The following is a 115,343-nucleotide window of genomic DNA, read 5'->3' as shown; positions in this document are numbered from 1 at the left end:
GCTTTCCCGGACGCGACGTGGGGCCACCAGCCATGGGGTTACGGAATCCCGGGCTACGGCAGGCTGCTGATTGGCGACAACGGCATCGAGACCAAGCTCAACCAGCTGCTGCTCTCGGTCGACAAGCCGTATTCGGAGAATTCGCCCTGGGGCGTGACCGTCGCCTATACCTACAGCGATGCGAAGGAGAACCGCCTCAACGCCGCCAACAGCGATGAGCACTTCACCTTCGATTACCCCAACCTCGACGGACTGCCGTTCATCACCTCCGTCGGCATCCCGAAGCACCGCCTCGTCGCCACCGCGTTCGGCGACTTCTGGGGCATGACGCTCTCGAGCAAGCTCACGCTGGCAAGCCCGAACCCGAAGGATTCGACGAACTGCTACAACACGACCAGCACGGATAATTGCTACTTCGACTCTTTCAGGGCCGATGAAACGATCGGCTTCAAGCAGCTGGACATCGCGTTGCAGAAGACCTGGAACACCGGGACGGACCTGAGCTTCTACGTGCGTGGCGACGTTTTCAACGTGTTCAACTGGCAGAACTACACTGACTACGACACTTGGCGCGGAACCCCCGGCTCGGCCAACCCGAACTTCGGCAATCGCAACGGCGTGGGAACGGTCTGGCCGCCGCGGATGTTCAAGCTCTCGTTCGGCCTGGACTGGTAATCGATCGACGGCAGGCCGCCCGCCCGGGCGGCCTGCTTTTTCCGCACACGAACGAACATGGGGTGCCCTGACGCAATGCGACGCCGCAGTTTTTCCTTCGCCATGGTCTGGCTTGCCTGCCTCATCCTGCCGCTCGCGGCATGCAAGAAGATCGACGAACCGGAAGCGCGGTCATCCGTGCCTCAGCAGCAGCCCGCCGAACCGGCGGCTCAGCCGCAGCCGCCGCCCCCCGAGCCCGAGCAGGCATCGACCGGCGCGCGGCCCGTGCTGCCGCCGCTGTTCAAGGACATCGAAAAGCGCACGTTCCAGTTCTTCTGGGACACCACCAACGAAACCAACGGGATGACGCCGGACCGCTTCCCGTCGCGGCCGTTCGCGTCGATCGCCTCGATCGGCTTCGCGCTGACCGCCTATCCCATCGGCATCGAGAACGGCTGGGTGAGCCGGCGCCAGGCGGTGGATCGCACGTTGACCACGCTGGAATTCCTGCGCGATGCAAAGATGGGGCCGCAGAAGGAGGGCACGTCGGGGTACCACGGCTTCTACTACCACTTCCTCGACATGCAGAAAGGCCAGCGCTACGAGCCCTGGGTGGAGCTCTCGAGCGTCGATACCGGGCTGTTGATGATGGGCGTGCTGTTCTCGCGCGGATACTACGATCGCGACGACCCCCGCGAGGAGCAGATCCGCAAGGTCGCGGACGAGCTTTACAGGCGGGTCGAATGGAACTGGCTCCAGGTGCGGCCACCGCTGATCTCGATGGGCTGGTACCCGGAAACGGGCTTCATCGAGCATGACTGGACGGGTTCGAGCGAAGGCATGCTCGTGTACCTGCTGGCGCTCGGCTCGCCGACGCACCCGATCGAGCCGGATGTCTGGCAGGCATGGACCGCGGGATACGAGGAAAGCTGGGGGCACTTCGAGGGCCAGGAGTACCTGAGCTACGGCCCGATGTTCTGGCACCAGTACAACCAGGTCTGGGTGGACTTCCGCGGCATCCAGGACGAATACATGCGGGCGCACGGCATCGACTACTTCGAAAACAGCCGGCGTGCCACGCTCGCACAGCGCACCTACGCCATCGAGAACCCGATGAAGTGGCAGGGGTATGGCGAGAACGTCTGGGGCCTGACCGCCAGCGACGGCCCGCAGCGCACCGTGCAGCTGTACAACGGCGAGGAACGCGAGTTCCGCCACTACAGCGCCCGCGGCGCGGGACTGCGCGACGCCTACGACGACGGCACCATCGCGCCGACCGCGGCGATCGGCTCGCTGGTGTTCGCGCCCGAGGTGGTGATCCCGGCAACCGTGGAAATGCACGAACGCTACGGCGATTTCCTGTACTCCAGCTATGGATTCCTGGACTCCTTCAATCCCAGCTTCAACTACGACATTCCGCTCAAGACCGGCCGCCTGGTGCCGGACAAGGGCTGGGTGGCGAGCGATTACATCGGCATCGACCAGGGCCCGATCCTGACCATGATCGCCAACTACCGGAACGAGTTCGTGTGGAACGTCATGCGGCGCGATCCGTACATTCGCGCCGGCCTGGAGCGCGCGGGATTCACCGGTGGCTGGCTGGATGCGGAACAGGACAAGCCGCAAGTCGATGCGGACGCCAGCGCGCCCGGCCAGCCCGCCGATCGCGCCGGCAATGGCGAGCCGGCCCCGGTGCGACCGCCGCTGAAGGCGCCGCGCGCGGCGGAATCGAACCTGCAATCGCAGCGGATACACTGCCAACATGCGCCCATCGAAGCCATTGCCGCGACATCGTGGCCTTCCTGCATCGGGAAAGCGCGTCTGTCGCGCCATCGGCTGCCTGTTGCTGGTCCTGCTGTTGGCCTGCGCACGGCAGTCCGAACCGGCGCGAGAGACGATCACGTTCTGGGTCATGGGGTTCGAGGGCGAACAGGTCGCGCGCCTGCTGCCGGAATTCGAGCGGCGTAATCCCGGCATCCATGTCGAGTTGCAGCAGATGCCCGTGCTTTCGGCGCACGAAAAGCTGCTGACCGCTTTCGCTGGCGACTCGCTGCCGGACGTCACGCCGCTGGGCAACACCTGGATCCCCGAATTCGCGCTGCTCGGCGCGCTCGCGCCGCTGGACGAACGTATCGCGGGCACCGCTGGCTTCGACGCGTCCGACTACTACCCCGGGGCGTGGGACAGCGGCGTCATCGACGGGGTCACCTATGCGGTGCCCTGGTACGTCGAGACGCGACTGCCGTTCTACCGCGTGGACCTGCTGCGCGATGCCGGCATCGACACTCCGCCGACCGACTGGAACGAATGGCGCAAGGCGATGGCCGCGGTCAAGCGCGAGGTGGGGCCGGACCGCTACGCGATCCTGCTGCCGCTCAACGAGTTCGAGCCGCTGCTCAACCTCGCCATCCATGATCCCCTGCTGCGCGACGGCGGCCGCTACGGAAACTTCCGCAGCGCGGGCTTCCGGCGCACGCTGGCGTTCTACAAGGAGATCTTCGACAGGAACTGGGCGCCGCGGGTCGGCAGCACCGCGATCTCGAACGTCTGGGACGAATTCGGCAAGGGCTACTACACGTTCTATATCAACGGCCCCTGGAACATCGCCGAGTTCAGGAAGCGGCTGCCGCCCGCGCTCGCCGATGCCTGGATGACGATGCCGTTGCCGGGGCCCGATGGGCCGGGGGCGTCGGTGGCTGGCGGCACCAGCTTCGTGGTGTTCCGCAACTCCGAGCACAAGGATGCCGCCTGGAAGCTGGTGGCCTACCTGTCCGATCCGGCAGTGCAGGTGCGGTTCCATGGCATGACCGGGAACCTGCCGCCGCGCCGCTCGCCGTGGGAGAACCCGGAGCTGGCGAACGATCCCTATGCACGCGCGTTCCGAGACCAGCTCGAGCGGGCGGTGCCGACGCCGAAAGTGCCGGAGTGGGAACGCATCGCCACCGAGCTGAAGCTGGTAGGCGAGCTGGTCGCCAACGGGCGCATGACGGTGGACGAGGCTGCGGTCGAACTGGATCGGCGCACCGATGCGATCCTCGAGAAGCGGCGGTGGATGCTGGACCAGGCGAACGGCGGCCCGGCTGTGGCGACAGGCCCATCCCTGCGCTCGTCATTGCCGCTCCGCGGAAAGGGCATGCAAGGACACAAGCTGCAGGCCACGGCTGGGGTCGGCTGCCCGTCCTCGACGGCGCACGGCGGCGCTGCCTGCGGCGCGCCTGCGGGAGCCGCGCCGTGACCCGCGCGCTCGCCGGCTGGACCTTTGCCGCGCCCGCGTTGCTCGTGATCGTGGTGTTCTTCTTCCTGCCGGTAGTCGCGGCGCTGGCGCTGAGCGTCACCGACTTCGACATCTATGCGCTGGCCGACATCGGCAACCTGCGCTTCGTCGCCTTCGACAACTACGTGGGGCTGCTGCACAACCCGCTGTTCTGGAAGACGCTGGGCAACACGCTGTATTTCGTGATCGTCGGCGTGCCGCCGTCGATCGCCGTCTCGCTCGGCGCGGCGGTGCTGCTGCATTCGAAGCTCGGGCGCTTCAAGGGCTTCTATCGCACCGCGTTCTTCGCTCCGGTGGTAACGACCGTGGTGGCCGTGGCCGTGATCTGGCGCTACCTGTTCCATACCCGCTACGGGCTGGTGAACTGGGGACTGTCGTCGATCGGCATCGAACCGATCGACTGGCTCGGCGATCCGCACTGGGCAATGCCGACCATCATCCTGTTCGCGGTGTGGAAGAACTTCGGCTACAACATGATCATCTTCCTCGCGGGCCTGCAGTCGATTCCCGAAGACCTCTACGAAGCCGCGCGCATCGACGGCGCCGGCGCCTGGCGCCAGTTCCGCCACGTGACCCTGCCGATGCTGGGGCCGGTGCTGCTGCTGGTGGGGATCCTGACCATGTCGGGCTATTTCCAGCTGTTCGCCGAGCCGTACGTGATGACCCAGGGCGGGCCGCTGGAAAGCACCAAGAGCGTGCTGTACCTGATGTACGACGAGGGCTTCAAGTGGTGGAACCTCGGCAACGCGTCGGCGGTGGCGTTTCTGCTGTTCGTGCTGATGGTCGCGGTGACCAGTGGCCTGCTGTGGTTCGCGCGGCGCAAGGGGGTCGAATGAGCCTGCAGCGCACCGGATGGCCGCGTCAGTGCTGTGTCTTCGGACTCGGTGAAGGATATTTCCCGTCGAAGACATTCGCCGGATCGGGGCTGCGCGCATGAGGCGCCCACTCGCCACCGCCATCGTCAACGGCCTGCTGCTGGCGCTGGCCGTGGTCAGCCTGGCGCCGCTGCTGTGGATGCTGTCGGTCTCGTTCATGCACACCGGCGAGGCGGCGCATTTTCCGCCGCCGCTGCTGCCGTCGGCGCCCACGCTGGCGAACTACCACGAGCTGTTCGCCAAGGCCGGCATGGGCCGCTACCTGTTCAACAGCTTCCTGGTGTCCACCTGCGTGACGCTGCTGGCATTGCTGTTCAACACCATGGCGGGTTATGCGTTTGCGAAGCTGAAGTTCGCCGGACGCGAGCGGGTTTTCCAGCTGCTGCTGGCCGCACTCGTGATCCCGGCGCAGGTGGCGATGATGCCGCTGTTCCTGCTGCTCAAGCAGATGGGGCTGGTGAACACGTACATGGGCGCGATCGTGCCCGGCATGGCGACGATCTTCGGCATCTTCCTGGTCCGGCAGTACGCGCGGTCGATCCCCGACGAGCTGCTTGAGGCCGCGCGCATCGACGGCGCCGGCGAAATGCGGATCTTCTTCCAGATCGTGCTGCCGGCGCTGAAACCCATCATCGTGACGCTGGCGATCTTCAGTTTCATGGCCGCATGGAACGATTTCATGTGGCCGCTGATCGTGCTCAGCGACCAGGACCTGCAGACCCTGCCGGTCGCGCTGGCGTCGCTGTCGCGCGAGCACGTGCAGGACAACGAACTGATGATGGCAGGCTCGGTGGTGACCATCGTGCCGGTGCTGCTGCTGTTCCTGGCGCTGCAGCGCCACTACATCCAGGGGCTGCTGCTCGGGAGCGTGAAGGGATGAGGAAGTTGGATACCGCCGGTCGGGGAAGCGCTTTTGCCTCGCTGTTGCTGTCATTGGCGCTCCTGGCTCCAGCAACCGCATTCGCCCAGCAGCTCATCGGCGAGCCACGGCTCCTCGACGGCTTCGAGGATGCGACGCCCTGGCGCGTGGTCGCCTCCAACCAGGTCAGCGGCACGCTGCGCGTGGCGGATGGTGCGCAGGGCAGGGCGCTGTGCCTGGACTACGACTTCAACGGCGTGTCCGGCTACGCCGGCATCCAGCGCGACTTGCCGATCGACTATCCGGAGAACTACGCCTTCGCGTTCCGGATGCGGGGGGATTCACCGGCCAACGACCTCGAGATGAAGTTCGTCGACGCCAGCGGCGACAACGTATGGTGGGTGAAGAAGACCGGCTACGAGTTCCCGGCGCAGTGGACGCCGGTGCGCTACAAGAAGCGCCACATCAGCAAGGCCTGGGGGCCGAGTCCCGATCGCGTGCTGCGCCACAGCGCGAAGCTCGAATTCACGATCTACAACCGTGTCGGCGGCAACGGCACGGTCTGCTTCGACGCGCTGCGGCTGGAGCGGCTGGCGCCGGCCGACCACAGCCCGCTGACCGCGACGGCGAGCGCGCCGTCGGGCGATGCCGACGCGGCGGTCGACGGCGACGCGGACACCGCTTGGGACGCTCGCGATGGCGAACGCCTGCTGCTCGACCTGGGCAGCGTGCGCGAGTTCGGCGGCATGGTGCTGCAGTGGGAAAAGGGTGCGCACGCGTCGCGCTACGCCGTGCAGCTGTCCATGGACGGCAAGTCGTTCCGCGACGTGCGCCAGGTTGAGGAGGGCAACGGCGGCACCGACTGGCTCGCGATGCCGGAGTCAGAGGCGCGCTACGTCGGCATCCTGCTGCAGGGCGGGCCGGGGCAGGCGCGCCGGCTGCGGGAGGCCAGCGTGGAGCCGCTGTCATTCGCCGCGACGCCCAACGACTTCATCCGTTCCGTGGCCACGCAGTCGCGGCGCGGGCTGTTCCCGCGCGGTTTCAGCGGTGAGCAGCCGTACTGGACGATCGTCGGCGTCGACGCGGGCAGCGACCAGGGGCTGGTCGGCGAGGATGGCGCGATCGAGGTGTCCCGGGGCGGTTTCCGGATCGAGCCGTTCGTCGTACAGGACGATGGCCTGGCCAGCTGGGCCGACGTGGAAATCTCGCAGACGCTGCAGGACGGCTACCTGCCGATCCCGGGCGTGGCGTGGAAGCATCCTGACTTCGGCCTGCAGGTGACCGCGTTCGCGCACGGCAGCGCGGAGCAGGCACAGCTGGTGGCGCGCTATCGGGTGGAGAACACCAGCGATACGGCGCGCACATACACGCTCGCGCTGGCCATCCGTCCGCTGCAGGTCAATCCGCCGACCCAGTTCCTGAGCACGGTCGGCGGCGTCAGCCGGATCGACAGCATGTCGCTGGGGTCGATCGTGACCGAGGTCAACGGCGAACCACGCCTGTTCGCGCGGCAAGCGCCGGATTCGCGCTTTGCCAGCACGTTCGACCACGGCATGGCGACCAGCCTGCTGGCCGATGGCGAACTGCCCGACGCGACGTGGGTCGAGGACCCGACCGGCCTGGCATCGGGCGCGCTGCTCTACCGGATGGAGCTCGCGCCCGGTGAATCCCGCGAAGTGGACCTGCTCGCGCCGCTGATCGGCGACATGCCGTTCAAGGCCAACGACTGGAGCGCGTCCGACATGCAGGCGCAGACGGCGCAGGCATGGCGCGAGCGGCTCGACGACGTGGAGATCAGCGTCCCGCCCGCGGGCCAGGCGCTGGCCGACACACTGCGCACCGCCACCGCGCACATGCTCATCTCGCGCGTGGGGCCCAGCCTGCGGCCGGGCACGCGTTCGTACGCGCGCAGCTGGATCCGCGACGGGGCGATGATCTCCGAGGGCCTGCTGCGCATGGGCCGGACGGACGCGGTGCGCGAATACGTCGAGTGGTACGCGCCGTACCAGTTCGACGACGGCATGGTGCCGTGCTGCGTCGACGACCGCGGCAGCGACCCGGTGCCAGAGAACGACAGCCATGGCGAACTGATCTTCAACATCGCCGAGCTTTACCGCTACGACGGCGACAAGGCATTCCTGGCCAGGATGTGGCCGCGCGTGCTCGGCGCGTTCGAGTACATGGAGAAGCTGCGCCTGAGCGAGCGCACCGAGGCCAACCGGGCGAAGAACCCGGCGTTCTACGGGCTGATGCCGGCTTCGATCAGCCACGAGGGCTATTCGGCCAAGCCGATGCATTCGTACTGGGACGATTTCTGGGCGCTGCGCGGCTACAAGGATGCGGTGGAAGTCGCGAAGGTGCTCGGCAAGGACGACGAAGCGCAGCGCATGGCCGCGTCGCGCGACCAGTTCCGCGAGGACCTCTACGCGTCGATCCGTGCGGCGACGCAGGCACACGCCATCGACTTCATCCCCGGTGCCGCCGAGCTGGGCGACTTCGACCCGACCTCGACCACGATCGCGCTGGCGCCCGGCGGCGAGCAGGGTAGGCTGCCCGAGGATCTGCTTGACAACACCTTCGAGCGCTACTGGAGCGAGTTCCGCCAGCGCGAAACCGGTCAGCGCGAGTGGAAGGACTACACGCCCTACGAATGGCGCAACGTGTCGGCGTTCGTGCGCCTGGGCTGGCGTGAGCGGGCGTGGCACGCGGCACGGTTCTTCTTCGACGACCGGGCGCCACCGGCATGGAATCAGTGGGCGGAAGTGGTCTCGCGCACGCCGCGCAAGCCGTTCTTCGTCGGCGACCTGCCGCATGCCTGGGTGGCATCGGACTACGTGCGCTCGGCGCTGGACATGTTCGCCTACGCGCGCGACGTCGACGACAGCATCGTGCTCGCTGCCGGCGTGCCGGTGGACTGGTTCGAAGGCGATGGCGTGGCGATCCACGGATTGCGCACGCCGCGGGGCGAGCTGGGCTATTCGCTGCGGCGCAATGGCGACGCGCTGGTGCTGGACGTCGCCGACGGCGTCGAGGTGCCCGCAGGCGGCCTGGTACTGCCGTGGCCGTATGCCGGCGAGCCGGGCAGTGCGACGATCGACGGCAAGCCGGCGCAGTGGCAGGACGGCGAGCTGCGCATCCGCGCAGCGCCGGCGAGCGTGAAGATCGCGATGCCGCCGTCACGTCGGTAGAAGTGGCGAAGCTGTGGGCTTCGATCGCCGGTTGGCGATCGAAGTGGAATTCGCACGTGGGAGCGGCTTCAGCCGCGAGCTTTGATTGCAGGCATGTCGTGCGAAGAGCTCGCGGCTGAAGCCGCTCCCACAGGAACTTCTTCCCCGCCGAGCTAGGAGAGGGTCGGCGAGCAGGGCCCAGCTATCAGCGCACACGGCGCGATCTCCCCTCTTGGCCTCCCTTTGCCTTCGCAGCGCACAGGCTACCGCTTGCGGCTGGAGCCGCTCGCTGCGAGTGGCGATCGGGGGGCACATGTGGGAGCGGCTCCAGCCGCGAGCTTTTTGATTGTTGGCGAACCGGGCGGAAGGCTCGCGGCTGAAGCCACTCCCACGGGAACTTGCTTGCCTCACACTGCCCCCGTCGGCACTACGGCGGAAGGCCTACAGCTTGCGGCTGGCGTTGCTCCCACAGGAGCGGGCGGGCGTGTCAGGAGGCGCGGGCGTCGGCGACGATTGCGGCGGCGCGGCGCGAGGCGGCGCGGACCTTGTCCCATTCGCCGGCCGCCAGCCATGGCCTGGGCACCATCCACGAGCCACCGACGCAGGCGACGTTCGGCTGGGCGAGAAAATCGGCCGCGTTGTTCTCGCTGATGCCGCCGGTCGGACACAGCACCAGGTCGGCGAGCGGACCGTCGAGGCCCCTGATCATCGCCAGTCCGCCGACGGCGGTGGCGGGAAACAGCTTGCATGCGTGGAAGCCGCGCGTCATCAGGGCGAGGAATTCGGTCGGCGTCGCGGCCCCGGGTACGACCGGGACCTGGGCCTGTTCGAGCGCGTCGGCCAGCGAAGGCGGGGTCCCGGGCGTGACCAGGAAGTCGGCGCCGGCGTCGATCGCCTGCCGCATCTGTTCGCTCGTCAGCACGGTGCCGGCGCCCACGATGATGTCCGGCATATCGCGCTTGAGCGCGGCCAGCGCCTCGAGCGCGACCGGCGTGCGCAGGGTCAATTCGATGCTGCGCAGGCCGCCCTCGAGCAGCGCATCGGCCAGGCGCCTGGCCTGCTCGACGCCGTCCACGGTGACGACGGGCAGGATGCCGGCGTCGCGAAGCAGTTGTTCGGCTTTCGCCTGGTGTTGTCCGATGCTCATGGGATTGCGGTACTCGATGGCCGTGCCCAGGGTCCGCGGGCGCGCGGCTGCGGGTGGAAGAGGCGTCACATGGCGAGAGCGAAAGCCGGAAGCGGGATCATCACCCATCGCGAATCGACGGAGCGGCTGGCCAGGCAGCGCGGAGGGATCACGCGTCCTTGGCCTCATGCGGCGCCGTCGCCGCGACCGGCGAACCGCCCAGGTCGTACTCGGCGTCGTACTCCCAGACGTCGCCATCCAGAGACGGCGGCCCGCAGGAAATCGACAGCGCGCCGCGGTCGGCGGCGGTGACCATTGCGCGGTTGAGGGCGAACAGGTTGCGGCCGATGTCGTGCGCGGACGGGGCGCGGTTGGGTGCGGCGTCACGCGAAGCCCATTCGTCGGCGTCGACCAGCGCCTCGAGTATGCCGGCCTCGCCGTCGAGCCGGATCATGTCGCCCTCGCGCAGCTTTGCCAGCGCGCCGTCGCGCGCCGCCTCGGGGGTGACGTGGATCGCCGCGGGGACCTTGCCCGAGGCACCGGACAGGCGGCCGTCGGTGACCAGCGCCACGCGCCTGCCTTGGTTCTGCAGCATGCCCAGCAGCGGCGCGAGCGAGTGCAGCTCGGGCATGCCGTTGGCGCGCGGGCCCTGGTAGCGCACGACGGCGACGAAGTCGCGCGGCAGGGCGCCTGCGGCGTGCAGCCGGTTGAGCAGCTGCGGGGCGTCGACGACAACCGCCGGCGCGGTGATGCTGCGGAATTCCGGCTTCACCGCGGAGAGCTTGATCAGTGCGCTGCCCAGGTTGCCGCGCAGCAGGCGCAGGCCGCCCTGGGCCTCGAACGGCGCCGAGGCTGGACGCACCACGGTGTCGTCCGGGCTCTGCGCGACGCTTGGCGCATGGTCGAGCGTGCCGTCCGCGGCCAGGCGCGGTTCGTCGCAGTAGGCGCGCATGCCGCCGGGTACGACGGTTTCGATGTCGGCGTGCATCAGGCCGGCGTCGAGCAGCTCGCGGAACACGAACTGGGTGCCGCCGCACGCGGCGAAGCGGTTCACGTCGGCCTCGCCGTTGGGATACACGCGCGTGAGCAGGGGCACCGCCTGCGAGATCGCGTCGATGTCGTCCCAGGTCAGCGCGATGCCGGCCGCGCGCGCGACCGCAACCCAGTGGATGGTGTGGTTGGTCGAGCCGCCGGTGGCCATCAGCGCGGCGATCGCGTTGACGATGGCGTGCTCGTCGATCAGCCTGCCCAGCGGGCGGTAGTCGGCGCCGAGCGCGGTGATGCGCAGCGCGCGCTCGGTGGCGGCGCGGGTCAGCGCGTCGCGCAGCGGCGTGCCCGGATTGACGAACGACGCACCCGGCAGCTGCACGCCCATCGCCTCGAGCAGGACCTGGTTGGAGTTGGCGGTGCCGTAGAAGGTGCAGGTGCCGGGTGCGTGGTAGGACGAGGACTCCGCTTCCAGCAGTTCCTCGCGCGTCGCCTCGCCGGCGGCATAGCGTTCGCGCACCTCGGCCTTTTGCTTGTTGGGAATGCCCGGGGTCATCGGCCCGGCCGGGATGAACACCGCCGGCAGGTGGCCGAACGCAAGCGCGCCCATCAGGAGGCCGGGCACGATCTTGTCGCACACGCCCAGGTACACCACGCCGTCGAACATGTCGTGCGACAGGGCGATTGCCGTGGCCTGGGCGATCACGTCGCGCGAGAACAGCGACAGTTCCATGCCCGCGCGGCCCTGGGTGACGCCGTCGCACATCGCCGGTACGCCGCCGGCGACCTGCGCGGTCGCGCCCAGCGCGCGCGCCGCCCCGCGGATCAGCGCGGGATAGGTTTCGAACGGCTGGTGCGCCGAGAGCATGTCGTTGTAGGCGTTGACGATGCCGAGGTTGGGCGTGGCGTCGGCGCGCAGCCGACCCTTGTCGGTCGGACCGCAGGCGGCGAAGGCGTGGGCGAGGTTGCCGCAGCTCAGGCGGCTGCGATTCGGGCCTTGCTCGTGCGCGGCTTCGATGCCGGCCAGATAGGCCGCTCGCGAGCGCCGGCTGCGCGCGCGGATGCGCTCGGTGACGGCGGCGATGCGAGGGTCGAGGGTCATGGCAGCCAGTTTTGCATAGGGTCGTGGTCGATCGTTTCGCCGGTCACGGGCACCAGTGCACGCGCAGCCGCGCCCCCGGGGTGGTGAAGGCCAAGCGGATCGGAAGTTCCAGCGGATCGATGCCGTCCATCGCGCGTTCGAACAGGCGGCGCTTGTGCTCGCCGCGGATCAGCAGCAGCCGCATCCGGGATGGCGCCAAGCCGGCCGGCGTGAGGCTGATGCGGCGCGGCCACGGGCCGGCGCCGGGACAGCCGGCGGCATCGACGGAAACGTAGGGATTGGGGCTGGCAAGCAGCTGATCGAGCCCGCGCAGGCCGGGGAACAGCGATGCGGTATGGCCGTCGTCGCCCATGCCGAGCACCACGGCGTCGGGCGCCTGGCTGGCGTGCAGGTTGGCCGTGGCCACGGCTTCCTCGATGCTGCGTCCGGTTCGCGTCAGGGTTTCGAAACGCGCTTTCGCGGCCTTGTCGTGCAGCAGCGTGGCGCGCACGAGATGGGAATTGCTGTCGGGGTCGTCCGGTTGCAGCCAGCGCTCGTCGACCAGCGCGACATCGATCCGGTGCCAGTCCAGCGGCGCGCGGGACAGTGCCTCGTACACCGGTCCGGGGGTCGAGCCCCCCGAAAGCAGCAGCCGCGCGCGTGGTCGTTGTTCAAGCGCGCGGCGCAGTTCGGCGGCCAGCGTCACGGCGCCGGCCCACGCCCACTGTTCCGCGCTCTGGTACGACAGGAAATGCACTCGCGGGCCCGCGATCTCCATGTCCGGCTTGCCGTCGTCGCGTTCGGTCATGTCCTCGCCATCGCAGTTGCCGTCGATTGCCGCGCGATGACCGCGCAGCCCAGGAGTCCGGCGTGTGGATGCAGGACCGCCATCGATGGTACCCGGGCCATGTTCGGCGAGAAGCGGCCCTTGTGCTCGAAACGCTGGCGAAAGCCCGAGTGCTGCAGCGCATGCAGCATCCGCGGGACCAGGCCGCCGGTGAGGAACACGCCGTCCCAGGCGCCGGTGGTCAGCACCAGGTCGCCTGCGATCGCCCCGAACGCGGCGCAGAACACGTCGACCGCGCGCATGCAGCGCGGGTCTCCCGCGCGCGCGCCGGCGGTGATGTCGGCCGGCTGCATCGGGCCGGGGTCGATGCCGGCGATCTCGCTCAGTGCGCGATGGAGGTTGACCAGGCCCGGCCCGCTGACCAGGCGCTCATTGGAGACGCGGCCGAACTGCGCCGACAGGCGCTCGAGGATGGCGATCTCCTCCGGCGTGCCGGGCGGGAAGCTGACGTGGCCGCCTTCGGTTTCCAGAGCCCAGTGCTGGCCGTCGCGAACCACCAGGATGCCGACACCCAGGCCGGTGCCCGGTCCGATCACGGCGTAGATGCGATCGGCAGGCGCCGAGTCGGGAATCCAGGTCGCGCCGCCCAGCGCGACGACGTCGCTTTCGCGCAGCGCCGGGATCGCCATCGATTGCGCGGCGAAGTCGTTGACCAGGCGCAGGGAGGAAAAGTCGATCATCTCGCGGATGCGCGACGCGGAAATGACCCAGGGATGGTTGGTGATGCGCGCGTGCCCCTCCTCGACCCGCCCGGCCACCGCGAACACGCCGCTGCGCACGGGTTCGCCGCCGGCCCACGCGGCGCCATCGTCGAGGTAGCGGCGCGCCGCATCGCCCAGCGAGGGAAAATCGGCGACCGCGTATTCCATCACGGTGTCCTCCCGCAGCGGCATCCGGTCGCTCGTGTCGGCCAGCGCGAAGCGCGCATTGGTACCGCCGATGTCGGCGAGCAGCACGGGCTGGCCGGGGTCGCTCACTTCGACTGCTTCCCGGCCGGCTTGGCCCCGTGCCTGCGATGTCCGTTGGTGGAGAGGGTCACGGGCAGGAAATCCGATGCCGCGGCGGGGCCCCAGGAGCCGGCGGGGTAGTCGTGCACCGGCGTCGCCGCGGCCTGCCACGCGCTGCTCACGCTGTCGATCCAGCGCCACGCCGCCTCGACCTCGTCGTCGCGCACGAACAGCGTCTGGTCGCCCTTGAGCGCGTCCACCAACAGGCGTTCGTAGGCGATGCGCCGGGCCGGCGTCGACGACATCGACAGGTCCAGCGACATCGGCTGCAGCTCGGTGGCGCCCCATTCGGGCGCGGCCAGGCTGCCCATCAGGCCAAGTTCGATCGTTTCCTCGGGCTGCAGCCGCATGCGCAGCCGGTTGGGGCGGGCATGGGCCCGGTCCGGGCGTTCGAACACCCAGTGCGAGACCGGCTTGAACGACACCACGACCTCGGTGGTGCGCGAAGGCATGCGCTTGCCGGTGACCAGGCGGAACGGCACGCCCGCCCAGCGCCAGTTGTCGATGTACGCGCGCAGGGCGACAAAGGTCTCGACGTCGCTGTCGTGGGTGAAGCCGTTCACCGCCTCGCCGTCGACCACGCCGTTGCCATAGCGCCCGCGCACGCTGTCGGTGGCGACGTCGGCTGCGGTCATCGGACGCAGCGCACGCAGCACCTTGGTCTTTTCGTCGCGGATGCAGTCGGCGCACAGTTCCGACGGCGCCTCCATGGCGATCAGCGCCAGCAGCTGCAACATGTGGTTCTGCACCATATCGCGCAGCGCGCCGTAGTTGGCGTAGTAGCCTTCGCGGCCGTCGACGCCCGCGGTCTCGGCGACGATGATGTCGACCGACGCGATCCAGCGATGCTGCCAGACCGCTTCCATCAGGGTGTTGCCGAAGCGCAGCGCAAGCAGGTTCTGCACCGGCGCCTTGCCCAGGTAATGGTCGATGCGGAAGATCCGCGACTCGTCCAGCGCCGACCGCAGCGTGGCATTGATCGCGCGGGCGCTGGCGAGGTCGCGGCCGATGGGCTTTTCCAGCACCAGCCGCGACGGCGCTTCCAGCAGGCCGGCAGCCTTCAGCCCGCGGCAGGCCGGTTCGAACAGGTCCGGCGGCGTGGACAGGTAGCTGACGCTGGGCCGATCGGCATATTGCGACAGCGCCGCGGCCATGCCGTCGACGTCGTTGAGGTCCAGCGACAGGTATCGGGTGCGTGCGAGCAGGTCGTCGAGCGCGGCCGAGTCGCGGGCCTCCACGTCGCCCAGCCGGTCGCGCAGCCAGTCCTTGAAACCCGCGTCGTCGTGCTCGCTGCGGCCGATCGCCACGATCCGGAACGCGCCCGGCAGCAGCCGGTCGCGCAGCAGGTGCAGCAGCGAGGGAAACAGGTAGCGCTGCGCCAGGTCACCGGTTGCGCCGAACAACAGCAAGGTGTCGTGCATGGGCTCGCTACGCTCCGGGGAAGATTGGGAATGGGAGAACGTGGATCGGGTGCCGGGAGGGGAGATACCCTGCACCCGGCTGGCCCGAACCCGTGATTTTCAGGGCAACGGTTCCGCCAGCGCGCCGCCCTGGCTGGCGATCACGCGAGAATACCAGCGGCCGGAGTCCTTGATCGTGCGTTCCTGCGTGCCGTAGTTGACGTGCACGATGCCGAAGCGCTTGCCGTAGCCCAGCGACCATTCCAGGTTGTCCATCAGCGACCACGCCATGTAGCCGCGCACGTCGACGCCGGCCGCGATCGCGTCGTGGATCGCCGACAGGTGCTGGCGCAGGTAGTCGGTGCGCAGCGGATCGCGTACGCGGCGGTCGCCTGCGGCATCGGTATCGGCCACCGGCGGATCGAAGAACGCGGCGCCGTTCTCGGTGATGTACACCGGGATGTCGCCATAGGTCTGCTTGAACCAGAGCAGCAGGTCGGTCAGGCCCTGCGGAAACACTTCCCAACCGGTTTCGGTGTAGGTGCCCAGCGGCTGCTTCACCGGGCCCGCATCCAGCGGGTAGCTCCTCCGGGCTTCGGTCACGCTGCGGGTGTAGTAGTTGATGCCGATGAAGTCCAGCGGCTGCACGATCAGCTCGAAGTCCTCGGGCGGGAATTGCGGCCATGCGTCGCCGAAAATCTCGCCGAGTTCAGGCGGGTAGCGGCCGAGCAGGGCGGGGTGCAGGTACTGTTCATTCATGTAGGCGTGCGCGCGTTTCACCGCGGCCGCATCGTCGACAGAGCCGCTGGCCGCGTACTTGGGCTCGATGTTCACCACCAGCCCGATCTCGTGCTGGCCGATCGCCCGGTAGGCCTGCACCGCGGCGCCGTGCGCGCGCATCAGGTTGTGGCTGGCGATCGGCGCTTCATAGCGATTGCGATGGCCGGGGGCGAGCGCGCCGTGCAGGTAGCCGCCGTCGGTGACGACCCAGGGCTCGTTGAGCGTGACCCACTTCTTCACCCGGCCGTCGAGCGCGCGGTACAGCACGCTGCCGTACTCGGCGAACCAGTCCGCGCAGTCGCGGTTGAGCCAGCCGCCACGATCGTCGAGCGCCGCGGGTAGATCCCAGTGGTACAGGGTGAGCAGCGGCTCGATGTCGTTGGCCAGCAGTTCGTCGACCAGGCGCGAGTAGAAGTCGATGCCGGCCTGGTTCACCCGGCCGGTGCCCTCGGGCAGGATGCGCGACCACGACACGCTGAACCGGTAGGCCTGCAGGCCCAGTTCGCGCATCAGGCGCACGTCGTCCTTCCAGCGACGGTAGTGATCGCAGGCCACGTCGCCGGTGTCGCCGTTGGCGGTCATGCCCGGCGTATGCGCGAAGCGAGTCCAGATGCTGGGGCCCGCGCCGTCGGCCAGCGGCGAGCCCTCGATCTGGTGGGCCGCCGTGGCGGCGCCCCACAGGAATCCTTTCGGGAATGAAAAATCCTTCTGTTGCGCCTGCGCCATCGGTGATGATTCCTCGCGTGCTTGTTGCGGCATGAAAACGATTACATGCCAGAATACCGTAACGAAACGCGCGAGTGTAATGTCCGGAGGGCCGGAAGCCGGCGGTCCACAGCGTGATCACGCCAGCCGTCGCCCGGAACCGCGACGGTCGACAACAAAGGGTCCGCGGACCCGCGAACCGGAGAAGGCATGGCCAGCGTCGAACTCGACAAGTTGCGCAAGGTTTACCCGAACGGCTACGTCGGCGTGGCCGACGCCAGTTTCGAGGTCGCCGATGGCGAGTTGCTGGTCCTGGTCGGCCCGTCGGGCTGCGGCAAGTCGACCCTGCTGCGGATGATCGCCGGGCTGGAAACCATCACGTCCGGCCGGCTGTCGATCGGCGGGCGCCTGGTCAACGACGTCTCGCCCAAGGACCGCGACATCGCGATGGTGTTCCAGAGCTACGCCCTGTACCCGCACATGACGGTGGCCGAGAACCTCGCGTTCGGCCTGAAGCTGCGCGGCCACGACAAGGCCTCGATCGCCGGACGCGTGGCCGAAGCGGCGAAGACGCTCGAGCTCGACCAGCTGCTCGACCGCAAGCCCGGCGCGCTGTCGGGCGGCCAGCGCCAGCGCGTCGCGCTTGGCCGGGCGCTGGTGCGCAAGCCGCAGGTCTTCCTGCTCGACGAGCCGCTGTCCAACCTCGACGCCAAGCTGCGCATGTCGATGCGGGTCGAGATCGCGCGCCTGCATCGCCAGCTCGGCGCGACCATGGTGTACGTCACCCACGACCAGATCGAGGCCATGACCCTCGGCCAGCGCATCGTGGTGCTCAAGGACGGGCAGATCCAGCAGATCGACACGCCCATGGCGCTGTACGAACGGCCGGCGAACGTGTTCGTCGCCACGTTCCTCGGCAGCCCGAAGATGAACCTGCTGCAGGGCGAACTGGTCGAAGGCGCAAGCGAAGACGATCGCGGGCTGTGGCTGCGCATCGCCGACAATATCGAGCTGCCGTTGTCTCCCGATGCTGCAATGGGCGACGCGTTGCGGGCACGGCTTGGGCAGCGCGTCGAGATGGGCCTGCGACCGGAAGACATGCGCATCGCCGGCGACAGCGATGGCGCGCGCTTGGCGGCAAGGGTGGAAGCGGTGGAACCGGTCGGCAACGAAGCCTTCGTCAACCTGCGCTTCGGCGACAGCGAGATCATCCTGCGCCGGCCTCCCAACGACCTGCCTGCGCCGGGCGACCTGGTGCATCTCGCGCACGCGCCGGGACGTGCGCACTTCTTCGACACCGGGACCGGCGCGCGGATCGGCTGACGGTTCGCGCGATTGCATCCCTGGCGGTTGGCGACACGTAGCGGCTTGTTCCAGCAGCATTTCGAGCTGCAAGAAACTCGCCGAACCTGACGCGCCAGCGCACGCGCGCGCTCGACGATTCACGCTGAATTTACGGCTCCGCGTTCCATCATGGAACGAATGCACAACCACGATCAGAAACAAGACGCTGTTTCCAGTCCCATTGCGGCGCCGCAGGATGCGCCGCCTCCGCCCGCGGACGATTGGGCGCTGTTCCTTGATGTCGACGGCTGTCTGCTCGATCTGGCCAGCACCCCCGATGCGGTCGTCGTTCCCGACGGGCTGCGCGCGCAGTTGGAGGCATTGCAACTGCGCCTGGACGGGGCGCTGGCGCTGGTGAGCGGGCGCACCATTGCGACGCTCGACGCGCTGTTCGTGCCGTCGCGCTTCAACGCAGTGGGGCTGCATGGCGTCGAACAGCGCCGCGGCGGCGCCGAGCCTCGGACGGAGCACGCACCGGAACTGGACGATGTGCGCAAGGCCGCCACGCGCCTGGCCGCGGTCTATGACGGCACCGTGGTCGAGGACAAGGGGCGGGCCCTGGCGCTGCACTGGCGCCGCGCGCCTGATGCGGAGCCGGCGCTGCTGGCGTTTGCCGCGCACTCGCTCGAGCAATTGCCGGGCTACCGGCTGCAGCACGGCAAGCAGGTCGTCGAGTTGTACCCGGGCGGCAGCGGCGAGCACCCGATCGACAAGGGTGGGGCCATTGCCGGCCTGCTCGACAGCCCGCCGTTCCGGGGACGGCTGCCGGTGTTCGCCGGCGACGACCTCACCGACGAGAGCGGCTTCGAAGTGGTCAACGCGCGCGATGGGCTAAGCGTGCTGGTGGGCGATCGCGCGCCCAGCGCCGCGCGCCGTCGGCTGCGCGATCCGGCGGCGGTGCGCGCCTGGCTCGGCGTAGCGCACGGGGCAGGGTGATCCGATGTCCGATTCGCTGCAATCCGGACCGCCACAGGACCTGGCACTCGGCCTGGTCGGCAACGGAAGTTTCGGCGCGCTGTTCGACGCCCACGCGCGACTGGTCTGGTGCTGCCTGCCCGCATTCGACGGGGACCCGGCGTTCTGTTCGCTGCTGCAGCCGCGTTTGGATGGCGGCTCCTGGGACCTCGAACTGGAAGGCCTGGCGTCGTCCGAGCAGTCCTACGACAAGAACACCGCCATCCTGCGCACGGTCCTGCGCGACGGCACCGATGGCGTGATCGAGATCATCGACTTCGCGCCGCGATGGCGCCAGCACCAGCGCTTCTATCGCCCGGTGATGCTGGCGCGCCGCGTGCGCGTGCTGTCCGGGCGCCCACGGATCCGCGTGCGCCTGCGCCCGCTCGCGGACTGGGGCGCGCGCGTCCCCGAACACACCTGGGGCAGCAACCACATGCGTTTCCTGCTGCCCGGCATGGTGCTGCGGGTGACCACCGACCTGCCGCTGCGCGCGCTGCGCGACGAGCTGTCGATCGTGCTCGATCGCGACCTGCACTTCGTGCTCGGCCCTGACGAAACCCTGACCCGATCGGTCGGCGAGTTCGTGCGCGAGGCCGAGCTGCGCACCCGCGATTACTGGCACGAATGGGTGCGCTACCTGTCGATCCCGGCCGAGTGGCAGGAGGCGGTGATCCGCAGTGCGATCACGCTCAAGCTCTGCCAGTACGAGGACAGCGGCGGCATCATCGCCGCGCTGACCACATCCATTCCCGAGGCGCCCGGCACCCAGCGCAACTGGGACTACCGCTACTGCTGGCTGCGCGACGCGGGGTTCGTGGTCCGCGTGCTCAACCGGCTCGGCGCGACCCGGTCGATGGAGGAGTACATCCACTACATCTTCAACCTCGCCACCGGCGAGGACGGCGACATGCAGCCCGTGTACGGCATCGCCTACGAAGGCGAGCTGGCCGAGGAGGAGATGCCGGCCCTGCGCGGCTACCGCGGCATGGGGCCGGTGCGCCGCGGCAACCTGGCCTGGCTGCAGAAGCAGCACGACACCTACGGCAGCGTGATGCTGGCTTCGGCGCAGATGTTCTTCGACCGGCGGCTGGAGCACGCCGGCGACGAGGCCGCGTTCCGTCGCCTGGAACCGCTCGGCGAACGGGCCTGGGCGCTGCACGACAAGCCCGACGCCGGGCTGTGGGAGTTCCGAGGCCGCGCAGACGTGCACACCTATTCCAGCGTGATGTGCTGGGCCGCCTGCGACCGCCTGGCGATGATCGCCGACGCGCTGCGGCTCGAGGACCGGCACCGGGCCTGGCGCGAGCGCGCACACACCATCCGCGAACTGGTGCTAAAACGCGGCTGGAACGACTCGCTAGGCCACTTCGTCGACGTGTTCGATGGCGAGCGGCTGGACGCCTCGCTACTGCTGCTCGCGGACTTGGGGTTCGTGACCGCCGACGATCCGCGCTTCATTGCCACCGTCGAGGCGATCGGCCGCACGCTCAAGCGCGGCGACGGCCTGTACCGCTACCTGGCCGAGGACGACTTCGGCGCGCCAGAGACCAGCTTCACCATCTGCACCTTCTGGTACATCGATGCGCTGGCCGCGATCGGCCGCAGCGAGGAGGCGCGCGCGCTGTTCGAACGCGTGCTGGAGCGGCGCAATCACCTGGGCCTGCTGTCGGAGGACCTGGCGTTCGATACCGGCGAGGCCTGGGGCAATTTCCCGCAGACCTATTCGCACGTCGGCCTGGTGATGGCGGCGACCCGGCTGTCGCGGCCGTGGCAGGACTTCTCGTGAGTCGCCTGGTCGTCGTTTCCAACCGCGTGGCGCTGCCGGGGGAGAACCGCGCCGGCGGCCTGGCGGTCGCGCTGGAAGCGGCGCTGCAGGAAAGCGGCGGGCTCTGGTTCGGCTGGAGCGGCAAGACCGTGCGCGAAGCCAGCGGCGCGCTGCACGAGGCGCAGGAAGGCGACATCCGCTACCTCACCATGGACCTGTCGCGCGCCGACCTGGACGCTTACTACAACGGCTTTTCCAACCGCACGCTGTGGCCGCTGCTGCACTTCCGCCTCGACCTGGTGGACTACGACCGCGAGACCCGCGGCGGCTATGGCGCGGTGAACGTGCTGTTCGCCGACAGGCTCGCGCCGCTGCTGCGCGAAGACGACACCGTATGGATCCACGACTACCATCTGATCCCGCTGGCCAGCCTGCTGCGCGAGCGGGGCATCGGCTGCCGGATCGGCTTCTTCCTGCACGTGCCGATGCCGTCGGCGGACATGGCCGCCGCGCTGCCTGACCACGCGCGCCTGTTCTCCACGCTGTACGCGTACGACTTGGTCGGCTTCCAGACCCTGCGCGACGTGGAGCGCTTCCAGGACTACGTGCGCTTGTTCGGCGGCGGCCGGGTGCTGGAGGAAGGCGTGCTGGAAGCGCCCGATGGGCACCGCTTCCGCGCCGCCGCGTTTCCGATCAGCATCGACACCCGCCGCATCGCCGACCAGGCTCGGCAGGCGGTGACCAAGCCCACCGTGCGCCTGCTGCGCGAAAGCGTGAAGCCGCGGCAGCTGGTCATCGGCGTCGACCGCCTCGACTATTCCAAGGGCCTGCCCGAACGTTTCCGCGGCTTCGAACGCTACCTGGCGCGGCACGCCGACCAGAAGGGCGGGCTGACCTACCTGCAGATCGCGCCGATCTCGCGCGGCGAGGTCTCCGAATACCAGTTGCTGCGCAGCGAACTGGAGCGGATCGCAGGCCACGTCAACGGCCAGCACGCGGCGCCGGACTGGACGCCGCTGCGCTACGTCAACCGCAATTTCGCCCACACCACGCTGACCGGCTTCTACCGGACCGCGCGGATCGGGCTGGTGACCCCGCTGCGCGACGGCATGAACCTGGTGGCCAAGGAGTTCGTGGCGGCCCAGGATCCCGAAGACCCAGGCGTGCTGGTGCTGTCGCAGCTGGCCGGCGCGGCTTACGAGATGCGCGAGGCCCTGCTGGTCAATCCTTACGATCTGGACGGTGTCGCCGATGCCATTGCCACGGCGGCGCACATGCCGCGTCAACAGCGCATCGAACGCTGGCGGGCGATGATGGACTACCTGCGCGAGAACGACATCGACGCCTGGCGCCGGCGCTATCTTGCCGCCCTGCGGGCCACCTGAAGCCGCCCGCCGCCGCTTTCCCGCGATTTGGCGAGGATGGCAGCCCGCCATCGACCCCCCATCCGGTCCGCTTGCTCACCTTCGGCGATCGCGCGGAATAGCGGGTCGTGGGCTTGCGTTGCGGCCGTTATACTGACCTGTGGTCGCGGCTCCCGGGTCGCCTTGTTGCCAATCCAATCAAGGGTTTGGCGACACAAATACATCCCATTTCTCCCTATGAATGCGGCATCGGGCCTGCCCGGCGCCGCCGAGGCAAGCAAACGCCGCATGCGCCTGTCCACGATCAAGCTGTCCGGCTTCAAATCCTTCGTCGATCCCACCACGCTGCACCTGCCGACCAACATGACCGGCGTGGTGGGTCCGAACGGTTGCGGCAAGTCCAACATCATCGATGCCGTGCGCTGGGTGATGGGCGAGAGCTCGGCCAGCCGCCTGCGAGGCGACTCGCTGACCGACGTGATCTTCTCCGGCTCGACCGCGCGCAAGCCGGTGTCGCAGGCGACGGTGGAGCTCATCTTCGACAACTCCGATCACGCCATCAGCGGCGAGTACGGCGCGTTCAACGAGATCTCGGTCAAGCGCTCGGTCTCGCGCGACGGCCAGAGCAACTACTACCTCAACGGCGCCAAGTGTCGCCGCCGCGACATCACCGACCTGTTCCTGGGCACTGGCCTGGGCCCGCGCAGTTACTCGATCATCGAGCAGGGGATGATCAGCCAGATCATCGAGGCGCGGCCGGAAGACCTGCGCGTGTACCTGGAGGAGGCCGCCGGCATCTCCAAGTACAAGGAGCGCCGCAAGGAAACCGAGACCCGCATCCGCCATACCCGCGAGAACCTCGAGCGCCTGACCGACCTGCGCGACGAAGTCGGCAAGCAGCTGCAGCATCTGGCCCGGCAGGCGAAGCAGGCCGAGCAGTACACCGCGATCCAGGCCGAACGCAGGATTCGCGACGCGGAGTGGAAGGCCCTGGAATACCGGCGCCTCGACGCGCAGCTCGCCGCGTTGCGCGAGGGCCTGTCGCAGGAGGAAACCCGCCTGCAGCAGCTGATCGCCGAGCAGCGCGAAGCCGAGCGCGAGATCGAGACCGGCCGCGTGCGTCGCGAAGAGGCGATGGATGCGCTGAACAAGGCGCAGGCCGAAGGCTACGAGGTGGGTGGCAACCTGGCCCGGATCGAGCAGCAGATCGCGCACCAGCGCGAAATGGCCCAGCGCCTGCAGCGCGCCCGCGACGAAGCGCAGGCCGCGCTGGCCGAGATCGGCCAGCACATCCAGGGCGACGAAGCGCGCCTGGAGCTGCTGCAGGAAGCGATCGCGGACGCCGAGCCGCAGCTCGAGCAGCTGCGCGAGGAAGACGGCATCCGCCAGGACGCGCTGCGCGACGCCGAAGCTGCGCTCGCCGACTGGCAGCAGCGACAGGACGCGCACGCCCGCGAACAGGCCGAAGCGGCGCGTGCCGGCGACGTCGAGCGCACCCGCGTCGATTACCTCGACCGCCAGGCATTCGAAGCCGATCGCCGCCGCGAACAGCTGGCCGGCGAGCGGGCCGCGCTCGACCTGGCCGCGCTGGCCGAAGCCTTCGCCGGGATCGAAGCGCAGCACGAAGAACAGAAGGCCTCGCTCGACACCCTCGGCAGCGAGCTGGAGCAGCGCAAGCAGGCGGTCACCGCGCTGCAGGACCAGCAGCGCAGCGCACAGACCGAACTGGCCGAGGTGCGCAAGCAGGCCCAGGAAAAGCGCGGCCGGCTGTCGTCGCTGGAAACCCTGCAGCACGCCGCGCTCGGCCAGGAGCAGGGCGCCGCCGTGGAGTGGCTGCGCCAGCACGGACTGGATTCGGCGGCGCGGGTGGGCGAGCGCCTGCAGGTGGAAGCAGGCTGGGAAAACGCGGTCGAGGGCGCGCTCGGGCAGCTGATCGAAGGCGTGCTGGTCGACAGCCCGGAAGCGCTGGTTGAGGCGCTGGGCGACCTCGGCGAAGGCCGGCTTGCGCTGGTGTCGTCCGCGTCCGGCAATGCCGACTTCGCGCCGACCTCGCTGGCCGCGAAGGTCCAGGGCCCGTTGGCGATCCGCCAGCTGCTGGGCCGGTTGCATGTGGCCGAAACGCTGGATGAGGCGCGCGCGCTGCAGGCGCGGCTGACCGAAGCCGGGCACACCGATCATTCGGTCATCACCCGCCACGGCGAGCGCCTCGGTGCCGGCTGGGTGCGGGTGCTGCGCTCGGGCGCTGCCAAGCAGGGCGCGCTGCTGCGCGAGCGCGAGATCCAGTCGCTGCGGGTCGAGATCGAAACGCTGCAGGATCGCGAGCACGCGCTCGAGCGCGACATCGCCGCCTGGCGCGACCGCCTGCTCGCCGCCGAGCAGCAGCGCGAGGACGCGCAGCGCGGGCTGTACATGGCCCATCGCAGCGTCTCCGAACTCGCTGGCCAGTTGCAGAGCCAGCAGGGACGGCTGGAGTCCGCCCGCAACCGCATCGGCAGGATCGATGCCGACGTCGAACAGCTGGTCGAAACCCTCGACACCAGCCGCGAACAGTCGCGCGAGGCGCGCACCCGGCTCGAAGATGCCGTGACGCGCATGGCCGAGCTGGAAGGCGCGCGGCAGGCGCTGGAAGCCGAGCGCCGCAGCCTGGTCGAAGCCCGCGACGCCGCCCGCACGGCCGCCCGCGAGTCGCGCGAGACCGCGCACGCGCTGGCGCTGACCCTCGAGTCGCAGCGCACCCAGGTCAATGCGCTGGCGCAGTCGCTCCAGCGCATGGGCAGCCAGCGCGGCCAGCTCGACAACCGCCTCGGCGAACTCGCCACGCAGCTGTCCTCCGGCGAAGAAGATCCCGCCGAAGCGCTGGAACGCCAGCGCCAGGTCGTGCTCGAACAGCGGGTGTCCGCCGAACGTGCGCTGGCGGCCGCGCGCACCGCGCTCGAAGGCATCGACAACGAGCTGCGCACGTTCGAGCAGACCCGCCACCAGCGCGACGAGCAGTCTCTGGCGCAGCGCGAGGCGATCTCGCAGCGCAAGCTCGACCAGCAGGCGCTGGTGATCCACGCCGAACAGCTGTCGGCTGCGGTGGCCGAGGCGGGCTTCGTCCTCGACGAGGTCGTCGCCGGACTCGCCGAAGAGGCCGAGGTGTCCGCGTGGGAAAAGATGGTGACCGACTTCGATGCGAAGCTGCGCCGGCTGGAGCCGGTCAACCTCGCGGCGATCGCCGAGCACGCCGAGGCTGCGCAGCGCAAGGACTACCTGGACGCCCAGGACGCGGACCTCACCACTGCGCTGGAAACCCTGGAAGACGCGATCCGCAAGATCGATCGCGAGACCCGGGGCCGCTTCAAGGACACCTTCGACCGGGTCAATTCCGGCGTGCAGGAGTTGTATCCGCGCCTGTTCGGCGGCGGCCACGCCTATCTCGAGCTCACCGGCGAGGACATGCTCGACACCGGCGTGGCGATCATGGCGCGTCCGCCCGGCAAGCGCGTGTCCAACATCACCCTGCTGTCGGGCGGCGAGAAGGCGATGACGGCGGTGGCGCTGGTGTTCGCGATCTTCCGGCTCAACCCGGCGCCGTTCTGCCTGCTCGACGAAGTCGACGCACCGCTCGACGAGGCCAACGTCGGCCGCTTCACGGCGATGGTGTCGGAGATGAGCGAGCAGGTGCAGTTCCTGTTCGTCACCCACAACAAGGCGACGATGGAAGCCGCGCAGCAGCTGTCGGGCGTTACCATGCGCGAGCCGGGCGTCAGCCGCCTGGTCTCCGTCGACCTCGCCGAAGCCGCGCGCCTGGCCGGCGCCGCATGAAAACCGCGAACGGGAAATCGGCAATGGGGAACCCGAAGAGCAATCGCGCCCGTCATTGCCGTTACGATTCCCGATTCCCGATTCGCCATTCCCGCCCATAAAGGAGCGAACAATGTCCGACGCCTGGCTGCTGCGCCTGGGGATCCTCGTCGCCGGCGTGGTCCTGATCGCCGCGATCTACTTCTTTGGACGGCCACGCCGCAAGGGGCAGGGGCGCCGCCTCAAGCCAGAGGAGCGCGGCGGCCGCACCGAGCCCACGCTGGGCGCGCAGATCGAGAATGAGCTGGCCCAGGCGCCGGACGGCGGCAGCGAAACCGTGGTGCAGGCGGAGATGGAACTGCTCGACCGCGCCGTCGGCAGCACCGCCGCGATGGCCGCCAGCGAACTGGGCAAGCGCGAGAACGACGACTTCGACAAGATCGTGACCCTGTACATCGCTGCCAAGGCCGGCGCGGTGCTGCATGGGCCGGACATCGTGGTCGCGGCCGAAAAGGCGGGCCTGACCTACGGCCACATGAACGTCTTCCACCGCCTGGTCGAGGCGCATCCGGAGCGCGGCCCGGTCTTCAGCGTCGCCAACATCATGAAGCCCGGCAGCTTCGACATGGCGCAGATCCAGGCGCTGGAAACGCCGGCCATCGCGTTCTTCCTGACCCTGCCGGCGCCGATCAACGCGCTCGACGCGTGGGAGGCGATGGAGCCGACGGCCCGGCGGATGGCCGAACTGCTCGACGGCGTGGTACTCGACGAATCGCGCAATGCCCTGGGCCGCCAGCGCATCGCCCACCTGCGCGAGGAACTGCGCACCTACGATCGCCAGCACGCGGCGCCGCCGGTCACTCGCTCGCCGCGCTGGTAGTCGCGCAGGCGCGCGACGGCCCGCCGCGATGCGTTGTGGGAGCGGCTTCAGCCGCGAGCTCTTGGCGTATACGCGGTCATCCTGGGAGCTCGCGGCTCAAGCCGCTCCCACGGGACCTCCCTGATCTCCCGGCCGATGCGGTGACCATGGATTTGGGGCTGAGCGACCCGGGCCAACGTCTGCATCCGCAACACACGTAGTGCCATAGGATTCCCCGATGCCCGCCGAAGCCGCCACCCGCATCGCCGAACTGCGTCGCCTGATCGACGACGCCAACCACCGCTACTACGTCCTCGACGATCCAGGCATCCCCGACGCCGAGTACGACCGCCTGATGCGCGAACTCGAGGCGCTGGAAGCCGGGCATCCGGAGCTGGCCACCCCCGACTCGCCCACCCAGCGGGTCGGTGCGGCGCCTTCGCGCGGGTTCGCCGAGCTCCGCCATGAGGTCCGCATGCTGTCGCTGGCCAACGCCTTCAACGATGCCGAAGTGGAGGATTTCGAGCGCAGGATCGAAGAGCGGCTGGACGTGGCCGATCCGGTGTTCTCGGTGGAACCCAAGTTCGATGGCCTGGCGATCAGCCTGCGCTATGAGGACGGCATGTTCGTGCAGGGCGCGACGCGCGGCGACGGCGAGAGCGGCGAGGACGTCACCGCCAACCTGCGAACCATCCGCGCCATTCCGCTGCGCCTGCGCGGAACGGGCTGGCCCCGCGTGCTCGAAGTGCGCGGCGAGGTCTACATGCCGCGCGCCGGCTTCGAGGCCTACAACGATCAGGCGCGCGCCTCCGACGGCCGCATCAAGCCGCTGGTCAACCCGCGCAACGCCGCGGCCGGCAGCCTGCGCCAGCTCGACCCGCGCGTCACCGCGCGACGCCCGCTGGCCTTCTACGCCTATGCGCTGGGCGCAGTCGAGGGCAGGGAGATGCCGGGCCGGCATTCGGAAGTGCTGGCGACGCTGCGCGGCTGGGGTTTCCCGGTGAGCCCGCTGGTCGCGACCGCGCGCGGCGCCGCGGGCTGCCTGGCCTACTACGCGGACATCGGCGCGCGGCGCGACGCATTGCCGTTCGATATCGACGGCGTGGTCTACAAGGTCGACGACCTGGCGTCGCAGCGCGAACTGGGCTTCGTCGGCCGCACCCCGCGCTGGGCGATCGCGCACAAGTTCCCGGCGCAGGAGGAGACGACGGTGGTCGAGGACATCATCGTCAACATCGGCCGCACCGGCGCCGCGACGCCCGCCGCAAAACTTGCGCCGGTGTTCGTCGGCGGCGTCACCGTCACCAACGCGACGCTGCACAACGCCGACCAGGTCGCCCGGCTCGACGTGCGCGTGGGCGATACCGTGATCGTCCGCCGCGCCGGCGACGTGATCCCGGAAGTGGTGCGGGTGCTGCCCGAGGCGCGCCCCAAGGGGACGAAGCCGTGGGCGATGCCGGCACATTGCCCGATCTGCGGTTCCGACATCGTGCGCGAAGAAGGCGAGTCCGTGTCGCGCTGTACCGGCGAACTGGCGTGCGCCGCGCAGCGCACGCAGTCGGTGTTCCATTTCGCCAGTCGCCGCGCGATGGATGTCGACGGCCTCGGCGAACGCTACATCGAGGCGCTCGGCGAGTCCGGCCATCTCGAATCGGTGGCGGACCTCTACCGGCTGGAACTCGGCGACCTGCTCGAGATGAAGCGGCGTGCCGACGAGCGCGACGGCAATACGCCCGAGGCCGCCAGGCCGGGAAAGGTGGCCACCAAGTGGGCCGAGAACCTCATCGCCGCGATCGATGCGAGCCGTCGCACCACGCTGGAGCGCTTCCTGTACGCGCTCGGCATCCAGCACGTCGGCGAAAGCACGGCCAAGGCGCTTGCCGCGTGGTTCGGCGATCTTGAACTGATCCGACACGCGCCCTGGCCGCTGCTGAAGCTGGTGCCCGACATCGGCGACGAAGTCGCGCGCGCGATCGATGCGTTCTTCGAACAACCCGGCAACCAGAAGGTGATCGACGACCTGCTGGCGCGTGGCGTGCGGATCGCCGACGGGCATCCGCCGAGTGCCAAGCTGCGCGCGGCGCTCGCGACCGGCCGCGTGCTGGCGCAGATGAACATCCCCAGGCTGACCGCGAAGCGCGCGGAGCAGCTCGAAACCGCGTTCGATTCGATCGTGGCGGTGGCCGCCGCCGACGTCGATGCGTTAGAGGAGACCGGATTGCCGCGTGAAACCGCCGAATCCGTGCACGGCTTCCTCGCCGGGCGCGAAGGCCATGCGCTGGTCGGGCGTACGAACCGCGCCCTCGAACGTCTGCGGGAGGCGAGCGCCGACGTGCGCGAGGCGCAGGCCGGTCCGCTCGAAGGCAGCACGGTCGTGCTCACGGGCACGCTCGCTTCGCTGACGCGCGACAGCGCGAAGGATCGGCTCGAGGCGCTTGGGGCGAAGGTTTCCGGCAGCGTGTCGAAGAAGACCTCGTTCGTCGTGGCGGGCGAGGCGGCCGGCTCCAAGCTCGCCAAGGCCGAGGAACTGGGCGTCGAGGTCTGGGACGAGGCACGGCTGCTGGCGTTCCTCTCCGATCACGCCGCATGAACATCGGGGGCGGCCACGGCCGCGATTCCGCGCGTCGGTTCCTTCGCGACCATGGGCGGTTCCATTGGCCGCAAACCCCTTCCCGGCGCACGCTATGAGCAGCTGGAAACCCTCCGCCTCGTTCGACACCCTGCGCCTGCGTGCCCGGCTCAATGCCGCGATCCGCGAATTCATGGCCCGGCGCGACGTGCTCGAAGTCGAGACGCCGATTCTGTCGCTGGCCGGCAACACCGAGCCGAACATCGCTTCGTTCCCGCTCGAGTTTTCCGGCCGCACCGACGGCGCGCCGCGCACGCGCTGGCTGCGCACGTCACCCGAACATCCGCTCAAGCGGCTGCTCTGCGCCGGCCTTGGCGACTGCTACGAACTCGGCCGCGTGTTTCGCGACGGCGAGGCGGGCGGTCGCCACAATCCCGAGTTCACCATGCTCGAGTGGTACCGCCTCGGCATGGACCACCTGGAACTCGCCGGCGAGACCGCGGCGCTCGTGCGCATGGCGCTGGCGCTGGTGGGGCGGGACGCCAGCGTCGAAGCGATTTGCTATCGCGAGCTGTACCAGCGCGAACTCGGGATCGATCCGATGACGGCGCCGGACGAATTGCTGCGTGCTGCCTTCGGAACCACCCTCGATCCCGACGGGCTGGTGCGCGACGACTGGCTCGACCTGCTGATGACCCATCGCATCCAGCCCGGGCTCGACGCGGACGCGATCCTCATTGTCCATGACTACCCCGCCTCGCAGTGCGCGCTGGCTCGCATTCGCCAGCCCGGGTCCACGCACGCAGGCGATCCCCCGGTGGCGGAGCGCTTCGAGCTCTATCTGGGCCCATTGGAATTGGCCAATGGCTACCACGAGCTCGCCGATGCGCAGGAGCAGCGGGCACGGTTCGAACGTGACGTGATGGTGCGTCGTGGTCGCGGCGCGCCGGCGCCGGCGGTCGATGCGCACCTGCTCGACGCGCTCGCGCACGGCCTGCCCGGATGCGCGGGCGTCGCGCTGGGCGTGGATCGGCTCCTGATGGCCATGTTGCGCACGCCCGCGATCGCGGATGTGCTCGCGTTCGACTTTGCGCGTGCCTGAACGGCGGAACAGGCCTGTCAACGGAATGCGGCAGCTTCGCGTTCCCGTTCACATGCGCATTGTAGATTTCGTCCATCCGCCACGAGGACTCGCCATGAACATGGTCATCCGCTTCGCCATCGCACTGGCCGCCGGCAGTCTCGTCGGCTGCGTGGGGTACGGATATCCGGGAGAAAGTTATGGCGGAGGCTATGCGGGCGATTACCGGCCTCCCGGCAACGCCTATCCCGGCGACGGCGCTTATCCGGGCGACGGTTACGGCTACAGCATCCGCTGCGAATCCGAGGACGGCCGCTCGCGCCAGTGCAGCGTCGATACCCGCGGCGGCGTTCGTATCGGCCGCCAGCTCTCGAAGGCGCCCTGCATCCAGGGGAGCAGCTGGGGTTATGACCGCCGCGGCGTCTGGGTGTCCCAGGGCTGTCGCGCCGAGTTCGTGGTCGGCGCGGGCGGCGATTACCGGCGGGGCAATCGCCTTGGGAACCCTGGCGACAGTGGCCGCATCGTGCGCTGCGAATCCGACGACCAGCGCCAGCGTCGCTGCGATGCAAGCGTCCGCCGCGGCGTGGACATCGTGCGCCAGCTATCGCGCACCCGCTGCGTGCAGGGCCAGAACTGGGGCTGGGACCGCGGCGGGATCTGGGTCACCGGCGGTTGCCGCGCGGAGTTCCGCATCCGCTGATCCGCGCGGGAGTGCGCCGCCGGACACGCGACGCCGAGCGGTGCCCGGTAGACTCGCACCCCATGCACGACACCGCGACCCCCACCATCGATTACGCGCGCTACGACCGCATCCGCCCGATCCGCTGGACCGGCGAGGTGCTTGAACTGCTCGACCAGCGCCGGCTGCCGTTTGAAGTGGACTACCTCGCCTGCACCACCAGCGACGAGGTGGCTACGGCCATCCATGCGCTCGCGGTGCGCGGCGCCCCGGCGATCGGCATCGCCGCGGCTTGGGGCACGGTGCTTGCCGCGCGTGGAGTCGACGCGGCGGATGGCGCAACGGCGCTTGCCACGATCGAACCCGCGCTGCATCGCCTCAACGCCGCCCGCCCGACCGCGGTCAACCTGGCCTGGGCGCTGGCGCGGATGCGCCGTGCGCTTGAAGCTGCCGGCAGCGACTGGCGCGAGGTGCTGGAGCGCGAGGCGCATGCGATCGAAACCGAGGACCTGGCCGCCAATCGCCGCATGGGTGAACTCGGCGCCAGCCTGATCGCGCCGGGCAGCGGCGTGCTCACCCATTGCAACACCGGCTCGCTGGCCACGGCCGGCTTCGGCACCGCGCTTGGCGTGATCCGCGCCGGCGTCGCACAGGGACGCATCGGCAAGGTGTTCGCCGACGAGACGCGGCCGTGGATGCAGGGCTCGCGGCTGACCGTCTGGGAACTGCAGCAGGACGGCATCGATGCCACGCTGATCGCCGACGCCGCCGCCTCGCACCTGATCAAGGACGGGCAGGTGGATTGGGTGGTGGTGGGCGCCGACCGCATCTGCGCCAATGGTGACGTGGCCAACAAGATCGGCACCTACCAGCTGGCGATCTCGGCGCGCCACCACGGCAAGAAGTTCATGGTGGTTGCGCCGTCGTCCACGGTTGACATGGACACCGCATCCGGCGACCTGATCGAGATCGAGGAGCGCGACCCATCCGAGTTGCTTGGGGTTTCCGGCAGCCGCACCGTCGCCGACGGCATCCACGCCTGGAATCCGGTGTTCGACGTGACCCCGGCCGCGTTGATCGATGCCATCGTCACCGAGAAGGGAATCGTCGAGCAGCCCGACGAGGACTCGATGCGGGCGATGTTCGGGTAGGTCCCGGTTCTTCGGAGCGGCATCGGCCGCAGTGCTTGTGGTTCCGATGGGCTTGCCTTGGCCAAAACCGCGACTTTTTCCGAATCCGCGCAGCTCCTGCGGGGATCCGGACGCAATCGCCCCAAGGTCGCTCCCGCAGGTTGGTCGATGCATGTAACAGCCCATCGGGATCGAGCGCCGCTGGCGGTACCGTCCCTCAAGGTTCCGACATGCCTCACGAGGTGGCCGGCACAGACCGAAAAACCCTTGCAAGCCCTTGTTTCCGCGCGGAAATCAGCCTGCATCGAGGGGCGGTTTTGTGATAGAATTCCGCCCTTGTGCAGGCGATGGCGCGGACCGGTTCCGCGTAGCGCGCGGCACGCCTCCGATTCGCACCGAAAAGAGTCCAGATGGCCGATCTCGCCAAGGAAATCATCCCCGTCAATCTCGAAGACGAGATGCGCCGCAGTTACCTCGATTACGCCATGAGCGTGATCGTCGGGCGCGCACTCCCGGATGTCCGCGACGGCCTCAAGCCCGTGCACCGGCGCGTGCTGTTTGCGATGACCGAGCTCGGCGCGCACAGCAACAAGCCTTATTTCAAATCCGCGCGCATCGTCGGTGACGTGATCGGTAAATACCATCCGCACGGCGACCAGTCGGTGTACGACACGCTGGTGCGCATGGCGCAGCCGTTCTCGCTGCGCTACCTGCTGGTGGACGGGCAGGGCAACTTCGGTTCGGTCGACGGCGACTCGGCCGCGGCGATGCGCTACACCGAGGCGCGCATGTCGCGCCTGGCCCATGAGCTGATGGCCGACATCGACAAGGAAACGGTCGATTTCCAGCCCAACTACGACGAGAAGGAGCAGGAACCGACGGTCATGCCGACCCGGTTCCCCAACCTGCTGGTCAACGGATCGGCCGGCATCGCGGTGGGCATGGCGACGAACATCCCGCCGCACAACCTGTCGGAAGTGGTCGACGCGCTGATCGCGCTGATCGACGATCCTTTGATGGACATCGAAGGCCTGATGGAACACATTCCGGGCCCCGATTTCCCCACCGGCGGCATCATCAACGGCGTCGGCGGCATCCACCTGGCCTACCGCACCGGCCGCGGCCGCGTGCGCATGCGCGCGCGCGCCGAGATCGAGGTGGCCGACAACGGCCGCGAGGCGATCGCGGTCACCGAGATCCCCTACCAGGTCAACAAGGCGCGGCTGATCGAGAAGATCGCCGAGCTGGTCAAGGAGAAGAAGCTCGAGGGCATCAGCGAATTGCGCGACGAGTCCGACAAGGACGGCATGCGCATCTACATCGAGGTCAAGCGCGGCGAGTCGGCCGACGTGGTGCTCAACAACCTCTACCAGCAGACCCAGATGGAGTCGGTGTTCGGCATCAACATGGTGGCGCTGGTCGACGGCCGCCCGCAGTTGCTGAACCTCAAGCAGATCCTCGAGGCGTTCGTCCGCCATCGCCGCGCGGTAGTGACGCGCAGGACGATCTTCGAGCTGCGCAAGGCGCGCGCACGCGCCCACGTGCTGGAAGGCCTGACGGTCGCGCTCGCCAACATCGACGAGATGATCGAGCTGATCAAGACTTCGGCCAATCCCAACGAGGCGCGCGAACGCATGCTGGCGCGCACCTGGGAGCCGGGCCTGGTGGGCGCACTGCTGGCCGCCTCCGGCAGCGATGCGTCACGCCCCGAAGACCTGCCCGCTGGCGTTGGCCTGCGGGCGGACGGTTACCAGCTGACCGAGACCCAGGCGCAGCAGATCCTGGAGATGCGCCTGCACCGCCTGACCGGGCTGGAGCAGGAAAAGCTCACCGAGGAGTACCGGCTACTGCTGGAGACCATCCGCGGACTGATCGAGATCCTCGAAGATCCCGACGTATTGCTGGAAGTGATCCGCACCGAGCTGCGCAACGTCAAGGAAGAGTTCGGCGACGCGCGCCGCAGCGAGATCCGCGCCAGCGAGGAGGATCTCGACATCCTCGACCTGATCGCGCCCGAGGACGTCGTGGTCACGCTGTCGCACGCCGGCTATGCCAAGCGCCAGCCGGTCAGCGCCTATCGCGCGCAGAAACGCGGCGGTCGCGGGCGCAACGCCGCGGCAACCAAGGAAGAGGATTTCATCGACCAGCTGTGGCTGGTCAACACCCACGACACCCTGCTGACGTTCACCAGTGCCGGACGCGTGTTCTGGCTGCCGGTGCACCAGCTGCCGGAAGCCGGCCCGCATGCGCGCGGGCGCCCGATCATCAACTGGATCCCGCTGGAATCCAACGAACAGGTGCAGGCGGTGCTGCCGGTGCGCGAGTATCGCGACGACTGCTTCGTGTTCTTCGCCACCCGCCACGGCACGGTCAAGAAGACTCCGCTGACCGAGTACGCCTATCGCCTGCAGCGCGGAAAGATCGCGATCAACCTCGCCGATGGCGATTCGCTGGTGGGCGTGGCGCTGTCCGACGGAAACCGCGACATCATGCTGTTCGCCAGCAACGGCAAGGCCGTGCGGTTCGCCGGCAGCACCGTGCGTCCGATGGGTCGCACCGCTACCGGCGTGCGCGGCATGCGCCTGGCCGACGGCGAGGAAGTCCGCAGCCTGATCGTGGTCGACGGAGAAGGCGACATCCTGACCGCCAGCGAGCGCGGGTACGGCAAGCGCACGCCCGAGGCGGACTATCCGCGCAAGGGTCGCGGAACCCAGGGCGTGATCGCGCTCCAGACCACCGCGCGCAACGGCAAGCTGGTCGGCGCGATCCAGCTGTCGGACAGCCATGAGGTCCTGCTGATCTCCGACGGCGGCACGCTGGTGCGCACGCGCGCATCGGAAATCTCGCAGGTCGGCCGCAACACCCAGGGCGTGACCCTGATCCGGCTGGGTGCCGGCGAAAGCCTCCAGGCCATCGAGCGCGTGGATGCGTCGCTGGATGCGGGCGATGACGACGAGCCCGGCGTTGCGGCCGCGGCCGTCCCGGAACAGCTGGCACCGCCGCCCGCAGGCTGAGCGCGACACTGAAGCATGGAAGGCCCGGCTCGCCGGGCCTTCCGTTTGTCCGGACCCCCGAATTCTGACGGGGCGGATCGAGCCGCGTGTTTTCGCGCCTCGTTTCGGAACTCGCTCAGTGCTTCCGTAAGGCTCGGCAGGGGCCGCCCGTCGATGGATGTAGTGGTAAGCCAGCCTTGCTTCGGTTGAAGCCCGCTGGAAACCAGCCGACCTGCCTACATTGGCCTCGGAGTTGCAGCCATCACGAACTGGAACCAGAACACGCTCGGTCGAGGTCTATGGCTCGAGGAGCACGTATTCCCCGTCGCTGCCGTAGCGCGTGGCCTGTCGACCCACTTTCGCGCACAGGTCATCGCCGCAGCGCGTCAGCATGCCGTTCCGGGTTGCGTGCAGGATGTCCTGGCCGAACTCGGCGCGCTGGATGTCGCGCATGCTCTTCCAGGCGATGTAGCCGCTGCCGCCCGCGGCGAGCAGCGATCCGATAGTCAACGCGACCAGCGCCTTCCACACGAGGCCGCCCTGCGCGCGGGCCAGCTGCTTGCGCTGATCATCCATGTCCAGTGCCGCGCGGCGCGCTGTCTGGACGCCTGCCTGCAGGTGAACGTCGAGCTCCCCCAAGGCCTGCGCGGTGCCCTGCGCCACCATTTGCGCGGCCTGTTCCCGGACGATTCGCAACGCGTCGCCGGCCAGTCGGGTCGCACCTGATTCCAGGCGGTGCATGCCCTGGTCGAGGGCTTCGCGGCAGGTTTCGATCTGCTGCACCGCCTGCGCACTCCTGGCATCGAGCTGATTGGCGATCGTCGCCAGCTTGAGCAGGGATTGCTTGAGTTCATCCAGCTCGTCCTGGTGGCCTGTCGTCATGCGGATTCCTCCCTGATTCCCGGCATGCCGTGTCACATGCGCATGGCGTGCGATCGGTGCGGCTGTTCGACGGCTTGTTGCTGCTGCACCAGCCATGCTGCCTGCAGTTCCTGCGCCTGCGCGGCTCGACCGTGGTCGTACACGTCCTGCCGCCAAGCCTGTCCATCCGCTGAATTCAGGTAGTCGTTGCCGACTGCATGCATTCCCCGGTTGTCGCCCTGGAGTGCGGCGCGATGCAGGCGGTCGAACAGGCGCTCCGTCTCGCTCCGCGGCATGTCCGCTTGCAGCTCCGCCCCGTCCTTCCCGGATACGGGGGCGATGTCTTGTGTGCGCGCGGCGGGTAGCGGACCGATCGGAACGCCGCGTCGTTCGAGCCGGCGGTCCATGGCCGGGTCGAAAGGTTCCTTCTCCGCGCACAGGGTCGCGTCGTTGCGGCAGAAGGCGTCCGGCGCGAGGTCGTCGTGATGGTTGCGCACGCCGTCGCGGTAACCGCGCTCGGTGTAGATCCACGAATGCTGGTCGGAGCGGTGCACCACGGTCTGCGCGGGATCGTCGGGGACGGCACGCTTGGCGAGGAAGGGGTGGTCACTGAAACTGTTGAGGTAGTCGATCCCGAGGTTGTGGCTGCGCACGCCAAAGCCATTCAGGGTGTAGGTGTCACCGATATCGCTGTGCGCGCCGCCAACGGTGATGTTGAGGAAGCGGTTGCCCTCGGTGAAACCGGGCTCGATCAGGTTGGTGGACTCGAACTGGTCGCGGCGTTCGTCCTCGGCGGTGATCTGCAGGGCCGACATCACCGTCGGCGGCAGGCGGCGGTCGTGTTCCTTGACGCCGGTGGACACGGGGTCGTACAGCAGCGCGGCCTGGATGGTCTGGCCTGGCGGGACCAATGGTGGCCTTGTGTACTCGACGTCCTTGATCAGGCCGTCCTTGAAGTAGGTGTACGCCGCTTCCTCTGGATCCTGGATGCCGCGATCTTCGATCATGCGAAGCAGCGCCGCCGTCTCTTCCGAGCCGCGGCTGAAACCGATGCCGATGATCCGGATCTGCGCGTCGGGGTCCTCGCGGAGCCAGTCCTTGGCCTGTTTGCAGAACTGGTCATACGCTGTCTCTACGCGTCGCCCAAAGGTGTAACCGCTGACGCCATCGATGTAGCGCAAAAGCGGATTGTCTTGTGTGAATGTGCCTTCGACGTATCCAACTGCGACGATTTTGGGCTTTGACACCTCAATCTGTTTCGCGATCTTCGCGACGGCGCTCCAGTTTGCCGGTGCATCTTTGAACATGCTGTTCCCGGTGCCATCCAGGGCGGCGACGTAAAGACGCTCGTGCAGATTGTCGACATGCAACAACACCGGCACCTGTAATCGCGATACCTCTCGTTCCGCGCGCGAGTAACTATCGAGATCACGCCGATCGGCCGGATAGGTGTCCACCCCGTCAACTCTGCTGTCCAGTTCCTTCATGGCTTGCTTCCTTGCTCAGTAGGTACGGCTGAAAACCTCGATCAGGTCGTCACGATAGTCGCTGTATTTGTTGTCTGGAATCTGCAGTGATTTCGTTGAAATTCGGGCCCGCATGTAAACTTTGATTGTGCGGTCGTTGACTTCGAGGATGATGTCGGGATGGGAGATGCTGGCGGTTTCGGAGATTTCCTCTCGTTTGAGGTTGTGACGGATCAGACGATCCTTGAAGATCTCGCCGATATCGATCTCAGCCCGAAGTGATGTTCCATCCTTCGATTTCCAAGCCACAACGGCTGGTGGTGGAAAGTTGGCGATACTCAGGAAGCCGGCTTTAAGCAAGCCGTCACGCGATCGCCCATACGACGCGACAGACGGACTCGGCTCTTCGGATCCGTGAGGAAAACCGTTGTAGAGCACTTCGCAACTTTGGGTATCGAAACAATGAGCGCCGAAGTTGTGCCGCACAAACCACAGCGGCCAATCCGCCACGGTGCCCGTGTAAGGACCGTGGCCCGGCGGGGGCACCATGTTCGGTGGCACGGCTTCGCTGCCGGCCGGAGACGGGGGGAAGGCTGAGGTCATCGGGGAATGGCATCCTGTCACTGCGATCGCGGCCAGCGCTGCGGCCAGTACGGGATCGTGGAGCCGGAGGGGGCGGTTCATCAGGTTGGCATCCTTGCACCTGGCTGTGGCTGGAATCTAAACCGCCTGCCGCCAAGCTGCAACTCCTGCCGGCTTCCCGGTTCGCCGACCCATCGCATCGGCGGTTGCGAGGTTCGCCCTATACTTCCGCCGAACCGGGAGATGGACCTGACATGCGCAATCGCGACTTCGGGGTGGCCGCTGCGGCTGCCGTGGCCAAGTGGACGTTCGTTCTGCTGCTCGCCATCGGCCTGGTGGCCTGCAAGCGCAGCCCGCACGGACAGCTCCCCGAAGCCAGCGGCGAAGCAGTCAAGGCCGAACGGGCGAAGGTCGAGGGCTTCGCGCTCGTGCGTGCCTATCCCGACCAGGGACGCGACGCGCTGGCCATCGCGCTGGAGTTCTCGCAGCCGCTGGTGGGGACCCAGGATTTCGATCGTTTGCTGACCTTCGCCGAACCGGTGGGCGACAAGAGCAGCTGGTCGCTGGACGAGGACGGCAAGACCCTGCGGTTCCCGTTCGTCGAGGCCAACAAGCACTACACGCTGCGGATTTCCGGCGCGCTGACCGCAGCCGATGGCAGCAGGCTCGGCAAGGACGTCGAGCAGAAGGTGTTCACCGGAGAACTCGATCCCGCGGTGGGCTTCGCCTCGCAGGGCAGCGTGTTGCCGGCGCGGGATTCGCGCGGGCTGCCCGTGGTTTCGGTCAACGTCGACGAGGTGGACGTCGAGTTCCTGCGCGTGGGGGAGAAATCGCTGTCGCAGTTCTTCGCCGAGTACCAGCGCGGCGGACGGCGAGGCAGCTGGGAGCTGGAACGCGATTACAGCGGACACGTGCCGCTGTCGAAGCTCGCCAGTTCGGTCTATGTGAACCGCTTCGTGCTCGGCGGCAAGCGCAACGAGCGCGCACTGACTTACCTGCCAGTGCAGAACATCCCGGAGCTGCAGGAGCCGGGGTTGTACTTCGCTGTGATGAAGCGCGCGGGCCAGTTCCAGGACCAGTTCGAGACCGCGTTCTTCACGGTCAGCGACATCGGCCTGCATGCGCGGGCCTACAGGGACAAGCTGTACGTACATACCGCCTCGCTGCGCGACGGCAGTTCGGTCGGTGGCGTGGAGCTGCGGATCCTCGACCCGCAGGGCGACACGTTCCTCAAGGGCGAGACCGACGGCAACGGCAATGCGTTGCTGAACTACAAGCTGCAGTCCGGGCACGTGCTGGTCGCCAGGCGCGGCGGGGACATCTCGCTGCTGCCGTTCAACCAGCCCGCGCTCGATCTGTCCGAGTTCGCGGTCGCCGGGCGGGAATCGGCCTGGTTCGACGTGTTCGCGTGGTCCGGCCGGGACCTCTATCGGCCCGGCGAGACGGTGCGGGTGTCGGCGCTGTTCCGCGACAACGACGGCAAGCCGGTGGCAGCCAAGGGCAAGGGCGCGCAGCCGCTATTCGTGCGCCTGAAGCAGCCCGACGGCAAGACCTTCCTCGACAGCCGCCTCGAGGCCGGCGAACTGGGTTATTTCAAGTTCGAGAAGACCATTCCCGTGGATGCACCGACGGGGCGTTGGCAGGTCGAGTTCCGCACCGACCCGGCGAGCGCGGAAGCGGTGGAGGGGATGACGCTGCGAATCGAGGAATTCCTGCCCGAACGCATGAAACTCGACCTGGCCAGCGCCGATGCGGTGCTCAAGCCCGGCCAACCGTTGCGGCTGGAGGCCATCGGCGCCTACCTCTACGGCGCGCCGGCCGCCGGCAATCGTTTCAGCGCCAAGCTCGCCGTTGCGGTGGAGCAACATCCGCTCGAACAGCTGCCCGGCTATTTCTTCGGTGACCCGACCGTCGAACTGCCGAGGGAAGCGAAGGAGGTCGTCGACGCCGAGCTCGACGCCAAGGGCAAGCTGGCGCAGGACATCGCGCTGCCCGACGAGGTCAAGCCGGTCACGCCGGTGGCGGTGGTCGTGTCCGGCAGCCTGTACGAGACCGGCGGCCGCAGCGTCAATCGTTCGCTCAAGCGGGTGATGTGGCCGGCCGACGCGCTGGTCGGGGTGCGGCCGCTGTTCGACGACGCCGAAGGCGCCGACAGCAACGGCAACGCCGGCTTTGAACTGGTACGCGTCGGCAGCGACGCCAGGCCGCGCCCGGGCAAGGGCCTGAAGGTCACGCTGGTGCGGGAGCACCGCGACTACCACTGGAACTACGACGAGGACGACGGCTGGGACTACGACTTCACCCGCCGGTTCGAGAACGTGCAGACGAAGACGGTCGACTCCGGCGCGAACGCCGTGCGCCTGGATTTCCCGGTGGAGTGGGGCGAGTACCGCGTCGACGTGCTCGATCCCGCGACCGGCCTGACCATGCGTTATCCGTTCCGCGCCGGCTGGAGCTGGGACGACCAGAACCGCGGGCTCGATGCGCGTCCCGACAAGGTCAAACTGTCGCTGGACAGGACCGGCTACAAGGCCGGCGACACGCTCAAGGCCACGGTCACGCCGCCGCACGCCGGCAAGGGCGTGCTGCTGGTCGAGAGCGACAAGCTGCTGTACGTGCAGGACATCGACGTCAAGGCGGGCGGAAGCACGTTCGAGATACCGGTAACCAAGGAATGGGAGCGTCACGACGTCTATGTCACCGCGCTGGTGTTCCGCGGCGGCAGCGTACCCAGCAAGATCACGCCCGCGCGCGCGGTGGGCGTGGCCTGGGTGCCGATGGACCGCAAGGCGCGTCGCGTCGCGGTCGGATTGAAGGCGCCGACGCAGATGCGTCCCGAACAGCCGATGCGGGTGATCGTGAGCGTGCCCGAGCTCGCTGGCCAGCAGGCTTACGCGACGGTATCGGCGGTCGATGTCGGGATCCTCAACATCACCCGCTTCCCGGTCCCCGATGCCAACAAGCACTTCTTCGCGCAGCGGCGCCTCGGCGTGGATGCGTACGACCTGTACGGCCGCGTGATCGAGAGCTTCGAGGGCGGCATGGCGAAGCTTCGCTTCGGCGGCGACATGGCGCTGGAGGCCCTGCCGCAGGCGCGTCGACCGACGGCCCGGGTGCAGACGGTCGACCTGTTCGCTGGCCCGGTCAAACTCGACGCCAAGGGCAACGCACGCATCGACCTGCCGGTGCCGGACTTCAATGGCACCCTGCGCGTCTCGGCCCTGGTGTTCTCGGCCGACCGCTATGGCAATCGCGACGTTGAAACGGTGGTGCGCGCGCCGATCGTCGCCGAGGCCAGCCTGCCGCGCGTGCTCGCGCCCGGCGACAGCAGCACGGTGACGCTGGACCTGACCAACTTCACCGGCAAGGCCGGCGCCTTCAAGGTGCGCGTGGATGGCATCGGGCCGGTCTCGATCGGAGACGGCGTGCGCGATGCCAGGATTGCGGCGGAAGGCAAGACGACGCTGAGTTTCCCGCTCACCGCCAAGGAGGGCTTCAGTACCGCCAACGTGCGCGTGCGCGTGGAGGGCAACGGCTTCAAGGTCGACCGGCGCTACGACCTGCCGGTGCGCCCGGCGTGGCCGGCAGTGCTGCGCGCCCGCACCCAGGTGCTGGACCAGCTTGCGGCGGTGTCGCTGGGGGCCGATTTCGCCGGCGGCCTGATGCCCGGCTCGGTCAACGCGCGGATGACGGTCAGCGCGATCCCGCCGATCCCGTTCGCCAGCGCCCTGCAGGGCGCGCTGAACTATCCCTACGGCTGCGCCGAGCAGACCACCAGCAAGGGCTACGCCGCACTGGAACTCGATCCGGCGACGGCGAAGATGCTGGGCGCCACCGGCCTGGACGCCGACCGGCGCCGTGCGCGGATGGAAGGTGCATTCGGCCGCCTGGCTTCGATGCAGGTCAGCTCCGGACACTTCTCGATGTGGGGCGACGATAACTACGTCAGTCCGAACCTGACGCCATACGTGGTGGAGTTCCTGCTTGATGCGCGCGAAGGCGGATTCCAGGTGCCCGACGGCGTGCTGCAGAAGGCGCTGCAGCGCCTCAACGAGGACCTGCTGGCCGGCGGCCACGAGTTCTACGGCCGCGACCACCGCTCGCACCTGAAGTTTGCCTACCAGGCGCACGCCGGCTACGTGCTGGCACGAGTCAACCGTGCGCCGCTGGGCACGCTGCGTGCGCTGTACGACAACGAACGCAAGAACACGCTGACGGGGCTGCCGCTCGTGCATCTTGGCCTCGCGCTGGCGATGCAGGGCGACAGGAAGCGTGGCGAAAGGGCGATCGCCGAAGGCTTCGCGTTCAAGGGCGATCGCCCGGGCTATCTCGGCGATTACAGCAGCCCGCTGCGCGACATCGCGCTGATGATCGCGCTGACCCACGAGCGCGGTTACGCCAAGCCGGCGTACGACGCGCGTGCGATCGACCTCGGCCGCGAACTCGACGCCCGCCGGAACAGCGGCTGGCTTTACATGAGCACGCAGGAACAGGTGGCGCTGGCGCGACTGGGCAAGGCGCTGATGGCCGGGCAGGACAAACGAGTCTCCGGGACGTGGCGCGTGGGCGACGCCGAGGAGACGGTTGCCGCGGCGAAGCTCGTCGGCCGGATGTTCGATCATGACGCACTGGTCAGCGGCGTGCGCTTCGATCCCAAGGGCGAGCCGCCGCTGTACGCGAGCCTCGAGGTGGCCGGCGTCCCGCGCACGTCGCCCGCGCCCGACTTCAGTCAGGTCAAGGTGGAACGCAAGTGGTACGGCACCGACGGCAAGCCGTGGAAGCCCGGTCCGCTGAAGGAAGGCGAGGCGCTGATCGTCGCCGTCAGCATGACCGCCGACCGCAGCATGGCCGATGCGCTGCTCACCGACCTGCTGCCCGCGGGCCTTGAAGTCGAAAACTTCAATCTCGGCGACGGGAAGCAGTGGGCCGACGTGGTGGTCGACGGCATCGGCATCACCGACCGTGCCAACGCCGCCGACGTGGTCCACGAGGAATACCGCGACGACCGCTACGTGGCCGCGCTCAAGCTGGACGCAGGCAACACGGCGCGCGTGTTCTACCTGGTTCGCGCGGTCACGCCAGGCACGTACACCGTGCCGCCGCCGCTGGTCGAGGACATGTACCGTCCCGAGTTGCGCGGAGTGGGCCGGTCGGTGCCGGCGAGCATCACGGTGGTGCAGCCGTGAGGCCTTTGATTCCTTCTCCCTTCGGGAGCAGGTGCCCGAAGGGCGGATGAGGGACGGGAGCTTCACGGACCGACGAGCTTCCATGGCCCTGAAAGTTCTTTCCCTCATCCGTCGCTTCGCGCCACCTTCTCCCGATGGGAGAAGGAAAAGCTGGCGACGCATCCTGCCGTTGCTCCGCTGGGGCACCGTTGCCTTCCTGCTGTCGCTGCTGGTGCTCGACTTCGCCTTTCCGCTGCCGCTGCCCGAGAAGCGCGACACCAGCACCCTGGTCGTCGCGCGCGACGGCACGCCGCTGCGCGCATTCGCCGATGTGCAGGGCGTCTGGCGCTACCCGATCAGGCCGGAACAGGTCTCGCCGCTGTACCTGCAGGTGTTGCTGAACTACGAGGACCGCTGGTTCTGGCGCCACCCCGGCGTCAATCCGGTGTCGCTGCTGCGTGCCGGCGGACAGTGGCTGCTGCGCGGGCACATCGTGTCGGGCGGATCGACGTTGACCATGCAGGTCGCGCGCATCCTCGACCGCCCCGCCGACGGCCGGCATTCGCGCACGCCTTGGGTCAAGCTCAAGCAGGTGCTGCGCGCCCTGCAGCTCGAGGCGCACCTGTCCAAGCGCGAGATCCTGGCGCTGTACCTCCAACGCGCGCCGTTCGGCGGCACCATCGAGGGCGTCGAGACCGCGAGCCGGGCCTACCTCGGCAAGCCCGCCTCGCGCCTGTCGCGCGCCGAGGCCGCGCTGCTCACCGTGCTGCCACAGGCGCCAAGCCGCTGGCGGCCGGACCGGCATCCCGACGAAGCCCGCGTTGCCCGCGACAAGGTGCTCGACCGGATGGCCGAACTCGGTGTCTGGACGCCGGCGCAGGTCCGCGACGCGAAGGTCGAGGCGGTGGTGTCGCGCAGCCTGCATGCGCCGCTGTCGGCGGCGTTGCTGGCGCAGCGACTGCGTGGCGAGCATCCCGGGTCGGCGCGGATCCGTTCCACCATCGACGCGGGCCTGCAGCGCACGCTGGAGGAGCGCGTCGCCGCTTACTTCTCCGATCTCCCGCCGCGCACCTCCGCCGCGCTGCTGGTGGTGGACAACGCCACGCTGGAGGCGCGCGCCTACGTCGGCTCGGTCGCGTTCGGTGACAAGGCCAGGCTCGGCGACGTCGACATGGTGCAGGCGTGGCGGTCCCCGGGCTCCACGCTCAAGCCTTTCCTGTACGGCATCGCGCTGGACGACGGCCTGATCCATTCGGAAAGCCTGCTGGTGGACGTGCCCCAGTCATTCGGCGGCTACCGGCCGGGCAACTTCAACGCGGCGTTCAACGGACCCGTGGGCGCGGCCGAGGCGCTGCGACTGTCGCTGAATATCCCGGCGGTCGACCTGCTGGACCGCGTCGGCCCCGCGCGATTTTCCGCGCGCCTCGACAATGCCGGAATCTCTCTGAAGTACCCGCGTGGGGCCCGGCCCAACCTCTCGGTGATCCTTGGCGGCACCGGGGCGCGGCTGGAAGACCTGGTCGGCGCCTACGCGGCGTTCAATCGTGGCGGCATCGCCGGGCGCGTGCGCTACACACAGGTCGATCCGCGCGTCGACCGGAGGCTGATGTCGCCGGGCGCGGCCTGGATTGTGCGGACGATCCTCGAGGCAAATCCACGTCCGGGCGAACGCAACGACACCTTCGACCGCCGCGGCCGCCCGCGGGTGGCCTGGAAGACCGGCACGAGCTATGGCTTCCGCGATGCGTGGGCGGTCGGCGGCACGCGCCGCTACACGGTGGGCGTCTGGGTGGGGCGACCCGACGGCACGCCGTTGCCGGGGCAGTACGGCGCGGTCACGGCGCTGCCGCTGATGTTCGAGGTCGTCGACAGCCTGCCGCGCCGGCGTGGCGACAACGTGCCGCGCCCGCCGCCGCGCAGCGTTGCGGACATCGAGATTTGCTGGCCGCTCGGCATCGCGGCGGATGCGCAGCCGGCTTCGCTGTGCCAGCGCAGGATGCGGGCGTGGACGCTGGACGGGGTCGTTCCCACGACTTTCGCCGAACGGGGCGCACGCTTGTGGAATGCGGGGCGCGAACGGTTCGATGTCGACGCCGCAACAGGCGAGCGGGTGTCGGCCGCCTGTTCGCTGCCGCACGAAACCAGCAGTGTCGAGATCGCACGCTGGCCGGCGCTCGCGTCGCCGTGGCTGTCCGCAGCCGAACGCAGCGCCTCGCGGCTGCCGCCACTGGCCGATGACTGCATGGCCGACGGACGCGGCGCGGCCGAAGAGCTGCGGATCGAGGGGATCAACGATCGCGCGACGCTGGCGCGGGCGCCGGGCAGCCGGCACGCGGTCAGGCTGTCGCTGCGTGCGCTGGGGACCGGTTCGAAAGTGCAGTGGCTGCTCGACGGCCGCCGGATCGGCGAGTCCCGGGGCTCGGCCTCATTCGCGCACGACTTCGGCGACGCCGGTGACCACACGCTGACAGCGCTGGCCGAGAGCGGCGCATGGGCGAGCCTGCAGTTCCGCGTGCTCCCCTAGGGCGCGCCGGTCGCAGGTCTCGAGGCCCTGGCGAGGACGGCAGTCCGATCGCCCGACGGTCGGCTCGCGTCGACGGCGCTCCGGGCGGTCGCACGCCGACACAACGCGCGACAAGCGGCACCGAAGTGATCGGTGCCGCCCGCCTGCTTCAGCCGATCCATCCCTCCAGCAGATCGGCGAACTCGTCGGCATGCTCTTCTTCCTGCGCCAGAATTTCCTCGAGGATGCGCTTGGTCGTGGTGTCGCGATCGCCGATGTAGTTGATCATCTCGCGATAGCTGTCGATGGCGATGCGTTCGGCGACGAGGTTTTCGGTGACCATGTCGCGCAGGTCCTTGCCTTCCTTGTATTCGGCGTGCGACCGCGCGGTCAGCGTGTCCGGATTGAGGTCCGGTTCGCCGCCGAGCTGGACGATGCGTTCCGCGATCTTCCCCGCGTGTTCCTGCTCCTGCTTGGCGTGCTCGAGGAACTCGGCCTTGACCGCGTCGGCCAGCATGCCCTTGGCCATGAAGTAGTGGCGGTAATACCGCAGGACGCACACGTACTCGGTGGCCAGGGCATCGTTGAGCATCCGGATCACGGCCTCGCGGTCGGCGACGTAGCTGCCGGTGATCGCGCCGTCGTCGATGTTCATCCGGGCGCGTGCCCGCAGGGTGGCGGTATCGGTGAGCGGCGACGCGGAGGCCGCTGCATCGTTCGCGGTGGGCTTGGACATGAGTGGCTCCTCGGGTCAGGACAATTGGCTGAGCAGGTGCTCGGCCGAGGACACGCGGAACTCGCCCGGCGCCTCGACGTTGACGATGCGCACCACGCCATCTTCGGCATAGAGCGAAAAGCGCTTGGCGCGCATGCCCATGCCGTAGGAACTGGCGTCCATCTGCAGCCCCAGCGCCTGCGCGAACTCGCCGTTGCCGTCGGCCAGCATCAGCAGGCCTTCGGGCGCGTGCTGGCTCTGGCCCCAGGCCTGCATCACGAACGGATCGTTGACCGACATGCACAGCACCTCGATGCCCTTGCTGCGGAATTCGTCGAAATGCTGGATGAATCCGGGCAGGTGCTTCTCCGAACAGGTCGGAGTGAACGCGCCGGGGACGGCGAACAAGGCGACCTTCTTGCCCTCGAACAGGGTAGGGGTGTCGATGATTTCGACGCCTTCGTCGATGCGCTGGAGCCGTGCCTCTGGAATCGGGTCGCCGGGCTGGATGGGCATTGTGCGGGATCCTGTGGAAGTGAACGCAGTCTAGCCCCGGCGTGGAAAGGCAACGTCAAGAGGGTCTTGAAATCCCGGGCCGGGCACCTACCTCGTGGACATCGCGGCGATTGTCGCTGCCCCAATCTTCCGAGGTTTCTCAGCATGAACATCGTCCATTACCGCCAGTGGCCCTCGCGCCGCCCGGACACCGCCGCCGCAATGGCGGCTTCCTCCAACGTGCAGTGGTTGCCCCAGGTCGACATCCGCGAGGAAGCCGATCGTTTCGTGATCCACGCCGACCTGCCGGGCGTCGACCCGCAGGACATCGAAGTCCAGATGGACAAGGGCGTGCTCTCCATCCAGGGCGAGCGCAAGGCGGGCACCGCCGTCGAGGGTGCGCACTACACCCGCGTGGAACGCCGCAATGGCAGCTTCAACCGGCGCTTCGTGCTGCCCGACAGCGCCGATGCGGACGGCATCGTGGCCAGCGGCCGCAACGGCGTGCTGGAGGTCAGCATCCCGAAGAAGCCCGAAACCACTCCGCGCCGCATCCGCGTCGGCGTCGAAACCGTGCAGTAGCCTTTTCACCGCGAAGGCGGGCACAAGGCGGATAATCCTGGCTCGCGACGCAACGTCGCGGGCCGTTTTCGCTGGAGGCACCGATAGATGCAGTTCAAGGATTACTACGACATCCTCGGCGTGGAACCGAGCGCGGGCGACGCCGAGATCAAGACGGCGTACCGGCGGCTGGCGCGCAAGTACCACCCCGATGTCAGCAAGGAGGCCGGCGCCGAGGATAATTTCAAGGCGGTCAACGAGGCCTACGAGGCGTTGCGCGATCCGCAGAAGCGCGCGGCGTACGACCAGCTGCGCGCGCGCGGCTATCGCCCGGGCGACGAGGTACAACCGCCGGCCGGCGGCTACGGCCAGGGCGGTGGCGAAGGCTTCGATTTCGACGAGGTGTTCGCCGGCGGCGGTGCGGGCGGCGGCTTCAGCGACTTCTTCGAAAGCCTGTTCCGGCGCCAGGGCGGCGGCGGGTTCTCGCAGCAGCAGGCGCGCGGCCGGCAATCGCAGGCCGACCTGCGCGCGCGCCTGGCGGTGTCGCTCGAGGCGGTGTACCGCGGCGACAGCGTTCGCGTCGGGCTCAACGGCAAGACCTTGGACGTGCGCGTGCCCAAGGGCGTGAGGCCGGGCCAGGTGATCCGGCTGGCCGGCCAGGGCAGCGGCGGCGGCAGCCTGCTGCTGGAGATCGAGTACGCCGCGCACCCGCAGTTCGAGGTGGACGGCCGCAACGTGATCTACACGTTGCCGGTGGCGCCGTGGGAAGCAGCACTCGGCGCGACGATCAGCGTGCCGACGCTCGGCGGCCGGGTCGACCTGAAGATCCCGGCCAATTCCGAAGCCGGCCGCAAGCTGCGCCTGCGCGGTCGCGGGTTGCCCAACGGCGCGTCGGCTGCCGCCGGCGACCAGATCGTCGAACTCGAAGTCCAGGCACCGACGCCGCGCAGCGATGGCCAGCGCAAGGCCTACGAAAGCCTTCGCGACGCTTTCGCCGGCGACTGGCGGCGGGAGTAAGGCGCCGCTGCCCTGACGACACACGGTACGCGGGCGCATCAGTGGGCAGTTCATCAAGCAGCCACCGGCCACCCGCTTCGTTGACGAACTTCGCTGGTACTTCCGACCTCGCAGATCCCAGTCGCGGACGCGTTAGCAAGCGATGTTCTTGGGACGAAAAGGCGGAGCGGTCGCGCGATGCAGCCGACCGCGCGAGCACCGGAAAATGATCGGGATCGTATCGGCGAACGTGCCGCCGAAAGGAATCGTCACTCCGCAGTCGGCGGTTCCGGCTCCGGTTCCGTCGAAGCAGCCGGCGCATCGCCACCGATCGTGCCAACGATCGCTTCGGCCAGTTCGGTTTCGGAGAACGGCTTGGTCAGGTAGGCCTTGGCGCCCTGGCGCATGCCCCAGACGCGGTCGGTGTCCTGGTCCTTGGTGGTCACAAGCACCACCGGAATGTGCTTCGTGCTCGGGTCGCGCGTGATCGAACGGGTGGCCTGGAACCCGTTGAGGTTGGGCATCACCACGTCCATCAGGATGAGGTCGGGCAGTTCGCGCTTGGCGGCCTCCACGCCGGCGGCACCGTCTTCGGCGGTCAGCGCTTCATGGCCCAGCTTCTCGACGATGCGTCGGATCCCCATCAGCTGCGAGGGCGAATCGTCCACGATCAGAATGCGCGCCATGATGTTCCCCGTTGGGTGCGTGGAGATTGTAGCGGGGGCGCTGGCGGCCGCAAGCAGGCGTCGGTCTGACGCGCTATGAGGCCGATTCCGCCGTCCCGCCGAGGTTGACCAGCGTCCGGCCCATCGAGCCGCCTGCGAGCATGGTGTCGAACACCGCCGGCAGCTGTTCCAGCGTCGCCTCGCGCGTGCAGATGCGGTCCAGGTGACGCGGCTTCCAGTCGCTGGCCAGTCGGCGCCAGACTTCGTCGCGGATGTCGCGCGCGGTGCCGGCCGACGCCACGCCCAGCAGCGACACGCCGCGGATGATGAAGGGCATCACCGTTGCGGGCAGCTCGTGGCTGGCGGCGAGGCCGGCGCTGGCGACGTTGCCATAGGCGGCGGTCTGCGCGAGCAGGCTGGCGAGCATGGGCCCGCCGACGTTGTCCAGGCCGCCGCCGAAACGCGTGGATTCCAGCGGCCGGGCGCTGGCCAGCGCGTCGCGGCCCAGCACTTCGCTGGCGCCGATGGCCTGCAGGTAGCCGGCGTGTTCCGGCTTGCCGCTGACGGCGTGCACCGTGTAGCCGGCACTGCTGAAGATATCGACCGCCAGCGAACCGACGCCGCCGGTGGCGCCGGTCACCGCCAGCGGGCCGAGCGACGGGGTTTGCCGGTTCTCCTCCATGCGCAACAGGGCCAGCGCCGCGGTGAACCCGGCGGTGCCGAGGATCATGCTTTCGCGCAGGTCCAGCCCTGTAGGCAATGCGACCGCCCACCGCGCTTCGATCCGCGCGTACTCGGCATAGCCGCCGTCGCGGGTTTCGCTCAGGCCGGAACCGGTGACCAGCACCGCATCGCCCTCGCGGAACGCGGGGTCGGTGGACGCCACCACGTGGCCGGCTACGTCGATGCCGCCGACGAGCGGGAACCGGCGCAGGATCTTGCCCGTGCCGGTACCGGCCAGCGCATCCTTGAAGTTGACCGACGAATGCGCGACCCGGACGACGATCTCGCCCGGCGCAAGGGCGTCGAGCGATATCTGTTCGATGCCGCTGCGATGGCCGCCGTCGCCGCCGTGGATGCGGAAGGCGTTGAACCTGTCGGGGATGGTCATGGTCTCGTCGTCCTGCAGATGCGCGTCGCGTCACTGCGATGATGCCCCGCAAAGTCGTGCGCTTCCACCGGCGGGAAGCCGCCGCGGCCGCGCCATCCGTGGAGCATCCAGCCATCCGTGGAGTTGTGGGAGCGGCCATGGCCGCGATGCCGTCCAGGCCGCTTGGCAAGCCGGGCCGGCCCAAGCTTCCCCGGAAAGGCATCGTGGCCATGGCCACTCCCACGAGAGCAATGCGGGTCCGCCCTCCGCGCCCTGGCTGTGTCGACCGGAAACCAGCCTGCCTATCAGATACACGCATGTCGCAGCCGCTGCGACCGATACGCGGCACAATGCCGCCATGTCCGACACACCCGCCGACCTGCTCACCGTCGCGATCTCCTCGCGCGCGCTGTTCGACCTCGAGGAAAGCAACAGCCTGTTCGAGGCGCGGGGCATCGACGCCTACGCCGAGCACCAGCGCAGCCGCGAGGACGACGTGCTCGAGCCCGGCATCGCTTTCCCGCTGGTGCGCAAGCTGCTCGCGCTCAACGAGGGCGCGCCGCCCGAATCGCCTCGGGTGGAAGTGATCCTGCTCTCGCGAAACTCTTCGGACACCGGGCTGCGCGTGTTCAATTCGATCCAGCACCACGGCCTTGCGATCTCGCGCGCGACGTTCACCTCCGGCGCGCCCACCTGGCCGTACATCAAGCCGTTTGGCGCGCAGCTGTTCCTGTCGGCCAATCCCGTCTCCGTGCGCGGCGCGCTGGAGAACGGCATCGCCGCGGCGACCATCCTGCCGGCCAGGGCCCAGGCGCACCGGCACGACCAGCTGCGCATCGCCTTCGACGGCGACGCGGTGATCTTCAACGACGAAAGCGAGCGCGTCTCGCAGGAAGGCGGCATCGAAGCCTTCCACCGCCACGAACGCGAACGGGCGCGCGAGCCGCTACCCGGCGGGCCGTTCCGCGGCTTCCTCGATGCGCTGCACCGGCTGCAGGCCGCTTATCCGCCCGGCGAGGCGTCGCCGATCCGCACCGCGCTGGTCACCGCGCGGTCGGCGCCCGCGCACGAGCGCGTGATCCGCACCCTGCGCGAATGGGGCGTGCGCCTGGACGAGGCGCTGTTCCTCGGTGGGCGCGCCAAGGGGCCGTTCCTGGATGTATTCGGCGCGGACATCTTCTTCGACGATTCGCTGCACAACATCGATTCCGCGCGCCAGCACGTGGCCACCGGGCACGTGCCGCACGGCGTGTCGAATCCCTGACGCCACCGCGAAAGCCGGCGTCGTGGGAGAGACGTCCGCCGGGAGGTCACGGCGACCTCCTCACTGCGCGCGGGAACGGGCGTCCGGAAAATGCGGATTTCGCGGAATTTTGAATCCCGCCGAAGCTGTCGATCGATTGCCGGTGGCGCGAAACCAGCTGGCCGAAGTTTCTCGCGATTGCGCGAAAGCTCGTGGCTCAAGCCGCTCCCACAAGCGCGGGAAACCTACGGAGCATCCTGCAGCGGCAACCGGATATCGGACAATTTCCAGTCCATGCCGTGCCGTGTCATCACGAACACCACCGGGCGACCCTGGTCGTCATGCACGGTGGCGGTGAAGCGCGACAGCGACTCATAGCGGTATCGGGCATCCTCCAGCGGCCGCGGCTTCGAGGCATCGCGTGCCTCGCTGCTGGTGGGCGGCGGCAGTCCGCTTGCCCGATCCCAGACCTTGCGGCCTTCCATCATCGCGCCGAGCCCCGTCGGGGTGACCATGGTGTCGACCAGGCTGCCGACCAGCCCGTTGGCGATGCCGAGTCCGAAAATCGCGAGGGGATTGTCCGGTGACGGCGCACCGTTCTTCCGCAGCAGGTGGTCGGCGAGTTGGGCCTTGAGGCTGCTGCGCAGGGCCGGAAAGTCGACCTGCCTTGCCATTGCCGCGGCGTCCCGCGCCTGTGCCGCATCCCGGATCGCGTTGACGGTCCGGTACGGACCGATCGCTGTCCAGCCGAGGAGGACCAGCGCGAGCGCAGCGGCGAGCCAGAGCCATTTCTTCATCGTCGGTATCCCGGGAGGCGTGTCGTGATTCTAGGACACCGCCGGTCGAGTCACTTTGCCTTCATTCCGTGCAAGTGGGGTTCCAGCGGGGCCAGCCAGCTGAGAGACAACGCTGCCGCACACAGGCGTTCGTCCGTTGAAGCCGCGTATTTGCCGCAATGACGATACTTGTTCGCCGTTGCGTTGGCGCGAGTCCGTCGCGCATCGGCAGCGTTCATTCGGGGCGGGCGATGCCTCGCCTTTTGACCACCGTTGCCACGCCCTGCAGGGCGCGGGGCGGTCGCAAAGGGTTCGTCCTTCCTGCTCAAGTGACTGCGTGACTGCGTGGGCGATTCGCGATTACGCCTGCCTGGCGATGTGCGAGGGCTGCAGGCGCTCCGCCTGCAGCGCTAACTGCGCGACGTGCATCCAGCAGCAGCTCAGAATTCCAGATCCAGGGCCGCGCACAGGTAGTCGACGAACGGCCCCAGCGCCACCAGGTCCTGGGCCAGGGTCTGCCGCAGTTGCGGGCCGGTCATCACGCTGTCGTCCACCGCGCGCGAGGCGACGAAGTTCTTGTGCCGCAGGTCGTCGATGAAGGTGAAATCCGCAGGGAATCCGCGCGGCGGGCGCACCAGCATCTCGTCGGTTTCCAGATCGAAGCGGCGGCGGAAGGCCGGTGCGTGCGCCGCGCTTTGCCAGCTGCCGGGGTTGTCGAATATGAACTGCCGGACCCGCCGCTGCGTCGGGGTTTCCGGATGCCACAGCCCGGCACCGACGAAGCAGTTGCCCGGCTGCAGGTGCAGGTAGAACGACGGCGCGGGCACCTGGCGCGAGCGCTCGTGGAACAGCCGCGCGCCCTGCCATGACTTGTAGGGCGTCTTGTCGTTGGCGAAGCGGGTATCGCGCTGGATCCGGAACAGCGAACCGCCGACCGTCTTCGGCTCGGAACGGAAGTGCTCGCTCACCGTGCGCAACTCCGGCTGCAGGTCGGCCAGCAGGGACTGGAAGGGACCCCGCACGTGGGCGTCGTAGTCGGCCTTGTGGGCCTGGAACCAGGCGCGTTCGTTGTGGCGCGCCAGCGCGCGCAGGAAGCGGAAGCTCTTGTCGGTGAAGTAGGTGGTCATGGCTGGATCATGGGGTGTGGAGGCCCGGAAGGCCTGCGGGGTGAGCGGCTCCATCCTCGCGACCGTCCGATGTCTCCGGCAACGTCGCCTCGCGCAAACCGCTCTCGCCGGCCATGGAAACGGACGCCTGCAATCGACGACCCCAGTCTGCAAGGCCGTCGAGCAACACCTGCCTGGCGCCGTCGCCGGCATGGGCCGCGCGCAGTTCCGCGATCTGCGCTTCGTACTGCGCGAACGTCAGCTCGGACAACCCGGAATCGTCGACCAGGCGCCGCCGGCGATAGGCGTCCCAGCGCGCCTGCTCCGCGGCCGACAACGTTTCGGGCCAGTTGCGCGCCCGGTAGCGGAACAGCAGCTCGGTCAGCCGCGGATCCTGGAACCCGAAATCGCGTGCGCCCAGTGCCTGCGGCGGGGTCGCGCGAACGTCGGCGCAGCGACGCTTGTCGCCGTCGCCGATGAAACCGTCATAGAGCCCGGCGTCGGCGTCGGAGGGCTCGCGTTCGGCGACGTTGGCGAAGACGCGGCGGACTTTTTCCGCCAGGGCCGGCGCCGCCGCGCGCAGCCGCACGGCGCGGGCTTCGACCAGCGCCGGATCGATGCAGAGCCGGGTGAAATCCGCTTCGCGCAGGTGGGCCCACTGGATCAGCGCAGGGCAGCGGTTGAGGTGGATTTCCTTGAGCGGAATCCGCGTCTCGCCCTCCGGCAGGTCGGCGGCGCGCACGTAGAGGCGGTCTGCAATCGCCTCGGCATCCAGGTCGAGCAGCGCGTCGGGTTCGCTGTCGAGGTCGAACGCGATCACCCGGCTCTCGATGCGCGGGTGGCGCGCGAGCGGCAACACCGCGGCTGCGCACAGGCGCGTGGCCGGATAGCGCTGCGACACATGCAGCACCGGCGTCATCGCGATCGTGTCGAGGAGGGTGGCGACGTGGCGCTTGTCGCGCAGGCGCGCGGCGTGTTCCCACAGCCGTGGCTGCGACTTCCGCAACAGGCGCGCCATGCCGATCAGCGCGCGTACGTCGGACAGCGCTTCATGCGCGTCGCCGATGCGCACGTTGTTGGCGGCCGCGAGGTGCTCGAGCCGGAACGACGTGGCGCCGTCCTCGCGCCTGGGCCACTCGATCCCGTCGGGACGCAGCGCGTGCCCCAGGCGCATCACGTCGAGCAGGTCCCAGCGCGAGTTGCCGCCGCGCCACTCGCGCTCGTAGGGATCGCGGAAGTTGCGGAACAGGCCGTGGCGGATGAACTCGTCGTCGAAGCGCAGCGAGTTGTAGCCCAAGGTGCAGGTTTCCGGGCGCGCCATCTCCTCGAAAATGCGGGCGAAGGCCTCGGCCTCGGTCACGCCGTCGCGAAGCGCGTCCTGCGGTGCGATGCCGGTGACCAGGGTGGCCATGGGCGAGGGCAACAGGTCGTCGGCCGGCTTGACGAAGAACTCCACCGGCGCCTCGACCTCGTTGAGCTGCGCATCGGTGCGGATCGCGGCGAACTGCGCGATGCGGCTGCGACGCGGGTCGGTGCCGAAGGTTTCGAGGTCGTAGAAGAGGAAGCTGGCGGGCATGGGTCGTCGAGGGTTCCGTTGTCTACCGTAGGAGCGGCTTCAGCCGCGAGCTTTGGCTTCGGCTCCTCCCCCTGCGACGGCAGGGGGAGGTTGGGAGGGGGTGCCCACGGCTCGCGGGCTGCTGAAGACACCCCTCCCCAACCCTCCCCTGCCTTCGCAGGGGAGGGGGGCAAGCGCGCGGCTGAAGCCGCTCCCACAAGGACGCGGGGGAGGCATCTTGCCGCAAGCCCGTCGCAGGCGGCGCGACCGGCCGGTGTCAGGCATCGTCGACCAGCGGCGTCAACTGCTTCTCGACCTCGGAGTCCACCGTCGCCCAGTCCACGCTGTCGAGCGAATCGAGGCCGCGGGTGGCCGCCACCAGGATCCCGCGCTGGATGTTGCTGCGCTCCAGCGCCACGGAGTACGGAATCCGCATGAACGTCACCATCGCGTAGTGCGGTACGAAACGGCCCGGATGGCGCTCCTGCAGCCTGCGTTCCAACCCCTGCTGCAGCAGGAAGTCCGGATCGTCGACCAGGTCGCGCATCTCGATGTAGTTCTCCAGCGCCATGTCCTGGATCGCGGTGGCATCGGGCTTGCGCCCGGCCTCGAAGGCGGCGAAGGCGCTGGCCAGCGTGTCCTGGGCCTCGATGCACTCTGCCAGCGCCACGCAGTCCTCGAACGCGCAGTTCATGCCCTGGCCGTGGAACGGCACCATCGCGTGCGCGGCGTCCCCCAGCAGCACCGCTTCGCCGCCGAGGTGCCAGCGATCCAGGCGCAGCGTGGCGAGGCTGCCGATGGGGTTGGCCTCGAAGTCGCGTTCCAGCTCCGGGATCAGCGGCAGCGCGTCGGGAAAATCGCGTTCGAACAGCGCACGCGCGTCCTGGGCGGTAACGATCGAGTCGAAATCGGGATCCTGGCTGTCGCCGTCGCCGTGCAACGCCATGAACAGGGTGACGGTGAACGTGCGCTCGTCGTTGGGCAGGGCGATGCACATGTAGCGGCCACGCGGCCAGATGTGCAGCGCGTTGGGCTCGATCCGGTAGCCGCCGTCGCGCGCGGGCGGGATCTCCAGTTCCTTGTAGCCGTGGCCGAGCCATTCGGTGCGTTCGCCGAGATCGCTGCGCGCGGCCATCTGCGCCCGCAGGGTGGATCCGGCGCCATCGCAGCCGAGCAGGGCATTGAACGGGTGCACGTGCAGTCCGCCGTCACCGCGGTAGCTGGCGGTTCGCGCATCGAAATCGACCGACTGGAGCCCGCGATCGAAATGCAGTGTGGCGCCCGCCGCCTCGGCGGCGTCGATCAGGGTGATGTTGAGTTCCCCGCGGCTGACCGACCAGATGACTTCGCTGTCGTCGCGGCCGTAGCGCTGCAGTTGCGGTTCGCCGCGCAGCGGATGCACCATGCGGCCGCGCATCATCACCGCCTGGTCCAGCACGGCGCGATCCGCGTCGGCCGCACGCAGCGCGTGCAGGCCGCGCTCGGCCAGGGCGAGGTTGATCGAGCGCCCACCGGCATAGCCGTGCAGGCGCGGATCGCCACGACGCTCGAACACGTCCACTTGCCAGCCGCGCCGGGCGAGCAGGGTGGCCAGCAGGGCGCCGGCGAGGCCGGCGCCGATGATGGTGAGGGATTTGGGATCAGTCGTGTTCAATTGGGCTCCTGGAAACCGTCATTGCCCGCGCCAAGCCTCTACCGCCCGCACGAATCGCAGCACGTCCGCGTGGTTGTTGTACATCGGCGCCGGGGAGATCCGGATCACGTCCGGCTCGCGCCAGTCGCCGAGCACGCCCTGGCTGGCGAGGAACTCGAACAGTGATCGCCCCGCCTCGCGTCCGGACAGGCCGCGGCCCGCCACCACGCGCAGCGATAGCTGGGCGCCGCGGCGTTCGGGTTCGCGCGGGGTGGCGATCTGCAGCGTCCCGCCCAGGCGCTCGTGGATCAGGCGTTCCAGGTAGCCGGTCAGGCGCTCCGACTTTTCGCGCAGCGCGCCCATGCCGGCGCGGTCGAACAGTTCCAGCGAACCTCGCAGCGGTGCGAGGCCCAGGATCGGCGGGTTGCTCAGCTGCCAGCCGTCGGCGCCGGCGGTCGGCACGAAGTCGGCGCCCATGCGGAAGCGCGAAGCCTGCTCGTGGCCCCACCAGCCGGCGAAGCGTGGCCGGTCCGTCCGCGCGTGGCGCTCGTGCACGAAGCAGCCGGCGACCGCGCCGGGTCCCGCGTTCATGTACTTGTAGTGGCACCACACGGCGAAGTCGGCGTCGCTGTCGTGCAGCCGGAGCGGAAGATTGCCGGCGGCGTGGGCGCAATCGAATCCGACCATCGCGCCGGCGGCGTGCCCCAGCCGCGCGATGCCGGCAAGGTCGAAAGCCTGGCCGCTGCGGTACTGCACGCCTGGCCACACGATCAGGGCCAGGCGCGGGCCGTGCTCGGCGATGGCGCGTTCGATGGCGGCCATCGAGAACGTGCCGTCCGCTTCGTCCGGCTGCAGTTCGATCAGGTCGGTGGCCGGATCGAAGCCGTGGAAGCGCACCTGCGATTCGAGCGCGTAACGATCCGAGGGAAACGCGCCGGCTTCCATCAGGATCGCCGGGCGCTCGCGCGTGGGGCGGTAGAAGCTGACCATCATCAGGTGCAGGTTGGCGGTGAGCGAATTCATCGCCACCACTTCCGACGGCTGTGCGCCCACCACGCGCGCCACGCCATCGCGGACGAGCTCGTGGTACGGCAGCCACTGCGCCTGCCCGGTGAAATGGCCCTCGACCGCCTCATGCGCCCACTTGTCCAGCACCTCCTCGACGTGCGCGCGGGCCGTCCTGGGCTGCAGGCCGAGCGAATTGCCGCAGAAGTACGCCTGCTCGCGGCCTTCGTGCACCGGGATCAGGAACTCGTCGCGCATGGCGCGCAGCGGGTCGGCGGCGTCGAGGGCGTTGGCTTGGGTGTCGTCGCTGGCGTCGGATTCGGTCATCGGAGTGTGCTTCGGTTTGCCCGCGAACTGCGCGGGAAGATGCGGATAGGCGATCTCGATCAGGTGGCGTACCCGCCGGTCGTTGCGGCGAAAGCGCAAACCCAGCGCCTCGCTTTTACCGCATCAGCTCATCGGGTCGGCTACTCGAACTGCGGAACGTCGCCTGTGCTTGCTTGGAGTAAGCAGTTGGAAAGCGGCGCAATCATCCGGCCCCTCTGCATCCCCCGATCCGCGGCCGGCGCAGCTTTCACAACGTGATGCACTAGGCGAACCGCGACTTCGGCAGGCCCAGCCACTCCAGCGCCGTGCCGTGGAACAGCTGCGCCTTCCCGCCATCGTCGAGCGCCAGCGCGTCGATCCCCGCGCCAGGGGTCTGCTCGCCGAGCGGAAAGGGATAATCCGTGCCGAGCATGACCCGATCCGCGCCGCAGGTGTCGAGCAGGTACTGCAGCGCGCGCGAGTCCGCGACCCAGGAATCGAAGTACAGGCGCTGGAGGTACTCGCGCGGGTTGCGCGGATTGTCGGTGGCGACCAGGTCCGGACGCATGTTGAACCCGTGCTCGATGCGGCCGATGGTATACGGGAAGCTGCCGCCGCCGTGGGCAAGGCACACCTTCAGTTTCGGCAGCCGTTCCAGCACGCCGCCGAACACCAGGCAGCAGGCCGCGCGCGACTGTTCGGCCGGCATGCCGACCAGCCAGGGCAGCCAGTATTTGGGCATCGACTCGGCGCCCATCATGTCCCACGGATGCACAAGGATCGCGGCGCCTAGGTCGGCGGCGGCTTCGAAGAACGGGAACAGTTCCGGCGCATCCAGGTTCCAGTGCACGCCGTCGCCGAGCTGGATGTGCGAGCCGATCTGCACGCCCTGCAGGCCGAGCTGGTCGATGCAGCGCTCCAGCTCCTGCACCGCAAGGCGCGGCGATTGCAGCGGCACGGTGCCGATCCCGGCGTAGTGGCGCGGATACGCGCGAACCGTTTCGGCCATGTGGTCGTTGAGCGCGGCGTGCAGTTCGAGCGCGTGGTGCGGCCTGGCCCAGTAGCTGAACATCACCGGCACCGTGCTGATCACCTGCACCGGCACGCCGAAGCGCGCGTACTCGTCGATGCGCTGCTGCGGGTCCCAGGTGTTCGACCAGATTTCGCGGAAGAACCTGCCGTCCTTGTAGATGCGGTGGCGGCCGTCGTCGGTGTGGTGGATGACCGGGAACCGGTCGTCGCCGTACTTCTTCGCCATGTCCGGCCAGTCGCGTGGCAGGTAGTGCGCGTGGATGTCGATCTTGAGCATGGCTGCCAGTTTACCCGCCCGGCCCGCTGGCCGCCGTCGCCTCCCGGGACCGTGCCTGGCGGAGCAGGTGGGCGAGGGTGTCGATGCTGTCGGCGATGCGGTCGCAGGTGTCGGCCAGTGCCATGCCGGCCTGGCTGGTCGCGAGTGATGCGTCGCGCGATAGCGCCTGGGCGAGCAGGCGTTCGGCGGCGCGCGGCGAGCGCACCTGCGGCACGGTGCGCTCGCGCAGGGCGTCGGCGATGGCGGTCAGCGCGACGTCGACTTCGCCTGCGAACGCGGACAGCTCGGGCAGTCGCGGCAGCGCGCCTTCGTCGCGCAGCGCGGCTTCCAGCGACAGCGACGTGCGGATCAGGCGGTGGGCATTGGCGAGAAAGGATTCGGTCGCGACCAGTTCGGCGGCCCGTTCGCGTCCGGGCTCGGCACGCATGCGGTCGAGCGAGGCCAGCACGCGGGTGCGCGCGGCGCGGGCGGCGGTGCGGGTCTCGTGCAGGGCGCCGATGTCGTTGCCGAGCACGGCCAGGATGTGGGCGCGGTAGCCGTCGATCAGCCTGGCCAGGGCGATGTTCGAACGCTGTCCCTCCCAGGTCGGCCACAGCAGGTAGGCCACCAGCGCCAGCGCGCTGCCCAGCGTCGTGCCCAGCACGCGCATGTGGATCGCATCACCCGGGGCGATGCCTTCGAACGCCAGCAGCAGCACCAGCATGCCGGTCAGCATCGCCACGCCCAGGCCATAGTTGACCGTCGCCAGCAGGCGGAAGCCGAAGCACAGCAGGGCCATCAGCAGCAACGACATCGATGCGTTGTCGACCACCAGGTGGACCACCAGCGAAGTCAGCAGCAGGCCGCCAAAGGTGCCGGCCACCCGCAGCAGGCCGAAGCGCAGGGTGCCGCCGAAGTCGGGTCGCAGCACGATGGCGGCGGTCATCGGGATCCACGCGCCGTGCGGGATTTCCAGCATGCGTTCGCTGGCGACAGCGACGGCAAGACAGGCCGCGCAGCGGATCGCATGCCGCATCGCCATCGAGGACAGGTCGAGGTTGGCGGCCAGCGTCCGCAGCGGGTTGCCCGGGCGAAGCGCCGCAGGCAGCTTCGCTTCGGCCAGTCCGGCACGGATCTCGCCCCGGCTGCTGGCCCAGTCACTGTTGCGCACCAGCGCGCGCAGCTGGCCTGCCAGCCCCTGGGCGCGGCTCGATGCGATCCGCAGCAAGCGCCGGTCGCGGCCACCGGCGACCGCGTCGATTGACTGCGCCAAGGCGTCGACACGACTGCCGAGCGTGGCCACTTCCTGTTCGGCGCGCAGCGGCTTTTCCGCCGCCAGCATCGCATCGGACAGGTGCCCGAGGATGGCCTCGGTGCCGGCGAGGACGCTCTGGACGCGGGCGATCGCCTCGGTGTCTTCGATGCGCTCGAGCACGTCGCCCAGCGACAGCAGTTCGATGCGTACCCGTTCGCACAGCTCGGCGATGATGCGGAAGGACTGCATCGCGCGGCCCCGCGAGCGGTGTTCGCCGTGCAGCGTTTCCAGGGCGTCCATGGCGGCCAGCGACACCGGCGGTGGCGACGACATGTCGGGTCGGGCACGGGCAGTCTCTGCCAGCTGCCGCAGCACGGTCGCGAGCGCGAAGCGTTCGGGCCGGTAGCGCTGCAGCGGCCAAGCCGCGACCGCCATCAGCATCTGCAAAACGCCGCCGGCGAAAATCAGGGCGGCCACCGCCGGCGCGTACGCGCTCTGTACCTGCATGTCGGCGGTGACGACCAGCACGATCATGCTGGTCATTCCCGCGCGCGCGATGACCGGCCCAAGCGCCACCAGCAGGCCGCCGAGCAGGCCGGCCAGCGCGGCGGCGAGCACGAACAGCCACGTGTGCCCGCCGACCAGGATGCCGACCAGTGCCGACAAGCCCGCCGCCGTCGCGGCCATGAGCATGTGGCGCATGCGCTGCCGGTAGGGCCCCGGCTGGTCGGTGAACATGGTGTTGATCGCGCCGGTGGTCATCGCCAGCCCGGCGGGCACCTGGTCGATCGCCAGCCCGACGGCGAGGGGCGCCACCACCGCGACGGTGTTGCGCAGCGCAACCCTGAGCGGGACGTCGCGGGGCTTGAGCGCGATCAGCGAACGCAGCAAGGCTGGCTTCCTTCCAGGCGGTCGCGCATGCCGGATGATCGGCGGCGCACTGCGGTGGAAGCGGCGTCAACCGCGCGCTTCGGGCTGCGATCGAGACTGGCGATTCGAAGACAAGGCCTGGTGGTTGCGGTCATGCCGATCCGTGCGAAGGGTTCCGGCGCCGCGGCGCGATCCCTGGTTGCGCCGCTGCGGTCGGGGATGGCGCTGTTGTTGGGAGTCGGGTCACCGGGGGCCAACGCTTCGTCCTTGCCGAAAAGCTCGCGGCTGAAGCCGCTTCTACAGGGTGGGGCCGGGTCAGGTGTCGGGGAACTCGTACTTGGTCGGCGCCGGATTCAGGTGTCCGCATTGCTTGCAGGTGCGGTGCTCGCGGGAGGCGTAGAAGCGCTCGAACACCGGCGGGAAGTCCTTCTCGATGTCGTGCAGGAAGAAATATTCCTCGTACAGCTTGTGGTTGCACTGCTCGCAGAACCACAGCAGGCCGTCGTCCTCGTGCGGCAGGCGCTTGCGCTCGATCACCAGGCCGATCGAATCGGGCATGCGCTGCGGCGAATGCGGCACGCGCGGCGGCAGCAGGAAGATCTCGCCGGCGCGGATCGGGATATCGCGCGGTCTGCCGTGTTCCTGGATGCGCAGCACCATTTCGCCCTCGAGCTGATAGAACCACTCGGGACCCTCGTCCCAGTGGTAATCGGTCCGTGCATTCGGGCCGCCGACCACCATGACGATGAAATCGCCGGCGTAGATCACCTTGTTGCCGACCGGCGGCTTGAGCAAATGGCGGTGTTCCTCGATCCACGCCTGCAGGTTGAGCGGGGCGGGCAGCATGGTCTACTCCTTGAATGCAGCGATGCACTTGAGTTCGATCGCGATCGGCGTCGGCAGCGCGTCGATTCCGAGGGTGGTGCGGCAGGGCGCGGCAGCAGGCTCGGGGAAATGTTCGGACCAGACCGCGTTGTAGCCCTTGAAATCGCGCGCCATGTCGGTGAGGAAGACGGTCACGTCGACCAGGTCCTCCCAGCGTGCCCCGCTGGCTTCGAGCACCGCGCGTACGTTGGCGAACACGGCGTGCGCCTGCGCGCCGATGTCGTGGCGCAGAACGCTGCCGTCGGCCGCGTATTCGTTTCCAGGAACGGCGTTGCTTTCCGGGTCGCGCGGGCCGATCCCCGACAGGAACAGCAGGTTGCCGACGCGCCGTGCGTGCGGATAGCTGCCGACCGGTCGCGGCGCGCCGCCGGCGTCGATCGCATCGCTCACGGCGCTTCCTCGGCCTGGCGTCCGCACAGCAGCGAAAGCGCGCGCGCGTAGGTCGGCGTCAGCGCGGCGGCGGAGTCGACATCCATGCCAAGTTCACGCACGCGCCCGTCGAGCAGGCTGTAGACCCAGCCGTGTACCGACAGCTTCTGGCCGCGCGCCCAGGCATCCTGGACCACGGTGGACAGGCAGACGTTCTCGGCCTGTTCGATCGCATTGAGTTCGCACAGGCGATTGGGTCGCTGCTCCACGGGGAAGCCCTCCAGCAGCGTCGCGTGCTTCTGGGCGACATCGCCGACGTGGCGGATCCAGTTGTCGGAAAGCCCGATGCGCAGGCCGTTGAGCGCGGCGTTGACGCCGCCGCAGCCGTAGTGTCCGACGACCAGGATGTGCTCGACCTTGAGCACGTCGACCGCGAACTGGATCACCGACATGCAGTTGAGGTCGGTGTGCACCATCACGTTGGCGATGTTGCGGTGGACGAAGACCTCGCCCGGCGCCAGGCCCATGATCTGGTTGGCCGGCACGCGCGAGTCCGAACAGCCGATCCACAGGTACTTGGGCGCCTGCAGTTCGGACAGGCGCTCGAAGAACCGCGGATCGTCCCTGCTCACGCCTTCGGCCCAGGCGCGGTTGTTGCGCAGGAGTTTTTCCAGTGCCTGTTTCATGCGGAGTCCTGCTTCATGCCAGTGAGAGGCCTACGTTGCGGGGTTCGGTGAAAAAACGCATGGCCTCGAACCCGCCTTCGCGACCGAGGCCGGACTGGCCCATGCCGCCGAACGGGGTGCGCAGGTCGCGCATCAGCCAGCAGTTGATCCAGACGATGCCGGCCTGGATGCCGGCGGCGAGGCGGTGGGCGCGGTTGAGATCGCGGGTCCAGATCGAGGCGGCCAGGCCGTACTCGCAGGCGTTCGCCAGCGCCAGCGCCTGGCTGTCGTCGTCGAACGGCTGCAGGGTGGCGACGGGGCCGAAGATCTCCTCGCGGTTGGTCGCGCAGTCCGGGCCCAGGCCTTCGATCACGGTGGGTGCGACGAACCAGCCGGGACGCTCGAGCGCGTTGTCGCCGCACAGCACGCGTCCGCCTTCCTCCCGGGCGCGGGCAATCCCGGCCACGACCTTGTCGAAATGCGCCTGCGACACCAGCGGGCCCATCCGGGCGTCGGGGTCCATGGGATCGCCGACGGGCAGGGCCAGCGCGCGTTCGACCAGGGCATCGCGGAACTCGATGTAGATCGCCCGTTCGACCAGAATGCGTGACCCGCACAGGCAGATCTGGCCGGAATTCTGGAACGCCGAACGCACGATGGTGTCGAGCTGCCCGCGCCAGTCGCTGTCGGCGAACACCAGCGTGGGATTCTTCCCGCCCAGTTCCAGCGACACCTTCTTCAGCATCGGCGCGGCGATGCCGGCGATGCGGCGACCGACCGCGGTGCTGCCGGTGAACGACACCGCCTTGACCCGCGGATGCGCCACCAGCGCCTCGCCGACCCCGGGGCCGAGGCCGTGCACGACGTTGAGCACGCCATCGGGCATGCCGATCTGCGCAGCGAGTTCAACGAGCATCGTCGCCGTCATCGGCGTGACCTCGGAAGGCTTGGCGACCACGGTGTTGCCCGCGGCCAGCGCCGGCGCGATCTTCCAGGTGAACAGGTACAGCGGCAGGTTCCACGGCGAGATCGTCGCGACCACGCCCAGCGGCTGGCGCAGGGTGTAGTTCAGCCCGGCCTCGCCGTGGTGCGATTCGCTGGCGAACTGGGTGGCGGCGTGGGCGAAGAAGCGCAGGTTGGCGACCGCACGCGGGATCTCCACGTCACGCGCGAGGGCGAACGGCTTGCCGCCATCGCGCGATTCGGCGTGCGCGAAGTCGTCCAGTCGCGCTTCGAGCGCATCGGCCAGGCGTTCCAGCCAGCGCGCGCGGCCGGAGTTGGCCAGCGACGACCAGGCCGGGAAGGCATGCGCGGCCGCCGCAACGGCGTCTTCGACGTCTTCGGCGCTGCCCTCTGCGACCTGCGCGAACCGCTTGCCGGTGGCCGGATCGAACACCTCGAGCCAGCGTCGCGTGGACGCCTCACGGGCCTTGCCGTCGATCCAGTGGGCGAACTGCTGCATTCGCCTAGCTTAACCGCTGCATGGCGAAGCGGTCATCGCGCACCGGTTGTCGAAGCCGGCCGGCGACTCCGTGCACCGATGTCGCGGGGCGCCCGCTTTCAGGTCGCCCGGCGTCTTCCGCGAAGGCCGCTCAGCGCTGGCAGCCTGGGCACAGGTACAAGCGCCGCGATCCGACTTCCAGCCGGCGGATCTGCGCGCCGCAGGCAGGGCAGGGCTCGCCTTCGCGGTCGAAGACCAGGAAACGGAACGCGTCGGGCGTGTCAGTCAGGTAGTTGGCCTGCATGCCGCCTGCCGGCGCGATGCCGCGCGTGGCGTAGCTGCGCCGCGGCACCGCCAGCAGTTCGCGCGCGAGTGCTGCGAGTTCGCCGGGATCGAGATCGCGCGGTCGTCTGCGCGGCAACAGGCGCGCGGCGAACAGCACCTCCGAGCGCAGGTAGTTGCCCATGCCGGCGAGGAATCCCTGGTCGAGCAACAACCCGCCGAGGGAGCGTCCGAAGAAGCGCGGATCGCGCAGGCGCGCGGCCACCGCGGCCTCGTCGATGCGCGGGTCGAGCACGTCCGGTCCCAGCCGCGACAGGAACGGATGCGCATCCAGCTCGTCGCTGCGCCACATCGCCACGTCCGACGCCGAGTACAGCAGGATCGCGCTGCGCCCGGTTTCCAGCGCCACCCGCAGCGAGCGTGTGGTGTCGGGCCGCTGGCCCGCTTTCGTGATCCGCCACACGCCATACAGCTGGTTGTGGCTGTACAGCGTCCAGCCGTTGTCGAAGCGCGTCAGCAGCGCCTTGCCGTGGGGCGCGATCGATTCGATGACCCGGCCCACCAGGCCCTCCTCGAAACGCTTGAGGCCGGGGAACCCGAACCACGCCGAAACCAGCCGATCGCCGACCACGGCTTCGGCGAGGCGGTCGGCGGCGCGGCGGATTTCGGGGCCTTCGGGCATGGGAACGTCGGGGCCGTCGCCGTCAGATCGAATTCATCCGTCCGCCATCCACCGCCAGGCTCACGCCGTTGACATAGGCGGCCGCCGGCGAACACAGGAAGGCGATCACGCCGCCGGTTTCCCCGGGCGTGGCGAAGCGCCCTGCCGGCACGCCGGCGCGCATCGCGGCGCGCACGTCGTCTTCGGACCTGCCTTCGGCCGCGACCTTGCCGCGCACGATCTGTTCGATGCGCCCGGTCTCGGTGAAGCCCGGCAGCACGTTGTTGACGGTGATTCCGTCGCCGGCGAGTTCGCGCGACAGCGTCTTGGCCCAGGATGCGACCGCGCCACGGACGGTGTTCGACACGCCCAGCCCCGGGATGGGCTCCTTGACCGAGGTCGAGATCACGTTGACGATGCGGCCCCAGCGCGCCTCCCGCATGCCGGGCAGCACCGCCTGCAGCAGGGTCTGGTTGGCGACAAGGTGTTTGTTGAACGCATCCAGGTAGGCCTCGATTAAGGCCGCGTGCGCCGCGCCGCCAGGCGGCCCGCCGGTGTTGTTGACCAGGATGTGCACCGGCGCGGACGCCGCCAGCGCCTCGACACGCTCGCGCAGAGCATCGGTCCGGGAAACATCGGCGGCGATCCAGTCGTGCGCCTGCCCATGGGCGCGGGGCAGGGCGGCGGCGACCTCCTGCAGCGCATCGGCGCGCCGCGCGAGCACGGTGACGCGGGCGCCGAGCAGCGCCAGCTCGTGCGCGGTGGCGCGGCCGATCCCTTCCGATCCGCCGCAGACGAGGGCGTGTCGGCCTTCGAGATTCAGGTCCATCGGAACTCCGGTGTGGTCAGGTTTCTTCGCGCGCACGCATCAGCGCGGCGACCGCGTTGGCCCGCGCATCGCCCTGTGCGTGCAGGGCATCGGCGACCGCGCGGCGGTTGGCCTCGGGATGGTTCTGGTTGAGCTTGGCCTTGATCTCGATCCGCCGGGGAGCGAAGCGGAAGCCGACGATGCCGCGCAGCTGCACCCGGTGGTCTTCCCGGCCCGGCTCGAATGTCCAGTCGCTGCCGATGGCGCCCTCGAAGCGGTCGCTCATCCGGGTGACGAGGTCGGCCAGCGCCGCCTCGTCCTCGTAGCGTTCCAGCGTTCCGTGCAGGTGGGCGACGGCGTAGTTCCAGGTCGGCACGCGGGCCTGTTCTTCCTTGTCGGGATACCAGCCCGGGGAAACGTAGGTGTGCGGCCCGTGCACGATCATCAGCGCCGCGCCGTCGTGGCGGGCCTGCGGATTGGGCCTGGCCCAGTGTCCCTCGACCAGCACGTCGTCGCCGTCGCGGCGATACAGCACGGGCAGGTGCGTGACCTGCGGCGCGCCGTCGCCGGCCACAGTCAGCAGGGTGACGAACGGATCGCCGGCCACCAGCGCATCGAGCCGCGCGAGGTCGGTGTCGACGAAGGCGCGCGGCGTGTACATCGGCAGCCTAGGCGCGACCGCCGAGCTTCTGCACCATGCGCGGGCGCAGCTCGGCGTCGCTGGCGCCGGAGGGCGGGGCGAGTTCGCCGAGCGAGAACCCGCGCTCCAGCGCGTCCTGCTCGTCGAGGCCGTCGAGCGAAACGAACTCGGCGTCCATCAGCATCGCGCGCGCGGTGTCCTCGCTGTCGTAGACCAGGGTGTTGCCGTCGCTGTCGAGGACTTCGGCGGTGCCCGCCTCGCGGACCTGCAGGCGGGCCCACACGACCGTGCGGCCGAGCGTGGCAAGCCACCATTGCGCGGGGCCGTGCGCCATCGCCGCGTCGCTCACGGCGACACCGCGACCGACACCAGCCACAGCAGGCCGGCGAAAACCAGCGCCACCACGATCACCGTCAGCGCCACGCGCGCGGGCGTCGCCAGGCCGGTGAACTGCGGATCGCGCACCTGCCGGTAGCGACCGCTGAACAGCCACCACAGCGCATCGGGCTTGATGAAGGCGCCATCGCCCAGGCGCGCCTTGACGTCCGGATGGCGGTCGCGCAGGTGCACCAGCGCCAGCGGCCAGAAGATCACGAACGCGGTGGCGCCGGCGATGGCGGCAGCGACGAACAGCAGGGCGAAGAACATGATCATAGGCAGGCGGACTCGCGGAGTCGAAGGTGGCGATCGGGGGGCGTGGAATCCGCGTCACACCTGGGCGATGCGGAGCCGGTGGCCATGGTACGCAGTGCTGCTTGCCGGGCTTTGCGGATTCCGGTGCGCCGACCGCAGGTTGCTGTCCGGTCAGAACTCCGCATGGCCCGGTGCGCGCGGGTAGGGGATCGCATCGCGGATGTTGGCCAGCCCGCACACGTAGACGACCAGCCGCTCGAAGCCCAGCCCGAAACCCGCGTGCGGCACGGTGCCGTAGCGGCGGAAATCGCGATACCAGCCGTAGTGCGCCTGGTCGAGTCCGAACTGCGCCATGCGCGCGTCCAGCACGTCGAGCCGCTCCTCGCGCTGCGAGCCGCCGATGATCTCGCCGATGCCCGGCGCCAGCACGTCCATCGCCGCCACCGTCTTGCCGTCGTCGTTCAGGCGCATGTAGAACGCCTTGATGTGCTCCGGGTAGTTGGTCACCACCACCGGGCGGCCGACGTGGACCTCGGTCAGCCAGCGCTCGTGCTCGGTCTGCAGGTCCAGGCCCCACTCGACCGGGAAGTCGAATTTCTGACCCGACTTCTGCAGCAGCGCCACCGCTTCGGTGTAGTCGATGCGCTCGAACGGCGCGTTGATGAAGGACTCCAGCCGCGTGATGGCGTCCTTCTGCACCCGCTCGGCAATGAAGGCCATGTCGTCGCCGCGCTCCTGCAGCACCGCGCGGAACAGGTACTTGAGGAATTCCTCGGCGACGCGCGCGTCCTCGTCCAGGTCCGCGAAGGCGATCTCGGGCTCCACCATCCAGAACTCGGCCAGGTGGCGTGTGGTGTTGCTGTTCTCGGCGCGGAAGGTCGGGCCGAAGGTGTAGACCTTGCTCAGCGCCAGGCAGTACGCCTCGACGTTGAGCTGCCCGGACACGGTAAGGAAGGTTTCCTTGCCGAAGAAGTCGCGCGAGAAATCCACTTCGCCCTTGCCATCGCGCGGCAGGTTGGCCATGTCCAGCGTCGAGACGCGGAACATCTGCCCGGCGCCTTCGGCGTCGGAGGTGGTGACGATCGGCGTGGTGATCCAGTAGTAGCCGTTCTCGTGGAAATAGCGATGCGTGGCCTTGGCCAGGCAGTCGCGGATCCGGGTGACGGCGCCGAACAGGTTGGTGCGCGGGCGCAGGTGCGCGACCTCGCGCAGGAATTCCAGCGAATGCGCCTTGGGCTGGATCGGATACGTCTCCGGATCGTCCACCCAACCCACGACCTCGAGCGCGTCGGCCTGGATCTCGAAGCTCTGGCCCTGGCCCTGCGACGGTACCAGGGTGCCGGTGGCGATCACCGCGCAGCCGGCGGTCAGCCGCTTCACCTCGGATTCGTAGTTGGCCAGCGAACTGGGCGCCACCACCTGGATCGGCGCGAAGCACGAACCGTCGCTGACGTTGACGAACGACAGTCCCGCCTTGGAGTCGCGCCGCGTGCGCACCCAGCCGCGGACCGTGACTTCGCCGCCTTCGGCCACCTTGCCCGCCAGCGCCTGCGCAACACTCACCGTGGTCATGCCTTGAATCCCTGCCGATCGGGCCGATATGAGTCCCAGAGTTTACCGGAGCCGCAAGGGCTAGAATGCCAGCCATGTCGATCCATCTCGAACCTGCCGCCCTGGAGCGCATCCGGGGTTTCCTCTCCGCCGACGCGTCGGCGATCGGCCTGCGTTTCGGCGTCAGGCGCACGGGCTGCTCGGGCTGGGGCTACCTGATCGAACTGGCCCGCGAACAGCGCGATGGCGACACCGCCTTCGAGCAGGGCGGCGTGCGCATCCTGGTCGACGCCGACAGCCTGGCGCTGGTCGACGGCACGCGCATCGATTTCCTCAAGCAGGGCCTGAACGAGCAGTTCGTGTTCGCCAACCCCAACGTGTCGGCCGAATGCGGCTGCGGCGAGAGTTTCACCACGGACGCAGACAAGGCCGCGTAAGCCGCGCACGCCTGCACGCTGTTTTTTGTGGGAGCGGCTTCAGCCGCGAGTTCTCGAGGATTTCAGCTGTAGCACTCACGGCCCAGGCCGTTCGCACGAGGGCTCGTTTCGAGACTTGCTCCGGATGGCCAGCAGCCCGCGCTAGACTCGCCGGCTTCCGCCCCGGGGAGTCTCCATGTTCAAGCACCTGCTGCTGGCCGCGCTGATCGCCGCCATTCCGGTTTCGAACCTGCACGCCGCGGACACGCCGCCGGCGACATCCGACCGCGCCACCAGTCAGGCGCTGGATGCCTTCTTCGCCGCCCAATGGGAACGCGGCCTGCGCGAAAGCCCCGAGAACGCCACCTACAACGGCGACCTGCGCTTCAACGACCGCTGGAGCGACAACAGCCTCGAAGCGATCGCCAGGCGCGAAGCCGAAGACCGCGCCGCGCTGGAACAACTGCATGCGATCGACCGCGAGGTGCTGGCCGCGGCCGACCGCCTCGACTACGACACCTTCGAGTGGCAGCTCGAGCACGCGATCGCCGCCCAGCGCTTCCGCGGCTACCTGCAGCCGGTGAGCCACCAGGGTGGCGTCCAGACCGCCGACGGCATCGCCGAAGTCATGCCATTCGCCTCGACCCGCGACTACCGCAACTGGCTCGCGCGCATGGCGGCGATCCCGGAGCAGGTCGAGCAGGCCATCGCGCTGATGCAGGAAGGCGTGAAGGCCGGCAGCGTGCCGCCGAAGGTGCTGATGGAGCGCGTGCCGACGCAGATCGCCGCGCAGGTCGTCGACGATCCGGCGAAGAGTCCGTTCTACCGGCCGTTCACGAAGTTTCCCGAGACCGTGCCGGAAGCCGATCGCAAGGCGCTTGCGGCCGAGGCGCAGCGCACGATCCGCGACAGGATCGTGCCCGCCTACCGCACGTTGCATGCGTACTTCAACGACCAGTACCTGCCCAGGACTCGTGACAGCATCGCGGTCACGGAGCAGCCCGACGGCGCCGATTACTACGCTTATCTCGCCGGCTACTACACCACCACCGATCTCAAGCCCGGGCAGATCCACGACATCGGGGTGAAGGAGGTCGCGCGCATCCGCGCGGAAATGGAGAAGGTCAAGGCCGAAACGGGCTTCAAGGGCACGCTGGCCGAGTTCTTCGCCTACCTGCGCACGGACCCGAAGTTCTTCGTCAAGACGCCCGAAGCCCTGCTCGAACGTTACCGATCGGTCGCAAAGCGCATCGATCCGGAGCTGGTGAAGGTGTTCCACACCATCCCGCGCCTGCCGTACGGGGTGCGGCCGATCCCGGACAACATCGCCCCGGACACCACCACCGCGTATTACATGCCAGGCGCCGCCGATGGCTCCCGGCCCGGCTACTACTACGTCAACCTGTACAAGCCCGAGACGCGGCCCATCTGGGAGATGATCCCGCTGTCCCTGCACGAGGCGGTGCCGGGCCATCACTTCCAGTTTGCGCGTGCCCTGGAGCTTCCGGATGCGCCGATGTTCCGTCGCACCGCGTATTTCGTGGCCTACGGCGAGGGCTGGGGCCTGTATGCCGAGCGCCTGGGCTACGACATGGGCCTGTACGACGATCCGTATGACCGGATGGGCCAGCTGGCCTACGACATGTGGCGCGCGGTGCGGCTGGTGGTCGATACCGGCATGCACAGCCAGGGCTGGAGCCGGGAGCGGGCGATCGCATACTTCATGGACAATTCGCCGAAGACGCGCCAGGACGTGGTCAACGAGATCGACCGCTACATCGGCACGCCCGGGCAGGCGCTGGCGTACAAGATCGGCCAGATGAAGATCTCGGAGCTGCGGGCACGGGCCGAGCGCGAGCTGGGGTCGAAGTTCGACCTGAAGGCCTACAACGATGCAGTGCTGTCGACCGGCTCGGTGCCGCTGGACGTGCTGGAGAAGCACATCGACGCCTGGATCGCGGCTCAGCGATAGGGTGGCCGCGGGCGGGGCAGGGGCTTCCCTGGGCCCGGAACGCCACCAACCCTGGGATCCTGGGCCAGCCGGCCGCTCGCGGCGCCGGCCCGGGCCGGGCCAGCCCCCCTGGCGGCTCTCTACGTCGTTGCCCCACCGGCCTCGAACTGCGACAATGTCCGGCTCCCGCACGCCGGGAGCCCTTGCCCCACCGCATCCGTTCCGGATCGTCGGGGGGCTATCCGGGTCGCAGCCTTCCGGGCGGCGGCCGAATATCCACGAGGAAACACCATGCGTCACTATGAAGTCGTGTTCCTGGTCCATCCGGACCAGAGCGAGCAGGTGCCCGCCATGATCGAGCGCTACAAGTCGCTGATCGAAGCAGGCAGCGGCAAGATCCACCGTCTCGAGGACTGGGGCCGCCGCCAGCTCGCCTATCCGATCGACAACCTGGTCAAGGCCCATTACGTCCTGCTCAACATCGAGGTCGAGCAGGCCGTGCTCGACGAGCTCGTCGAAGGCTTCCGCTTCAACGACGCCGTGCTGCGCCACCTGGTGATGCGCCGCGACGAGGCCGACACCGAGCAGTCGCTGATCATGAAGAACAAGGACGAGAAGGGCGACAAGCCCGAACGTGGCGAGCGCCGTCGCCGTGACGAAGATGACGGCGAAGGCAGCGGCAAGCCCGCCGAATCCGCCGACGACACCGCCGAAGCCGCCTGAGGAGCCCTGACATGTCCAAGTTCTTCCGCCGCCGCAAGTACTGCAAGTTCACCGCCGAGGGCGTCAAGGAGATCGATTACAAGGATCTCAACACCCTGCGCCAGAACCTGACCGAGAACGGCAAGATCGTGCCGAGCCGCATCACCGGCACCAAGTCGCGCTACCAGCGCCAGCTGGCCACCGCGGTCAAGCGCGCACGCTTCCTGGCGCTGATCCCGTACACGGACAACCACAACGTCTAAGGAGCGCCTCCCCTCGGGGAGGGCCGCCCGATCCCTCCCCTTCAGGGGGAGGGCTTTGAATGCCGGAGTCTTGCCTCGGGGCAAGGCTCGAACAATCCCGTCCGTTCGGACAGCTGAAAGTTGCGGCGCCGCGCGCCGCTAACGAATACGGAGTACCCCATGGAACTGATCCTGCTGCAGAAAGTCACCAACCTCGGCAACCTGGGCGACAAGGTCAACGTCAAGCCCGGTTACGGCCGCAACTTCCTCGTGCCGCAGGGCAAGGCAGTGCCGGCCACGGCCGCCAACGTCGCCGAGTTCGAGGCCAAGCGTGCCGATTACGAAGCCAAGGCCGCCGCATCCCACGAGGAAGCCACCGGCCGCCTCGCCAAGCTCGAGGACGCCAGCGTCACGATCTACGCCAACGCCTCCACCGAAGGCAAGCTGTACGGCTCGGTCGGCCCGCGCGACATCGCCGAAGCGCTGACCAAGGCCGGCATGCCGGTCGAGAAGTCGGAAGTGGTGATGGGCGAGGGTGCGTTCCGCACCACGGGCGAATTCGAGGTCGTCGTGCACCTGCACGCCGATGTCGAAACCACCGTCAAGGTGATCGTGGCGCCTGAAGCCGCCTGATCGCCGCACGCCGATTGACGAAGAGGGCGCCTCCGGGCGCCCTTTTTGTTGCCCCGCTCCGCGCGGCCACGGCGCTGCGACGGGCGGCGGCAGGGCGCATCGCGGCAGGTGAGACGGCAAGCGGCTAGAAACCTGTCTTATCCACAGGTTGTTCCGTAGCGAACGCACAAGCCGAACGCCTACGATGCCCGCAGCCCGGTCGATCCGGTTGCGTTCTTTTTTGTCTCACCGCTTTCGCAGGAGTTCGACAGCACGATGTCCGCACGTCCCCGGTTCGGCAATGAGCCTCGCAGCGACAGCCGGATCGAGCAGCTGCGCGTGCCGCCGCAGTCGGTGGAGGCGGAGCAGGCCGTGCTGGGCGGGCTCATGCTCGCCCCGGACGCCTTCGACCGCATCGCCGACCACCTGGTCGATGGGGATTTCTACCGGCGCGACCACCAGCTGATCTACCGCGCTATCCGCGAACTGGCGGAAAAGAACCGCCCCTACGATGCGGTCACGCTGGGGGAATGGTTCGAATCCCAGGGGCTGGCCGAGCAGGTCGCCGGTGGCGCCTACCTGGTCGAACTCGCCAGCACCACGCCCTCGGCCGCCAACATCGTCGCCTACGCCGAGATCGTGCGCGACAAGGCGGTGCTGCGGCAGCTGATCGAAGTCGGCACCGGCATCGTCAACGACGGTTTCCAGCCCGAGGGCCGCGACAGCAGCGAACTGCTCGCCATCGCCGAGCAGCAGGTGTTCGCAATCGCCGAAGCCGGGGCTCGCGGACGCACCGACTTCGTGCCGATCAACAAGGCGATGGGCGAAGCCTTCGACGTCCTGCAGACCCGCTACGCCAACGGCGGCGGGATCACCGGCATGCCGACCGGCTATACCGAATTCGACGAGATGACCGCGGGCCTGCAACCCACCGACCTGCTGATCCTCGCCGCGCGTCCGGCCATGGGCAAGACGACTTTCGCGCTGAACATCGCCGAGTACGCCGCCATCAAGACCAAGAAGGCGGTGGCGGTGTTCTCGATGGAAATGTCGGCCAGCCAGCTCGCGCTGCGCCTGATTTCGTCCAATGGGCGCGTCAACGCCACGCGGCTGCGCACCGGCCAGCTCGAGGACGAGGACTGGAGCCGCGTCAGCAGCGCGATCCGGATGCTCAAGGAGTCGAAGATCTTCATCGACGACACCCCGGCGCTCTCGCCCGAGGTCCTGCGCGCGAAGTCGCGCCGGCTCAAGCGCGAGCACGACCTGGGGCTGATCGTCATCGACTACCTGCAGCTGATGGCGGTGCCTGGCAACAGCGAGAACCGTGCGACCGAGATTTCCGAGATCTCGCGCTCGCTCAAGGGCCTGGCCAAGGAACTCAACGTGCCGGTGATCGCCCTGTCGCAGCTCAACCGCTCGCTGGAAACGCGGACCGACAAGCGCCCGGTCATGGCCGACCTGCGCGAATCGGGCGCCATCGAGCAGGACGCGGACGTGATCATCTTCATTTACCGCGACGAGTACTACAACAAGGAAAATTCGCCCGACAAGGGCCTGGCCGAGATCATCATCGGCAAGCAGCGAAACGGTCCCACGGGATCGATCAAGCTCAAGTTCTTCGGCGAGTACACGCGTTTCGACAACCTCGCGCACGACGCGGTGGGCAGCTTCGAATAACCCATCCCGCTGGGCATCGCGACGCGCTGCGCGATCGCCGAGCCAAGTCGCGGGTCGTTGCATCCGGTTCTAGGTCCGCGGCAGCGGAGGCCATAAAATACCGCGATGTCGCGTCCGATCACCGCCACCATCCACGCCGGCGCCATGCACCACAACCTGGCCACGGTCCGCACCCGCGCGCCGTCGAGCCGGGTCATGGCCATGGTCAAGGCCGATGGCTACGGGCACGGGCTGGAAACGGCCGTGTCGGCGCTGCGGGATGCCGACGCCTTCGGCGTGGCGGCGATCGAAGATGCACAGCGGATCCGCGCGCTCGGCCTGTCGCAACCCATCCTGGTCCTGTCGGGTTTCGACTCGGTCGAGGACCTCGACCAGCTGCGCCGCCTGCGTGCCGACAGCATCGTCCATCATCCCGCGCAGCTGGACATGCTGGAACAGGCGGACGGCGCACCGATCCGCTGCTGGTTGAAGATCGATACCGGCATGCACCGGCTCGGCTTCGCACCCGACCGCGTGCGCGAGGCGCACGCGCGCCTGGGCGCCGCGCGCGGGGTCGAAGGCGATATCGTCCTGATGAGCCATTTCGCCAGTTCCGACGAGTTCGAAGGCGGATCGGACCATGGCCGGCAGACCCGCAGGCAGTTGCAGGTGTTCGCCGACGCCACGGCCGGGCTGCCGGGACCGCGCTCGCTGGCCAACTCCGCCGCCATCCTGGGGTGGCCGGGATCGCACGGTGACTGGGTGCGCCCCGGCGGCGCGTTGTTCGGGATGTCGGTGGTCCACGGCAGGCCGGCCTCGGACTTCGGCCTGCAGCCGGCGATGACGTTCGCGACCCGGCTGCTGGCCGTCAACCAGATCGGCAAGGGCGAGCCGATCGGCTATTCCGCGACCTGGGAAACGCCCGAAGACATGCGTCTCGGCGTGGCCGCGGTCGGTTACGGCGACGGCTATCCGCGGCTTGCCCCGGCCGGCACGCCGGTGCTGGTCAACGGGACGCCGGCGCAGGTGGTCGGGCGGGTCTCGATGGACCTGATGACCATCGACCTGCGCGGTCATCCGGACGCACGCGCAGGCGATCCGGTCGTGCTCTGGGGCGCGGGCCTGCCGATCGAATCGGTCGCCGATGCGGCCGGCACGATCGCCTACGAACTGACCTGTTCGATCACCCGCCGCGTCCGCTTCGTCGAATCCTGAGCGTAACCGGCCGAAACGATGGGCGCGATGCCCGTTGCGCCCGCAAATTGACGCCTCCGGGGCCGCGTGATTCACTCGGGCGACTTGTCGGAGATCCGGATGCCCACGAACAAGCCGCGCAAGGCTTTGCGCCGCGAACCCATGTCGCGTGTGGATACGGCCTGGTTGCGGATGGAGCGCCCGACCAATCCGATGATGATCACCGGCGTGCTGATGTTCGCCGAACCGATGTCGCTCGACCGGCTCAAGCGCGTCATCTCCAGGCGCTTCCTGGCCTACGTGCGCTTCCGCCAGAAGGCGGTCGACACGCCCTCGGGCGCGGCCTGGCAGGAAGATGCGAACTTCGACCTCGACTGGCACGTGCAGCTCGCCGCATTGCCTGGACGCGGCGACGGTCGCCGGCCCGCGCGCGACGGCGCCGAGAAACGCGCGCTGGAACGTTTCGTCAGCCAGCTCGCCTCCAGCCCGCTCGACAAGCACCGCCCGCTTTGGCAGTTCCACCTGGTCGAGCGCTACGCGGGCGGCTCGGCGCTGGTTGCGCGGCTGCACCACAGCTATGCCGATGGCATCGCGCTGGTGCAGGTGCTGCTGTCGCTGACCGACACCGAGCGCGCTGCAGGCCGGGGCAAGGACCTGGCCAAGGCCTGGCTGAAACAGGACGGGGCCGACGTCGCGCGACGGGTCGGCGCGGTGGAGCGCTATGCGCGGCTCGGCGGCAAGGTGTTCGGCAAGGGCATGGAGATGGTGCAGGACCCCACCCTGGCCGCGATGCTGGCGAAGGAGGGCGGCGAGATCGCCCGCGAACTCGTGCACGCGCTTGCGCTGCCCGACGATCCCCCTTCGATGCTGCGCGGGCGCCTGGGCGTCAGCAAGCGCGTCGCCTGGGCCGAGCCGATCGATCTCGAGGAAGTGAAGGCGGTGGGCCGCGCCTGCGACTGCACCGTGAACGACGTGCTGATGGCGGCGGCGGCCGGAGCGCTGCGCGATTACATGATCGAACGCGGCGACGACGTCGATGGCATGACCCTGCGCGCCACCGTGCCGGTGAACCTGCGGCCCCTGGAGCACGCGCGCAAGCTGGGCAACCACTTCGGACTGGTGTTCCTCGACCTGCCGGTGGGCGAGGGCAATCCGGTGCGCCGCCTGTTGCAGGTGGCCGGCTGCATGAACCAGCTGAAGGGATCGCGACAGGCGGTCGTCGCGTACGGACTGCTCGCCGCGATAGGAATGGCGCCGCAGGCCCTGCAGGAGCTGGCCCTGGAGCTTTTCAGCCGCAAGGCAAGTTCCGTGGCCACCAACGTGCCCGGTCCGCCGCAACCGCTGTACATGGCCGGCTGCCGGCTGCGGGAGATGATGTTCTGGGTGCCGCAGACCGGGTCGATCGGCGTCGGCGTGTCGATCATGAGCTACAACGGGCGGGTGCACTTCGGGCTGGTCGCCGATGCCAAGCTGATCCCTGATCCGGACGCGGTCACCCGACGCTTCGGCACCGAGTTCGAAAAGCTGCTGTACCTGGCGCTGATGGGCAACTGGGAGCACGCGTTGGACGGGGCGGGCGCCGAAGCCCTGCTTTGACGTTCGTTCTGGAAGGTTGAACCGCGCCTGATCACCCGCTGTCCTGCGTCGGCCCCGTCACCCTGCGCCGACGGTCTCCTGTTTAGCTTGGGCCATCCCATTCACGTTCATCCGAACGATCAGGAGCACCCATGCGACAGTCCACCACCGCTGCCCTCGTCACTGCGCTTGCCGGCAGCCTGTTGCTGAGCAGTTGCGCCACGTACACCGGCCAGACCAATGCCCCGGACGACCCGAACCGCACCGGTCGCGGCGCGCTGATCGGCGCCGGCATCGGCGCGGTCGCCGGCCTCCTCAGCGGCGGCGATGCCACCGAACGACGCCAGCGTGCGCTGGTGGGTGCGGGCGTCGGCGGGCTCGCAGGTGGCGCGGTTGGCGCCTATCAGGATCGCCAGGAAGCCGATCTGCGCAGGCAGATGCAGGGGACCGGCGTGGACGTCGTGCGCAACGGCGACAACATCACGCTCAACATGCCCGGCAGCGTGACGTTCGCGTTCGACAAGTCCGACGTGCAGCCGCAGTTCTATCCGGTGCTCGACAACGTCGCCAGCACGCTGCAGCAGTACAACCAGACCATCATCGAGGTCGCCGGCCATACCGACAGCGTTGGCGCCGACGCGTACAACCAGCAGCTGTCGCAGAAGCGCGCCGAGGCGGTGGCCAGCTACCTCAACTCGCGTGGTGTCATGCGCGATCGCATGATCACCGTCGGTGCCGGCGAAACCCGTCCGGTGGCGAGCAACGATACGGACTCCGGCCGCGCGCAGAATCGCCGCGTCGAGATCACTTTGGTCCCGGTGCGTTCGTAACGCAACGAACCGCTCCACAAAAAAGGGCCACCCTCGCGGGTGGCCCTTCTGGTTTGGTGGAGGTGGGGGGAATCGAACCCCCGTCCGAAGGCACTCCATCCCCGGCACTACATGCTTAGCGCTCCGTTAGATCTCGTCCCCTGACAGCACGGCGCGCAAAGCGCATCCGGGGACCAGCCTGTTTTGGTTAAGCCATGACTGACAGGCAGCCGTCACAGCCGGTTCCGTGATAATGACCCTACATCCACGAGCACGGGCACAAGTGGGTTCGGGGCTTACGCCTTAAGCGGCGAGAGCGTAGTTGTCGTCGTTGGCAACTAGAGTTTTGCAGCTGGATTTACGAGGAAAGCTACCCCCTCGGCATGCGCCAGGCGATTTCGCGACCCCCGTCGAAGCCAGTGCACCCCCGGGATGTCGATATCGCTGACTGGCCCAGTATAGGGGCGGCATCGGGCCACGCAAGCCAGCCGATGCAGCGTTTCCGCGAATCGTTCATCGGCGCACCGGCGCCAGTCCGGGCTATGCTGAATTCAATGGGACTCCTGCGCGGCATTGACCTGGACTCGTTGGGCGCGCGCCTGCGCGCGCCGCTGCACGGCTACGTGCTGTCCCTGCTGGCGCTGGTGGCGTCGCTGGTGCTGGTCTGGCTGTATGCCAGCAACGCCCGGCAGCGCGAACTCCAGGCGGTGCAGGCCGAGTTCGTCACCGAAACCGACGCCATCGCCGAGCTGCTGCGGCAACGGCTGGCCAGCTACGAACTGGTGGCGCGTGGCGGCGTGTCGCTGTTCGCCTCGGTGGATCGCCCGAGCGCCGCCCAGTGGCAGGGATACGTCGATGCGCTGAAGATCGATGCCGGCTACCCGGACATGCTCGGGCTGGGATTTGCGCCGTACCTGGACCGCTCCGGCCTGCAGACGCTGCAGCTGGACATGCGGGACGCGGGGCAGGGGTTCTACATCGTCCGCCCGGCCGGGATCCGTGAGCGTTACGGCCCGGTGCTCTACCTCGAGCCGCGCACGCCGGCCAACCGCGCGGTCATCGGCAACGACCTGTTCGCCGATCCGGTCCGGCAGGCCGCGATGGCGAGTGCGCGCGATGACAACGCCGTGCGCATCAGCGCGCCGCTCCAGCTGGGCCGCGACGCCGGGCGGCCGGTCACCGGCGTGGTGATGTTCGCGCCGGTCTACCGGTTCGGGATCCCGGCGACGGTGTCGGCGCGACGCGCCTCGCTGCAGGGCTGGATCTACGTGCCGCTGGACATGTCCGAATTCGTCACCGCCGCCCTGCGGACCACCGGACGCAACGCGGCGCTCAGCGTCCGCGACGTCGGCGCCGGGCGGGGCGATGCCCCGTTGCTGTACGCCGACCACGCCGAACTCGCGGGGCATGGCGGCGAAGGCGATTTCCGGCGGACCGTTCCGCTGGAGTTGTACGGTCGCCGCTGGGAGCTGGATTTCAGCGCCGACACCGGCGCGGCCCTGGCGGCGCGCATGCCCGAGCTCCGCACGACGCTCGTCGTGGGCATCATCGCCTCGCTGCTGCTCTTCGGCGTTGCGCTGGCGCTGGCGCGGACCGAATCGCTGGCCGAACGCAAGGCCTCGTTGCTGGCCGAGTCCTACCAGCGCAGCGAACTGCGCTTCCGCAACGCGATGCGCTTCTCGGCGATCGGCCAGGCGCTGCTGGATCGCAAGGGCGCGATCGTGGACGCCAATCCCGCGCTCGCGGCCATCTTCGACACGACGACCGACGGCCTGGTCGGTTCGATGTTCGGGGCGTACTTCGTCGATGGCCAGGACGAAATCCGGCGCAGCCGCGAGGTGTCGGCACTGACCGAGGGCGTGTTCCGGACCACGCGGCAGTGGCGGACCCCGGCAGGCGAACTGCGCCACGCGCACCTCACCTACGCGCCTGTCCCCGGGGAGATCGGGCAGGACGTGGCCAGCCTGGTGCAGGTCGAGGACATCACCGAGCGGGTGCTCGCCCATGCGCGGGAGCAGGCGCTCAACCGAACCCTCGAGGCGCGCGTCGCGCTGCGCACGCGCGAGCTGACCCACGCCAACCAGGAGCTGGAATCGTTCGCCTACAGCGTCTCGCACGACCTGCGCGCGCCGCTGCGGACGATCGAGGGATTCAGCCGCCTGCTGGGTGAGCGCTACGCCGACAAGGTCGACGACACCGGCCGCGACTACCTGGCCCGGGTCCGTAACGCGGCCGGGCGCATGGACGACCTGATCGAAGCGTTGCTGAAGATGTCGCGGGTCGGTCGCAGCCCGCTGACACTGGCGCCGCTCGACCTCACCCGGCTCGCCCTGGACGTGGTCGCAGAGCTGCGCATGGCCCACCCGCAGCGAGAGGTGGCCGTTGAAGTGGAGCCCGGCCTGCACGCCGTCGGCGACGCGGCCCTGGTGCACAACCTGTTGCAGAACCTGATCGGCAACGCCTGGAAGTTCACCGACGGGACGCCCGATGCGCGCATCCTCGTAGGCGCGGGGGAGGGCTCCGGCGAACAGGCGGCGTTCCACGTGACCGACAACGGTGCGGGCTTTGCGCCCGAGTACGCGGGCAAGTTGTTCCGCCCGTTCCAGCGCCTGCACAACCAGGAGCAGTTCGATGGCCACGGGATCGGCCTGGCGTCCGTCAAGCGCGTCGTTGAGCGCCATGGCGGCACTGTCACCGCCGAGGGCAGGCCGGGCGAGGGTGCGACGTTCCGCTTCACGCTGCCGCGCGAAGGAGCGGTGGACTGAAACAACCGGTCGCCCGGCGTTTCAGGCGTCCTTGTTGTGCCGCCGCAGCACGCGCTGCTTCTCGCGGGCCCGCGCCCCGGCGCAAACCGGGGCGCCCGGAAGCTGGAGCGCGCCGCAGCGCGCGATGATCCCACCGCCGGAACGACGTTTTTCAGGCATCGCGGTTGTGCCGCCGCAATACGCGCTGTTTCTCGCGTGCCCAATCCCGCTCTTTCGTAGCCTCGCGCTTGTCGTGCGACTGCTTGCCCTTGGCCAGCGCCAGCTCGGCCTTGACCTTGTTGCCTTTCCAGTACAGGGCGGTGGGCACCAGCGTGTAACCGTCGCGCTGGACGCGACCCACCAGTTCGTCGATCTCGCGCCGATGCAGCAGCAGCTTGCGGGTACGACGCTCGTCCGCGATCACATGGGTGGACGCGGAGATCAGCGGCGTGACCTGGGCGCCGAACAGGAACAGCTCGCCGCCGCGGACCACCGCGTAGCTTTCGGTGATGTTGGCGCGGCCGGCGCGGATGGACTTAAGCTCCCAGCCCTGCAGCGCCAGGCCGGCCTCGAAGCGCTGCTCGAGGTGGTAGTCGTGGCGCGCGCGCTTGTTCAGCGCGACGGTGCCGCCGCCGTTTGCCTTATCCTTGTCGCCTTTCTTCTTGCCCATGGCGGCATTGTCGCAGTTTGCCGCGAGATTTTGCGCGGCCGACTCCCGCCATCCCCGCCGCCAGAACCCGAATGCCGACCATCCAGCGCAGCGCCCTCGTCGAACACTCCGCAGCGCGCATGTTCGCCCTGGTCAACGACATCGCCGCCTATCCGCGCCGCTTCGACTGGTGCGAATCGGCGCAGGTGCTGGAGGCGGACGAGGAGCACGTGGTCGCGCGACTGGACCTGGGCTTCAGCGCGCTGCGGACCTGGTTCACCACCGAAAACACGCTGTCGCCGCCGCATCTAATCGCGATGGCCCTGCGGGCGGGGCCGTTCAAGCGCCTCGACGGCCGATGGCAGTTCCACGCGCTGGACGAATGCGCCTGCAAGGTGACGCTGACGCTGGATTTCGAGCCGCAGAGCCGCCTTCTTGGGCCGGCGATGACGCTCGGCTTCCAGGGTCTGGCCGACCGCATGGTCGACGATTTCGTGCGCGTGGCCGATCGCGGCGAGGAATGATGGCGGCGGCGCTGCGCGTGCAGGTTATCCAAGCCTGGCCGCGGCGTGCCGAGGCGGTGATGGTCGAGTTGCCCGCTGGCGCCACGATCGGCGATGCGGTGGCGGCAAGCGGCCTGCGGCTCGACGGAATCAGCGGCTACGCCATCCACGGCGAGCGCGCGGCCCTCGCGAGCCTGCTGCGCGATGGCGACCGGGTCGAGCTGCTGCGGCCGCTCCAGGCCGATCCGAAGGAAGCGCGACGCCGGCGCGCCGCTGCGGCAAAGCCGAGCTGAACCGCCCCGAGTGACAGTTGAGCGAGGAAGCGACGGCGCAACGAACGGCGCGCGTCCTCTCAGCGACCTTTCTTCTTGTCCTTGGCCAGGTTGGGGCCGAACGCCTTGCGCAGGTCCTTCGAGAGCTGCTCGTCCTGTTCCGGGAAGTAGTCGCCATCCCAGCGGGCGAGGGTGTCGTTCTCGAAATGCAGCACGAGGTTCTTGCGCTCGGTGGCGCCGGCGCGGCCGGTGCGCTGCGTGCTGGTGTAGTCCCAGCGCTGGTGGTGGAACGGGTCGGCGATGGACGGCGAACCCAGCAGCCCGAGGACCTGCTGCTTGCTCATGCCGGGCTGCAGCTGGTCGACCGCCGACTTCTCGAGCAGGTTGCCCTGGTAGATCGGCTGCCGATAGACGATGCCGCAGCCGGAAACCAGGAGGGCGGCGACGGCGAGGATCAGGAGTTTGCGCATGGGGAACCGCGGGCTGGAGATCGCGCCGATGATACACTCCCGCCCCCCTTCGCGGTGCCGGTGAGCGGCCGCATCGAACGCCGGCTCGCAGCGCACGCGAAGGGGATTGATACGCTTCGGCGTGCTTCGACAGGCCAGGATGCTGCTTCGGCCGGCGCCGTCGCCCTGGGCACGGGTGCGCCGACAACATCACGCCATAAACCGCCAGTGAACGGAGGCGCCATGGAATCCCAGGAACTGCGCAAGGCCGGTCTGAAGGTGACGCATCCGCGGATGCGCATCCTCGAACTGCTGGAGCAGAAAAGCGCCCACCACCACATGACCGCCGAAGACATCTATCGCCAGCTGCTCGACAGCGGCGACGAGATCGGGCTGGCCACCGTGTACCGCGTGCTGACCCAGTTCGAGGCGGCGGGACTGGTGCTGAAGCACAACTTCGAGGGCGGCACGGCGGTGTACGAGATCGATCGCGGCGGCCACCACGACCACATGGTCGACGTGGACACCGGCAAGATCATCGAGTTCGAGAGCCCCGAGATCGAAAAGCTGCAGCAAGACATCGCCGCCAGGTACGGCTACCAGCTCGAGGAGCATTCGCTGGTGCTTTACGTGCGCAAGAAGCGCTGATCGATCGCCGGCGAGCGTTGCGGGGTTAGCCTGGCGTGGCCTCGGTCGCCGGCTGGGCGCTGCACTTGAACAGTCGGCGAACGACCCGTCTCGGCCATTGATCGCGATCTGCCGAACGCGGCGGGCGACGACGCGGCGAACCCGAGCCATCGCGGTGACGGCAACGGCCTGGAAGCGCTCCGAGACCCGGCGGCGTCCCGTCTACTCTGGAAAGGTGTTCCGGGGGGGGGCTCGCGGCTGAAGCCGCTCCCACGGGAGCTCATCGCGGTGTTGCGCGGCGACCGCTCGCGCGATTCCCGCGCGCGGCCAGATCGTGCGGGATTGGGATGGCTACGAGGCGTTGCGTAGCAGTCGTTTCGCCGCCGCACGGGCTTCGGTGCTCACTTCCACGCCGCCGAGCATGCGCGCCAGTTCTTCCTGGCGCTGGGCGGCGTCCAGCAGCCGTACCGCGCTCTGGGTCACGCCGGCGCTTTCGGCCTTGCTGACGCGGTAGTGCTGGTGGCCCTGCGCCGCGACCTGCGGCAGGTGGGTCACGCACAGCACCTGGCGGCTCCCGCCGAGCGCGCGCAGCTTCTGGCCGACGATGTCCGCCGTGGCGCCGCCAATGCCGGAGTCGACTTCGTCGAACACCATGGTCGGAACCGCGTCGTGGCCCAGTGCGGCGACCTCGATCGCCAGCGAGATGCGCGACAGCTCGCCGCCCGAAGCCACCTTGCGCAGCGGCCGCGGCGGCTGGCCGGCGTTGGCCGAGACCAGGAACTCGGCGCGCTCGCCGCCCTGCGGGTCGGGCCGGCCGGCCTCGACCGGTTCCAACGCAACCTCGAAGCGCCCGCCGCCCATGCCCAGTTCGGCGATCAGCGCCGTGGTGGCCTTGGACAGCGCCTTCGAGGCCTTGGCGCGCGCCTTGCCCAGCGCCTCGGCCGCCTTGTTCCAGCTCGCGGCCGCGGAGGCAATCTCGCCGTCCAGCGCCTGCAGGCGGACGGCGGCGTTTCGCAGCGATTCGAGTTCGGCCGCCAGGGCATCGCGCTGCGCCGCGAGGTTCTCCGGCGCCACCCGGTGCTTGCGCGACAGTTCGTGCAGGCGCGTGAGCCTGCGCTCGAGTTCGTCGAGCTGCGACGGGTCGACGTCGAGGTCGGCGCGGATGCGCTCGAGCAGCAGCCCGGCTTCGTCGATCTGGATCGCGGCGACATCGAGCATTGCATCCACGTCGGCCAGGCGGGGCTCGTGCTCCTGCGCGCGCGCCAGCTCGCCGCGCAGCAGCTGGAGCCGGCGCGGCAGGGCCATGGCGCCGTCGCCATCAAGCTGGGCGAGCGCAGCGTCGCAGGCGGTGATCAGTCCGGTCGAATGGGCCTGACGGCGATGTGCCGCGTCCAGTTCCGCGATCGAAGCCGGGTCGATCGGCTCGCGGTCCAGTTCGGCCAGCTGGTGCTGCAGCCATTCATCGCGTTCGGCCAGTTCGCCCGGGCGGCCTTCGCGGGCCCGCATCAGCGTTTCACGCTCGCGCAGCAGCGCCGACCAGCGATTGGCGGCTCCAGCCACGGCCGCGAGCAGCGCGTCGTGGCCACCGCAGGCGTCGAGCAGGGCCAGCTGGCTGGGCCTGGACAACAGCGCCTGGTGTTCGTGCTGGCCGTGGATCTCGACCAGCCGCCCGGCGAGCGCGGCCAGTTGCGCCAGGGTGGCAGGCCGGCCGTTGATCCACGCGCGAGAGCCGCCATCGGCGCGCAGGGTGCGGCGCAGCTGGCAGGCGTCGCCTTCGTCGAATTCTTCTTCCTGCAGCCATCGGCTCGCATCGCTGGCCGCCGCCAGGTCGAACTCGGCGTGCAACTCGGCACGTTCGGCCCCGTGGCGGACCATTCCGCTGTCGGCGCGCTGCCCGGACAGGAATCCCAGCGCGTCCACCAGCAAGGACTTGCCGGCGCCGGTTTCACCGGAAATGACGGTCATGCCGGCGCCGAACTCGAGTTCGGCCGCCGTCACCACGGCGAAATCACGGATGGCGAGTCGGGTCAGCATGCGCGCGAATTGTGCAGGGGGCGGATGGAATGGCCAAGGGGGCGTGCCGGCCGCCGCCATGAGAAGCGGCCCGCGTCTCGCCGCGCGCGACTGCGATCGATCGGAGCGCCGCGCGGCGGTTCATTCATCGCAACCGCTTGCGCCCGCCACCCACCGGGCTTATATCCAAGGCCATGAGCCGCAGGATCGACAACCACGACACCCTGGACCCGCGCACGCGGCAGCTGCTGCGCGCGCTGATCGGGCGCTACATCCGCGACGGCGAGCCGGTCGGTTCGCAGACGCTGGCCCGCCACGCCGGCCTGGATGTCAGCCCGGCGACGATCCGCAACATCCTCGCCGACCTGGAGGAGATCGGGCTGCTGGCCGCCCCGCACACTTCGGCCGGCCGCGTGCCGACCGCGCGCGGCCTGCGGGTGTTCGTCGACAGCCTGATCGAATGGCGGCCCCCGGCGGAGCGGCAGATCCGGCTGATCCACGAGGGCCTGGCGGCGCAGGCATCCACTCCGGAGGTCCTGCGCGAGGCCTCGGCGCGGCTCTCGGACATCTCCCATTTCGTCGGTCTGGTCACGGTGCCGCGCCGTGACCGCTTCGCGTTCCGCCACATCGACTTCGTGCGCCTGGACGAGCGCCGGGTCTTGGCGATCCTGGTGTTCACCGACGGCGAGGTCCAGAACCGGGCCGTCGAGGTGCCGCGCCCGCTGTCGGCCAGCGAGCTGGAATGGATCGCCAATTACCTCAACCAGAACTACGCCGGCCTCGGGCTGTCCGAGATCCGCGAGCGGCTGGTGGCCGAGCTGGACGGTGAGCGCAAGGAGGTCGACCGCCGCATGGCCGCCACCGTGGCGCTGGCCCAGGCCACCCTGCAGCCCGTCGACAACGACGACATGCTGGTGAGCGGCCAGACCAAGCTGATGGGCGGGGCCCAGGGCCTGGCCGACGTCGAGCGCCTGCGCGAGCTGTTCGAGGCCTTCCAGCGCAAGAGCGAGCTTTTGCAGGTGCTCGAAGGCTGCCTCCGCGCCGACGGCGTGCGCCTGTTCATCGGTGAGGAGTCCGGGGTCACGTCGATGGAGCAGTGCACCCTGATCGCGGCGCCCTACGCCAGCGGCGGACGGGTGCTGGGCGTGCTCGGCGTCATCGGTCCCACGCGGATGGACTACGACCGGGTCATCACCACCGTGCAGGCGACCGCCCAGGCGCTGTCGCGGACGATGGCCGAACGCGTCGGCTGAGGTCCCGGCACCGTATCCTTTGCGGCCTCGCGGGCCGCCATCCCCGGCCCGCTGCCAGCTGGGCGGCTCGCCGGGCTTGGATTTGCACGGCCCGGCCCACACATCAGCGCGCATGTCGCACCTGCCCGTCGACCGTGATGGTGGAAGGGCGCAGGCCACTCCCGTTTCGAGACCTCCTCCGACCCGATGACCATGCAACCAGAACACGACGACACCTCCACGCCCGACACCTCCGACGCGCCCCCCGATCGGGACCAGCAGGTCGAGCAGCTCAAGGCCGAACTCGAGCAGCTTCGCGCCCAGTCCCTGGTCGAGCGCGCGGACATCGAGAACCAGCGCAAGCGCATGGAGCGGGACGTTCGCAACGCTTGCCGCTTCGCCAACAAGCAGCTGCTCGGCGACCTGCTTCCGGTGTTCGACAGCCTCGAGGCCGCACTGGCCAACGCCCCGGACGCCGATCCGCTGCGCGATGGCGTGGTCCTGATCCTGCGTGAGCTGTCGCGGGTGGCCGAGAACAACGGCCTGGTCGAGATCGCACCCGCCGCCGGGGATGCCTTCGACCCGGCGCACCACCAGGCCATGAGCGTCGTCCAGGCCGATGGCATCGAGCCGCATGCGGTGGCCCAGGTCTTCCAGAAGGGCTTCATGCTCCATGAGCAGCTGCTGCGCCCGGCGCTGGTGGCGGTGGCCAAGGGCGAAGACTGACCCGCGCCGCGCCGCGGAGGCGCGTTCGCCGGCATTCAAGAAACATGCTTGAACCGCCTGCCCGCGACCCCAATTAAGCGTTCATGGGCGGTACGGCCGCCCCCAGACAACCCAGACAAGCAACCCAGGCAATTCCGAGAGGGAACCACACAATGGCAAAGATCATCGGCATCGACCTCGGCACGACCAACTCGTGCGTGGCGATCATGGACGGCGGCAAGGCCAAGGTCATCGAGAACAGCGAGGGCGACCGCACCACGCCGTCGATCGTCGCCTATACCAAGGACGGCGAAGTGCTGGTCGGCGCGTCGGCCAAGCGCCAGGCTGTCACCAACGCCAAGAACACCTTCTATGCGGTCAAGCGCCTGATCGGCCGCAAGTTCAAGGACGCCGAGGTCCAGAAAGACCTGGAGCTGGTGTCGTACTCGATCGTCGAGCACGACAACGGCGACGCATGGGTCGCGACCAGCGATGGCAAGAAGCTGTCAGCGCAGGAAGTTTCCGCGCGCATCCTCGAGAAGATGAAGAAGACCGCCGAGGCCTACCTGGGCGAAACCGTGACCGAGGCGGTGATCACCGTGCCCGCCTACTTCAACGACTCGCAGCGCCAGGCGACCAAGGATGCCGGCAAGATCGCCGGCCTCGACGTCAAGCGCATCATCAACGAGCCGACCGCCGCCGCGCTGGCCTATGGCCTGGACAAGGAAGGCGGCGACCGCAAGATCGCCGTGTACGACCTGGGCGGCGGCACCTTCGACATGTCGATCATCGAGATCGCCAACGTCGACGGCGAGAAGCAGTTCGAGGTGCTGTCGACCAACGGCGACACCTTCCTCGGCGGCGAGGACTTCGACAAGCGCGTCATCGACTACCTGGTCGACGAGTTCAACAAGGACCAGGGCATCGACCTGCGCAAGGATCCGCTGGCCCTGCAGCGCCTGAAAGACGCGGCCGAGCGCGCCAAGATCGAGCTGTCCAGCGCGCAGCAGACCGAGGTCAACCTGCCGTACGTGACGGCGGACGCCTCCGGTCCCAAGCACCTGAACATCAAGCTCACCCGGGCCAAGCTCGAGGCGCTGGTGGAAGACCTGATCAAGAAGACGATCGAGCCGTGCCGCACCGCGCTCAACGACGCCGGCCTGCGCGCCAGCGACATCAACGAGGTGATCCTGGTCGGCGGCCAGACCCGCATGCCGAAGGTACAGCAGGCGGTGGCCGAGTTCTTCGGCAAGGAGCCGCGCAAGGACGTCAACCCGGACGAAGCCGTTGCCATCGGTGCGGCGGTGCAGGGCGGCGTGCTCGCCGGCGACGTCAAGGACGTGCTGCTGCTCGACGTGACCCCGCTCAGCCTGGGCATCGAAACCCTGGGCGGCGTGTTCACCAAGATCATCGAGAAAAACACCACGGTGCCCACCAAGGCCTCGCAGACCTTCTCGACCGCCGAGGACAACCAGTCGGCGGTGACCGTGCACGTGCTGCAGGGCGAACGCGAGCAGGCCCGTTACAACAAGTCGCTGGCCAAGTTCGACCTCACTGGCATCGACGCCGCGCCGCGCGGCATGCCGCAGGTGGAGGTGTCGTTCGACATCGACGCCAACGGCATCGTGCACGTGACCGCCAAGGACAAGAAGACCGGCAAGGAGCAGAAGGTCGAGATCAAGGCGGGCTCGGGCCTGTCCGACGAGGAAATCCAGCGCATGGTCAGCGATGCGGAGGCGCATCGCGAGGAAGACCAGAAGTTCCAGGAGCTGGTGACCGCACGCAACCAGGCCGACGCCCTGATCCATGGCGCGCGCAGCGCGATCAAGGACAATGGCGACAAGGTCCCCGGTGACGTGATTGGGCGCGTCGAGGGCGCGATTGCCGAAGTCGAGACCGCGATGAAGGGCGACGACAAGGCGCAGATCGAAGCCAAGTCGAAGACCCTCGAGGAAGCGGCGCAAGCCTTGTTCGGGGCGGTCGCCGCCGCGCAGCAGCCGTCCGGCGAAGCCGGCGGCAACGACGGCGCGGGCGCGTCGAAGGGCGACGATGTGGTGGACGCCGAGTTCACCGAGGTCAAGGACGACGACCACAACAAGCAGGCCTGATCGACGGTCGGCATTGACGACGGGCAGGCCTGCGCCTGCCCGTCGTCGTGATGGGGAAGGAAAACAGCGTCCATGAGCAAGCGCGATTACTACGAAGTCCTGGGCGTGGCCCGCGACGCCGGTGATGACGAGCTGAAGAAGGCCTACCGTCGCTGCGCGATGAAGCACCACCCGGACCGCAATCCCGGCGACGCCAGTGCGCTCGAAGCGTTCAAGGAGTGCAAGGAGGCGTACGAGGTGCTGTCCGACGGCGGCAAGCGCCGCATGTACGACCAGCACGGCCACGCGGCGTTCGAGCACGGCATGGGCGGCGGCAATGCCGGCCCGGGCGGTTTCGGCGGCGCCGACATGGGCGACATCTTCGGCGACATCTTCGGCAACATCTTCGGCGGCGGTGGCGGCTCGCGGGGGCCGCGGCGCGGCGCCGACGTCGGCTACGTGATGGAGCTCGACCTGGAGGAGGCCGTCGCCGGCATCGAGCGCCGGATCGAGATCCCCACGCTCGCCGAGTGCGAACCGTGCAAGGGCACCGGCTCCGAGGACGGCAAGCTGCACACCTGCGAAACCTGCCACGGCCGCGGCCAGGTGCGTTTCCAGCGCGGCATCTTCTCGATGCAGCAACCGTGCCCGCAGTGCCACGGCCGCGGCCAGACCTTCCAGAACCCCTGCCCGGAATGCCGTGGTGCAGGCCGCGTGGAGGAGGAGAAGGTCCTTTCGGTGAAGATCCCGGCGGGCGTCGACAATGGCGACCGCATCCGCCTGACCGGCGAAGGCGAGGCCGGCCCGCCCGGATCTCCGCCGGGCGACCTGTACGTCGAGGTGCGCGTGCGTCCGCACGAAATCTTCGTGCGCGACGGCGACGACCTGCACTGCGAGGTGCCGATCCGCATCTCGCAGGCCGCGCTGGGCGATACCGTCCGCGTGCCGACGCTCAACGGCGAGGCCGAGATCCGCATCCCCGCGGAAACCCAGACCGGCAAGGTGTTCCGCCTGCGCGACAAGGGCGTCAAGTCGGTGCGCAGCCGCAGCGCCGGCGACCTGTACTGCAAGGCGGTCGTCGAGACCCCGGTCAACCTGACCCCGGAGCAGCGGGAGCTGCTGGAGAATTTCGAAAGGACCTTTGTCGGGGAAGGCGCGCGCCGGCATTCGCCGAAGTCGAGCACGTTCTTCGATGGCGTGAAGGGCTTCTGGGACCGCATGGTCTCGTAGCTTCGACGATCTGCGGGGATTGACTCTCCCACAAAGTCCATCAGCAACTCGTGTTGCGACATCAATGACCTGCGTCGATCGTGCGACCTGCACGCCAGCGCCGGTCCAGGCGGCCGGCCAGTGTCTTCACCATCCGTGAAAACTGTCCCCGGCGATCCTTGCGCGTTGCATCGGCGGCGCTGGCCAGCCACGCGACCTGCAGCACGCGCCTGGCGCCTTCGAAGGGAAGGTGCCCGTGCCAGGAATTGTCGGCGCGCCGGAAGGCGACGAGGCTGCCGTACAGTGGCGGGATCGCTGGCGCGGCCAGGGCATCGATGTCGTCGCCGCGCCGCAGCAGTCGCAGGCACCCGGCATCGCCTGCCGGCCACGATGGATTGAGGTAGAGCAGGGCGGTGGCGATCTTGCACGCGCTGTCGGTATGGATCGTGCCATGGCGGCGATGGACCGAATCGCTGAGGGTGGCGATCGCGGGGAAGCCCCCCAGGTCCGGGATGCCGAGCCGCGCGCCGAGTGAGCGGGCAAACGCACTGCCGCTGAATTCGGCCACCAAGGCCCGGATGGAAGGGCCGCAGTCGCGTTCCCGGTAGGGGAAGAAGCCCGCGCTGCCGTAGCGCGGAAAATCGCGCAGCAATGCCTCGCGGCCGGCCTCACGCAATTGTGCCGTCGCGATCAGGAAGCGGAACGGTTCGTGCGCAACGACGACATCGGGGCGCTCGAGCCCGTGTGGATCGAGATGGAAGCAATCGGGCGGCATGCGGCCAACCAGGGGCGTGCGTCAAACGGGTCCAGCGCAGGATCATGCGCCGTCCGCCGGGCTTGTGGCGCACCGGGCGCCCGATTAGCCTGCGGGCATGAATGCACCGACCCGATTGCTCATCCACGGCGCCGGGGGCCGCATGGGCCAGGCCCTGCTGCGGCTCTGCGCGCAGCGCGACGATTGCCGCGTGGTCGCTGCGGTGTCGGCGCGCTCGCCTTCGCAGCGGGTCGTCGATGGCGTCCCGCACTTCGCCGCCGCCGAACTGGGCGGCGCGCCCGATTTCGACGTCGCCATCGATTTCAGCCTGCCGGCCGGCTTCGACGCCATCCTCGCCGCCTGCCTGGCGCGCGGCGCGGCGCTGGTCTCGGGCACCACCGGATTGTCCGAGGCGCAGCACGCGGCCTTGGACACCGCCGGTGCGCGCATCGGCGTGCTCTGGTCGGCCAATTTCAGCCTCGGCGTGGCGCTGCTGGAAGACCTGGTCGAACGCGCGGCCGCCGCGCTGCCGGGATGGGACTGCGACATCATCGAAATGCACCACAGCCGCAAGCAGGACGCGCCCTCGGGCACCGCGTTGGCGCTCGGTGCCGCGGCGCAGCGCGAGGGCGCGCAGCCGCGCTATGCCAGCATCCGCGCCGGGGACATCGTCGGCGAACATCTGGTGCAGTTCACGGCGGCCGGCGAGCGGCTCGAACTCGCCCATCGCGCCGGCAGCCGCGACATCTTCGCCGGCGGCGCCATCCACGCCGCGCTGGCGCTCGCCGGGCGCCCACCGGGTCTCCACCGCCTGCGCGACTTGCTGTGACCGCGTGCTAGCCGTTCTTTAGCGGCCGGACGGCACGGAAACTCTGGCGCGACCGGCGTCGCGCCGGTATCATTCCCGCTCGCCTGATTCCACTCGCCTCCGGCCGGTCCCGCACCGCGCTGGCGGTTTTCTGCAACCCGACGTAGGCGAAATCCGTGACAGATACCGCAATCCTCGCGCTCGAAGACGGCACCGTGTTCGAGGGAATTTCCGTGGGCGCCCCGGGCCTGTCGGTCGGCGAGGTGGTGTTCAACACCGCCATGACCGGCTACCAGGAGATCCTCACCGACCCGTCCTACGCGCGCCAGATCGTCACGCTGACCTATCCGCACGTCGGCAACACCGGCTGCACCGCGCAGGACGACGAAGCCCTGCAGGCTTGGGCCTCGGGCCTGGTGGTGCGCGACGTGCCGCGCCGCCCGAGCAACTGGCGTAGCGAAGGTTCCCTGCCCGAATGGCTGCGCGCGCGCGGCATCGTCGCCATCGCCGACATCGACACCCGCAAGCTCACCCGCCTGCTTCGCGACCGCGGGGCGCAGAACGGCGCGCTGATGGCAGGGAACATCGACGTCGACAAGGCGCTCGAGGCGGCACGCAAGTTCCCCGGCCTGGAAGGCATGGACCTGGCGAAGGACGTCAGCACGCGCAGCGCGTATCCATGGCGCGACGGCCAGCTCGACCTCGACAGCGGCGAGTTCGCCCAAGCCGCGCCGAGGTACAAGGTCGTTGCCTACGACTACGGCGTGAAGCGCAACATCCTGCGCATGCTGGCCGAGCGCGGCTGCGACGTGACCGTGGTGCCGGCACAGACGTCCGCAACCGAGGCGTTGGCGCTGGCGCCCGATGGCATCTTCCTGTCCAACGGCCCGGGCGACCCGCAACCCTGCGATTACGCGATCGCCGCGATCCGCGAATTCCTGGCGAAGAAAATCCCGCTGTACGGCATCTGCCTCGGCCACCAGTTGCTGGGCCTGGCCATCGGCGCGACGACGAAGAAGATGAAATTCGGCCACCACGGCGCCAACCACCCGGTGATCGACCTTGATAGCGGGCGGGTGATGATCACCTCGCAGAACCACGGTTTTGCAGTGGACGAAGCCAGCTTGCCGGGGAATGCGCGGGTCACCCATCGATCGCTGTTCGACGGCAGCAATCAGGGCTTCGCGCTGACCGACGCGCCGGCTTTCAGCTTCCAGGGGCATCCGGAGGCGGCTCCAGGCCCGCACGACCTCGCGCCGCTGTTCGATCGCTTCATCGAATCGATGCGGGCGGCATCGCGCTGACGATGGCCTGTCGGGCACACCACTTGAACGGGCTTAAGGCATCACCAGGGGGATAGACCAATGCGATACCTGCTTGCAATTCTGCTGTACATGATCCTGCCGGCCGCGGCAGTGGCGGCCGACGTGCCGATCAAGGACTTCTTCAAGGAAGCCGAGTTCGAGAGCGTCCAGCTTTCACCTGACGGCAAGCACATCGCAGTGACGATGCCGCGCAGTGATCGCAGCCTGCTGGTGGTGCTCAAGGTCGACGACAAGAGCGTGGTCGGCAGCTGGGACTACGGCGAGAACTACTATTTCCGCCAGGTCACGTGGGTCAACAACGAGCGGTTGCTGTACGCGACGAGCTTCAAGACCGGGCGCTTCGATTTCCAGGTCGGCCTGCGCGACATGTATGCCTCCGACATCGATGGCACCCACCGGATCGTGATCCCGCACGGCAATTTCTACAGCATCGTGGATACGCTGCCGGCCGAGCGCGAGTCGGTGCTGGTGACGCGTTCGATCGAGAACGCGTTCCTGTTCAAGCTCAATGCCTACAACGGCAAGATCACCCAGGTGGCTTCCAGCCCGATCGACTTCGGCACGTTCGTCGTCGACCACGACGCGAAGGTGCGCTATTCCTTCGGCGACATGAGCGATGGCTCCAGCGCGCTCTTCCGCCGCGACGGCGACCGCTGGTCCCTGGTGGAGAAGAGCGCCCCGTTCGCGGGAAACAGCCTGCGCCCGGTCGGTTTCAGCCCCGACGGCGAACAGGCCTTGGTGATGAAGAACGACGGTGGCGCGGAGTCGCTGTGGCGCATCGATCCGGTGACCGGTGCCGGCAAGGAAATCTCGCGCAATGGCACCGTGGACGCGTCGGACCTGCTGTGGAGCAGCGACCGCAGGACGTTGTTGGCGGTGCGCTACGACGACGGCGTCCCGTACTGGGACTTCATCGCGCCGGAGCACCCGGAAACGGCGCTGTTCGCCGGCCTGGTCAAGGCGTTTCCCGGCAAGATGGTCGACTTCAGCGGCGTATCGGATGATGGCGGCCGCGTGCTGCTGTACGTCTACAGCGACCGGGACCCCGGCCAGGTCTACCTGTTCGATACCAAGGCCAAGCAGGCGCGGTTCCTGCTGTCGTCGCGTGAGTGGATCAAGCCCGCGGAGATGTCGCCGATGAAGCCGGTGCAGGTGAAGACCCGTGACGGCATGGTCATCCACGGCTACCTCACCGTCCCGGCAGGGAGCGACGGCAGGAACCTGCCGCTGGTGATCAATCCGCACGGCGGACCGCACGGACCGCGCGACGAGTGGGGCTTCAACCCGGAAGTGCAGCTGCTGGCCAATCGTGGCTATGCCGTCCTGCAGATGAACTATCGCGGCTCCGGCGGCTACGGAGCGGATTACATGTCCGCCGGCTTTCGCCAGTGGGGCACCACGATGCAGGACGACCTGACCGACTCGGTGCGCTGGGCGATCGCCCAGGGGATCACGTCTCCGGATCGCGTCTGCATCTATGGCGCCTCGTACGGCGGCTACTCGGCGCTCATGAGCGTGGTGCGCGAACCGGACCTGTACCGCTGCACGGTCGGCTACGTCGGCGTCTACGACCTCGACGTGCAGCGGGCCAGCAGCGATACGGCCCAATCCGACTACGGCCGGGCCTACCTCGATACCGTGCTGCCCGCATCGGCGGGGGAGCGCCACGCGCAATCCCCGATCTATGGGGTCGACAGGATCAAGTCCGCGGTCATGCTCGTGCACGGCGCGAAGGACGAGCGCGTGCCGATCAAGAACATGTACGAACTCGTCGATCGCATGGAAGCGGCGGGCAAGGCGCCCGAGGAAATCGTGGTCGAGAAGAAGGAAGCGCACGGTTTCCGCGACCTGGACAACAACGTGAACCTCTACACGAAGATGCTCGCCTTCTTCGACAAGCATATCGGCGGCATGCAGGCGACTGCCCAGACCCCCTGATCTCCCGACCCATCCCGGAACATCGAACAGTGCCCAAGCGCAGCGACCTCAAGACCATCCTCATCATCGGCGCCGGCCCGATCGTCATCGGCCAGGCCTGCGAGTTCGACTACTCGGGTGCGCAGGCCTGCAAGGCGTTGCGCGACGAGGGCTACCGGGTGGTGCTGGTCAACAGCAACCCGGCGACGATCATGACCGACCCCGAAATGGCGGACGCGGTCTACATCGAGCCGATCAACTGGCAGACGGTCGAGAAGATCATCGCCAAGGAGAAGCCCGATGCGCTGCTCCCGACCATGGGGGGGCAGACCGCGCTGAACTGCGCGCTGGACCTGGCCGACAACGGCGTGCTCGAGAAGTACGGAGTCGAGCTGATCGGCGCCAAGCGCGAAGCAATCCGGATGGCCGAGGATCGCGAGCTGTTCCGCGTGGCGATGGGCGAGATCGGGCTGGAGTGCCCGAAGGCGGAGGTCGCGCGCAACTTCGAGCAGGCGGTCGACATCCAGACCCGGGTCGGGTACCCGACCATCATCCGTCCCAGCTTCACCCTGGGCGGCAGCGGCGGCGGCATCGCCTACAACAAGGAGGAATTCGAGGACATCGTCAAGCGCGGACTCGAACTGTCGCCGGTGCACGAAGTGCTGGTCGAGGAGTCGGTGCTGGGCTGGAAGGAGTTCGAGATGGAAGTGGTCCGCGACACCGCGGACAACTGCATCATCGTCTGCGCGATCGAGAACTTCGATCCGATGGGCGTGCACACCGGCGACTCGATCACCGTGGCTCCGGCGCAGACGCTCACCGACAAGGAATACCAGCGCCTGCGCGACGCCTCGATCGCCGTGCTGCGCAAGATCGGCGTGGACACCGGCGGCAGCAACGTGCAGTTCGGCATCAATGCCCAAGACGGGCGCGTGGTGGTGATCGAGATGAATCCGCGGGTGTCGCGGTCGTCCGCGCTGGCGTCGAAGGCCACCGGCTTCCCGATCGCCAAGGTCGCGGCCAAGCTCGCGGTGGGCTACACGCTCGACGAGCTGAAGAACGAGATCACCGGTGGACTCACGCCGGCTTCGTTCGAACCGGCGATCGATTACGTGGTCACCAAGATCCCGCGCTTCGCGTTCGAGAAGTTCCCGCAGGCCGATTCGCGCCTGACCACGCAGATGAAGTCGGTGGGCGAGGTGATGGCGATCGGCCGCACCTTCCAGGAATCGCTGCACAAGGCGCTGCGCGGACTGGAAACCGGCAAGGCCGGGCTCGACCCCACCGGCCTGGACCTTGGCAGCGAGGACGACCTCGCGACCCTGCGCCGCGAGGTCAAGGAGGCAGGTCCCGAGCGCGTGTTCCACCTCGCCGACGCCTTCCGCGCCGGGATGTCGGTGGAGGACGTGCATGGTCTGTCGTTCGTCGATCCGTGGTTCCTGGACCAGATCGAGGAGCTGGTTTCGGTCGAAGCCGAGGTCGCCGCCGCCGGCGTCGCGGCGCTCGACGCGCGGCGTCTGCGCCGGCTCAAGCGCATGGGTTTTTCCGACGCACGCCTGGCGCAGCTGCTGCAGACCGACGAGAAGGCGATCCGCGCCTTGCGCCACGCGTTCGGCATCCGCCCGGTCTACAAGCGCGTGGATTCGTGCGCGGCCGAGTTCGCCACCACCACCGCCTACCTGTATTCGACCTACGAGGACGAGTGCGAGGCGCATCCCAGCGACCGCGACAAGATCATCGTGCTCGGCGGCGGCCCGAACCGGATCGGGCAGGGCATCGAGTTCGACTACTGCTGCGTGCACGCCGCGCTCGCCCTGCGCGAGGACGGCTATGAAACCATCATGGTCAACTGCAACCCGGAGACGGTGTCGACCGACTACGACACGTCCGACCGCCTGTATTTCGAGCCGTTGACCCTCGAGGACGTGCTGGAAATCGTCGAGCTGGAGAAGCCGAAGGGCGTGATCGTGCAGTACGGCGGTCAGACGCCACTCAAGCTGGCGCGCGCGCTGGAAGCCAACGGCGTGCCGATCATCGGCACCTCGCCCGAGTCGATCGACCTGGCCGAGGACCGCGAACGCTTCCAGCAGCTGGTGACGAAGCTGGGACTGCTGCAGCCGCCGAACCGCACCGCGCGCAACCCGGATGAAGCCCTGGCGCTGGCGCGCGAGATCGGCTATCCGCTGGTGGTGCGCCCGAGCTACGTGCTCGGTGGCCGCGCGATGGAAGTCGTGCACGCCGACGCGGATCTCTCCAAGTACATGCGCGACGCGGTCAAGGTCTCGAACGATTCGCCGGTGCTGCTCGACCGCTTCCTCGACAACGCGGTCGAGGTCGACATCGACGTGATCGCCGACCGCACCGGTGCGGTGCTGATCGGCGGGGTGATGGAGCACATCGAGGAAGCCGGCGTGCACTCGGGCGACTCGTCCTGCTCGCTGCCGCCTTACTCGCTCTCGGCCTCCACCCAGGCACGCCTGCGCGAGCAGGTGGCGGCGCTGGCGCGTGCGCTGCAGGTGGTCGGACTGATGAACACCCAGTTCGCGGTCCAGGTCGACGAGAACGGTGACGACGTGATCTTCCTGCTCGAAGTCAATCCGCGCGCATCGCGCACCGTGCCGTTCGTCTCCAAGGCAACGGGCCGGCCGCTGGCGAAGATCGCCGCGCGCTGCATGGCGGGCATGACGCTGGCCGAGCAGGGCGTGACCGAAGAGATCGTGCCCGATTACTACTGCGTGAAGGAGGCGATCTTCCCGTTCGCCAAGTTCCAGGGCGTGGACCCGATCCTCGGGCCGGAAATGCGTTCCACGGGCGAGGTGATGGGCGTGGGCCGCAACTTCGGCGCCGCGTTCGCGCGCGCGCAGGAAGCCGCCGGCATCCGCACGCCGCCGGTCGGCAAGGCGTTCATTTCGGTGCGCGATCCGGACAAGTCGCGGGTCGTGCCGGTGGCGCGCGAACTGGTCGAACGGGGCTACTCGCTGGTGGCGACCGGCGGCACCGCTGCCTGGCTGCGCGACAACGGCCTGGAATGCGCGCACGTCAACAAGGTCGCCGAAGGCCGTCCGCACGTCGTCGACCTGATCAAGAACGGCGAGATCAGCTACATCGTCAACACCACGGAAGGACGGCAGGCCATCGCCGACTCGTTCTCGATCCGCCGCGAGGCCCTGCAGCAGGGCGTGACGTATTCGACCACCATTGCCGGCGCCAAGGCCTTGCTGCATTCTCTCGAGTATCGCGGCAGCGGCCCGGTCTGGGCGCTGCAGGAACTGCACCGGGAGTTGGACATGCATGACAAGGTGGGGCCATGAGAGCGCCCATGACCGCCCAGGGCGCTCAGCGCCTGCGCGCGGAACTCGATGAACTCAAGTCGGTCCAGCGCCCGGCGGTGATCAACGCGATCGCCGAAGCGCGCGCGCACGGCGACCTGAAGGAGAACGCCGAGTACCACGCCGCACGGGAACAGCAGGGCTTCATCGAAGGCCGCATCAAGCAGCTCGAAGGCGAGCTGTCGCACGCGCAGGTCATCGACATCTCCACGCTCGATGCCGGCACCCGCATCGTGTTCGGCGCCACCGTGCTGCTGGCCGACGCCGACAGCGGCGAGGAAAAGCGCTATCAGATCGTCGGCGACCTGGAGGCGGACATCAAGCAGGGCCAGATCGCGATCTCGTCGCCGGTCGCGCGTGCGCTGATCGGCAAGCACGAAGGCGACGAGGTGACGATCGAAGCGCCTGGCGGGACTCGCGAGTTCGAGATCATCGAAGTCCGATACGCCGGCTGACATGGTGCAGGCGACCTTCCTGCTGCCGGCGGCGATGCGCTTCGGCGGCCAGCAGGCAGGCGCCGACGCCGCGCGCGCGCTGGGGCGAGCCGATCGGATGCCGGCCGGCGAAGACGGCCGCCGCGCGCAGCTGCGGCGCCAATTCCGCCTGACACCCGACCACTGGCCGGTTGCCGCGCTGACGCGGCAGATGGATGCCGGCGACGCGGCCGGCGCGACCTGGCTGCGGGCCGATCCCGCGTACGTGCGCCCCGACATCAACGGCGCGCGCCTGCTGGCCATCGGCGCGTCGCTGGGGCTGGACGACGAGGATCGCGCGGCCTTGCTGCCCGCGCTCAAGCCGTTGTTCGGCGATGCGGGCTTCGCCATCGATGCGCCGCGGCCGTCGCGCTGGTACCTGCGATTGCCGCAGGGCACCAGGGTGCCGTCGTTCGCCGAGCCGGATGATGCGCTGGGCGCCGACCTGCTCGATCATCTGGGCGAAGGCCCCGAGGGGCGCCGCTGGCGCGTGCTGCTTGCCGAAGCGCAGGTCGTGCTGCACAACCATCCGCGCAACGCGGTGCGCCAGGAACAGGGACGCACGCCGATCAACTCGCTGTGGTTCTGGGGCGCCGGCAGCCTGCCCGATGCGGTGACGTCGACGCATGCACGGTTCCATTCCGGCGACGAAGCCGCGCTCGCACTCGCCGACGCGGTCGGCATCGCCCGGCCGCTCCCGGCGGCCTTCGACATCGACGCCGCGGATTGCGCATTCGACCTGCACCACGCGCGCGACCTGGCCGCGTTCGAACGCGACTGGCTGCTGCCTGCCTGCACCAGGCTGCTTGATGGCGGCCTGCAACGCCTGGCGCTGGATTTCGCCGACGGTCGGCGCTGGCAGCTTGCGCCCAACCAGCGCTGGCGCTTCTGGCGCAGGCCGCTGCCGCGGTTCGACGCATGAGCGTTGCGCGCAGGATCCAGCGCCGCGACTGCGTCGTCGGCGAGGACTGGCCGGACTCGGTGCCGCCGCTGCTGCGTCGTGTCTACAGCGCGCGCGGCGCCACCGACCATGCCAGCGCGCGGCCGCGCTTGGCTGGCCTGCTGCCGCCCGACGGCCTGCTCGGCCTCGATGCAGCCACCTCGCTGCTCGCCGACGCCATCGCCGACGACCGCCACATCCTGGTCGTCGGCGATTTCGACTGCGACGGCGCGACCGCCTGCGCCGTGGCCGTACGCGGATTGCGCATGCTCGGCGCAGGGCGCGTGTCGCACGCGGTTCCCAATCGGATGGTGCACGGCTACGGGCTGTCGCCGGCACTGGTCGCGGAGCTGGCGGCACTGCAGCCGGAGCTGCTGGTCACGGTGGACCACGGGATCGCCTGCCACGCGGGCATCGCCGCGGCCAAGGCGCACGGTTGGCAGGTGCTGGTCACCGACCACCATCTTCCGGGCGACGCGCTGCCGTCGGCCGACGCCATCGTCAACCCCAACCAGCGCGGCGACGGCTTCGGCAGCAAGATGCTGGCCGGCGTCGGGGTGATCTTCTACGTGCTGCTCGCGCTGCGTCGGCGTCTGCGCGAAGCCGGGCGCTTCGGCGATGCCGGCGGCCCGGATCTGTCGACGCTGCTCGACCTGGTCGCGGTCGGCACCGTCGCCGACCTCGTGCCGCTGGATGCGAACAACCGTGCGCTCGTTTCCGCGGGTCTGCGGCGGTTGCGCGCCGGCCACGGATGCGCCGGCCTGCAGGCGCTGATCGAAGTGTCGCGGCGCCGCGCCGCGACCCTGTCCGCGGCGGACATCGGCTTCGCGGTCGCGCCGCGCCTCAACGCCGCGGGGCGGCTCGAGGACATGGCGCTGGGCATCGAATGCCTGCTCTGCGACGACCCGACGCAGGCGCGAGAGCTGGCCGCCGTACTCGATGGCATCAACGCCGAGCGCCGCGCGGTGCAGCAGCAGATGGTCGGCGAGGCGGAAGCCGCACTGACCGCTGTGCCCGATGCCGCCACCGCGCCACGACTCGCACACTGCCTGTTCGATGCGCGCTGGCATCCGGGCGTGATCGGGCTGGTCGCGTCGAAACTGAAGGAACGCCTGCACCGCCCGGTGATCGCGTTCGCGCCCAGCGAGCCAGGCAGTCCGCTTTTGCGCGGCTCCGCGCGCTCGATCCCCGGCTTCCACATCCGCGATGCCCTGGCGCACGTGCATGCGATGCGCCCAGGCCTGATGGATCGTTTCGGCGGGCACGCGATGGCCGCGGGCCTGAGCCTCCCACAGGCCCATTTCGATGCGTTCCAGGCGGCGTTCCTCGAAGCCGCCGGCGCCTTGCTCACGCCCGACCTGCTGCTCGACACCATCGGCAGCGACGGCGAGCTGCCGGTGGACGCTTTCCAGTTCGACAACGCCTGTGCCCTCCGCGATGGGGGGCCATGGGGTCAGGGATTCCCGGAGCCGCTGTTCGACGGCGAGTTCGCGGTGCTGTCATGGCGACCGGTCGGCACCCAGCACCTGAAGCTGGAGCTCGCGCCGGCCGGCGGCCGGCCCCTCCAGGCGATCGAATTCGGCGGCTGGACCGGGACGCCACCGGGCAGCCGGATCCACATCGCCTATCGACTGGCGCCGGACGACTATCGCGGCGGCGATGCGGTCCAGCTTGTCGTGGTGCACCGCGAGTCCCTGGACTGAGCGCGCCGGTCACGCGATCGGCTGCGCCGTGGGCCCAGCCATGCCTTCGACCGACAGGCGGCGACGCTTGAGGCCGAACAGGGGCCGCAGCAACGCAGTGCGGCGGATCAACAGTTCGTGCAGCAGGAGGCAGCCGCCGATGGTGCCGCCAAGCACGAGCGCGGGTTCAAGCACCGGCCCGAGCCGAAGCGGCGCCAGGAAGAACGCCAGCGGCACGATCAGGCTCTGGTGCAGGATGTACCACGGGTACACCGCTTCGTTGCAGTACGGCAGCCAGCGGAACGGACGGTCCAGCAGCACCTTGCCCCAGCCGAAGATCGCCAGCAGCGCCGTCCACGTGTAGGCCGCCCGCGCGATGCGTTCGATCTCCGCCCACGGGATCCACGTCGGGATCGACGCGCCAGCTGGCAGGGAGGGACCACCGGCGCGAATCGTCAATTCGACCGTGATGCAGGCCAGGGCGGTCGCCAGCATCGACCAGCGCAGCGCCCGGATGCGCTCCCACAAGCGGGCGTTGCCGGCGATCGCGTAGCCGGCGAGGAACAGCGGCAGCGATTGCGCGTGCACGGTCCAGTCTCCGAACAGCGCGTGGGTCTCCGGGAAGCGCGGCGCCAGCACCAGCCTGCACATGGCCAGCCACGCCACCGGAACCGACAGCAGCAGCCAGGTCGGCCAACGCCAGCCCGCCAGCCACCGCGCGACCGGCAATGTGCGCAGCGGCAGCAGCGCCACCAGCAGCATCGTGTAGAGCCACAGGTAGGCCAGGTACCACAGGTGGTTCCAGGTGATGCCGAATTCGGCGCCCGTGAAGCCGCCCTCCGGCCAGGGCCGCGCCTGCCAGTAGCGCAGCAGGAAAGCGCCGAAGCCTGGCGCGATCCCGCCGTTGGCCAGGCCCTCGCAATAGGCCTGCACCGCGACGACCACGAACATGCCGAACGCCAGCGGCAGCAGCAGGCGCCAGCAGCGCTGCGCGGCAAAGCGCCACGGTGCGTCGCCGATTCGCGCCAGGCCCAGGCCGATGCCGGAGATTATGAACAGCAGCGGCATCCGCCAGCGGTTGAGCACGATCATCGGCCACTGCAGCCACTCGGCCTGGCAGGCGCTCTTGACGTGGAACCCCCAGTCGGCGACGTACACCATGCCGACGTGGTAGGCGATGAGCAGTGCGAAGGCGATGACGCGCAGGGCGTCGATGTCGTGGCGACGAGGCATGGTGGCGGCGGGCAGGGACGGGGAGGACAGGTTGCCGCTGCGATGCGGTGGTCGAATGCGCGGAGTGCCCGATCCCCGGGCGTGGAGGGACGAGTCGCGGGCGTTGGGGGACGAACCGCGGCGGACCCGTCGCTCTGCGACCCTAGAATGCGCGGATGAATCCAGCCCCCGGGCACGCGCGTGCCAACGAACCCTGGCGACGCTACCTGCCCTGGCAGGGCGGGATCGAACTGGCGTTCTGGATCCTGGCCTTCGTCGTTCCCGCCATCGCCAACACGATGGTCACCCTCATGGATGCGCAGCGCGACGGGCACGCCCTGCCGGCATGGCAGCCGGCGCTGTGGGAGGGCAGCAGCGCGCTGGTATCCCTGCTGCTGCTGCCGGCCCTGCTGGGGCTGTGCAGCCGCTGGCCGATGCACGCCGACACCTGGGGCCGCCGTTTGCCGGTCTACATCGCCGCAAGCGTGGCCTGGTCGCTGCTGCACGTGGTCGGTATGGTGCTGTTGCGCAAGGCCGGCTATCTGCTCCTGGGAGAGCGCTACGAGATCGACGACTGGCTCCGCAGGTTCGTTTACGAATACCTCAAGGACGCCCGCACGTTCGCCCTGATCGTCATCGTCGACCACGGCTACCGCTGGTTCTGGCGGCGGCTGCAGGGCGAGGCGCGCCTGCTCGATCCACCCGACGACGGCTCGGCCGCCAGCCACGACGCGCGCCCGGAGCGCTTCCTGGTCCGCAAGCTGGGCCGCGAGTTCCTCATCGCCGCCAGCGACATCGAGTGGCTGCAGGCTGCCGGCAACTACGTGAACCTGCGCGTGCGCGAACGGGACTACCCGCTGCGCAGCACGATGGCCGGCATCACCGCGCAGCTCGATCCGGACCGGTTCGTGCGGATCCACCGCAGCTACATGGTCAACCTGGACGCGGTGGCCTCGATCGAGCCGCTGGACGACGGAGACGCGCGCGTGCACCTGCACGACGGGACGGCGCTGCCGTGCAGCCGGCGCTACCGCGACGCGCTTCGTGCGCGGCTCGGTGCGCCGGCTGCCACGGCGTAGGCCCGGCAGGCCCGGCCTGCTAGAATCCACGGCCATTTTTCACGTTGCCAGCCATCCATGATCGAACTCAATCCCGTGCGCCAGCGCATCGCCGACCTGACCGGTCGGCTGGATGCGCTGAGGGGGTTTCTTTGACTACGACACCAAGCGCGAGCGCCTGGAGGAAGTAGAGCGCGAGCTGGAGAACCCGGACGTCTGGAACGACCCCGAGCGGGCGCAGGCGCTGGGACGCGAGCGTTCGCTGCTCGACAAGACCGTCAACGGCATCCGCGAGTTGACCGAGGGGCTGGGCGGCGCGGGCGAACTGCTGGACCTGGCCGAGGACGAGGACGACGAGGACACCGCGAACGCCGTGGTCGCCGATGTCGAACGTTTCGCCGGCCGGGTCGACAAGCTGGAATTCCAGCGCATGTTCTCGGGCGAGATGGATTCGGCCAACGCCTTCGTCGACATCCAGGCCGGCGCCGGCGGCACCGAGGCGCAGGACTGGGCCGAAATGCTGCTGCGCATGTACCTGCGCTGGGCCGAAAACCGGGGCTGGAAGACCGAGCTGATGGAAGTCAGCGGCGGCGACGTGGCCGGGATCAAGTCGGCGACCTTCCGGGTCGAGGGCGAATTCGCCTATGGCTGGCTGAAGACCGAGATCGGCGTGCATCGGCTGGTGCGCAAGTCGCCGTTTGATTCGGACAACCGCCGGCACACCAGTTTCACCTCGGTGTTCGTGTCGCCCGAAGTCGATGACGACATCGAGGTCGACATCAACCCCGCCGACCTGCGGACCGACGTGTATCGCTCGTCGGGCGCCGGTGGCCAGCACGTCAACAAGACCGAGTCGGCGGTGCGCATCACCCATATCCCGACCAATACCGTGGTCGCCTGCCAGACCGGTCGCAGCCAGCACCAGAACCGCGACACTGCAATGAAGATGCTGGCCGCCAAGCTGTATGAGCTGGAAGTGCAGAAGCGCAATGTCGAGCGCGATGCGCTGGAGGCGACCAAGTCCGACATCGGTTGGGGCAGCCAGATCCGCAACTACGTGCTCGACCAGAGCCGCATCAAGGACCTGCGCACGGGCGTTGAGCGCTCGGACACGCAGAAGGTGCTCGATGGCGACCTGGACGAGTTCATCGAGGCCAGCCTGAAGTCGGGACTCGAGGCGGGATCGAAACGCGCCGACGCGGTGTAATTCTCCCCGTATCCTGCGGGAGCGGCCTCAGCCTTGGCAGCCATCGACCGCGAACCGGGAGTTCGCGGCTGAAGCCGCTCCCACATTCCACATGACGACTCCAAGCCATGACCGACCAGCCGCCCTCACCGCCATCCGCCGCCGACGAGAACCACCTGATCGCCGAGCGTCGCGCGAAACTCGCGGCGTTGCGCGCGCAGGGCGTCGCATTCCCCAATGATTTCCGCCGCGCCGAGTACGCGCAGGACCTGCAGGATGCCTATGCGGACGCGGAGCGCTGGACAGGCGAAGCGCTGGAAGGCGAGGGCAGGCGCGTCGCGCTCGCCGGACGCCTGCTGGCCAAGCGGGTGATGGGCAAGGCCGCGTTCGCGCAGGTGCAGGACGTGTCGGGCAGGATCCAGCTGTTCCTGCAGGCAAGCACGCTCGGCGAGGCCTACGATGCCTTCAAGGGCTGGGACGTGGGCGACATCGTCGCTGCAACCGGCACCCTGATGCGCACCAAGACCGGCGAGCTGTCGGTCAAGGCAGACACGCTGCGGCTGCTGGTCAAGTCGCTGCGTCCGCTGCCAGACAAGTGGCACGGGCTGGCGGACGTCGAGCAGCGCTACCGGCAGCGCTACGTCGACCTGATCGTGAGTCCCGGCGCGCGCGAGGTGTTCGTCAAGCGCTCCAAGGTGATCGCGGCGATCCGGCGCTGGCTGGACGCGCGTCGCTTCCTCGAGGTCGAGACGCCGATGATGCATTACCTGGCCGGCGGTGCGACGGCGCGTCCGTTCACCACCCACCACAACGCGCTGGACCTCGACCTGTTCCTGCGCGTCGCGCCGGAGCTGTACCTCAAGCGTCTGGTCGTCGGAGGCTTCGAGCGCGTGTACGAAATCAACCGCAATTTCCGCAACGAGGGCGTGAGCACCCGGCACAATCCCGAGTTCACGATGCTCGAGCTGTACGAGGCCTATGTCGGCTATGACGAGGTCATGGACCTCACCGAGTCGATGATCCGCGACGTTGCCCGGGAAACCATCGGCACCACCGCGCTGGAGTGGGACGGCAATGCGATCGATGTCGGCCCGCGCTTCCGCCGGTGGAAGCTGGAAGAGGCCGTGCGCGAGCTCAACCCGCAGATCAGCGTCGCCGACTGCCGCGACCGCGACGCGCTCGCCGCGCACTGCGCGCGGCTGAAGGTCCCCGCCAAGCCAGGCTATGGCTGGGGCAAGCTGCTGCTGGAGATCTTCGAGAATACGGTCGAGACCGGACTCGTCCAGCCGACCTTCATCACTCACTATCCGGTCGAAGTGTCGCCGCTCGCGCGCGAATCCGACAGCGAGCCTGGCATCACCGATCGCTTCGAGCTTTTCATCGGCGGCAAGGAACTGGCCAACGGCTTTTCCGAACTCAACGATCCCGAAGACCAGGCCGCGCGCTTCCGCGCACAGGTCGAGGCCAAGACCGGTGGCGACGACGAAGCCATGCATTTCGATGCCGACTACATCCGCGCGCTCGAAGTCGGGCTGCCGCCGACCGGCGGTCTCGGGGTCGGCATCGATCGCCTGGTGATGCTGCTGACAGGTTCGGCATCGATCCGCGACGTGCTGCTGTTCCCCTACATGCGCCCGGAAGCGGCGGCGGACTGACACCCACCGCAGACGGCTGCGGGAACAGCGGGAGGATGGAGCCGCCCAACGCAATACATGACAAGGAGCGTCGCTTCCTGACCGCATCCCTTCGATTGCGCCCCTGCCAAGCGGCGGAAACCGTGGCCGATCGCACGGAATCCGGGTCGCCGCAGGGCACGGGACTTGCTTGCCCTGTACCGGCGGGCGAGTATGCAGGCGGGGAAGACCATTACGCTCGAGGAGCGGATACCACGTGAATATCGTGATTGTCGACGACCAGACATCCGCGCGCACGATGCTGCGGCACATCCTCGAGGACATCAGTCCCGAGCTCGACGTACTCGACTTCGGCGACCCCCAGGATGCCCTGCGCTGGTGCGAAGACAACCGTCCGGACCTGTTGCTGCTCGATTACCGCATGCCGGTCATCGACGGCCTGGAGTTCGCCCGCCGCTTCCGCCGCCCGCTGTTGCACCGCGACGTGCCGATCGTGCTGGTGACCGTCGTTGGCGACGAACCGATCCGGCAGGCCGCGCTGGATGCCGGCGTGATCGACTTCCTGGTCAAGCCGGTGCGCCCGCGCGAACTGCGCGCCCGCTGCCGCAACCTGCTGCAGCTGCGCCAGCAGGCGGAGTCGGTGAAACAACGCGCACTGTCGCTTGAACAACGCCTGCTGTCGAGCATGAACGAAGTCGAGGAGCGCGAACGCGAGACGCTGACGCGGCTCGCCCGCGCGATCGCCTACCGCGATGCCGGCACCAGCGCCAACCTCGACCGCCTGGCCCGGATCGCCGGCATGATCGCCGAGGAAATGGGCCTGTTCGAGGACGAGGTGCGGATGATCGAACTGGCCGCGCCGCTGCACGACCTGGGCAAGATCGCGATCCCGGACGCGCTGCTGATGAAGGCCGGACCGCTGACCGACGAGGAAACGCGGCTGATGCGCAGGCATCCGGAGATCGGACACGAACTCCTCAGCGGCAGCCAGAACCGTTTCATCCAGGTCAGCGCGACGATCGCGCTGCGCCACCAGGAGCGTTACGACGGCAGCGGCTATCCGGACGGCCTGGCGGGGGAGGCGATTCCGATCGAGGCCAGGATCGTCGCGGCCGCCGATGTCTTCGACGCGCTGATCTCGGTGCGCCCGTACAAGCGGGCGTGGAGCTTCCAGGAGGCGCTGGCCTTCATGTCCGAGCAGAGCGGCAAGCTGTTCGATCCGAAGTGCGTCGATGCGCTGGTACGCAACCAGGAGCGCCTGGTCGAGATCTGCGCGCACGCCGGCCCGCCGCTGGCGCCGGCGGGACTGCAGTAACGCAACCGCGTCGATGAGTGCGGCGCTGCGACTGCTGAAGTCCCGGTTCGGGAGCCGCCCCGACAGCGAGCACGGGCAGGCGCTGATCCGCGTGGTGATGCTCGTCGTCGTGCTGGCCTACCTGCAAATCGTGGTGAAGGGCCATCCGGGCGTCGAGCGCGGGCTGGCACTGTCGCAGGCCTTCCTGGCCCTCGAGTTCGTGGTCGCGCTGGGGATCCTGGCCTGGATCGCCGCGCGTCCCGGCATTTCATACCCTCGGCGCGTGCTCGGGATGGTGGCCGACTACGCCCTGATGGGTACCGGCATGTACCTGATCGGCGACCTGCTGTCGCCGCTGTACGTCATCGTCCTGTGGGTCACGGTGGGCAACGGCCTGCGATTCGGGCCGTGTTTCCTCTACACCGCGATCTGCTTCGCGGTGGTCACCCATCTCGTCGTCATTCTCAATACCCCGTACTGGCAGGCCAACAGCTGGCTGGGCTGGGGCCTGCTCGCCGGGCTCGTCGCGGTACCGCTCTACCTGAGCTCGCTGCTCAAGGCGCTGGTCCGTGCGACCGAGGCGGCGAAGGCCGCCAACGACGCCAAGAGCCGTTTCCTGGCCAACATGAGCCACGAACTGCGCACGCCGCTCAATGGCATCGTCGGCATGTCGCAGCTGCTGGCAACCACGTCGCTGACGGCCGAGCAGCGCGACAGCGCGCAGGTCATCCAGACCTCCGCGCGCGCCCTTCAGCTGCTGGTCGACGACGTCCTCGACATCTCCGCGATCGAGGCCGGCAAGCTCAAGCGCACCGATGCCGACTTCTCGCTCTCCGACGTGGTGCGCGGCATCCACGTCATGCTCCTGCCCGGGGCGCAGGCCAAGGGCGTCGCGTTCGATGTCGACGTGGCGAAGGGCGTGCCGAACCTGCTGCACGGCGACAGCAACCACCTGCGCCAGATCCTCGTCAACCTGCTGTCCAACGCCATCAAGTTCACCGAAACCGGGCGCGTGTCGCTTGAGGTCGGGCTGACCGGCCAGGTCGATGGCGTCGCGCAGCTGCATTTCTCCGTCCGCGACACCGGCATCGGCATCCCGGAAACGCATCGCGCGCGGATCTTCAATGCGTTCGAGCAGGTCGAGTCCGGTCGCGGGCGCAGGTTCGGCGGCACCGGCCTGGGCACCACGATCGCCAAGGCGCTGACCGAGCTGCTCGATGGTCGGATCGGCATGGAGAGCGAAGACGGCGCGGGCTCGCATTTCTGGATCGACGTGCCGTTCCTGCTCGCCGAACAGCAGGCCCAGGATGCATCCACCATGGCGAGCAACATCATCGCCTTCGCAGATCCCTTCGTGCGCCATCGCGCGCGGGTGCGGTCGATGCGGGTGCTGGTCGCGGACGACCAGTCGGCGAACCTGATGGTGTTGCGACGCCTGCTGGAAAAGGCGGGCCACCGGCCGTGGATCGTCGACGACGGCGAGGACGTGCTGGTCGCGATCGAGAACCAGGCGTTCGATGCGGTGATCATCGACCTGCACATGCCGGGCATGAGCGGGGTGGAGATCATGAAGCAGGCGCGATTCATGGAAGCCGGCCGCAAGCGCACGCCCTTCATCGTGCTGACGGCCGACGCCACATCGGAGGCACGCCTGGAGTGCGAACGCGCGGGCGCGTACGCCTTCATGACCAAGCCGGTGATCATCCAGAAGCTGCTCGACAAGCTGGCGGAGATCGCCGAGGGCGCCGCGCCGGCCAGCGACTCCGCCGCCGCGCCGCGTGCGCCGGCCGACGAGAGCCTCATTTCGCAGCACATCCTCGACGAGTTGCGCGAGATGGGCCTGGGCGAGGAATTCGTCCGACGCTTCCTCGTCGAATGCGTACGCGATGCGCGCAAATGCCTGGCGGACCTCGAGGTGGCGGGGCGCGCGGGGAGCTGGGATGAGTTCCGCGACGCCTGCCACGCGCTCAAGGGCGCAGCAGGCAACATGGGCGCGGTCCGCTTGGCCGATACGGCGTCCGAAGGCATGCGCATGCCTTCGGACCGGCTGCTCCCCGAGTGGAACGGCCTGGTCAGACAGCTGCGCCAGCAGCTGGAACAGGCGTCGGCCGCGCTGCGCGAGCGTGGCGACCTCGCGCTGGACATCGGCTCGGAAGGCAGCTGAGCGCGCTGCCTGCGATCAACCCGTCGAAACGTTTCCCGGCTGCAATTCGGGGCGACGCAGCTGTGCGCGCACCAGTCGTTCCATGGTGCGCAGCTGGCGCTCGCCGAGCTGCAGCGCGGTATCGACCCAGATTTCGGTGATCCGCATCAGCTCGTCGTGGCTGACGGGATGGATCGCATCGCGAACGCGGTGCAAGGCAAGGCGAGCGGCAGCGATGCGACGGTTCTGGCGAATCACCTCGTGCACCGCGCGCACGCCTTCACCCTTGGGCACCAGCACGTCGACGATGCCCATGCGATGCAGTTCGTCGCTGCTGTACATCACCCCGTTGAGCATCATCTGCTCGGCCAGCTTGGGACTCACGCGCTGCGACAGCAGGGAATAGGCACCCATGCCCGGGAACAGACCGAACAGCACCTCCGGGAATCCCATCTGCACGCCGCTCTCGGCGACGATGGTCTGGCACGCCAGCGCGAGTTCGAACCCGCCGCCCAGGGCGTCGCCATCGACCAGCGCAACGGTGTGCGCGTTGGGATGCAGCCGCGAATGCAGCAGGTGGATGCTGTCCACGCATTCGCTGGCGTAGTGCAGCAGGCCGGCGCGGTCACGCGCGCGGATGAGCTGCGAGAACAGGTTCAGATCGCCGCCGAGGTTGAAGACGTGGGCGTCCGAGGAAAGCACGATGTGGGCAAGGTGGGTGTCGGACTTCGCCGCTTCGCCGGCGATCCCGTCGATCGATTCCTGGGCGAACAGGCGCAGTTCGCGCAGCAACCGCGGCGAGAAACAGGCGCGATAGCCGGGATCGGAGAAAGCCTGCTGTCCATGCATGAAGCACCAGTGCGAATCGTTCGACGAATCGTGCTGGATGCGGATCGTGGAGAGCGGGCTCTCCCGGTGGAGCGGCTCGACGTTGTGCATGGTGACTAGTCCCCTGAGACTGGCCAGCAGCGGGCCGGGCTACCCGGCTGGTGGCCACGCGAGGTCAGGAATCGCCCGAATTGGGGATTCTATGCCCCGAAGCCGCAAGAACCGCAAGCGAAATCGGCCGATTCCGCTTGTTCAGGATGTTTTGCGTCGGTCACGGCCAGCGTGTCGGCCGGAATGCACGCGCCCCGGGTCGGGGCGCTCGCCGCCTGATGGCGGCGCCGCCGCGTTCTTCAGCCCGCCGGGCTTGGATCCCTCAGCTCGCGGCGCAGGATCTTGCCGACGTTGCTCTTGGGCAGTTCGTCGCGGAACTCCACGTGGCGCGGCTGCTTGTAGCCGGTGAGGTTCTCGCGCGCATGCGCCTTGACCTGTTCGATCGTCAGCGCCGGATCCTTCCTGACGATGACTAGCTTGACCGCCTCGCCGGACTTCTCGTCCGGCACGCCAACGGCCGCCACCTCGAGCACGCCGGGCATCATCGCGATGACGTCCTCGACCTCGTTGGGGTACACGTTGAAGCCCGACACCAGGATCATGTCCTTCTTGCGATCGACGATGTAGAAGAAGCCCGTCTCCTCCATTCTCGCCATGTCGCCAGTGTGCAGCCAGCCGTCGGCGTCGATGACCTGGGCGGTGTCCTCGGGGCGGTTCCAGTAACCCTTCATCACCTGCGGGCCCTGGATGCACAGCTCGCCCACACTGCCGACCGGCAGCATCGCGCCGGCTTCGTCCTTGATGCAGGCGTCGGTGGACGGAACCGGCAGGCCGATCGAACCGTTGTATTCGGCCAGGTCCATCGGGTTGATGCAGGCCGCGGGCGAGGTTTCGGTGAGGCCGTAGGCTTCCACCAGCGTCACGCCGGTGACCTGCTTCCAGCGCTCCGCCACGGCGCGCTGCACGGCCATGCCGCCGCCCAGCGTCAGCCGCAGCTGGGAGAAATCGACCTTGTCGAAGCCGGGCGTATTGAGCAGTCCGTTGAACAGCGTGTTGACGCCGGTGATCGCGGTGAACTTGACCTTCGACAGCTCCTTGACGAAACCGGGCATGTCGCGTGGATTGGTGATCAGGTAGTTGAGCGCGCCGATCTTCATGAAGACCAGGCCGTTCGCCGTCAGCGAGAAGATGTGGTACAGCGGCAGCGCGGTGATGATGATCTCGCCGCCTTCGTTCACCAGCTGGCTGACCCACGCCGCGGCCTGCTGCATGTTCGCCACCAGGTTGCGGTGGGTGAGCATCGCGCCCTTGGCAACTCCGGTCGTGCCGCCCGTGTACTGCAGGAACGCGATGTCGTCGGGGGTGATCGACACCTCGGGCAGTGCGTGGCGCTGGCCGAGTGTCAATGCGTCGTTGAAGCGGACGGCGCCGGGAAGGTCGTAGTCCGGGACCATCTTTTTCACGTATTTGAGCACGAAGTTGACGATCGCGCCCTTGGGGAAACCGAGCAGATCGCCCAGGCCGGTGGTGATCACGTGCCTGATGGCGGTGCCCTCGGCCGCCTGCTCCACGGTGCGCCCGAAATTGTCCAGCACCAGGATCACGGTCGCACCGGAGTCGACCAGCTGGTGCCTGAGTTCGCGCGGCGTGTACATCGGGTTGACGTTCACGACCGTCAACCCGGCGCGCAGGATGCCGAACGTCGCGATCGGATACTGCAGGCAGTTGGGCATCATGATCGCGACGCGGTCGCCTTTCTTGAGCTTCAGTTCGCCGAGCAGGTAGGCGGCGAGCTGGCCGCTGGCCTCGTCGATCTGCGCATAGGTCAGCGTCTTGCCCATGTTGGCGAATGCCGGCCGGTCGCGGAACTTGCGGATCGAAGCTTCGAGCACCGCCGGAATCGAGGAGAACTCATCGACATCGATCTGCGCCGGGATGCCAGCGGGGTAGTGGGCCAGCCAGGGACGTTCGATCGTCATGTTGCTCTCTCTCCGGTGTTCCAGTGCGACCGCAACCATGCGGACGGATCTTGATCGATTGGAGCATAGGCTCTAGGCCCCCGCAAGGCGATGGACGCGCCTGCGGACGCCTGTGCCGGGCGTGATCGATCGGGTAGCCTCAATCGCCCGGATCAGGAACGCAGCCGTGATGCACGTGCATCGGATCAAGCCGCAGGGCGCCACCACAGGTGCCCGCTGGCGACCCGCTCTGGGGCTGCTGCTTGTCGTGCTGGCGTTTGGCGCGGGGTGCCGTCGCGAGCAGGGCGAGCAGGCGTTGCGCCGCGACGTGGCCGGGCTGCAGGCCGCGATCGAATCCCGCGACGCGGGTGGCGTGGCGGAGTTCCTGGCGTCGGACTTCATCGGCAACGACGGTCTCGACCGCGACGGCGCCCGCCGCCTGGCGGCGCTGTATTTCCTGCGCAACGCAACCGTCGGCATCACCGCGGGCCCGCTCGACATCCAGCTGCGGGACGACCATGCCACCGTCCGCAACACCGTGGCACTGACCGGCGGCAGCGGCGGATTGCTGCCGGACGCCGGTCGCGTGTACGCGGTCACTTCGGGCTGGCGGCTGGAAGACGGCGACTGGCGGATGACCAGCCTGTCGTGGGATGCGCCGTAGGCGGATCGCCTGCACCGGTTCGCGCCGGGCAAGGTCGCGTGGCATGGACGCGCACAAAAAAAGCGGCCCGAAGGCCGCTTTTCTCTTGACGCCGAACGATGCTTGCGCCGGGCGTGGAGCGATCCCTGCGCAGGTGGCGCGGGGATCAGGCCGCCTTCTTCGCCGCCAGCTGGCGCAGTACGTACTGCAGCAGGCCGCCGTGGCGGAAGTATTCGACCTCCTTCGGCGTCAGCAGCATCACGTGGGCATCGAACGACTGCGTGCTGCCGTCGGCCTTGGTCGCGGTCACCAACGCGGTCTTCGACGCGCCGTCCTGCAGGCCGGTGATGTCGAAGGTTTCCGAACCGTCGAAGCCGAGCGACAGCGCGTTCTGGCCATTCTTGAACTGCAGCGGCAGCACGCCCATGCCGACGAGGTTGGAGCGGTGGATGCGCTCGAAGCTTTCCGCGATCACCGCCTTCACGCCCAGCAGGATCGTGCCCTTGGCCGCCCAGTCGCGCGACGAGCCTGTGCCGTATTCCTTGCCCGCCAGCACCACCAGCGGCGTGCCGTCGGCCTTGTACTTCATCGCCGCGTCGTAGATCGCCAGCTGTTCGCCGGCACCGTCGCCCTTGCCAAAATACTTGGTGAAGCCGCCTTCGACGCCGTCGAGCATCTGGTTGCGGATGCGGATGTTGGCGAAGGTGCCGCGCACCATCACGTCGTCGTTGCCGCGGCGCGAACCGTAGCTGTTGAAGTCGGTCGGCTGCACGCCGCGCGACTGCAGGAAGCGGCCCGCCGGCGAGTCCTGCTTGATGTTGCCGGCCGGCGAGATGTGGTCGGTGGTAATCGAGTCGCCGAACAGGCCGAGCACGCGCGCGCCATGGATGTCGGCGATTTCGCCGACGTCCATGGTCATGCCCTCGAAGTAGGGCGGGTTCTTGATGTAGGTCGAGGCCTCGTCCCACTGGTAGGCCAGGCTGTCCGGGGACTGGATCGCGTTCCAGCGGCTGTCGCCCTTGAACACGTCGGCGTAGTTCTGCGCGAACAGCTCGGGGCCGACCGTCGCGGCGATCATGTCGCCGATCTCCTTGTTGGTCG

89 protein-coding genes, 1 other RNA gene and 1 pseudogene (2 of these 91 cut by a window edge) are annotated in these 115,343 nt (G+C 68.5%); 52 read left to right on the top strand and 39 right to left on the bottom strand.

Translation table 11 applies throughout. The annotated features are described in order from the left end of the window. The 6 genes from ACFOM9_RS12855 to ACFOM9_RS12830 form a co-directional block, all read left to right on the top strand. A protein-coding gene (locus ACFOM9_RS12855) for a TonB-dependent receptor (RefSeq protein ID WP_386711478.1) crosses the window boundary here: on the top strand, positions 1–675 show its end. It extends 2,367 nt beyond the left edge of the window; only the last 675 of its 3,042 coding nucleotides appear in the window; its start codon lies off the left edge, out of view; the stop codon is at positions 673–675. A 75-nt stretch (positions 676–750) separates the two neighbouring features. After that, on the top strand, positions 751–2,622 hold the full coding sequence (locus tag ACFOM9_RS12850) for a glucoamylase family protein (RefSeq protein WP_386711475.1): 1,872 nt from the start codon (positions 751–753) through the stop codon (positions 2,620–2,622). Further along, complete coding sequence (locus ACFOM9_RS12845) at positions 2,567–3,889, top strand: sugar ABC transporter substrate-binding protein (protein ID WP_386711472.1); 1,323 nt, start codon at positions 2,567–2,569, stop codon at positions 3,887–3,889. Before ACFOM9_RS12850 ends, ACFOM9_RS12845 begins: the two co-directional genes overlap by 56 nt. After that, positions 3,886–4,764: a carbohydrate ABC transporter permease gene (locus ACFOM9_RS12840; protein WP_386711469.1), complete on the top strand. Its 879-nt coding sequence runs from the start codon at positions 3,886–3,888 to the stop codon at positions 4,762–4,764. The genes ACFOM9_RS12845 and ACFOM9_RS12840 overlap by 4 nt, the downstream gene beginning before the upstream one ends. Positions 4,765–4,861: 97 nt before the next feature. Continuing rightward, positions 4,862–5,683, top strand: coding sequence for a carbohydrate ABC transporter permease (locus ACFOM9_RS12835; RefSeq protein WP_386711466.1), 822 nt, complete (start codon positions 4,862–4,864; stop codon positions 5,681–5,683). Further along, complete coding sequence (locus ACFOM9_RS12830; RefSeq protein ID WP_386711463.1) at positions 5,680–8,850, top strand: discoidin domain-containing protein; 3,171 nt, start codon at positions 5,680–5,682, stop codon at positions 8,848–8,850. The genes ACFOM9_RS12835 and ACFOM9_RS12830 overlap by 4 nt, the downstream gene beginning before the upstream one ends. A gap of 466 nt (positions 8,851–9,316) precedes the next feature. Here ACFOM9_RS12830 and ACFOM9_RS12825 read toward each other — a convergent pair whose 3' ends face one another. From ACFOM9_RS12825 to ACFOM9_RS12800, 6 genes are all read right to left on the bottom strand, one after another. Beyond that, positions 9,317–9,976 (bottom strand): bifunctional 4-hydroxy-2-oxoglutarate aldolase/2-dehydro-3-deoxy-phosphogluconate aldolase, encoded by a 660-nt coding sequence (locus ACFOM9_RS12825; protein WP_386711460.1) that lies wholly within the window; start codon positions 9,974–9,976, stop codon positions 9,317–9,319. 148 nt (positions 9,977–10,124) lie between these two features. Next, positions 10,125–12,044 carry a phosphogluconate dehydratase gene (edd, locus tag ACFOM9_RS12820; RefSeq protein ID WP_386711456.1) on the bottom strand — a complete coding sequence of 640 codons (1,920 nt, stop codon included), beginning with the start codon at positions 12,042–12,044 and terminating at the stop codon, positions 10,125–10,127. Between the two features lie 43 nt (positions 12,045–12,087). After that, positions 12,088–12,831: a 6-phosphogluconolactonase gene (gene pgl, locus ACFOM9_RS12815; protein ID WP_386711453.1), complete on the bottom strand. Its 744-nt coding sequence runs from the start codon at positions 12,829–12,831 to the stop codon at positions 12,088–12,090. Next, on the bottom strand, positions 12,828–13,847 hold the full coding sequence (glk, locus tag ACFOM9_RS12810) for a glucokinase (protein WP_386711450.1): 1,020 nt from the start codon (positions 13,845–13,847) through the stop codon (positions 12,828–12,830). Before glk ends, pgl begins: the two co-directional genes overlap by 4 nt. Next, positions 13,844–15,298 (bottom strand): glucose-6-phosphate dehydrogenase, encoded by a 1,455-nt coding sequence (gene zwf, locus ACFOM9_RS12805; protein WP_386711447.1) that lies wholly within the window; start codon positions 15,296–15,298, stop codon positions 13,844–13,846. Before zwf ends, glk begins: the two co-directional genes overlap by 4 nt. 99 nt (positions 15,299–15,397) lie before the next feature. Continuing rightward, complete coding sequence (locus ACFOM9_RS12800; RefSeq protein ID WP_386711444.1) at positions 15,398–16,783, bottom strand: GH1 family beta-glucosidase; 1,386 nt, start codon at positions 16,781–16,783, stop codon at positions 15,398–15,400. 189 nt (positions 16,784–16,972) lie between these two features. Here ACFOM9_RS12800 and ACFOM9_RS12795 point away from each other — a divergent pair, with 189 nt between their 5' ends. The 11 genes from ACFOM9_RS12795 to gyrA all read left to right on the top strand — a co-directional run bounded on the left by ACFOM9_RS12795 (position 16,973) and on the right by gyrA (position 35,310). Then, complete coding sequence (locus ACFOM9_RS12795) at positions 16,973–18,085, top strand: ABC transporter ATP-binding protein (protein WP_386711441.1); 1,113 nt, start codon at positions 16,973–16,975, stop codon at positions 18,083–18,085. A 159-nt stretch (positions 18,086–18,244) separates the two neighbouring features. Then, positions 18,245–19,042 carry a trehalose-phosphatase gene (otsB, locus tag ACFOM9_RS12790; protein WP_386711439.1) on the top strand — a complete coding sequence of 266 codons (798 nt, stop codon included), beginning with the start codon at positions 18,245–18,247 and terminating at the stop codon, positions 19,040–19,042. Between the two features lie 4 nt (positions 19,043–19,046). Next, positions 19,047–20,849, top strand: a complete 1,803-nt coding sequence (locus ACFOM9_RS12785) for a glycoside hydrolase family 15 protein (RefSeq protein ID WP_386711436.1) — start codon at positions 19,047–19,049, stop codon at positions 20,847–20,849. Then, positions 20,846–22,213, top strand: coding sequence for an alpha,alpha-trehalose-phosphate synthase (UDP-forming) (gene otsA, locus ACFOM9_RS12780; protein ID WP_386711433.1), 1,368 nt, complete (start codon positions 20,846–20,848; stop codon positions 22,211–22,213). The genes ACFOM9_RS12785 and otsA overlap by 4 nt, the downstream gene beginning before the upstream one ends. A 267-nt stretch (positions 22,214–22,480) precedes the next feature. Then, positions 22,481–25,999, top strand: a complete 3,519-nt coding sequence (gene smc, locus ACFOM9_RS12775; protein WP_386711430.1) for a chromosome segregation protein SMC — start codon at positions 22,481–22,483, stop codon at positions 25,997–25,999. A 112-nt stretch (positions 26,000–26,111) separates the two neighbouring features. Then, positions 26,112–26,858: a cell division protein ZipA gene (gene zipA / locus ACFOM9_RS12770; RefSeq protein WP_386711427.1), complete on the top strand. Its 747-nt coding sequence runs from the start codon at positions 26,112–26,114 to the stop codon at positions 26,856–26,858. A 217-nt stretch (positions 26,859–27,075) separates the two neighbouring features. Further along, positions 27,076–29,427 carry an NAD-dependent DNA ligase LigA gene (gene ligA / locus ACFOM9_RS12765; protein WP_386711424.1) on the top strand — a complete coding sequence of 784 codons (2,352 nt, stop codon included), beginning with the start codon at positions 27,076–27,078 and terminating at the stop codon, positions 29,425–29,427. A gap of 94 nt (positions 29,428–29,521) precedes the next feature. Continuing rightward, positions 29,522–30,508, top strand: coding sequence for an EF-P lysine aminoacylase EpmA (gene epmA, locus ACFOM9_RS12760; protein WP_386711421.1), 987 nt, complete (start codon positions 29,522–29,524; stop codon positions 30,506–30,508). A gap of 94 nt (positions 30,509–30,602) precedes the next feature. After that, positions 30,603–31,187 carry a DUF3011 domain-containing protein gene (locus ACFOM9_RS12755; protein ID WP_386711418.1) on the top strand — a complete coding sequence of 195 codons (585 nt, stop codon included), beginning with the start codon at positions 30,603–30,605 and terminating at the stop codon, positions 31,185–31,187. A gap of 62 nt (positions 31,188–31,249) precedes the next feature. Next, positions 31,250–32,317: an S-methyl-5-thioribose-1-phosphate isomerase gene (mtnA, locus tag ACFOM9_RS12750; RefSeq protein ID WP_386711416.1), complete on the top strand. Its 1,068-nt coding sequence runs from the start codon at positions 31,250–31,252 to the stop codon at positions 32,315–32,317. Positions 32,318–32,706: 389 nt separating this feature from the next. After that, entirely contained in the window at positions 32,707–35,310 is a 2,604-nt protein-coding gene (gene gyrA / locus ACFOM9_RS12745) for a DNA gyrase subunit A (RefSeq protein WP_386711413.1), read from the top strand. Positions 35,311–35,586: 276 nt separating this feature from the next. Here the strand turns inward: gyrA and ACFOM9_RS12740 are convergent, their stop codons facing one another. From ACFOM9_RS12740 to ACFOM9_RS12730, 3 genes are read right to left on the bottom strand one after another with little or no spacing between them, the layout of a single operon-like run. Further along, positions 35,587–36,267 (bottom strand): hypothetical protein, encoded by a 681-nt coding sequence (locus ACFOM9_RS12740; RefSeq protein WP_386711410.1) that lies wholly within the window; start codon positions 36,265–36,267, stop codon positions 35,587–35,589. Then, the gene (locus ACFOM9_RS12735; RefSeq protein WP_386711407.1) at positions 36,204–37,637 is read right to left on the bottom strand and encodes a phospholipase effector Tle1 domain-containing protein; all 1,434 of its coding nucleotides are present in this window, start codon (positions 37,635–37,637) and stop codon (positions 36,204–36,206) included. Before ACFOM9_RS12735 ends, ACFOM9_RS12740 begins: the two co-directional genes overlap by 64 nt. A gap of 15 nt (positions 37,638–37,652) precedes the next feature. Continuing rightward, positions 37,653–38,300, bottom strand: a complete 648-nt coding sequence (locus tag ACFOM9_RS12730; protein WP_386711404.1) for a hypothetical protein — start codon at positions 38,298–38,300, stop codon at positions 37,653–37,655. Between the two features lie 152 nt (positions 38,301–38,452). Between ACFOM9_RS12730 and ACFOM9_RS12725 the strand changes: the two genes are divergently transcribed. Beyond that, positions 38,453–43,384, top strand: coding sequence for an alpha-2-macroglobulin family protein (locus ACFOM9_RS12725; protein ID WP_386711401.1), 4,932 nt, complete (start codon positions 38,453–38,455; stop codon positions 43,382–43,384). An 82-nt stretch (positions 43,385–43,466) separates the two neighbouring features. Next, positions 43,467–45,887: a penicillin-binding protein 1C gene (pbpC, locus tag ACFOM9_RS12720; protein WP_386711398.1), complete on the top strand. Its 2,421-nt coding sequence runs from the start codon at positions 43,467–43,469 to the stop codon at positions 45,885–45,887. A 148-nt stretch (positions 45,888–46,035) separates the two neighbouring features. Here the strand turns inward: pbpC and ACFOM9_RS12715 are convergent, their stop codons facing one another. Continuing rightward, positions 46,036–46,602, bottom strand: a complete 567-nt coding sequence (locus tag ACFOM9_RS12715; RefSeq protein ID WP_386711395.1) for a ferritin-like domain-containing protein — start codon at positions 46,600–46,602, stop codon at positions 46,036–46,038. 15 nt (positions 46,603–46,617) lie between these two features. Beyond that, positions 46,618–47,097: a peroxiredoxin gene (locus tag ACFOM9_RS12710; protein WP_386711392.1), complete on the bottom strand. Its 480-nt coding sequence runs from the start codon at positions 47,095–47,097 to the stop codon at positions 46,618–46,620. 201 nt (positions 47,098–47,298) lie between these two features. Between ACFOM9_RS12710 and ACFOM9_RS12705 the strand changes: the two genes are divergently transcribed. Together ACFOM9_RS12705 and ACFOM9_RS12700 are read left to right on the top strand one after the other, a co-directional pair. Next, positions 47,299–47,658, top strand: coding sequence for an Hsp20/alpha crystallin family protein (locus ACFOM9_RS12705; protein ID WP_386711930.1), 360 nt, complete (start codon positions 47,299–47,301; stop codon positions 47,656–47,658). An 87-nt stretch (positions 47,659–47,745) separates the two neighbouring features. After that, positions 47,746–48,654 carry a DnaJ C-terminal domain-containing protein gene (locus ACFOM9_RS12700; RefSeq protein WP_386711389.1) on the top strand — a complete coding sequence of 303 codons (909 nt, stop codon included), beginning with the start codon at positions 47,746–47,748 and terminating at the stop codon, positions 48,652–48,654. 248 nt (positions 48,655–48,902) lie between these two features. Here the strand turns inward: ACFOM9_RS12700 and ACFOM9_RS12695 are convergent, their stop codons facing one another. Together ACFOM9_RS12695 and ACFOM9_RS12690 are read right to left on the bottom strand one after the other, a co-directional pair. Then, positions 48,903–49,319 (bottom strand): response regulator, encoded by a 417-nt coding sequence (locus ACFOM9_RS12695; protein WP_386711386.1) that lies wholly within the window; start codon positions 49,317–49,319, stop codon positions 48,903–48,905. A gap of 73 nt (positions 49,320–49,392) precedes the next feature. Continuing rightward, complete coding sequence (locus ACFOM9_RS12690) at positions 49,393–50,409, bottom strand: YhdH/YhfP family quinone oxidoreductase (protein ID WP_386711383.1); 1,017 nt, start codon at positions 50,407–50,409, stop codon at positions 49,393–49,395. A 337-nt stretch (positions 50,410–50,746) separates the two neighbouring features. Here ACFOM9_RS12690 and ACFOM9_RS12685 point away from each other — a divergent pair, with 337 nt between their 5' ends. Beyond that, entirely contained in the window at positions 50,747–51,652 is a 906-nt protein-coding gene (locus ACFOM9_RS12685; protein ID WP_386711381.1) for a 5'-nucleotidase, read from the top strand. A gap of 224 nt (positions 51,653–51,876) precedes the next feature. Here ACFOM9_RS12685 and ACFOM9_RS12680 read toward each other — a convergent pair whose 3' ends face one another. The 17 genes and pseudogenes from ACFOM9_RS12680 to asnS all read right to left on the bottom strand — a co-directional run bounded on the left by ACFOM9_RS12680 (position 51,877) and on the right by asnS (position 69,381). Further along, complete coding sequence (locus tag ACFOM9_RS12680) at positions 51,877–52,428, bottom strand: DUF2939 domain-containing protein (protein ID WP_386711378.1); 552 nt, start codon at positions 52,426–52,428, stop codon at positions 51,877–51,879. 419 nt (positions 52,429–52,847) lie between these two features. Further along, a complete protein-coding gene (locus tag ACFOM9_RS12675) occupies positions 52,848–53,534 on the bottom strand; it encodes a DUF2461 domain-containing protein (protein WP_386711375.1) in 687 nt (228 codons plus the stop codon). Positions 53,535–53,652: 118 nt separating this feature from the next. Next, a pseudogene (gene sbcB / locus ACFOM9_RS12670) lies at positions 53,653–55,089 on the bottom strand (exodeoxyribonuclease I); the annotation flags it as partial. 256 nt (positions 55,090–55,345) lie between these two features. Continuing rightward, entirely contained in the window at positions 55,346–56,722 is a 1,377-nt protein-coding gene (locus tag ACFOM9_RS12665; RefSeq protein ID WP_386711372.1) for an FAD-dependent oxidoreductase, read from the bottom strand. An 18-nt stretch (positions 56,723–56,740) separates the two neighbouring features. Further along, positions 56,741–58,033, bottom strand: coding sequence for a kynureninase (gene kynU / locus ACFOM9_RS12660; protein ID WP_386711369.1), 1,293 nt, complete (start codon positions 58,031–58,033; stop codon positions 56,741–56,743). A 262-nt stretch (positions 58,034–58,295) separates the two neighbouring features. Further along, positions 58,296–59,321: an amidohydrolase family protein gene (locus ACFOM9_RS12655; RefSeq protein ID WP_386711366.1), complete on the bottom strand. Its 1,026-nt coding sequence runs from the start codon at positions 59,319–59,321 to the stop codon at positions 58,296–58,298. Between the two features lie 10 nt (positions 59,322–59,331). Continuing rightward, entirely contained in the window at positions 59,332–61,446 is a 2,115-nt protein-coding gene (locus ACFOM9_RS12650; RefSeq protein WP_386711363.1) for an FUSC family protein, read from the bottom strand. A 294-nt stretch (positions 61,447–61,740) separates the two neighbouring features. Next, positions 61,741–62,271 (bottom strand): 3-hydroxyanthranilate 3,4-dioxygenase, encoded by a 531-nt coding sequence (locus ACFOM9_RS12645; RefSeq protein WP_386711360.1) that lies wholly within the window; start codon positions 62,269–62,271, stop codon positions 61,741–61,743. A 3-nt stretch (positions 62,272–62,274) separates the two neighbouring features. Further along, a complete protein-coding gene (locus ACFOM9_RS12640) occupies positions 62,275–62,700 on the bottom strand; it encodes a RidA family protein (protein ID WP_386711353.1) in 426 nt (141 codons plus the stop codon). After that, positions 62,697–63,365 (bottom strand): carbonate dehydratase, encoded by a 669-nt coding sequence (gene can / locus ACFOM9_RS12635; RefSeq protein WP_386711350.1) that lies wholly within the window; start codon positions 63,363–63,365, stop codon positions 62,697–62,699. The genes ACFOM9_RS12640 and can overlap by 4 nt, the downstream gene beginning before the upstream one ends. 13 nt (positions 63,366–63,378) lie before the next feature. Then, positions 63,379–64,806, bottom strand: a complete 1,428-nt coding sequence (locus ACFOM9_RS12630; RefSeq protein WP_386711347.1) for an aldehyde dehydrogenase — start codon at positions 64,804–64,806, stop codon at positions 63,379–63,381. A 130-nt stretch (positions 64,807–64,936) separates the two neighbouring features. Then, positions 64,937–65,749 (bottom strand): endonuclease VIII, encoded by an 813-nt coding sequence (nei, locus tag ACFOM9_RS12625; protein ID WP_386711344.1) that lies wholly within the window; start codon positions 65,747–65,749, stop codon positions 64,937–64,939. Positions 65,750–65,771: 22 nt separating this feature from the next. Then, positions 65,772–66,557 (bottom strand): SDR family oxidoreductase, encoded by a 786-nt coding sequence (locus ACFOM9_RS12620; protein WP_386711341.1) that lies wholly within the window; start codon positions 66,555–66,557, stop codon positions 65,772–65,774. A 16-nt stretch (positions 66,558–66,573) separates the two neighbouring features. Then, a complete protein-coding gene (locus tag ACFOM9_RS12615) occupies positions 66,574–67,197 on the bottom strand; it encodes an FMN-binding negative transcriptional regulator (protein WP_386711339.1) in 624 nt (207 codons plus the stop codon). Between the two features lie 7 nt (positions 67,198–67,204). Then, on the bottom strand, positions 67,205–67,510 hold the full coding sequence (locus ACFOM9_RS12610; RefSeq protein ID WP_386711927.1) for a hypothetical protein: 306 nt from the start codon (positions 67,508–67,510) through the stop codon (positions 67,205–67,207). 11 nt (positions 67,511–67,521) lie between these two features. Continuing rightward, positions 67,522–67,830 (bottom strand): hypothetical protein, encoded by a 309-nt coding sequence (locus ACFOM9_RS12605; RefSeq protein WP_386711336.1) that lies wholly within the window; start codon positions 67,828–67,830, stop codon positions 67,522–67,524. Between the two features lie 150 nt (positions 67,831–67,980). Then, positions 67,981–69,381: an asparagine--tRNA ligase gene (asnS, locus tag ACFOM9_RS12600; protein WP_386711333.1), complete on the bottom strand. Its 1,401-nt coding sequence runs from the start codon at positions 69,379–69,381 to the stop codon at positions 67,981–67,983. 74 nt (positions 69,382–69,455) lie between these two features. Here asnS and ACFOM9_RS12595 point away from each other — a divergent pair, with 74 nt between their 5' ends. From ACFOM9_RS12595 to ACFOM9_RS12555, 9 genes are all read left to right on the top strand, one after another. Continuing rightward, entirely contained in the window at positions 69,456–69,797 is a 342-nt protein-coding gene (locus ACFOM9_RS12595) for a HesB/IscA family protein (RefSeq protein ID WP_386711330.1), read from the top strand. A gap of 175 nt (positions 69,798–69,972) precedes the next feature. Beyond that, positions 69,973–71,748 (top strand): DUF885 domain-containing protein, encoded by a 1,776-nt coding sequence (locus tag ACFOM9_RS12590; protein ID WP_386711327.1) that lies wholly within the window; start codon positions 69,973–69,975, stop codon positions 71,746–71,748. A 270-nt stretch (positions 71,749–72,018) separates the two neighbouring features. Beyond that, a complete protein-coding gene (gene rpsF / locus ACFOM9_RS12585; protein WP_386711324.1) occupies positions 72,019–72,450 on the top strand; it encodes a 30S ribosomal protein S6 in 432 nt (143 codons plus the stop codon). Between the two features lie 11 nt (positions 72,451–72,461). After that, entirely contained in the window at positions 72,462–72,692 is a 231-nt protein-coding gene (rpsR, locus tag ACFOM9_RS12580; RefSeq protein WP_027080006.1) for a 30S ribosomal protein S18, read from the top strand. Between the two features lie 159 nt (positions 72,693–72,851). Next, positions 72,852–73,304, top strand: a complete 453-nt coding sequence (rplI, locus tag ACFOM9_RS12575; RefSeq protein ID WP_386711320.1) for a 50S ribosomal protein L9 — start codon at positions 72,852–72,854, stop codon at positions 73,302–73,304. Positions 73,305–73,559: 255 nt separating this feature from the next. Further along, complete coding sequence (locus ACFOM9_RS12570; protein ID WP_386711317.1) at positions 73,560–74,960, top strand: replicative DNA helicase; 1,401 nt, start codon at positions 73,560–73,562, stop codon at positions 74,958–74,960. Positions 74,961–75,065: 105 nt separating this feature from the next. Continuing rightward, positions 75,066–76,154 carry an alanine racemase gene (alr, locus tag ACFOM9_RS12565; protein ID WP_386711315.1) on the top strand — a complete coding sequence of 363 codons (1,089 nt, stop codon included), beginning with the start codon at positions 75,066–75,068 and terminating at the stop codon, positions 76,152–76,154. A gap of 99 nt (positions 76,155–76,253) precedes the next feature. Continuing rightward, a complete protein-coding gene (locus tag ACFOM9_RS12560; RefSeq protein ID WP_386711312.1) occupies positions 76,254–77,729 on the top strand; it encodes a WS/DGAT/MGAT family O-acyltransferase in 1,476 nt (491 codons plus the stop codon). Positions 77,730–77,860: 131 nt separating this feature from the next. Beyond that, positions 77,861–78,538, top strand: a complete 678-nt coding sequence (locus ACFOM9_RS12555) for an OmpA family protein (protein ID WP_386711309.1) — start codon at positions 77,861–77,863, stop codon at positions 78,536–78,538. 54 nt (positions 78,539–78,592) lie between these two features. Here ACFOM9_RS12555 and ssrA read toward each other — a convergent pair. Beyond that, positions 78,593–78,946: a transfer-messenger RNA gene (ssrA, locus tag ACFOM9_RS12550) on the bottom strand. A gap of 125 nt (positions 78,947–79,071) precedes the next feature. Between ssrA and ACFOM9_RS12545 the strand changes: the two genes are divergently transcribed. Then, complete coding sequence (locus ACFOM9_RS12545; protein ID WP_386711306.1) at positions 79,072–81,282, top strand: CHASE domain-containing protein; 2,211 nt, start codon at positions 79,072–79,074, stop codon at positions 81,280–81,282. Between the two features lie 151 nt (positions 81,283–81,433). Here ACFOM9_RS12545 and smpB read toward each other — a convergent pair whose 3' ends face one another. Then, on the bottom strand, positions 81,434–81,931 hold the full coding sequence (gene smpB, locus ACFOM9_RS12540; RefSeq protein WP_386711303.1) for an SsrA-binding protein SmpB: 498 nt from the start codon (positions 81,929–81,931) through the stop codon (positions 81,434–81,436). A 71-nt stretch (positions 81,932–82,002) separates the two neighbouring features. Between smpB and ACFOM9_RS12535 the strand changes: the two genes are divergently transcribed. Together ACFOM9_RS12535 and ACFOM9_RS12530 are read left to right on the top strand one after the other, a co-directional pair. Further along, complete coding sequence (locus tag ACFOM9_RS12535) at positions 82,003–82,434, top strand: type II toxin-antitoxin system RatA family toxin (RefSeq protein WP_386711300.1); 432 nt, start codon at positions 82,003–82,005, stop codon at positions 82,432–82,434. After that, positions 82,434–82,706, top strand: a complete 273-nt coding sequence (locus ACFOM9_RS12530) for an RnfH family protein (protein WP_386711297.1) — start codon at positions 82,434–82,436, stop codon at positions 82,704–82,706. The genes ACFOM9_RS12535 and ACFOM9_RS12530 overlap by 1 nt, the downstream gene beginning before the upstream one ends. Positions 82,707–82,765: 59 nt before the next feature. On the opposite strand, the gene ACFOM9_RS12525 is transcribed toward ACFOM9_RS12530, so the two are convergent. Then, entirely contained in the window at positions 82,766–83,155 is a 390-nt protein-coding gene (locus ACFOM9_RS12525) for an outer membrane protein assembly factor BamE (RefSeq protein WP_386711294.1), read from the bottom strand. Positions 83,156–83,377: 222 nt separating this feature from the next. Between ACFOM9_RS12525 and fur the strand changes: the two genes are divergently transcribed. Beyond that, complete coding sequence (gene fur / locus ACFOM9_RS12520) at positions 83,378–83,782, top strand: ferric iron uptake transcriptional regulator (RefSeq protein WP_386711291.1); 405 nt, start codon at positions 83,378–83,380, stop codon at positions 83,780–83,782. 330 nt (positions 83,783–84,112) lie between these two features. Here the strand turns inward: fur and recN are convergent, their stop codons facing one another. Further along, entirely contained in the window at positions 84,113–85,795 is a 1,683-nt protein-coding gene (gene recN, locus ACFOM9_RS12515; RefSeq protein ID WP_386711288.1) for a DNA repair protein RecN, read from the bottom strand. 173 nt (positions 85,796–85,968) lie between these two features. Here recN and hrcA point away from each other — a divergent pair, with 173 nt between their 5' ends. From hrcA to dnaJ, 4 genes are all read left to right on the top strand, one after another. Beyond that, complete coding sequence (gene hrcA, locus ACFOM9_RS12510) at positions 85,969–87,027, top strand: heat-inducible transcriptional repressor HrcA (protein ID WP_386711285.1); 1,059 nt, start codon at positions 85,969–85,971, stop codon at positions 87,025–87,027. 192 nt (positions 87,028–87,219) lie between these two features. Further along, the gene (gene grpE / locus ACFOM9_RS12505; protein ID WP_386711282.1) at positions 87,220–87,732 is read left to right on the top strand and encodes a nucleotide exchange factor GrpE; all 513 of its coding nucleotides are present in this window, start codon (positions 87,220–87,222) and stop codon (positions 87,730–87,732) included. A 152-nt stretch (positions 87,733–87,884) separates the two neighbouring features. Next, a complete protein-coding gene (gene dnaK / locus ACFOM9_RS12500; protein WP_386711279.1) occupies positions 87,885–89,819 on the top strand; it encodes a molecular chaperone DnaK in 1,935 nt (644 codons plus the stop codon). 72 nt (positions 89,820–89,891) lie between these two features. Beyond that, the gene (dnaJ, locus tag ACFOM9_RS12495) at positions 89,892–91,028 is read left to right on the top strand and encodes a molecular chaperone DnaJ (protein ID WP_386711276.1); all 1,137 of its coding nucleotides are present in this window, start codon (positions 89,892–89,894) and stop codon (positions 91,026–91,028) included. A gap of 61 nt (positions 91,029–91,089) precedes the next feature. Here the strand turns inward: dnaJ and ACFOM9_RS12490 are convergent, their stop codons facing one another. Beyond that, the gene (locus ACFOM9_RS12490; RefSeq protein WP_386711273.1) at positions 91,090–91,782 is read right to left on the bottom strand and encodes a 2OG-Fe(II) oxygenase; all 693 of its coding nucleotides are present in this window, start codon (positions 91,780–91,782) and stop codon (positions 91,090–91,092) included. A gap of 97 nt (positions 91,783–91,879) precedes the next feature. Here ACFOM9_RS12490 and dapB point away from each other — a divergent pair, with 97 nt between their 5' ends. The 7 genes from dapB (at position 91,880) to recJ (ending at position 102,256) form a co-directional block, all read left to right on the top strand. After that, complete coding sequence (gene dapB, locus ACFOM9_RS12485) at positions 91,880–92,590, top strand: 4-hydroxy-tetrahydrodipicolinate reductase (protein WP_386711270.1); 711 nt, start codon at positions 91,880–91,882, stop codon at positions 92,588–92,590. 155 nt (positions 92,591–92,745) lie between these two features. Beyond that, positions 92,746–93,873 (top strand): glutamine-hydrolyzing carbamoyl-phosphate synthase small subunit, encoded by a 1,128-nt coding sequence (gene carA / locus ACFOM9_RS12480; RefSeq protein WP_386711267.1) that lies wholly within the window; start codon positions 92,746–92,748, stop codon positions 93,871–93,873. Positions 93,874–93,933: 60 nt separating this feature from the next. Further along, on the top strand, positions 93,934–95,832 hold the full coding sequence (locus ACFOM9_RS12475; RefSeq protein ID WP_386711264.1) for a S9 family peptidase: 1,899 nt from the start codon (positions 93,934–93,936) through the stop codon (positions 95,830–95,832). A 29-nt stretch (positions 95,833–95,861) separates the two neighbouring features. Next, complete coding sequence (carB, locus tag ACFOM9_RS12470; protein ID WP_386711261.1) at positions 95,862–99,122, top strand: carbamoyl-phosphate synthase large subunit; 3,261 nt, start codon at positions 95,862–95,864, stop codon at positions 99,120–99,122. An 8-nt stretch (positions 99,123–99,130) separates the two neighbouring features. Further along, complete coding sequence (gene greA / locus ACFOM9_RS12465) at positions 99,131–99,595, top strand: transcription elongation factor GreA (protein ID WP_386711258.1); 465 nt, start codon at positions 99,131–99,133, stop codon at positions 99,593–99,595. 1 nt (position 99,596) lies between these two features. After that, positions 99,597–100,535: a phosphoglycerate mutase gene (locus ACFOM9_RS12460; protein WP_386711255.1), complete on the top strand. Its 939-nt coding sequence runs from the start codon at positions 99,597–99,599 to the stop codon at positions 100,533–100,535. Continuing rightward, on the top strand, positions 100,532–102,256 hold the full coding sequence (gene recJ, locus ACFOM9_RS12455) for a single-stranded-DNA-specific exonuclease RecJ (protein WP_386711252.1): 1,725 nt from the start codon (positions 100,532–100,534) through the stop codon (positions 102,254–102,256). The genes ACFOM9_RS12460 and recJ overlap by 4 nt, the downstream gene beginning before the upstream one ends. Before the next feature lie 9 nt (positions 102,257–102,265). Here the strand turns inward: recJ and ACFOM9_RS12450 are convergent, their stop codons facing one another. Continuing rightward, positions 102,266–103,468 (bottom strand): acyltransferase family protein, encoded by a 1,203-nt coding sequence (locus tag ACFOM9_RS12450; RefSeq protein ID WP_386711249.1) that lies wholly within the window; start codon positions 103,466–103,468, stop codon positions 102,266–102,268. A 155-nt stretch (positions 103,469–103,623) separates the two neighbouring features. Between ACFOM9_RS12450 and ACFOM9_RS12445 the strand changes: the two genes are divergently transcribed. The 5 genes from ACFOM9_RS12445 (at position 103,624) to ACFOM9_RS12425 (ending at position 110,783) form a co-directional block, all read left to right on the top strand. Continuing rightward, entirely contained in the window at positions 103,624–104,526 is a 903-nt protein-coding gene (locus ACFOM9_RS12445) for a LytTR family DNA-binding domain-containing protein (RefSeq protein WP_386711246.1), read from the top strand. Positions 104,527–104,583: 57 nt separating this feature from the next. Then, a protein-coding gene (prfB, locus tag ACFOM9_RS12440; RefSeq protein ID WP_386711243.1) for a peptide chain release factor 2 occupies positions 104,584–105,712 on the top strand; the annotation gives its coding sequence in 2 pieces (ribosomal slippage) (positions 104,584–104,658 and positions 104,660–105,712; 1,128 coding nt in all). Positions 105,713–105,819: 107 nt separating this feature from the next. Continuing rightward, positions 105,820–107,346 carry a lysine--tRNA ligase gene (lysS, locus tag ACFOM9_RS12435; protein ID WP_386711240.1) on the top strand — a complete coding sequence of 509 codons (1,527 nt, stop codon included), beginning with the start codon at positions 105,820–105,822 and terminating at the stop codon, positions 107,344–107,346. A gap of 235 nt (positions 107,347–107,581) precedes the next feature. Further along, positions 107,582–108,640 carry an HD domain-containing phosphohydrolase gene (locus tag ACFOM9_RS12430; RefSeq protein ID WP_386711237.1) on the top strand — a complete coding sequence of 353 codons (1,059 nt, stop codon included), beginning with the start codon at positions 107,582–107,584 and terminating at the stop codon, positions 108,638–108,640. Positions 108,641–108,653: 13 nt separating this feature from the next. Continuing rightward, positions 108,654–110,783: an ATP-binding protein gene (locus ACFOM9_RS12425; protein WP_386711234.1), complete on the top strand. Its 2,130-nt coding sequence runs from the start codon at positions 108,654–108,656 to the stop codon at positions 110,781–110,783. Between the two features lie 15 nt (positions 110,784–110,798). On the opposite strand, the gene ACFOM9_RS12420 is transcribed toward ACFOM9_RS12425, so the two are convergent. Both ACFOM9_RS12420 and ACFOM9_RS12415 read right to left on the bottom strand, forming a co-directional pair. Further along, positions 110,799–111,701: a crotonase/enoyl-CoA hydratase family protein gene (locus ACFOM9_RS12420; RefSeq protein ID WP_386711231.1), complete on the bottom strand. Its 903-nt coding sequence runs from the start codon at positions 111,699–111,701 to the stop codon at positions 110,799–110,801. Between the two features lie 239 nt (positions 111,702–111,940). Then, a complete protein-coding gene (locus tag ACFOM9_RS12415) occupies positions 111,941–113,620 on the bottom strand; it encodes a long-chain fatty acid--CoA ligase (RefSeq protein ID WP_386711227.1) in 1,680 nt (559 codons plus the stop codon). A 166-nt stretch (positions 113,621–113,786) separates the two neighbouring features. Here ACFOM9_RS12415 and ACFOM9_RS12410 point away from each other — a divergent pair, with 166 nt between their 5' ends. Next, entirely contained in the window at positions 113,787–114,263 is a 477-nt protein-coding gene (locus ACFOM9_RS12410; RefSeq protein WP_386711224.1) for a nuclear transport factor 2 family protein, read from the top strand. A gap of 145 nt (positions 114,264–114,408) precedes the next feature. Here ACFOM9_RS12410 and acnA read toward each other — a convergent pair whose 3' ends face one another. Then, a protein-coding gene (gene acnA, locus ACFOM9_RS12405; RefSeq protein ID WP_386711221.1) for an aconitate hydratase AcnA crosses the window boundary here: on the bottom strand, positions 114,409–115,343 show its final stretch. 1,831 nt of this gene lie beyond the right edge of the window; 935 of the gene's 2,766 nt are visible here — the last part of the coding sequence; its start codon lies beyond the right edge, outside the window; the stop codon is at positions 114,409–114,411.

Origin of the sequence: Luteimonas notoginsengisoli (assembly GCF_042648885.1) — a bacterium.
In the GTDB taxonomy this organism is placed as follows: Bacteria; Pseudomonadota; Gammaproteobacteria; order Xanthomonadales; family Xanthomonadaceae; genus Luteimonas; species Luteimonas notoginsengisoli.
The sequence above is the reverse complement of the archived record's forward strand: the minus strand, read 5'-3'. Positions and strand labels throughout refer to the sequence as shown.

Coding starts and splice junctions, on each gene's coding strand:
- recJ (WP_386711252.1), top strand. CDS start 100,532: ATGAGCGTTGCGCGCAGGATCCAGCGCCGCGACTGCGTCGTCGGCGAG.
- ACFOM9_RS12590 (WP_386711327.1), top strand. CDS start 69,973: ATGTTCAAGCACCTGCTGCTGGCCGCGCTGATCGCCGCCATTCCGGTT.
- ACFOM9_RS12795 (WP_386711441.1), top strand. CDS start 16,973: ATGGCCAGCGTCGAACTCGACAAGTTGCGCAAGGTTTACCCGAACGGC.
- ACFOM9_RS12845 (WP_386711472.1), top strand. CDS start 2,567: ATGGGGTTCGAGGGCGAACAGGTCGCGCGCCTGCTGCCGGAATTCGAG.
- ACFOM9_RS12415 (WP_386711227.1), bottom strand. CDS start 113,620: ATGACGATCGAACGTCCCTGGCTGGCCCACTACCCCGCTGGCATCCCG.
- ACFOM9_RS12715 (WP_386711395.1), bottom strand. CDS start 46,602: ATGTCCAAGCCCACCGCGAACGATGCAGCGGCCTCCGCGTCGCCGCTC.
- epmA (WP_386711421.1), top strand. CDS start 29,522: ATGAGCAGCTGGAAACCCTCCGCCTCGTTCGACACCCTGCGCCTGCGT.
- ACFOM9_RS12605 (WP_386711336.1), bottom strand. CDS start 67,830: ATGATCATGTTCTTCGCCCTGCTGTTCGTCGCTGCCGCCATCGCCGGC.
- ACFOM9_RS12450 (WP_386711249.1), bottom strand. CDS start 103,468: ATGCCTCGTCGCCACGACATCGACGCCCTGCGCGTCATCGCCTTCGCA.
- rplI (WP_386711320.1), top strand. CDS start 72,852: ATGGAACTGATCCTGCTGCAGAAAGTCACCAACCTCGGCAACCTGGGC.
- alr (WP_386711315.1), top strand. CDS start 75,066: ATGTCGCGTCCGATCACCGCCACCATCCACGCCGGCGCCATGCACCAC.
- ACFOM9_RS12425 (WP_386711234.1), top strand. CDS start 108,654: ATGAGTGCGGCGCTGCGACTGCTGAAGTCCCGGTTCGGGAGCCGCCCC.
- dapB (WP_386711270.1), top strand. CDS start 91,880: ATGAATGCACCGACCCGATTGCTCATCCACGGCGCCGGGGGCCGCATG.
- ACFOM9_RS12610 (WP_386711927.1), bottom strand. CDS start 67,510: ATGGCGCACGGCCCCGCGCAATGGTGGCTTGCCACGCTCGGCCGCACG.
- gyrA (WP_386711413.1), top strand. CDS start 32,707: ATGGCCGATCTCGCCAAGGAAATCATCCCCGTCAATCTCGAAGACGAG.
- ACFOM9_RS12800 (WP_386711444.1), bottom strand. CDS start 16,783: ATGGCGCAGGCGCAACAGAAGGATTTTTCATTCCCGAAAGGATTCCTG.
- ACFOM9_RS12830 (WP_386711463.1), top strand. CDS start 5,680: ATGAGGAAGTTGGATACCGCCGGTCGGGGAAGCGCTTTTGCCTCGCTG.
- ACFOM9_RS12595 (WP_386711330.1), top strand. CDS start 69,456: ATGTCGATCCATCTCGAACCTGCCGCCCTGGAGCGCATCCGGGGTTTC.
- ACFOM9_RS12475 (WP_386711264.1), top strand. CDS start 93,934: ATGCGATACCTGCTTGCAATTCTGCTGTACATGATCCTGCCGGCCGCG.
- ACFOM9_RS12555 (WP_386711309.1), top strand. CDS start 77,861: ATGCGACAGTCCACCACCGCTGCCCTCGTCACTGCGCTTGCCGGCAGC.
- ACFOM9_RS12835 (WP_386711466.1), top strand. CDS start 4,862: ATGAGGCGCCCACTCGCCACCGCCATCGTCAACGGCCTGCTGCTGGCG.
- pgl (WP_386711453.1), bottom strand. CDS start 12,831: ATGACCGAACGCGACGACGGCAAGCCGGACATGGAGATCGCGGGCCCG.
- ACFOM9_RS12675 (WP_386711375.1), bottom strand. CDS start 53,534: ATGACCACCTACTTCACCGACAAGAGCTTCCGCTTCCTGCGCGCGCTG.
- ACFOM9_RS12740 (WP_386711410.1), bottom strand. CDS start 36,267: ATGGCTGGTGCAGCAGCAACAAGCCGTCGAACAGCCGCACCGATCGCA.
- zwf (WP_386711447.1), bottom strand. CDS start 15,298: ATGCACGACACCTTGCTGTTGTTCGGCGCAACCGGTGACCTGGCGCAG.
- ACFOM9_RS12850 (WP_386711475.1), top strand. CDS start 751: ATGCGACGCCGCAGTTTTTCCTTCGCCATGGTCTGGCTTGCCTGCCTC.
- lysS (WP_386711240.1), top strand. CDS start 105,820: ATGACCGACCAGCCGCCCTCACCGCCATCCGCCGCCGACGAGAACCAC.
- ACFOM9_RS12725 (WP_386711401.1), top strand. CDS start 38,453: ATGCGCAATCGCGACTTCGGGGTGGCCGCTGCGGCTGCCGTGGCCAAG.
- ACFOM9_RS12655 (WP_386711366.1), bottom strand. CDS start 59,321: ATGCTCAAGATCGACATCCACGCGCACTACCTGCCACGCGACTGGCCG.
- ACFOM9_RS12545 (WP_386711306.1), top strand. CDS start 79,072: ATGGGACTCCTGCGCGGCATTGACCTGGACTCGTTGGGCGCGCGCCTG.
- otsB (WP_386711439.1), top strand. CDS start 18,245: ATGCACAACCACGATCAGAAACAAGACGCTGTTTCCAGTCCCATTGCG.
- hrcA (WP_386711285.1), top strand. CDS start 85,969: ATGAGCCGCAGGATCGACAACCACGACACCCTGGACCCGCGCACGCGG.
- ACFOM9_RS12700 (WP_386711389.1), top strand. CDS start 47,746: ATGCAGTTCAAGGATTACTACGACATCCTCGGCGTGGAACCGAGCGCG.
- ACFOM9_RS12460 (WP_386711255.1), top strand. CDS start 99,597: ATGGTGCAGGCGACCTTCCTGCTGCCGGCGGCGATGCGCTTCGGCGGC.
- ACFOM9_RS12735 (WP_386711407.1), bottom strand. CDS start 37,637: ATGAAGGAACTGGACAGCAGAGTTGACGGGGTGGACACCTATCCGGCC.
- ACFOM9_RS12755 (WP_386711418.1), top strand. CDS start 30,603: ATGAACATGGTCATCCGCTTCGCCATCGCACTGGCCGCCGGCAGTCTC.
- edd (WP_386711456.1), bottom strand. CDS start 12,044: ATGACCCTCGACCCTCGCATCGCCGCCGTCACCGAGCGCATCCGCGCG.
- ACFOM9_RS12645 (WP_386711360.1), bottom strand. CDS start 62,271: ATGCTGCCCGCCCCGCTCAACCTGCAGGCGTGGATCGAGGAACACCGC.
- smpB (WP_386711303.1), bottom strand. CDS start 81,931: ATGGGCAAGAAGAAAGGCGACAAGGATAAGGCAAACGGCGGCGGCACC.
- ACFOM9_RS12530 (WP_386711297.1), top strand. CDS start 82,434: ATGGCGGCGGCGCTGCGCGTGCAGGTTATCCAAGCCTGGCCGCGGCGT.
- pbpC (WP_386711398.1), top strand. CDS start 43,467: ATGGCCCTGAAAGTTCTTTCCCTCATCCGTCGCTTCGCGCCACCTTCT.
- ligA (WP_386711424.1), top strand. CDS start 27,076: ATGCCCGCCGAAGCCGCCACCCGCATCGCCGAACTGCGTCGCCTGATC.
- asnS (WP_386711333.1), bottom strand. CDS start 69,381: ATGACCACGGTGAGTGTTGCGCAGGCGCTGGCGGGCAAGGTGGCCGAA.
- ACFOM9_RS12630 (WP_386711347.1), bottom strand. CDS start 64,806: ATGCAGCAGTTCGCCCACTGGATCGACGGCAAGGCCCGTGAGGCGTCC.
- mtnA (WP_386711416.1), top strand. CDS start 31,250: ATGCACGACACCGCGACCCCCACCATCGATTACGCGCGCTACGACCGC.
- rpsF (WP_386711324.1), top strand. CDS start 72,019: ATGCGTCACTATGAAGTCGTGTTCCTGGTCCATCCGGACCAGAGCGAG.
- ACFOM9_RS12525 (WP_386711294.1), bottom strand. CDS start 83,155: ATGCGCAAACTCCTGATCCTCGCCGTCGCCGCCCTCCTGGTTTCCGGC.
- greA (WP_386711258.1), top strand. CDS start 99,131: ATGACCGCCCAGGGCGCTCAGCGCCTGCGCGCGGAACTCGATGAACTC.
- kynU (WP_386711369.1), bottom strand. CDS start 58,033: ATGACCGAATCCGACGCCAGCGACGACACCCAAGCCAACGCCCTCGAC.
- nei (WP_386711344.1), bottom strand. CDS start 65,749: ATGCCCGAAGGCCCCGAAATCCGCCGCGCCGCCGACCGCCTCGCCGAA.
- ACFOM9_RS12685 (WP_386711381.1), top strand. CDS start 50,747: ATGTCCGACACACCCGCCGACCTGCTCACCGTCGCGATCTCCTCGCGC.
- zipA (WP_386711427.1), top strand. CDS start 26,112: ATGTCCGACGCCTGGCTGCTGCGCCTGGGGATCCTCGTCGCCGGCGTG.
- ACFOM9_RS12620 (WP_386711341.1), bottom strand. CDS start 66,557: ATGGACCTGAATCTCGAAGGCCGACACGCCCTCGTCTGCGGCGGATCG.
- can (WP_386711350.1), bottom strand. CDS start 63,365: ATGAAACAGGCACTGGAAAAACTCCTGCGCAACAACCGCGCCTGGGCC.
- ACFOM9_RS12825 (WP_386711460.1), bottom strand. CDS start 9,976: ATGAGCATCGGACAACACCAGGCGAAAGCCGAACAACTGCTTCGCGAC.
- dnaK (WP_386711279.1), top strand. CDS start 87,885: ATGGCAAAGATCATCGGCATCGACCTCGGCACGACCAACTCGTGCGTG.
- dnaJ (WP_386711276.1), top strand. CDS start 89,892: ATGAGCAAGCGCGATTACTACGAAGTCCTGGGCGTGGCCCGCGACGCC.
- ACFOM9_RS12680 (WP_386711378.1), bottom strand. CDS start 52,428: ATGAAGAAATGGCTCTGGCTCGCCGCTGCGCTCGCGCTGGTCCTCCTC.
- ACFOM9_RS12615 (WP_386711339.1), bottom strand. CDS start 67,197: ATGTACACGCCGCGCGCCTTCGTCGACACCGACCTCGCGCGGCTCGAT.
- ACFOM9_RS12445 (WP_386711246.1), top strand. CDS start 103,624: ATGAATCCAGCCCCCGGGCACGCGCGTGCCAACGAACCCTGGCGACGC.
- ACFOM9_RS12570 (WP_386711317.1), top strand. CDS start 73,560: ATGTCCGCACGTCCCCGGTTCGGCAATGAGCCTCGCAGCGACAGCCGG.
- ACFOM9_RS12420 (WP_386711231.1), bottom strand. CDS start 111,701: ATGCACAACGTCGAGCCGCTCCACCGGGAGAGCCCGCTCTCCACGATC.
- rpsR (WP_027080006.1), top strand. CDS start 72,462: ATGTCCAAGTTCTTCCGCCGCCGCAAGTACTGCAAGTTCACCGCCGAG.
- ACFOM9_RS12785 (WP_386711436.1), top strand. CDS start 19,047: ATGTCCGATTCGCTGCAATCCGGACCGCCACAGGACCTGGCACTCGGC.
- ACFOM9_RS12730 (WP_386711404.1), bottom strand. CDS start 38,300: ATGAACCGCCCCCTCCGGCTCCACGATCCCGTACTGGCCGCAGCGCTG.
- ACFOM9_RS12710 (WP_386711392.1), bottom strand. CDS start 47,097: ATGCCCATCCAGCCCGGCGACCCGATTCCAGAGGCACGGCTCCAGCGC.
- fur (WP_386711291.1), top strand. CDS start 83,378: ATGGAATCCCAGGAACTGCGCAAGGCCGGTCTGAAGGTGACGCATCCG.
- ACFOM9_RS12560 (WP_386711312.1), top strand. CDS start 76,254: ATGCCCACGAACAAGCCGCGCAAGGCTTTGCGCCGCGAACCCATGTCG.
- recN (WP_386711288.1), bottom strand. CDS start 85,795: ATGCTGACCCGACTCGCCATCCGTGATTTCGCCGTGGTGACGGCGGCC.
- ACFOM9_RS12705 (WP_386711930.1), top strand. CDS start 47,299: ATGGCGGCTTCCTCCAACGTGCAGTGGTTGCCCCAGGTCGACATCCGC.
- ACFOM9_RS12490 (WP_386711273.1), bottom strand. CDS start 91,782: ATGCCGCCCGATTGCTTCCATCTCGATCCACACGGGCTCGAGCGCCCC.
- ACFOM9_RS12535 (WP_386711300.1), top strand. CDS start 82,003: ATGCCGACCATCCAGCGCAGCGCCCTCGTCGAACACTCCGCAGCGCGC.
- ACFOM9_RS12690 (WP_386711383.1), bottom strand. CDS start 50,409: ATGACCATCCCCGACAGGTTCAACGCCTTCCGCATCCACGGCGGCGAC.
- grpE (WP_386711282.1), top strand. CDS start 87,220: ATGCAACCAGAACACGACGACACCTCCACGCCCGACACCTCCGACGCG.
- ACFOM9_RS12695 (WP_386711386.1), bottom strand. CDS start 49,319: ATGGCGCGCATTCTGATCGTGGACGATTCGCCCTCGCAGCTGATGGGG.
- smc (WP_386711430.1), top strand. CDS start 22,481: ATGCGCCTGTCCACGATCAAGCTGTCCGGCTTCAAATCCTTCGTCGAT.